The 111433-nt window shown below is 70.6% G+C and carries 115 protein-coding genes and 4 tRNA genes (2 of these 119 running past the window's edge); 36 read left to right on the forward strand and 83 right to left on the reverse strand.

What is annotated here, in order from left to right:
* The 4 genes in view from Q9S71_RS10285 to Q9S71_RS10300 are tightly spaced (at most 44 nt apart) and all read left to right on the forward strand, a layout consistent with a single transcriptional unit that may run on beyond the window.
* Window positions 1-757, forward strand: the 3' portion of a protein-coding gene (locus Q9S71_RS10285) for a sensor histidine kinase (RefSeq protein ID WP_311862219.1). 494 nt of this gene lie to the left of the window's left edge; the window shows 757 of its 1251 coding nt (coding positions 495-1251); the start codon falls outside the window, past its left edge; its stop codon occupies window positions 755-757.
* Entirely contained in the window at window positions 754-1416 is a 663-nt protein-coding gene (locus Q9S71_RS10290; RefSeq protein WP_311862220.1) for a response regulator transcription factor, read from the forward strand. Before Q9S71_RS10285 ends, Q9S71_RS10290 begins: the two co-directional genes overlap by 4 nt.
* A gap of 44 nt (window positions 1417-1460) precedes the next feature.
* Window positions 1461-2525 (forward strand): mechanosensitive ion channel family protein, encoded by a 1065-nt coding sequence (locus Q9S71_RS10295; protein WP_311862221.1) that lies wholly within the window; start codon window positions 1461-1463, stop codon window positions 2523-2525.
* On the forward strand, window positions 2522-2971 hold the full coding sequence (locus Q9S71_RS10300) for a globin (protein WP_311862222.1): 450 nt from the start codon (window positions 2522-2524) through the stop codon (window positions 2969-2971). The genes Q9S71_RS10295 and Q9S71_RS10300 overlap by 4 nt, the downstream gene beginning before the upstream one ends.
* Before the next feature lie 13 nt (window positions 2972-2984).
* On the opposite strand, the gene Q9S71_RS10305 is transcribed toward Q9S71_RS10300, so the two are convergent.
* Window positions 2985-3659: a DUF8185 domain-containing protein gene (locus Q9S71_RS10305; protein ID WP_311862223.1), complete on the reverse strand. Its 675-nt coding sequence runs from the start codon at window positions 3657-3659 to the stop codon at window positions 2985-2987.
* Between the two features lie 53 nt (window positions 3660-3712).
* Here Q9S71_RS10305 and Q9S71_RS10310 point away from each other — a divergent pair, with 53 nt between their 5' ends.
* Entirely contained in the window at window positions 3713-4585 is an 873-nt protein-coding gene (locus Q9S71_RS10310; protein WP_311862224.1) for an acyl-CoA thioesterase, read from the forward strand.
* Between the two features lie 6 nt (window positions 4586-4591).
* On the opposite strand, the gene Q9S71_RS10315 is transcribed toward Q9S71_RS10310, so the two are convergent.
* From Q9S71_RS10315 to msrA, 5 genes are all read right to left on the reverse strand, one after another.
* Window positions 4592-5071 carry an acyl-CoA thioesterase gene (locus Q9S71_RS10315; protein ID WP_311862225.1) on the reverse strand — a complete coding sequence of 160 codons (480 nt, stop codon included), beginning with the start codon at window positions 5069-5071 and terminating at the stop codon, window positions 4592-4594.
* Window positions 5064-6743 (reverse strand): energy-dependent translational throttle protein EttA, encoded by a 1680-nt coding sequence (gene ettA / locus Q9S71_RS10320; RefSeq protein ID WP_064001999.1) that lies wholly within the window; start codon window positions 6741-6743, stop codon window positions 5064-5066. Before ettA ends, Q9S71_RS10315 begins: the two co-directional genes overlap by 8 nt.
* Before the next feature lie 50 nt (window positions 6744-6793).
* Window positions 6794-7291, reverse strand: a complete 498-nt coding sequence (locus Q9S71_RS10325) for a DUF6993 domain-containing protein (protein WP_311862226.1) — start codon at window positions 7289-7291, stop codon at window positions 6794-6796.
* Window positions 7292-7336: 45 nt separating this feature from the next.
* Complete coding sequence (locus Q9S71_RS10330) at window positions 7337-7810, reverse strand: single-stranded DNA-binding protein (RefSeq protein WP_311862227.1); 474 nt, start codon at window positions 7808-7810, stop codon at window positions 7337-7339.
* A gap of 168 nt (window positions 7811-7978) precedes the next feature.
* Entirely contained in the window at window positions 7979-8503 is a 525-nt protein-coding gene (gene msrA, locus Q9S71_RS10335; protein ID WP_311862229.1) for a peptide-methionine (S)-S-oxide reductase MsrA, read from the reverse strand.
* Between the two features lie 122 nt (window positions 8504-8625).
* On the opposite strand from msrA, the gene Q9S71_RS10340 reads away from it, so the two are divergent.
* Window positions 8626-8871, forward strand: coding sequence for a hypothetical protein (locus Q9S71_RS10340; RefSeq protein ID WP_311862230.1), 246 nt, complete (start codon window positions 8626-8628; stop codon window positions 8869-8871).
* A gap of 8 nt (window positions 8872-8879) precedes the next feature.
* On the opposite strand, the gene yczR is transcribed toward Q9S71_RS10340, so the two are convergent.
* A complete protein-coding gene (yczR, locus tag Q9S71_RS10345) occupies window positions 8880-10304 on the reverse strand; it encodes a MocR-like transcription factor YczR (RefSeq protein ID WP_311862231.1) in 1425 nt (474 codons plus the stop codon).
* 60 nt (window positions 10305-10364) lie between these two features.
* Between yczR and yczE the strand changes: the two genes are divergently transcribed.
* The 7 genes from yczE (at window position 10365) to Q9S71_RS10380 (ending at window position 13002) form a co-directional block, all read left to right on the forward strand.
* Entirely contained in the window at window positions 10365-10973 is a 609-nt protein-coding gene (yczE, locus tag Q9S71_RS10350) for a membrane protein YczE (protein WP_311862232.1), read from the forward strand.
* A 27-nt stretch (window positions 10974-11000) separates the two neighbouring features.
* Window positions 11001-11073: transfer RNA gene (locus tag Q9S71_RS10355), tRNA-Arg, on the forward strand.
* A gap of 45 nt (window positions 11074-11118) precedes the next feature.
* Window positions 11119-11739 carry an oligoribonuclease gene (orn, locus tag Q9S71_RS10360; protein ID WP_311862233.1) on the forward strand — a complete coding sequence of 207 codons (621 nt, stop codon included), beginning with the start codon at window positions 11119-11121 and terminating at the stop codon, window positions 11737-11739.
* 34 nt (window positions 11740-11773) lie between these two features.
* Window positions 11774-11849: transfer RNA gene (locus Q9S71_RS10365), tRNA-His, on the forward strand.
* A gap of 34 nt (window positions 11850-11883) precedes the next feature.
* On the forward strand, window positions 11884-12225 hold the full coding sequence (locus Q9S71_RS10370) for a metallopeptidase family protein (RefSeq protein ID WP_311863239.1): 342 nt from the start codon (window positions 11884-11886) through the stop codon (window positions 12223-12225).
* A gap of 1 nt (window position 12226) precedes the next feature.
* Entirely contained in the window at window positions 12227-12517 is a 291-nt protein-coding gene (gene clpS / locus Q9S71_RS10375; RefSeq protein WP_311862234.1) for an ATP-dependent Clp protease adapter ClpS, read from the forward strand.
* On the forward strand, window positions 12514-13002 hold the full coding sequence (locus Q9S71_RS10380) for a DUF2017 family protein (protein ID WP_311862235.1): 489 nt from the start codon (window positions 12514-12516) through the stop codon (window positions 13000-13002). Before clpS ends, Q9S71_RS10380 begins: the two co-directional genes overlap by 4 nt.
* A 7-nt stretch (window positions 13003-13009) precedes the next feature.
* Here Q9S71_RS10380 and Q9S71_RS10385 read toward each other — a convergent pair whose 3' ends face one another.
* From Q9S71_RS10385 to gatC, 6 genes are all read right to left on the reverse strand, one after another.
* Window positions 13010-13585: a nucleoside/nucleotide kinase family protein gene (locus Q9S71_RS10385; RefSeq protein WP_311862236.1), complete on the reverse strand. Its 576-nt coding sequence runs from the start codon at window positions 13583-13585 to the stop codon at window positions 13010-13012.
* Window positions 13569-13886: a hypothetical protein gene (locus Q9S71_RS10390; protein WP_064002474.1), complete on the reverse strand. Its 318-nt coding sequence runs from the start codon at window positions 13884-13886 to the stop codon at window positions 13569-13571. Before Q9S71_RS10390 ends, Q9S71_RS10385 begins: the two co-directional genes overlap by 17 nt.
* A 57-nt stretch (window positions 13887-13943) precedes the next feature.
* Entirely contained in the window at window positions 13944-15200 is a 1257-nt protein-coding gene (gene dinB, locus Q9S71_RS10395; protein WP_311862240.1) for a DNA polymerase IV, read from the reverse strand.
* Window positions 15201-15265: 65 nt separating this feature from the next.
* Window positions 15266-16780 (reverse strand): Asp-tRNA(Asn)/Glu-tRNA(Gln) amidotransferase subunit GatB, encoded by a 1515-nt coding sequence (gatB, locus tag Q9S71_RS10400; RefSeq protein ID WP_311862241.1) that lies wholly within the window; start codon window positions 16778-16780, stop codon window positions 15266-15268.
* Window positions 16780-18291: an Asp-tRNA(Asn)/Glu-tRNA(Gln) amidotransferase subunit GatA gene (gene gatA / locus Q9S71_RS10405; RefSeq protein ID WP_311862242.1), complete on the reverse strand. Its 1512-nt coding sequence runs from the start codon at window positions 18289-18291 to the stop codon at window positions 16780-16782. Before gatA ends, gatB begins: the two co-directional genes overlap by 1 nt.
* A complete protein-coding gene (gatC, locus tag Q9S71_RS10410) occupies window positions 18288-18587 on the reverse strand; it encodes an Asp-tRNA(Asn)/Glu-tRNA(Gln) amidotransferase subunit GatC (RefSeq protein ID WP_251580976.1) in 300 nt (99 codons plus the stop codon). The genes gatA and gatC overlap by 4 nt, the downstream gene beginning before the upstream one ends.
* A 67-nt stretch (window positions 18588-18654) precedes the next feature.
* Between gatC and Q9S71_RS10415 the strand changes: the two genes are divergently transcribed.
* Window positions 18655-20355 carry a long-chain-fatty-acid--CoA ligase gene (locus Q9S71_RS10415; protein ID WP_311862246.1) on the forward strand — a complete coding sequence of 567 codons (1701 nt, stop codon included), beginning with the start codon at window positions 18655-18657 and terminating at the stop codon, window positions 20353-20355.
* A gap of 3 nt (window positions 20356-20358) precedes the next feature.
* On the opposite strand, the gene ligA is transcribed toward Q9S71_RS10415, so the two are convergent.
* Both ligA and Q9S71_RS10425 read right to left on the reverse strand, forming a co-directional pair.
* Window positions 20359-22683 (reverse strand): NAD-dependent DNA ligase LigA, encoded by a 2325-nt coding sequence (ligA, locus tag Q9S71_RS10420; protein ID WP_311862247.1) that lies wholly within the window; start codon window positions 22681-22683, stop codon window positions 20359-20361.
* Window positions 22656-23348: a DUF4166 domain-containing protein gene (locus Q9S71_RS10425; RefSeq protein ID WP_311862248.1), complete on the reverse strand. Its 693-nt coding sequence runs from the start codon at window positions 23346-23348 to the stop codon at window positions 22656-22658. The genes ligA and Q9S71_RS10425 overlap by 28 nt, the downstream gene beginning before the upstream one ends.
* A 41-nt stretch (window positions 23349-23389) precedes the next feature.
* Between Q9S71_RS10425 and Q9S71_RS10430 the strand changes: the two genes are divergently transcribed.
* The gene (locus Q9S71_RS10430; protein ID WP_311862249.1) at window positions 23390-24406 is read left to right on the forward strand and encodes an epimerase; all 1017 of its coding nucleotides are present in this window, start codon (window positions 23390-23392) and stop codon (window positions 24404-24406) included.
* On the opposite strand, the gene mnmA is transcribed toward Q9S71_RS10430, so the two are convergent.
* Both mnmA and Q9S71_RS10440 read right to left on the reverse strand, forming a co-directional pair.
* Window positions 24363-25460: a tRNA 2-thiouridine(34) synthase MnmA gene (mnmA, locus tag Q9S71_RS10435; protein WP_311862250.1), complete on the reverse strand. Its 1098-nt coding sequence runs from the start codon at window positions 25458-25460 to the stop codon at window positions 24363-24365. The two genes, Q9S71_RS10430 and mnmA, sit on opposite strands and share 44 nt — an antisense overlap.
* A gap of 9 nt (window positions 25461-25469) precedes the next feature.
* On the reverse strand, window positions 25470-26654 hold the full coding sequence (locus Q9S71_RS10440; RefSeq protein WP_311862251.1) for a cysteine desulfurase family protein: 1185 nt from the start codon (window positions 26652-26654) through the stop codon (window positions 25470-25472).
* A 51-nt stretch (window positions 26655-26705) separates the two neighbouring features.
* Here Q9S71_RS10440 and glgX point away from each other — a divergent pair, with 51 nt between their 5' ends.
* From glgX to glgB, 3 genes are read left to right on the forward strand one after another with little or no spacing between them, the layout of a single operon-like run.
* Window positions 26706-28805 (forward strand): glycogen debranching protein GlgX, encoded by a 2100-nt coding sequence (glgX, locus tag Q9S71_RS10445; protein WP_311862252.1) that lies wholly within the window; start codon window positions 26706-26708, stop codon window positions 28803-28805.
* 44 nt (window positions 28806-28849) lie between these two features.
* On the forward strand, window positions 28850-30925 hold the full coding sequence (locus Q9S71_RS10450) for an alpha-1,4-glucan--maltose-1-phosphate maltosyltransferase (RefSeq protein WP_311862253.1): 2076 nt from the start codon (window positions 28850-28852) through the stop codon (window positions 30923-30925).
* Window positions 30922-33057, forward strand: coding sequence for a 1,4-alpha-glucan branching protein GlgB (glgB, locus tag Q9S71_RS10455; protein WP_311862255.1), 2136 nt, complete (start codon window positions 30922-30924; stop codon window positions 33055-33057). Before Q9S71_RS10450 ends, glgB begins: the two co-directional genes overlap by 4 nt.
* Before the next feature lie 43 nt (window positions 33058-33100).
* Here glgB and Q9S71_RS10460 read toward each other — a convergent pair whose 3' ends face one another.
* Both Q9S71_RS10460 and Q9S71_RS10465 read right to left on the reverse strand, forming a co-directional pair.
* Window positions 33101-34036 (reverse strand): tetratricopeptide repeat protein, encoded by a 936-nt coding sequence (locus Q9S71_RS10460; RefSeq protein WP_311862257.1) that lies wholly within the window; start codon window positions 34034-34036, stop codon window positions 33101-33103.
* A complete protein-coding gene (locus tag Q9S71_RS10465) occupies window positions 34033-35811 on the reverse strand; it encodes a DUF8094 domain-containing protein (RefSeq protein ID WP_311862258.1) in 1779 nt (592 codons plus the stop codon). The genes Q9S71_RS10460 and Q9S71_RS10465 overlap by 4 nt, the downstream gene beginning before the upstream one ends.
* A 157-nt stretch (window positions 35812-35968) precedes the next feature.
* Between Q9S71_RS10465 and Q9S71_RS10470 the strand changes: the two genes are divergently transcribed.
* Entirely contained in the window at window positions 35969-37042 is a 1074-nt protein-coding gene (locus Q9S71_RS10470; RefSeq protein ID WP_311863241.1) for an AI-2E family transporter, read from the forward strand.
* On the opposite strand, the gene Q9S71_RS10475 is transcribed toward Q9S71_RS10470, so the two are convergent.
* From Q9S71_RS10475 to rpsB, 8 genes are all read right to left on the reverse strand, one after another.
* Window positions 37043-37324, reverse strand: coding sequence for a hypothetical protein (locus Q9S71_RS10475; RefSeq protein WP_217532004.1), 282 nt, complete (start codon window positions 37322-37324; stop codon window positions 37043-37045).
* A 3-nt stretch (window positions 37325-37327) separates the two neighbouring features.
* Window positions 37328-38041: an aggregation-promoting factor C-terminal-like domain-containing protein gene (locus tag Q9S71_RS10480; protein ID WP_311862260.1), complete on the reverse strand. Its 714-nt coding sequence runs from the start codon at window positions 38039-38041 to the stop codon at window positions 37328-37330.
* 42 nt (window positions 38042-38083) lie between these two features.
* Window positions 38084-38641 carry a DivIVA domain-containing protein gene (locus Q9S71_RS10485; RefSeq protein ID WP_253034405.1) on the reverse strand — a complete coding sequence of 186 codons (558 nt, stop codon included), beginning with the start codon at window positions 38639-38641 and terminating at the stop codon, window positions 38084-38086.
* Window positions 38638-39669, reverse strand: a complete 1032-nt coding sequence (locus Q9S71_RS10490; RefSeq protein WP_311862262.1) for a phosphatidate cytidylyltransferase — start codon at window positions 39667-39669, stop codon at window positions 38638-38640. Before Q9S71_RS10490 ends, Q9S71_RS10485 begins: the two co-directional genes overlap by 4 nt.
* A gap of 7 nt (window positions 39670-39676) precedes the next feature.
* The gene (frr, locus tag Q9S71_RS10495; RefSeq protein WP_217532011.1) at window positions 39677-40231 is read right to left on the reverse strand and encodes a ribosome recycling factor; all 555 of its coding nucleotides are present in this window, start codon (window positions 40229-40231) and stop codon (window positions 39677-39679) included.
* 55 nt (window positions 40232-40286) lie between these two features.
* A complete protein-coding gene (pyrH, locus tag Q9S71_RS10500) occupies window positions 40287-41006 on the reverse strand; it encodes a UMP kinase (RefSeq protein ID WP_064001971.1) in 720 nt (239 codons plus the stop codon).
* 87 nt (window positions 41007-41093) lie between these two features.
* Window positions 41094-41921: a translation elongation factor Ts gene (tsf, locus tag Q9S71_RS10505; RefSeq protein ID WP_064001970.1), complete on the reverse strand. Its 828-nt coding sequence runs from the start codon at window positions 41919-41921 to the stop codon at window positions 41094-41096.
* A gap of 78 nt (window positions 41922-41999) precedes the next feature.
* Window positions 42000-42878 carry a 30S ribosomal protein S2 gene (gene rpsB, locus Q9S71_RS10510; protein WP_311862264.1) on the reverse strand — a complete coding sequence of 293 codons (879 nt, stop codon included), beginning with the start codon at window positions 42876-42878 and terminating at the stop codon, window positions 42000-42002.
* Between the two features lie 287 nt (window positions 42879-43165).
* On the opposite strand from rpsB, the gene Q9S71_RS10515 reads away from it, so the two are divergent.
* Window positions 43166-43663: a peptidoglycan DD-metalloendopeptidase family protein gene (locus Q9S71_RS10515; protein WP_311862265.1), complete on the forward strand. Its 498-nt coding sequence runs from the start codon at window positions 43166-43168 to the stop codon at window positions 43661-43663.
* Between the two features lie 18 nt (window positions 43664-43681).
* Here Q9S71_RS10515 and Q9S71_RS10520 read toward each other — a convergent pair whose 3' ends face one another.
* The 13 genes from Q9S71_RS10520 to rpsP all read right to left on the reverse strand — a co-directional run bounded on the left by Q9S71_RS10520 (window position 43682) and on the right by rpsP (window position 52677).
* Entirely contained in the window at window positions 43682-44581 is a 900-nt protein-coding gene (locus Q9S71_RS10520) for a tyrosine recombinase XerC (protein ID WP_311862266.1), read from the reverse strand.
* A 70-nt stretch (window positions 44582-44651) separates the two neighbouring features.
* The gene (gene dprA / locus Q9S71_RS10525; RefSeq protein WP_311862267.1) at window positions 44652-45773 is read right to left on the reverse strand and encodes a DNA-processing protein DprA; all 1122 of its coding nucleotides are present in this window, start codon (window positions 45771-45773) and stop codon (window positions 44652-44654) included.
* 41 nt (window positions 45774-45814) lie between these two features.
* On the reverse strand, window positions 45815-47341 hold the full coding sequence (locus Q9S71_RS10530; RefSeq protein WP_311862268.1) for a YifB family Mg chelatase-like AAA ATPase: 1527 nt from the start codon (window positions 47339-47341) through the stop codon (window positions 45815-45817).
* A complete protein-coding gene (locus Q9S71_RS10535) occupies window positions 47338-47700 on the reverse strand; it encodes a YraN family protein (protein ID WP_064001965.1) in 363 nt (120 codons plus the stop codon). The genes Q9S71_RS10530 and Q9S71_RS10535 overlap by 4 nt, the downstream gene beginning before the upstream one ends.
* Before the next feature lie 90 nt (window positions 47701-47790).
* Entirely contained in the window at window positions 47791-48114 is a 324-nt protein-coding gene (locus Q9S71_RS10540) for a DUF2469 family protein (RefSeq protein WP_036309185.1), read from the reverse strand.
* A 39-nt stretch (window positions 48115-48153) separates the two neighbouring features.
* Window positions 48154-48813, reverse strand: a complete 660-nt coding sequence (locus tag Q9S71_RS10545) for a ribonuclease HII (protein ID WP_311862269.1) — start codon at window positions 48811-48813, stop codon at window positions 48154-48156.
* On the reverse strand, window positions 48813-49550 hold the full coding sequence (gene lepB, locus Q9S71_RS10550) for a signal peptidase I (RefSeq protein ID WP_311862271.1): 738 nt from the start codon (window positions 49548-49550) through the stop codon (window positions 48813-48815). The genes Q9S71_RS10545 and lepB overlap by 1 nt, the downstream gene beginning before the upstream one ends.
* A gap of 134 nt (window positions 49551-49684) precedes the next feature.
* A complete protein-coding gene (gene rplS, locus Q9S71_RS10555; protein ID WP_311862272.1) occupies window positions 49685-50032 on the reverse strand; it encodes a 50S ribosomal protein L19 in 348 nt (115 codons plus the stop codon).
* Between the two features lie 173 nt (window positions 50033-50205).
* On the reverse strand, window positions 50206-50664 hold the full coding sequence (locus Q9S71_RS10560; protein ID WP_311862273.1) for an MFS transporter permease: 459 nt from the start codon (window positions 50662-50664) through the stop codon (window positions 50206-50208).
* Window positions 50665-50712: 48 nt separating this feature from the next.
* Entirely contained in the window at window positions 50713-51423 is a 711-nt protein-coding gene (gene trmD, locus Q9S71_RS10565; protein ID WP_311862274.1) for a tRNA (guanosine(37)-N1)-methyltransferase TrmD, read from the reverse strand.
* 1 nt (window position 51424) lies between these two features.
* The gene (gene rimM / locus Q9S71_RS10570) at window positions 51425-52027 is read right to left on the reverse strand and encodes a ribosome maturation factor RimM (RefSeq protein ID WP_311862275.1); all 603 of its coding nucleotides are present in this window, start codon (window positions 52025-52027) and stop codon (window positions 51425-51427) included.
* Window position 52028: 1 nt separating this feature from the next.
* Window positions 52029-52259: an RNA-binding protein gene (locus tag Q9S71_RS10575; protein WP_253035186.1), complete on the reverse strand. Its 231-nt coding sequence runs from the start codon at window positions 52257-52259 to the stop codon at window positions 52029-52031.
* Window positions 52260-52263: 4 nt separating this feature from the next.
* Window positions 52264-52677: a 30S ribosomal protein S16 gene (gene rpsP, locus Q9S71_RS10580; protein ID WP_064001959.1), complete on the reverse strand. Its 414-nt coding sequence runs from the start codon at window positions 52675-52677 to the stop codon at window positions 52264-52266.
* 185 nt (window positions 52678-52862) lie between these two features.
* Here rpsP and Q9S71_RS10585 point away from each other — a divergent pair, with 185 nt between their 5' ends.
* On the forward strand, window positions 52863-54020 hold the full coding sequence (locus Q9S71_RS10585; RefSeq protein ID WP_311862276.1) for a glutamate--cysteine ligase: 1158 nt from the start codon (window positions 52863-52865) through the stop codon (window positions 54018-54020).
* 4 nt (window positions 54021-54024) lie between these two features.
* Here the strand turns inward: Q9S71_RS10585 and ffh are convergent, their stop codons facing one another.
* Complete coding sequence (gene ffh / locus Q9S71_RS10590) at window positions 54025-55575, reverse strand: signal recognition particle protein (RefSeq protein ID WP_311862277.1); 1551 nt, start codon at window positions 55573-55575, stop codon at window positions 54025-54027.
* A 12-nt stretch (window positions 55576-55587) separates the two neighbouring features.
* The gene (locus Q9S71_RS10595; RefSeq protein ID WP_311862278.1) at window positions 55588-56166 is read right to left on the reverse strand and encodes a TetR/AcrR family transcriptional regulator; all 579 of its coding nucleotides are present in this window, start codon (window positions 56164-56166) and stop codon (window positions 55588-55590) included.
* 58 nt (window positions 56167-56224) lie between these two features.
* Between Q9S71_RS10595 and lipB the strand changes: the two genes are divergently transcribed.
* The 3 genes from lipB (at window position 56225) to Q9S71_RS10610 (ending at window position 58323) form a co-directional block, all read left to right on the forward strand.
* The gene (gene lipB / locus Q9S71_RS10600) at window positions 56225-56866 is read left to right on the forward strand and encodes a lipoyl(octanoyl) transferase LipB (protein WP_311862279.1); all 642 of its coding nucleotides are present in this window, start codon (window positions 56225-56227) and stop codon (window positions 56864-56866) included.
* A 29-nt stretch (window positions 56867-56895) separates the two neighbouring features.
* Entirely contained in the window at window positions 56896-57861 is a 966-nt protein-coding gene (gene lipA / locus Q9S71_RS10605) for a lipoyl synthase (protein ID WP_311863244.1), read from the forward strand.
* A 123-nt stretch (window positions 57862-57984) separates the two neighbouring features.
* Window positions 57985-58323 carry a hypothetical protein gene (locus tag Q9S71_RS10610; protein ID WP_064001953.1) on the forward strand — a complete coding sequence of 113 codons (339 nt, stop codon included), beginning with the start codon at window positions 57985-57987 and terminating at the stop codon, window positions 58321-58323.
* A 21-nt stretch (window positions 58324-58344) separates the two neighbouring features.
* Here the strand turns inward: Q9S71_RS10610 and Q9S71_RS10615 are convergent, their stop codons facing one another.
* From Q9S71_RS10615 to smc, 4 genes are all read right to left on the reverse strand, one after another.
* Window positions 58345-58845: a DUF2004 domain-containing protein gene (locus Q9S71_RS10615; protein WP_064001952.1), complete on the reverse strand. Its 501-nt coding sequence runs from the start codon at window positions 58843-58845 to the stop codon at window positions 58345-58347.
* Window positions 58846-58889: 44 nt separating this feature from the next.
* Window positions 58890-59762: a signal recognition particle-docking protein FtsY gene (ftsY, locus tag Q9S71_RS10620; protein ID WP_064001951.1), complete on the reverse strand. Its 873-nt coding sequence runs from the start codon at window positions 59760-59762 to the stop codon at window positions 58890-58892.
* Between the two features lie 22 nt (window positions 59763-59784).
* The gene (locus Q9S71_RS10625; RefSeq protein ID WP_311862280.1) at window positions 59785-60141 is read right to left on the reverse strand and encodes an excalibur calcium-binding domain-containing protein; all 357 of its coding nucleotides are present in this window, start codon (window positions 60139-60141) and stop codon (window positions 59785-59787) included.
* Between the two features lie 74 nt (window positions 60142-60215).
* Window positions 60216-63722 carry a chromosome segregation protein SMC gene (smc, locus tag Q9S71_RS10630; protein WP_311862281.1) on the reverse strand — a complete coding sequence of 1169 codons (3507 nt, stop codon included), beginning with the start codon at window positions 63720-63722 and terminating at the stop codon, window positions 60216-60218.
* 416 nt (window positions 63723-64138) lie between these two features.
* On the opposite strand from smc, the gene Q9S71_RS10635 reads away from it, so the two are divergent.
* The gene (locus Q9S71_RS10635) at window positions 64139-64396 is read left to right on the forward strand and encodes a hypothetical protein (RefSeq protein WP_311862282.1); all 258 of its coding nucleotides are present in this window, start codon (window positions 64139-64141) and stop codon (window positions 64394-64396) included.
* A gap of 57 nt (window positions 64397-64453) precedes the next feature.
* Entirely contained in the window at window positions 64454-65545 is a 1092-nt protein-coding gene (locus Q9S71_RS10640) for a GNAT family N-acetyltransferase (RefSeq protein ID WP_311862284.1), read from the forward strand.
* Here the strand turns inward: Q9S71_RS10640 and mutM are convergent, their stop codons facing one another.
* The 6 genes from mutM to Q9S71_RS10670 are packed head-to-tail and all read right to left on the reverse strand — an operon-like array spanning window position 65546 to window position 70666.
* Window positions 65546-66448, reverse strand: a complete 903-nt coding sequence (mutM, locus tag Q9S71_RS10645; protein WP_311862285.1) for a bifunctional DNA-formamidopyrimidine glycosylase/DNA-(apurinic or apyrimidinic site) lyase — start codon at window positions 66446-66448, stop codon at window positions 65546-65548. It abuts the gene before it with no gap.
* A gap of 5 nt (window positions 66449-66453) precedes the next feature.
* Complete coding sequence (rnc, locus tag Q9S71_RS10650; RefSeq protein WP_311862286.1) at window positions 66454-67146, reverse strand: ribonuclease III; 693 nt, start codon at window positions 67144-67146, stop codon at window positions 66454-66456.
* Between the two features lie 10 nt (window positions 67147-67156).
* Window positions 67157-67366 (reverse strand): 50S ribosomal protein L32, encoded by a 210-nt coding sequence (gene rpmF / locus Q9S71_RS10655; RefSeq protein ID WP_018188062.1) that lies wholly within the window; start codon window positions 67364-67366, stop codon window positions 67157-67159.
* Between the two features lie 2 nt (window positions 67367-67368).
* Complete coding sequence (locus tag Q9S71_RS10660) at window positions 67369-67926, reverse strand: YceD family protein (RefSeq protein WP_311863247.1); 558 nt, start codon at window positions 67924-67926, stop codon at window positions 67369-67371.
* A gap of 56 nt (window positions 67927-67982) precedes the next feature.
* A complete protein-coding gene (gene coaD, locus Q9S71_RS10665) occupies window positions 67983-68480 on the reverse strand; it encodes a pantetheine-phosphate adenylyltransferase (protein WP_217532052.1) in 498 nt (165 codons plus the stop codon).
* A gap of 38 nt (window positions 68481-68518) precedes the next feature.
* A complete protein-coding gene (locus Q9S71_RS10670; RefSeq protein WP_311862287.1) occupies window positions 68519-70666 on the reverse strand; it encodes an ATP-dependent DNA helicase RecG in 2148 nt (715 codons plus the stop codon).
* Between the two features lie 44 nt (window positions 70667-70710).
* Here Q9S71_RS10670 and rsmD point away from each other — a divergent pair, with 44 nt between their 5' ends.
* On the forward strand, window positions 70711-71298 hold the full coding sequence (rsmD, locus tag Q9S71_RS10675) for a 16S rRNA (guanine(966)-N(2))-methyltransferase RsmD (protein WP_311862288.1): 588 nt from the start codon (window positions 70711-70713) through the stop codon (window positions 71296-71298).
* On the opposite strand, the gene thiL is transcribed toward rsmD, so the two are convergent.
* Entirely contained in the window at window positions 71268-72239 is a 972-nt protein-coding gene (gene thiL / locus Q9S71_RS10680; protein ID WP_311862290.1) for a thiamine-phosphate kinase, read from the reverse strand. The two genes, rsmD and thiL, sit on opposite strands and share 31 nt — an antisense overlap.
* Before the next feature lie 22 nt (window positions 72240-72261).
* On the opposite strand from thiL, the gene Q9S71_RS10685 reads away from it, so the two are divergent.
* Window positions 72262-72738 (forward strand): DUF3515 family protein, encoded by a 477-nt coding sequence (locus tag Q9S71_RS10685; protein ID WP_311862291.1) that lies wholly within the window; start codon window positions 72262-72264, stop codon window positions 72736-72738.
* Between the two features lie 6 nt (window positions 72739-72744).
* On the opposite strand, the gene Q9S71_RS10690 is transcribed toward Q9S71_RS10685, so the two are convergent.
* The 6 genes from Q9S71_RS10690 to leuC form a co-directional block, all read right to left on the reverse strand.
* Window positions 72745-73824, reverse strand: coding sequence for a D-alanine--D-alanine ligase family protein (locus Q9S71_RS10690; protein WP_311862292.1), 1080 nt, complete (start codon window positions 73822-73824; stop codon window positions 72745-72747).
* The gene (locus Q9S71_RS10695) at window positions 73730-74872 is read right to left on the reverse strand and encodes an NAD(P)H-dependent glycerol-3-phosphate dehydrogenase (protein ID WP_311862294.1); all 1143 of its coding nucleotides are present in this window, start codon (window positions 74870-74872) and stop codon (window positions 73730-73732) included. Before Q9S71_RS10695 ends, Q9S71_RS10690 begins: the two co-directional genes overlap by 95 nt.
* On the reverse strand, window positions 74862-75632 hold the full coding sequence (locus Q9S71_RS10700) for a lysophospholipid acyltransferase family protein (protein ID WP_311862296.1): 771 nt from the start codon (window positions 75630-75632) through the stop codon (window positions 74862-74864). Before Q9S71_RS10700 ends, Q9S71_RS10695 begins: the two co-directional genes overlap by 11 nt.
* Window positions 75629-76993: a UDP-N-acetylglucosamine 1-carboxyvinyltransferase gene (gene murA / locus Q9S71_RS10705; protein ID WP_311862297.1), complete on the reverse strand. Its 1365-nt coding sequence runs from the start codon at window positions 76991-76993 to the stop codon at window positions 75629-75631. The genes Q9S71_RS10700 and murA overlap by 4 nt, the downstream gene beginning before the upstream one ends.
* 65 nt (window positions 76994-77058) lie before the next feature.
* Window positions 77059-77655, reverse strand: coding sequence for a 3-isopropylmalate dehydratase small subunit (gene leuD, locus Q9S71_RS10710; RefSeq protein WP_311862299.1), 597 nt, complete (start codon window positions 77653-77655; stop codon window positions 77059-77061).
* 1 nt (window position 77656) lies between these two features.
* Entirely contained in the window at window positions 77657-79099 is a 1443-nt protein-coding gene (gene leuC, locus Q9S71_RS10715) for a 3-isopropylmalate dehydratase large subunit (protein ID WP_311862300.1), read from the reverse strand.
* A gap of 226 nt (window positions 79100-79325) precedes the next feature.
* On the opposite strand from leuC, the gene Q9S71_RS10720 reads away from it, so the two are divergent.
* Window positions 79326-80642, forward strand: coding sequence for an O-acetylhomoserine aminocarboxypropyltransferase/cysteine synthase family protein (locus Q9S71_RS10720; protein WP_311862301.1), 1317 nt, complete (start codon window positions 79326-79328; stop codon window positions 80640-80642).
* Window positions 80639-81949, forward strand: coding sequence for an LLM class flavin-dependent oxidoreductase (locus Q9S71_RS10725; RefSeq protein ID WP_311862302.1), 1311 nt, complete (start codon window positions 80639-80641; stop codon window positions 81947-81949). Before Q9S71_RS10720 ends, Q9S71_RS10725 begins: the two co-directional genes overlap by 4 nt.
* Window positions 81950-81957: 8 nt before the next feature.
* On the opposite strand, the gene Q9S71_RS10730 is transcribed toward Q9S71_RS10725, so the two are convergent.
* Complete coding sequence (locus Q9S71_RS10730) at window positions 81958-83043, reverse strand: TerC family protein (RefSeq protein WP_311862304.1); 1086 nt, start codon at window positions 83041-83043, stop codon at window positions 81958-81960.
* A gap of 104 nt (window positions 83044-83147) precedes the next feature.
* Here Q9S71_RS10730 and Q9S71_RS10735 point away from each other — a divergent pair, with 104 nt between their 5' ends.
* Both Q9S71_RS10735 and Q9S71_RS10740 read left to right on the forward strand, forming a co-directional pair.
* On the forward strand, window positions 83148-83708 hold the full coding sequence (locus Q9S71_RS10735; protein WP_253035161.1) for an RNA polymerase sigma factor: 561 nt from the start codon (window positions 83148-83150) through the stop codon (window positions 83706-83708).
* The gene (locus Q9S71_RS10740) at window positions 83705-84763 is read left to right on the forward strand and encodes a DUF4349 domain-containing protein (RefSeq protein ID WP_311862307.1); all 1059 of its coding nucleotides are present in this window, start codon (window positions 83705-83707) and stop codon (window positions 84761-84763) included. Before Q9S71_RS10735 ends, Q9S71_RS10740 begins: the two co-directional genes overlap by 4 nt.
* 61 nt (window positions 84764-84824) lie before the next feature.
* On the opposite strand, the gene Q9S71_RS10745 is transcribed toward Q9S71_RS10740, so the two are convergent.
* Window positions 84825-84900 (reverse strand) — tRNA-Glu (locus tag Q9S71_RS10745).
* 114 nt (window positions 84901-85014) lie between these two features.
* Here Q9S71_RS10745 and Q9S71_RS10750 point away from each other — a divergent pair.
* Complete coding sequence (locus Q9S71_RS10750; protein WP_311862308.1) at window positions 85015-85653, forward strand: MBL fold metallo-hydrolase; 639 nt, start codon at window positions 85015-85017, stop codon at window positions 85651-85653.
* A gap of 71 nt (window positions 85654-85724) precedes the next feature.
* Here Q9S71_RS10750 and Q9S71_RS10755 read toward each other — a convergent pair whose 3' ends face one another.
* The 5 genes from Q9S71_RS10755 to Q9S71_RS10775 form a co-directional block, all read right to left on the reverse strand.
* Entirely contained in the window at window positions 85725-85994 is a 270-nt protein-coding gene (locus tag Q9S71_RS10755) for an HPr family phosphocarrier protein (protein WP_064001929.1), read from the reverse strand.
* 34 nt (window positions 85995-86028) lie between these two features.
* Window positions 86029-88092: a PTS fructose transporter subunit IIABC gene (locus Q9S71_RS10760; RefSeq protein ID WP_311862309.1), complete on the reverse strand. Its 2064-nt coding sequence runs from the start codon at window positions 88090-88092 to the stop codon at window positions 86029-86031.
* A complete protein-coding gene (locus Q9S71_RS10765; protein WP_311862310.1) occupies window positions 88085-89065 on the reverse strand; it encodes a 1-phosphofructokinase family hexose kinase in 981 nt (326 codons plus the stop codon). The genes Q9S71_RS10760 and Q9S71_RS10765 overlap by 8 nt, the downstream gene beginning before the upstream one ends.
* Entirely contained in the window at window positions 89062-89844 is a 783-nt protein-coding gene (locus Q9S71_RS10770; protein ID WP_311862311.1) for a DeoR/GlpR family DNA-binding transcription regulator, read from the reverse strand. The genes Q9S71_RS10765 and Q9S71_RS10770 overlap by 4 nt, the downstream gene beginning before the upstream one ends.
* 115 nt (window positions 89845-89959) lie before the next feature.
* Window positions 89960-90733 carry a hypothetical protein gene (locus Q9S71_RS10775; RefSeq protein WP_064001925.1) on the reverse strand — a complete coding sequence of 258 codons (774 nt, stop codon included), beginning with the start codon at window positions 90731-90733 and terminating at the stop codon, window positions 89960-89962.
* A 122-nt stretch (window positions 90734-90855) separates the two neighbouring features.
* Between Q9S71_RS10775 and Q9S71_RS10780 the strand changes: the two genes are divergently transcribed.
* Complete coding sequence (locus Q9S71_RS10780) at window positions 90856-92868, forward strand: DUF262 domain-containing protein (protein ID WP_311862312.1); 2013 nt, start codon at window positions 90856-90858, stop codon at window positions 92866-92868.
* A gap of 6 nt (window positions 92869-92874) precedes the next feature.
* On the opposite strand, the gene Q9S71_RS10785 is transcribed toward Q9S71_RS10780, so the two are convergent.
* From Q9S71_RS10785 to Q9S71_RS10820, 8 genes are all read right to left on the reverse strand, one after another.
* Window positions 92875-93090: a hypothetical protein gene (locus Q9S71_RS10785; RefSeq protein ID WP_217530051.1), complete on the reverse strand. Its 216-nt coding sequence runs from the start codon at window positions 93088-93090 to the stop codon at window positions 92875-92877.
* Window positions 93091-93174: 84 nt separating this feature from the next.
* Window positions 93175-93246 (reverse strand) — tRNA-Gln (locus Q9S71_RS10790).
* A 91-nt stretch (window positions 93247-93337) separates the two neighbouring features.
* Window positions 93338-94852: a glutamate--tRNA ligase gene (gene gltX, locus Q9S71_RS10795; RefSeq protein WP_311862313.1), complete on the reverse strand. Its 1515-nt coding sequence runs from the start codon at window positions 94850-94852 to the stop codon at window positions 93338-93340.
* 42 nt (window positions 94853-94894) lie between these two features.
* On the reverse strand, window positions 94895-96130 hold the full coding sequence (locus Q9S71_RS10800; protein WP_311862314.1) for an MFS transporter: 1236 nt from the start codon (window positions 96128-96130) through the stop codon (window positions 94895-94897).
* Complete coding sequence (locus tag Q9S71_RS10805; protein ID WP_311862315.1) at window positions 96123-96890, reverse strand: fumarylacetoacetate hydrolase family protein; 768 nt, start codon at window positions 96888-96890, stop codon at window positions 96123-96125. The genes Q9S71_RS10800 and Q9S71_RS10805 overlap by 8 nt, the downstream gene beginning before the upstream one ends.
* 3 nt (window positions 96891-96893) lie before the next feature.
* Complete coding sequence (locus Q9S71_RS10810) at window positions 96894-97988, reverse strand: branched-chain amino acid aminotransferase (protein WP_217530058.1); 1095 nt, start codon at window positions 97986-97988, stop codon at window positions 96894-96896.
* 49 nt (window positions 97989-98037) lie between these two features.
* The gene (locus Q9S71_RS10815; RefSeq protein WP_311862316.1) at window positions 98038-99090 is read right to left on the reverse strand and encodes a 3-isopropylmalate dehydrogenase; all 1053 of its coding nucleotides are present in this window, start codon (window positions 99088-99090) and stop codon (window positions 98038-98040) included.
* Window positions 99091-99122: 32 nt separating this feature from the next.
* Window positions 99123-100670 (reverse strand): MFS transporter, encoded by a 1548-nt coding sequence (locus tag Q9S71_RS10820; RefSeq protein ID WP_311862318.1) that lies wholly within the window; start codon window positions 100668-100670, stop codon window positions 99123-99125.
* Between the two features lie 65 nt (window positions 100671-100735).
* Between Q9S71_RS10820 and Q9S71_RS10825 the strand changes: the two genes are divergently transcribed.
* On the forward strand, window positions 100736-101278 hold the full coding sequence (locus Q9S71_RS10825; RefSeq protein ID WP_311862319.1) for a TetR/AcrR family transcriptional regulator: 543 nt from the start codon (window positions 100736-100738) through the stop codon (window positions 101276-101278).
* A gap of 77 nt (window positions 101279-101355) precedes the next feature.
* Here Q9S71_RS10825 and serA read toward each other — a convergent pair whose 3' ends face one another.
* The 9 genes from serA to Q9S71_RS10870 form a co-directional block, all read right to left on the reverse strand.
* Window positions 101356-102960: a phosphoglycerate dehydrogenase gene (gene serA / locus Q9S71_RS10830; protein ID WP_311862321.1), complete on the reverse strand. Its 1605-nt coding sequence runs from the start codon at window positions 102958-102960 to the stop codon at window positions 101356-101358.
* Window positions 102961-103082: 122 nt separating this feature from the next.
* The gene (locus Q9S71_RS10835) at window positions 103083-103427 is read right to left on the reverse strand and encodes a hypothetical protein (RefSeq protein ID WP_311283847.1); all 345 of its coding nucleotides are present in this window, start codon (window positions 103425-103427) and stop codon (window positions 103083-103085) included.
* Between the two features lie 2 nt (window positions 103428-103429).
* A complete protein-coding gene (locus Q9S71_RS10840; protein WP_311862323.1) occupies window positions 103430-103921 on the reverse strand; it encodes a DNA polymerase III subunit gamma/tau in 492 nt (163 codons plus the stop codon).
* A 107-nt stretch (window positions 103922-104028) separates the two neighbouring features.
* The gene (gene ilvC / locus Q9S71_RS10845) at window positions 104029-105054 is read right to left on the reverse strand and encodes a ketol-acid reductoisomerase (protein WP_311862325.1); all 1026 of its coding nucleotides are present in this window, start codon (window positions 105052-105054) and stop codon (window positions 104029-104031) included.
* 45 nt (window positions 105055-105099) lie between these two features.
* On the reverse strand, window positions 105100-105609 hold the full coding sequence (gene ilvN / locus Q9S71_RS10850; protein ID WP_217530089.1) for an acetolactate synthase small subunit: 510 nt from the start codon (window positions 105607-105609) through the stop codon (window positions 105100-105102).
* Window positions 105610-105611: 2 nt separating this feature from the next.
* Window positions 105612-107405 (reverse strand): acetolactate synthase large subunit, encoded by a 1794-nt coding sequence (locus Q9S71_RS10855; RefSeq protein ID WP_217530092.1) that lies wholly within the window; start codon window positions 107403-107405, stop codon window positions 105612-105614.
* A gap of 42 nt (window positions 107406-107447) precedes the next feature.
* Entirely contained in the window at window positions 107448-109154 is a 1707-nt protein-coding gene (gene ilvD / locus Q9S71_RS10860) for a dihydroxy-acid dehydratase (protein WP_064001909.1), read from the reverse strand.
* Window positions 109155-109163: 9 nt separating this feature from the next.
* On the reverse strand, window positions 109164-109931 hold the full coding sequence (gene otsB, locus Q9S71_RS10865) for a trehalose-phosphatase (RefSeq protein WP_311862331.1): 768 nt from the start codon (window positions 109929-109931) through the stop codon (window positions 109164-109166).
* Window positions 109928-111340 carry an alpha,alpha-trehalose-phosphate synthase (UDP-forming) gene (locus Q9S71_RS10870; protein WP_064001907.1) on the reverse strand — a complete coding sequence of 471 codons (1413 nt, stop codon included), beginning with the start codon at window positions 111338-111340 and terminating at the stop codon, window positions 109928-109930. Before Q9S71_RS10870 ends, otsB begins: the two co-directional genes overlap by 4 nt.
* 73 nt (window positions 111341-111413) lie before the next feature.
* Between Q9S71_RS10870 and Q9S71_RS10875 the strand changes: the two genes are divergently transcribed.
* Window positions 111414-111433: the beginning of a hypothetical protein gene (locus tag Q9S71_RS10875; RefSeq protein WP_064001906.1), read on the forward strand. The gene runs 241 nt beyond the window's last position; the window shows 20 of its 261 coding nt (coding positions 1-20); it begins with the start codon at window positions 111414-111416; its stop codon lies off the right edge, out of view.

A 111433-nucleotide genomic window follows, 5' to 3' on the forward strand; every position in this document is an offset into this window, starting at 1 on the left:
CTGGAACGTCCTCATCGGCGAAGCCCTTCTGATGCTGATCGGAGGGCTCATCGGTGCGAACGTCGGCGGCCGCAAACGCTACGTCGAAGCCCTCATCGCGCACTCCCGCCGCCTCCTCGTCGAGCGGGATCAGCAGGCGCAGCTCGCCGCCGCGGCCGAGCGCGAGCGGATCGCCCGCGAGCTGCACGACATCGTCGCCCACTCGCTGACGGTGATGGTCGCGCTGGCCGAGGGGGTGGCCGCGTCGAAGGATGCCGCGCACGCCCGTCCCGGTGCGGAGGCGATCTCGGCGACGGGTCGCGAGGCGCTCCGCGACATGCGGGCGACCCTCGGTGTCCTGCGGGACGCGGATGCCGCTCCGCTCGCGCCTCTCGTCCGTGACACGACGGCGGAGACGGTCGCCTCCGCCCGCGCTGCGGGCTTCGAGACGCACCTCACGGTGGTGGGCGAGCCCGACGTGCCGACGGCGACGCGGTTGGCGGTGTCGCGGATCGTCCAGGAGGGCGTGACCAACGTCCTGCGGCATGCCCGCGCGGCCACCCGCATCGACGTGGACATCCGGTACGCCGACGAAGGAGTGTCGGTCTCGGTCGTCGACGACGGCCTGTCCGCCTCGATTCCCTCGGCGGCGGGAGGCTTCGGCCTGCAGGGGGTGCGCGAGCGCGTCGAGCTCGCGGGCGGCACCGTGACGGCCGGCCCCGGCGAGCAGCGAGGATGGACGGTGCGGGCGTGGCTGCCGCGGGAGGAGCAGGAATGAGCGAGCGACCGATCCGCGTGGTCATCACCGACGATCAGCCACTCATCCGCCTGGGCTTCCGGATGGTGCTCGAGGCCGCCGACGACATCGAGGTGGTCGGCGAGGCCGCGGACGGAGCCTCGGCCGTCGACGCCGTCGCCGCGCTCGCGCCCGACGTCGTCCTGATGGACGTGCGGATGCCGGGGATGGACGGCATCGAGGCGACCCGCCGCATCCGTCGCGATCATCCCGGCACCCGCGTGCTCGTCCTGACGACGTTCGACCTCGACGAGTATGCCTTCGGCGCGCTCCGCGCCGGTGCCGGCGGCTTCCTTCTGAAGGATGCCGAGCGGGAGGAGCTCGTCGCGGCCGTCCGGGCGGTCGCTGCAGGCGAGGCCACGCTCTCGCCCCGCGTCACCCGCCGGATGATCGAGCTGGTCACCGCGGGAGGGCGACCGCACCCCGAGCCGCACCGGAGCGCCGCGTTGACGGCCCGCGAGCGGGAGGTGCTCGACGCGATGGCGCGCGGGCTCACGAACGCGGAGATCTCCGCGGCGCTGTTCCTCGGCGAATCCACCGTCAAGACGCACGTCGGGCGGATCCTCGCCAAGCTCCCGGCGCGCGACCGGGTGCACGCTGTGCTCATCGCCCACGGGCTGGCGGACCCCGCCGACGCCTGACGCGTCTCAGGTCGGTCCGGGACGGGCTCGATAGGATCGGTGGAATGAACGGAACGGGTGCTGTCGACTGGGAGACCGTCCGCGACGGCTTCCTCCGCTTCCTCGTCGATGCGGGCTGGAACATCCTGTGGGTGGCGGTCACCGTCGTGGTGGCCCTCGCCGCGTCGTGGCTGATGCGACGGCTCATCGCGCGCGTCGTGGACCGGATCGTGACGGGCGCCAAGTCCCGCGCGGCGGCCGAGGACACGCGCGCGATCGACATGTCGCCGCTGGCGCAGGTCCGGATCGTCCAGCGCACCCGCACGCTGGGATCGATCCTCACCAACATCGTCAACGTGGCGATCGTGATCGTCGCGGTGCTCACGATCGTGTCGATCATCAACCAGGGTGTGCTCGGCTCCTTCGCCCTGCTGTCCGCGGCCATCGGTGCGGGCTTGGGCTTCGGCGCGCAGAACATCGTCAAGGACGTCCTCAACGGCATCTTCATCGTGGCCGAGGACCAGATCGGCATCGGCGACGTCGTCGATGTGGGGCTCGCGACCGGCATCGTCGAGTACGTGAGCGTCCGCGTCACGCACGTGCGCGACGTCAACGGCACGCTCTGGTTCGTCCGCAACGGCGAGATCACCCGCATCGGCAACATGTCGCAGGGCTGGGCGCGCGTCGTGATCGATGTCGGGGTCCCGGCCGATGCCGACATCGACGCCGTCGAGGACGCCATGCTCACCGCGGCGAAGGATCTCGTCCGCGAACCGAAGTGGCGTACGCGCATCATCGACAAGCCCGAGATCTGGGGGCTCGAGTCGATCGACGGCGACACCCTCGTGACGCGTCTCGTGCTGAAGACCCGGCCGAACGCGAAGGACGACGTCTCGCGTGCGCTGCGCAAGCGCCTGAAGTCGGCGCTCGACACGCTCGGTGTGCCGCTGCCCCAGCTCCAGTCCACCCTGCTCGAGGGTGCGGACGCCGTGCAGAGCATCCGCGGAGCGAACCCGCCCAAGACCAAGCCCCAGCAGGTCGCTCCGGCTACTCCGCCGCGGCTGGCGTGGCGGCCGAAGAAACGCGGGCGCACCGACGGGGACGGACCCGAGGGGAGCTCGGCCCCGTGAGCGAGACCGTGAGCTTCTACGACGAGGTCGGCGGGCACGACGTGTTCCGGCGTATCGTCGACGCGTTCTACCGCGAAGTCGCCGCCGACGACGTGCTCCGACCCATGTACCCGGAAGAGGACCTCGGTCCCGCCGCCGAACGGCTGCTGCTCTTCCTCGAGCAGTACTGGGGCGGTCCGACCACCTACGGCGAGACACGCGGCCACCCGCGCCTGCGGATGCGTCACGCGCCGTTCCACGTCAACCCGGACGCCCGGGACCGCTGGCTGCGAGCCATGCGCATCGCGGTCGACGAGGCGCACCTGTCGCCGCTGCACGAGGCGACGCTGTGGGACTACCTCCAGCGTGCCGCCCACGCCATGGTGAACACCTTCGAGCCGACGGGCATCGGACCGACCGCGAAGCCGCACGGCGGATCGACGCTGCCGGTGCGTCCCGAGTCCTGAGCCCGTCGTCCGCTCAGCGGATGCCGGTCGCGCGGACGGCGGTCAGCCCCGTCGGGTTGCCCGCCCGGACGAGGACGTGACCGCGGGGCAGCGTGACACGTGTCCACGTGCCGGTCCGGAGGACGGATGCCTCCCCTCCCGCATCCGGTCCGAGGAACCCGAGTGCGTCGGCCGCGAAGGCGACCCCGGCGATGAGCCCGTTCAACTCGGTGTCCTCGGCGCCCCAGACGGCGGTGCGGACGGTGCGGACGAGGTCCTCCCCGGGGGACGCGGGGAGCGCACGGGCCACCTCGTCGACGCCGCGACGCACGGCGCGCGCGAGGTTCTCGACCGGCACCGGATCGCCCGGCACCCATCCTCCGCGCGGCGGGGAGATGCCCGCCCACGCCGCCGAGACGCCGCTGTCGGGCAGGGCGACACGGGTGGCGTCGTCGCCCGCGCGGAGGGCACCGGCATCCACCAGCAGATCGCAGGCGAGCTCGGGGTCGATGCGCAGGAACCGCATGCCGAGCACCGTCGGGGTGTCCTCCCCGAACCCGCGCGGCGAGAGCGGGGCCGCGGAGACGGCGAGCGTGCCGGCGGCGGCACGGAGGCGGACGGCGGGATCGCCCAGTCGGGCGGCGCGTCCGGCGAACGTGAGGAGGTCTGCCGCCGAGCGCGGGTCGGGGAAAACGAGCTGCGGGGCCATCCGACCTAAACTACCAACCGGGCGCCGCCTCGGGTCGCCCGGGAGGGGACGCTGTGCGCGAATCGGATCACGTCGACGGTTTGCTGGCGGTGCTGGATCTCGCGTCGAGCGATGCCCGCACGACCGAGGACATCTTCACCGGGGTCTCGCAGTCGATGCCGCTCGGCCGGGTGTTTGGCGGGCAGGTCCTCGCACAGGCGGTCATCGCCGCGGAGCGCACCGTCGAGGACGATCGCGCCGCCCACTCGATGCACGGCTACTTCCTGCGGCCGGGTGACTCGACGCGCGGGATGACTTTCTCCGTGGACCGCATCCACGACGGCCGGTCGTTCTCGACCCGCCGCACTCAGGCGTTCCAGGAGGGCGTCCCGATCTTCTCGATGATCGCGTCGTTCGAGACGGACGCCACGGGGCTCGAGCACCAAGACGAGATGCCGGCGGGCGCCCCCGGACCCGAGGACCTCTCGGACGACGCGGTGCTCGCCGGACTCCACCCGATGAGCAAACGGCACTTCGACCAGAGTCCCATCGAGGTGCGTCACGTCGAGCAGCCCCTCTACGCGACGGCGGGCGACGAGAAGGTGGCGCAGCAGTCCGTCTGGGTCCGCACCCGCGGCGACCTGCCCGACGACCCTCGCCTGCACCGGGCCGCCCTCGCCTACATGAGCGATCTCACGATCCAGGAGTCGGTGCTGCGGGCGCACGGCACGTCGTGGTCCACCCCCGGCCTCAAGGTCGCGAGCCTCGACCACGCGATGTGGTGGCACCGCCCGGCGCGGGTCGACGAGTGGCTGCTGTACGTGCAGCAGTCGCCGAGCGCGCAGGGCGGTCGCGGGCTCGCGACGGGCCGGATCTTCTCCCGCGACGGTCAGCTGGTGGCCTCGGTCGCGCAGGAGATCATGATCCGGGTGCCCGCACCCGAGTGAGCCGCCTCAACGGCGTCCGAGCGGCGGCAGCGGTTCGCCGAGGTAGGGCTCCCAGGCGGCACGCGTCTCGGGCGACAGCCGCACGGGGCGCCCAGTGACGGCATCCACCTGGACGATGACGGTGGATGCCCGTGCGTATAGCGTGCGCGGTTCGTGGCCCTCAGGCGTGAAGACCTCGTAGTTCACCTCGGCGCTCGATCCGCCGATCTTGCCGAACCACATCTGCACGTCGATCGGGTCCCGCTGGTACGGCACCGGCGCGAGGTACTCGATCTCCTGCCGCGCGATGAGCGTCAGCTGCGCCGCGCCGTGGCTCGCGTCGATGACCGCGGTGGGCACGGCGCGCTCGGTGGCGCCCGGCATCCAGAAGGCGCGGACGCGGGCCTCCTCGAGGAGCTTCAGCATGGACGCGTTGTTGACGTGGTTGTACGCGTCCAGGTCCCCCCACCGGAGGTGGATGGGGACCCGGATGCGGGCCTCAGTCACGCGTCAGCTTGCGGTAGGTCGACTTGGCCGGGTTGGCGGCATCCGCCCCCAGTCGCTCGACCTTGTTCGCCTCGTACGCCTCGAAGTTGCCCTCGAACCAGTACCACTGGTCGGGCTTCTCGGCCGTGCCCTCGTAGGCGAGGATGTGCGTCGCGATGCGGTCGAGGAACCACCGGTCGTGGGTGATGACCACGGCGCAGCCGGGGAACTCGAGCAGGGCGTTCTCGAGCGAGCTCAGCGTCTCGACGTCGAGGTCGTTCGTCGGCTCGTCGAGGAGGAGCAGGTTGCCGCCCTCCTTGAGGGTGAGAGCCAGGTTCAGGCGGTTCCGCTCACCACCGGAGAGCACCCCGGCCTTCTTCTGCTGGTCGGGTCCCTTGAAACCGAACTTCGACACGTAGGCGCGCGAGGGGATCTCGGTCTTGCCGACCGTGATGATGTCGAGCCCGTCCGAGACGACCTCCCACAGCGTCTTGTTGGGGTCGATGTTGGCGCGCGACTGGTCGACGTAGCTGATCTTGACGGTCTCGCCGATCTTCAGGTCGCCGCCGTCGAGGGGTTCGAGACCGACGATCGTCTTGAAGAGGGTCGTCTTGCCGACGCCGTTGGGGCCGATGACGCCGACGATGCCGTTCGGCGGCAGGCTGAAGCTGAGCCCGTCGATGAGCGAACGGTCGCCGAAGCCCTTCTGCAGCTTCTTCGCCTCGATGACGACGTTGCCCAGACGCGGCCCGGGCGGGATCGTGATCTCCTCGAAGTCGAGCTTGCGCGTGCGCTCGGCCTCGGCGGCCATCTCCTCGTAGCGGGCCAGGCGCGCCTTCGACTTGGTCTGGCGGCCCTTGGCGCTGGAGCGCACCCAGTCGAGCTCGTCCTTCAGGCGCTTGGCGAGCTTGGCGTCCTTCTTGCCCTGGATGTCGAGGCGCTCGGCCTTCTTCTCCAGGTAGGTCGAGTAGTTGCCCTCGTAGCCGATGAGGCGCCCTCGGTCGACTTCGGCGATCCACTCCGCGACGTTGTCGAGGAAGTACCGGTCGTGGGTGATGGCGATGACGGCGCCCTTGTAGGCCTGCAGGTGCTGCTCGAGCCAGAGCACGCTCTCGGCGTCGAGGTGGTTGGTGGGCTCGTCGAGGAGCAGCAGGTCCGGCTTTTGGAGCAGGAGCTTGGCGAGGGCGACGCGGCGCTTCTCACCACCGGACAGCGGCGCGATGGCGGCATCGGCCGGCGGGGTGCGCAGGGCGTCCATGGCCTGCGCCAGCTGGGAGTCGAGGTCCCAGCCGTCAGCGGCGTCGATCTCCTCCTGCAGGGTGCCCATCTCGGCCAGGAGCGCGTCGAAGTCGGCGTCGGGGTCCGCCATGAGGGCGGAGATCTCGTTGAAGCGGTCGAGCTTGGGCTTGATCGCCACGCCGTCCTGGATGTTCTCGAGGACCGTCTTGGACTCGTCGAGCTCGGGCTCCTGCATGAGGATGCCGACCGAGAAGCCCGGGGAGAGCTTCGCCTCGCCGTTGGACGGGGTGTCGAGGCCCGCCATGATCTTCAGGATCGTCGACTTACCGGCACCGTTGGGGCCGACCATGCCGATCTTGGCACCGGGCAGGAACGCCATCGTGACGTCGTCGAGGATGAGCTTTTCGCCGACGGCCTTGCGGGCGCGGACCATGGAGTAGATGTATTCGGCCATAACGACCCAAGTCTACGGGCGACGCTTCGTCCTGCGGCACCGCGGAGCGGTCACCAGTCGATCGGGCGGGTCTCCCCCACCAGGCACTCCCCCTCGGGAAGCCCCGGCATCACGAGCGCGGTCGGGCCCGGCACCGACGGACCGACCTGCCCGACGAGGCACTCGTCATCGATGCGCACCGAGAACTGGATGCTGTCGGCCGGGAGGCCGACGGACGTCTCGTCGAAGGTGACCTGCATGGCGTCCTTCGCGAATCCGGCGGCGACGAGCGCGTCGACGTAGTCGCGGCCCTTCACGGACTCCGATCGGCGCCACACCTCGTCCATGACGGAGGTGAAGGTCGGCAGGAGCGCGCCAGCCGAGCCGTCCGCAGGAACCGGGGTCCCCGTGGGCGTGGGACCGGGCGACGACACCGACGGCGAAGGAGAGGCCGGCTCGGAGGAACGCGGCGCCGCTTCCGGCGCGCACGCGACGAGGGACACGGCCACGGCGGGGGCGAGCGCGATGAGAAGCAGGCGGGTTCCCCGCGGGGACTGGTGTCGGCGCACGGGCCAGAGTCTAGGGCGTGCGCCCTCCGAGCCGGCTGGGTCCCCTCAGAACGGCGTCGCGACCGGTTCGGGTCGGTCGACTCGGTCGTCCGCGGAGTCCTCGACCGATCCGGCCGGTGCCCACTGGGCATCCGCCTCGACCGGTCGGGCCTCCTCCCGCAGCCGACTCGTGCCGGTGAACACGGTCGTCCCGAACGCGAGGTCGTGCCCGACGGCAAGAGCGTCGATCTCGGCATCCGTCCCCGACTTCTCCCCGGCCTCCCACCGCTTGATCGCGAGGGTGCCGAGCACGACGACGCGCTGGCCCCGTCGGACGGAGGCGGCCACGTGCTCGCCGAGGGCGCGGAACACCGACACCCGGTACCAGCTCGTGTGTCCGTCGACCCACGCGCCGGCCTTCGCGTCGTACCGGCGCTCGGTGCTCGCCACCCGCAGGGCGACCACCGGTGTGCCGTCGGGCAGCCGCCGGAACTCGGGGTCCGCGCCGACGTTGCCGACGATCGTGATGTGATCCTTCATTGCGACTCCTTGAGAGGTCGGGGGCACGGCGTGCCCGGATGATGCTCCGACGCCCGCGTGCCCGGCGGGCGTCGGAGCCCCCTCAGAATCGCGCCGGAGCCGCACGCACGAACGCCTCGGCCCCCGACCGGTGGATCCGATCGGGGGCCGAGGCGTTGTGGAGGAGGCTCAGCTGCGGGCGTACTCGCCGAACCGCGCCCGGACCTTGTTCACCTTCGGGACGGCGACGGCGAGGCAGTAGCCCTGACCGGGGTTCTTCGCGAAGAAGTCCTGGTGGTAGTCCTCGGCCGGGTACCACTCCGTCAGCGGCTCCATGGTGGTGACGAGTCCGCCGCCCCACCACTCGGCCGCGCGCTCGGCGGCACGCTCGAACGTCTCGCGCTGCGCGTCGTCGGCGGGGAACATCGCCGACCGGTACTGGGTGCCGACGTCGTTGCCCTGGCGGTTCAGCTGCCGCGGGTCGTGCATCGTGAAGAACGCATCGAGGATGACGTCGGACGGGATGACCTCCTCGTCGAAGGTCACCCTGACCGCCTCGGCGTGCCCGGTGGTCCCGGTGCACACCTGCTCGTAGGTCGGCGACGGCACCGACCCGCCGACGTATCCAGACTCCACCGAGACGACTCCGTTGAGAGCGCGGTAGGCGGCGTCGAGACACCAGAAGCAGCCTCCGGCAAGCACATAGGTCTGCATGCGAGACCTTCCTTTCACTGTTGGATCGTCACCGGTGACAACGCGCGCGACGGCTGCGCTGTTCCCCGAGGGAGGAGTGTCGGAGGCCGAGCGTACCGTGTGGACCCGTCGGAGGAGGGACCATGAGCACCATCGCAGCGAGCACCGCCCACCGGCTCCGTGCGTACCGGTTGGTCACGGTGTCCGACCGCGTGGCGCGTGTCGTCGACGGGTCGGGGCGCGTGATCGGCCACGTCGCACGGACCGGTGACGGCGACGGATGCCGCTACCGCGCCCGACGCTACCGCGCCGCGGCGGGCGGGTTCGTCGACGTCGGAGAGTTCTGGCGCCTGGAGGATGCCGTCGCGGCCCTCCACGATTCCCGCTGAGCGACGAATCAGACGATCGCGGCCATCGCTTCGCGCTCCTCGACGGGGTGGAGCGCGGTGCGACCGGTCACCTCCGGCCACACGCGCGCCAGCACGGCGACAGCCTGACGGATCTGCTCCGGCGGTGCGGTGAAGGGTAGGCGCAGGTGTCCGTCGTAGCCGCCGTCCACCGAGAAGCGCGGACCCGCTGACAGGAGCACCCCCTCGCGACGAGCCGCCAGGACCAGGCCGCCGCTGCGCGGCGCGTCCAGCCCGACCCAGAGCGAGACACCGCCACGGGGCACCGGCACCGACCAGGTCGGCGCCATCTCGCGCAGCGCGGCGACGGCGGCATCCCTCCCCCGCCCGAGCAGCTCCGCCCGCTGGGGCAGGATCTCGTGCATCGAGCGGACCAGCCGCGTCGCGACGGCCTGCTCGAACTCCGCCGTCCCGAGGTCCCGCCGCGGCCGCGACGCGACGAGGCGGCGGACGAACGCCCGCTCGGCGCGGACCCAACCCACACGCAGCCCGCCCCAGACCGTCTTGCCGAGGGATCCGATCCGGACGGCGCGAGGGCCGAAGTCGAGCGCGGCGGGGGTGTCGCCGTCGATGGAGAGCTCCGCCGTCGTCTCGTCGATCACGAGCACGCTGCCCGCGCCGTCGGCCGCGGCGCGGAACGTCGCCGCATCCGCCGTCGTCATGCTCCGTCCCGTCGGATTCTGGAACCACGGCATGAGGTACGCGAGGGTGGGCCGGGCGCGGCGGAAGGCCTGGACCGCGCGGTCGAGGTCCCAGCCGTCCTCCACCGTGACCGGTGTCCCCGTCACCCTCGCGCCCGTCGCCTTGATCGCCTCGGTCGCGTGCGGGTAGGTGGGCGTCTCGAGCAGCGCCGTCGTGCCCGGACGCAGGAGGGCGGAGGTGACGAGATGGATGGCGTGCTGGCCGCCGTTCGTCACCAGGATCTCGTCGGGAGCAGTCGGGAGGCCGCGCTTCGTGTACCGGTCCGCGATCGCCGTGCGCAGCTCGCTGCTGCCGACGATGTCGTAGCCCGGCCGGCCGACGAGGGATGCCGCATCGGCACCGACTTCGGCGATGATCCCCGCGAGGCCGGGCCACGCGGCCGGACTCGCCTGCTGCAGATCGATGCCGTCCCCGTCGTCGAAGACCCGGCCCGTCCCGCGACGCACCTGCGGGAGCGTCACGCTCCCCGATCCGCGGGTGCTCTCGATGTGACCGCTGTCGCGCAGCGAGCGGTATGCGGCGGCGACGGTCGCGCGGCTGAGTCCGAGGATCACGGCGAGTTCCCGCTCCGCGGGAAGGGCGGTGTTGGCCGGGATGCGGTTGTCGAGGCAGAGGAGCCGGATGCCGTCGGCGAGGGCTTCGTAGGTGGGCGTCCGGGTCCGCCAGCCGCCGAGGGCGCCGGCGAGGGTCCGGGCGCCGATTCGAGAGTCCATGGTCCACCGATCCGAGATTGGACTGTGTGCAGGAGGCCAATCGTACGCTGGAATGGCCTCATGACCCTCCGCCTCATCCGTCTCGTCGTCGGCCTCGCTCTCTTCGGCGTCGGATGCGCCGTGCTCGTCCAGGCCGGCATCGGCCTCGACCCCTGGACGGTGCTCGCCGAGGGACTCGCGCTGCAGACCGGGATCGGCATCGGCTGGATCGTCGTCCTCACCGGCGCCCTCGTCCTGGTGGCGTGGATCCCGCTCCGCCAGAAGCCCGGGATCGGAACGATCGCGAACATCCTCGTGGTCGGGACGGTCATGCAGGGCGCGCTGGCCGTGATCCCCCCGGTCGGGAACTACCTCTGGGGCGTCGTCGTCTTCCTCCTGGGCATCGCGCTCATCGCCGCCGCATCCGGGATCTACCTCGGGGCAGACCTCGGGCCGGGCCCTCGGGACGGACTCATGACGGGGCTGCACGCGCGGTTCGGCTGGCCGATCTGGGTGTGCCGGTTCGCGGTCGAGGGCAGCGTGCTCGTCACCGGATGGCTCCTCGGCGGCACGGTCGGGCTCGGGACCGTCCTGTTCGCCGTGCTCATCGGCCCCGGCGTCCACCTCGCCCTCGCCCTGTCGGCACGCTGGCGGGCGCTGCGTGTGCGCCGAGCGACCATCGCGGTCTGAGCGGTAGCCTGGGGAACGAGCATCCTTCCCTCCATAGCTCAGTGGACAGAGCGAGCGGTTTCTACCCGCCAGGTCGGGGGTTCGAATCCTCCTGGAGGGGCTCCGAGTCGCCGTGACCACGCCGACTCCTGTGGGAGGAGACCACGTGTCAGCTGCGGAGAACGACCGCCTCGTCTGGATCGACTGCGAGATGACGGGCCTCGACCTGTCGGTGGACGAGCTCGTCGAGGTCGCCGTCGTGATCACCGACTTCGACCTCCGCGTGCTCGACCCGGGGTTCCAGATCGTCATCAAGCCGGACGACTCAGCCCTCGCCCACATGAACGACTTCGTCACGAAGATGCACGAGAGCTCGGGGCTGCTGACCGAGATCCCGAACGGCGTCAGCCTCGCCGACGCCGAGTTCCAGGTGCTCGAGTACATCCAGCGCTTCGTGCCCGAGGGCAAGGCGCCGCTCGCGGGCAACACGATCGGCACGGACCGGATGTTCCTCGCCCGCTACATGCCGCGTGTCGACCGGTGGCTGCACTACCGCAACGTGGACGTGTCGAGCGTGAAGGAGCTCGCCCGGCGCTGGTACCCCCGGGCGTACTTCAACGCCCCTGCGAAGGACGGCGGACACCGCGCCCTCGCCGACATCCGCGAGAGCATCCGCGAACTCGCCTACTACCGCGAGACGGTCTTCGTCGCCGCCCCCGGACCGACGAGCGACGACGCGCGGAACGCCGCGGCCGCGACGGTGTCATCGTTCGCCTCGGGTCTGTAATACACTTGTGTGGTTGCCCGGAGACGGGCACATGGTGGGTATAGCTCAGTTGGTAGAGCACCTGGTTGTGGTCCAGGGGGTCGCGGGTTCGAGTCCCGTTACTCACCCCATGCTTTCCCCTCATGAGGCGCAATCGTGATCGAGATGGATGCCGAGGCCTTCCAGGACCTCGTGGCGTCCGAACTCGACGCCCTACCCGATGAGATGGTCGCCGGTCTCGACAACGTCGTCTTCGTCGTCGAGGACCGTCCCGAGGACGGATCCCTCGGTCTGCTCGGACTGTACGACGGCCTCGCCCTGACCGAGCGCGACCGGTACGGGATGGGGGATCTCCCCGACCGGATCATCGTCTACCGAGAGCCGCACCTGGATGCGTGCGACGACCTCGATCAACTCCGCGACGAGGTGCACACGACGCTCGTGCACGAGATCGCCCACTTCTACGGGATCGACGACACACGACTGCACGAACTGGGATGGGCGTGACATGAGCATCGCGAGTCCCGACCTCGACGAACAGGTCGACCTGCGGACATCTACGTCGGGTCCCTGGCAGACGGTCGTCTGGAACGACCCGGTGAACCTCATGAGCTACGTCGTCCACGTCTTCCGCGAGTACTTCGGGTACTCCCGTGAGAAGGCGCACCGGTTGATGCTGGCGGTCCACCACGACGGGCACGCCGTCGTGGCCGAGGGGTCGCGGGAGCAGATGGAACTCCACGCGCAGGCGATGCACGACTACGGACTCTGGGCGACCGTGCGCGAGGCGGGATCGTGACCGGCCGGCGGGTGAGCCTCGAGCTCACCCTGCTCGAGGCGGCGCACCTGTCGAACCTCCTCGCGCAGTTCGAGGAGGTCGTGTCCGCGGGCGACGCACGCGATCCCGCTGTCCGCCGGCTCGTCCCCGACGCCTACCGCGACGACGCCGACGCAGCCGCGGAGTTCCGCCGGCTCACGCAGGACGACATCCTGGAGCGACGGCTGACGGATGCCGGGGTGGTGCGCGCGTCGCTGCGCCGGGACGGACGCGACCTGGACCCTGCGGAGCTCGACCGCACCCAGGCCGAGGACGCGCTTGTCGTCGAGCTGACGCCGGAGGTCGCCGGCGCGTGGCTGCGGACCCTCGCCGCGCTGCGGCTCGTGCTCGCGGAGCGGCTCGGCGTCACCGGCGAGGACCATGACGACGACGGGGATCCCCGCTTCGGGGTGTACGAGTGGGTCGGGTACCGACTCGACGTGCTCGTCCGCGCCCTCGACGACTGACGGAGGATCAGGGCAGGGCGACGACGATCCGCGCGAGCTCCGCCGGTCGGTTCTCGCGCAGGTGCGCATCCTCCTGCGTCGCCCACCGCTCCCAGTGCGGGCGATAGGCATCGCCGTCGCGGGCGAGGGCGCGCGCCTTGCGCGCGACATCCGGTGCCTCCAGCCAGACCGTGACGTCCGCGAGAGCGGCGGATGCCGCGGTGAGGACGCCGGCTCCTTCGACGATGACCACCGGGGCGGGCTCGACCGTCGCGTGACGTCCCGACGGTCTGTCGCGGGACCAGTCCCACAGCGGCCATCGGGCGGGCTCACCGCGCCGGAGCGGCGTCAGGACCCGCTCGTGCACGATGTCGGTCGCCGCCCGCAGTCCGTCCCACCCCGGGTAGACGTCGTCGAGCCGCACGACGGCCGCATCCGGGAACCGCCCGGCCAGCGTGTCGGCGAAGGTCGATTTGCCGGCACCCGAGCGTCCGTCGATCAGGACGACGACCGGGACGCCGGACGCCGCGGTCACCGCGTCGGCGACCCGCTCGATCCCCGCCGCTGCCGCTGTGGTGAGGGAGGGATCAGCGGGTGAGGGCACGGATGACGCGGCTGAGCGCCCGTCCGGCGACCCACACGAAGGGGATCCCGACGGCCAGGAGCGAGACGAGGTTCGGCTCGAACCGCAGGTCGTCGCCCTTGCGGATGTAGGCGCCGACCGGGATCGCGGCACCGCCGCCACCGCCGCCGCCGCCGTTGGGGTCCTCCCCCGCGCCGAAGCCCGACCAGGTGAGGGCGACGGGGATGAGCCGGATGCCGTCGACGTCCTGCTGCTCGCCGTAGACGCTCGTGACACCGAGGGACGCGAACTGCTTGCCGAGTTCGAGAGGGAGGTTGGCCATGACGACCACGCTAGCCGGTCGCACCGTCACGCACAGGGGCTTGCGCGTGACGCATCCTCACTCCTGCACCGGTCGCGGATTGGTCGGCAGCGCATTGACGTCGCGTCTGGGGCCGAGCGTGCTCGCCCTCGTCACGGCGCCGCGCCCGAAGCGCGAGCGCGCGTCGTCGAGCGCGGCGTCGACCCGGCGCCACTCGGCATCGTCGTCCCACAGCGCGAGGCCGCCCACCCCGTCGGCGGTCAGCTTCTCGCCGCGGACGCCGATGAGGCGCACGGGTTGCACGAGGTCGATCTTCGAGAAGAGGTCGAGGGCGACGTCGCCGATGCGTTGGCCGACGTTGGTGGGCTCGGGGACGCTCACCGACCGCGACAGCGTCGTGAAGTCGGAGAACCGCACCTTCACCGCGATCGTGCGGGCCTCCCAGCCGCCCGCGCGGAGGCGGCTCGCGACCCGGTCCGACAACCGCCGGAACTCGCTCCGCAGCGTCGCGACGTCGGACACGTCCTCGAGGAAGGTCTCCTCGTGACCCACGCTCTTCTCGGTGTGCTCGGTCTGGACGGACCGCGGATCGATCCCGCGGGCCAGCTGCGACACCCGGGCGCCCATCGCCGGTCCCAGCGCCCGGTCGAGCACGCCCCGGGGCGTGTTCAGGATGTCCGACACCATCCGGATGCCGCGGGCCTCGAGCGCCTCGGCTGCTTTCGGTCCCACGCCCCACAGCGCGCCCACGGGCCGCGCCGCGAGGAACGCCTGGGTCTCCGACTCGCTGACGATGAGGAGGCCGTCGGGCTTCGACACGGTCGAGGCGATCTTGGCGACGTGCTTCGTGGCGGCGACGCCGATGCTGCACGTCAGTCCGGTCTCGTCGAGCACGCGACGCCGGACCATGCGGGCGATCTCGCCGGGACTCCCCCACAGCCGGCGCGCGCCGCTCACATCGAGGAACGCCTCGTCGATCGAGAGTGGCTCCACGAGCGGGGTGACGTCGCGGAAGATGGCCATGACCTTCTTCGACAGCTCCGAGTAGCGCTCGAACCGCGGCACGACGACGATCGCCTGCGGGCACAGCTGCAGGGCGCGGCCGACCGACATCGCGGAGCGCACGCCGAAGCGCCGAGCCTCGTACGAGGCGCTCGAGACGACGCCGCGCCCCTCCATGCCGCCGACGATGAGCGGCTTGCCCGCCAGTGAGGGGTCGTAGAGGACCTCGACAGACGCGTAGAACGCGTCCATGTCGACGTGGAGGATGCGGGTGCCGGTGTCGTCGGCGCCGTCGGGCGAGACGATCCGCCCCGTCCCGTCACCGCGTCCCATACCTCCATTGTCGACGATGCCGCCGACACCGGTACGGATCCGGTGTCGACGGCATCGTCAGGACGTTACTGGCCGGCGCGCTCCAGGATGAGCTCGCGGACACGGGCGGCATCCGCCTGGCCCTTCATCGCCTTCATGACCGCACCGATGACGGCGCCGGCCGCCTGGACCTTGCCGTCCTGGATCTTAGCCAGCACGTCGGGCTGGGCGGCGAGGGCCTCGTCGATCGCGGCGATGAGGGCCCCGTCGTCCGAGACGACGGCGAGACCGCGGGCGTCGACGACCTCCTGCGGCGTGCCCTCCCCCGCGATGACGCCTTCCAGGACCTGACGGGCCAGCTTGTCGGTGAGGGTGCCGGCATCCACCAGCTTCTGCAGCTGCGCCACCGACTCCGGCAACACGAGGGCGGCGGGCTCGGTGCCCTGCGCGTTCGCGATGCGGGTGATCTCGCCCGTCCACCACTTGCGGGCGGATGCCGGTGACGCGCCGGCGGCGATCGTCGCCTCGACCTCGGCGAGCAGCCCGCCGTTCGCGACGTCCTGAAACTCGAGGTCCGTGAACCCCCACTCCGCCTTCAGGCGGCGCCGGTACACCGCCGGAGCCTCGGGGAGCGCCGCGCGGAGCTCTTCGATGAGCTCTGCGGACGGCTCGACGGGGAGCAGGTCGGGCTCGGGGAAGTAGCGGTAGTCGTCGGCATCCGATTTGGGACGGCCCGGCGAGGTGCGCCCGGTGTCCTCGTGCCAGTGCCGCGTCTCCTGCGTGATGGTGCCGCCGGCGGCGAGGATCGCGGCCTGGCGCTGGATCTCGTAGCGCACCGCGCGCTCGACCGAGCGCATCGAGTTGACGTTCTTCGTCTCGGTGCGGGTGCCGAGCTTCTCCTGGCCGCGCGGGCGCAGCGAGACGTTCGCGTCGCAGCGGAGGTTGCCGCGCTCCATGCGGGCCTCGGAGATGCCGAGCGAGCGCACGATGTCGCGGATCGCGGCGACGTAGGCCTTGGCGACCTCGGGGGCGCGGTGCTCCGTGCCGAAGATCGGCTTGGTGACGATCTCGACGAGGGGCACGCCGGCGCGGTTGTAGTCGACGAGCGAGTACTCGGCGCCCTGGATGCGACCGGTCGCGCCGCCCATGTGCGTGAGCTTGCCGGCATCCTCCTCCATGTGCGCACGCTCGATCGGCACGACGACGACGTCGCCGCCCTCGAGCTCGATCTCGACGCTGCCCTCGAAGGCGATGGGCTCGTCGTACTGCGAGATCTGGTAGTTCTTGCCGAGGTCGGGGTAGAAGTAGTTCTTCCGCGCGAACCGCGACGACGGCGCGATCGAGCAGCCGAGGGCGAGGCCCAGGCTGATCGAGTAGCGGACGGCGGTCTCGTTCACGACCGGCAGCGACCCCGGCAGCCCCATGTCGACGGGCGCGACGAGCGTGTTGGGTGCCGCATCGTGGTTCGCCTCGTTCGCGGGGTTGCCGGCGGGCGAGAACATCTTGGTCTCGGTGTTGAGCTCGACGTGGACCTCGAATCCGAGGACGGGCTCGAACAGCTCGAGCGCCTTGTCGAAGTCCATCAGCGCGTCCTTGGCCATCAGCGGGCTCCTCCGAGGATCGGGGCGCGGTCCAGGATCGGACCGCCCCAGCTGTCGACGAGCAGCGCCTCGAGCGCCGCCCCCACGCGGTACAGTCGCGCGTCCTCGCGGGCGGGAGCGACGAACTGGATGCCGACGGGCAACCCGTCCTCTTCCGCGAGGCCCGAGGGGATCGAGATGCCGGGGACGCCGGCGAGGTTGACCGGGATGGTCGTGACGTCGTTGAGGTACATCTGCAGCGGGTCGTCGAGCTGCTCGCCCAGACGGAACGCGGTCGTCGGCGCGGACGGCGTCGCGATGACGTCGACCTGCGCGAACGCCTCGTCGAAGTCGCGCTGGATGAGGGTGCGGACCTTCTGCGCGCTGCCGTAGTAGGCGTCGTAGTAGCCCGCCGAGAGCGCGTAGGTGCCGAGGATGACGCGGCGCTTGACCTCGTCGCCGAAGCCGGCGTCGCGCGTGGCGGCCATGACGTCCTCGACGGTGCCGCCGGGCACGTTCACCCGCATCCCGAAACGGACCGAGTCGAACTTCGCCAGGTTGCTGGACGCCTCCGCCGGGAGGATCAGGTAGTACGCGGCGACGCCGTACTCGAAGTGCGGTGCGCTGATCTCGACGATCTCGGCGCCGGCGGCCTCCATCGCGGCGAGGGACGCTCGGAAGGATGCCGACACGCCGGACTGGAAGCCGGAGTCGTCGAGCTCGCGGATGACGCCGACCTTCAGACCCTTGAGGACCTCGCCGGTCGCGCCCTCGCGGGCGGCGGCGGCGAACGACGGCCAGGCGTCGGTCAGCGACGTCGCGTCGTGCGGGTCGTGCCCGCCGATGACGTCGTGCAGGAGCGCCGAGTCGAGGACGGTGCGCGAGACGGGACCGACCTGGTCGAGGCTGGAAGCGAGGGCGATCGCGCCGTAGCGGCTCACACCGCCGTACGTCGGCTTCATACCGACGGTGCCGGTGACGTGCGCGGGCTGGCGGATCGAGCCGCCCGTGTCGGAACCGAGCGCGAGCGGCGCTTCGAACGCGGCGACCGCAGCGGCCGAACCGCCGCCGGAGCCGCCGGGGATCCGATCGAGGTCCCACGGGTTCCGGGTCGGGCCGTACGCCGAGTGCTCGGTCGACGAGCCCATCGCGAACTCGTCCATGTTGGTCTTGCCGAGCGGGACGAGGCCCGCCGCCCGGGACCGTGCGACGACGGTCGCGTCGTAGGGCGACATGTAGCCCTCGAGGATCTTCGAACCGCTCGTGGAGGGCATGTCGGTCGTCACGAGGACGTCCTTGATCGCCAGGGGCACGCCGGCCAGTTCGCCGAGCTCCTCGCCGGCAGCGCGGCGGCGGTCGATGTCGGCCGCGACCTCGACCGCGTGGTCGGAGACGTGGAGGAAGGCGTGCACGTCGCCGTCGACGGCGGCGATGCGGTCGAGGTGGGCCTGCGTGGCCTCGACGCTCGAGAGCTCGCCGGAGCGCAGCTTCGCGGAGAGGTCGGCGGCGGTCAGCTTCAGGATGTCGCTCACTGCTCCTCCCCCAGGATCGCGGTCACGCGGAACCGGCCGTCGGCGGCATCCGGTGCGTTCTGGAGCACCTCGTCGACGGTCAGCATGTCGCCGGGGACATCGGGACGGAAGACGTTGCGCAGCGGGATCGGGTGGCTCGTCGCGGCGACCTCGGGGGTGGCGACTTCGGACACCTTGGCGATGTTGTCGACGATCGCGTCGAGCTGGCCGGTGAGCCGCTCCACCTCCTCGTCGCTCAGCTGGATCCGGGCGAGCACGCCGAGATGGCGCACGAGATCGGGGGTGATTTCAGACACCCCGACAGTCTAGTTCGGCCCGGTCGCCCTCCCGAGCCCGCGCCGACCCGCGCCCTAGGCTGGGGGCGTGACCGATTCGCCCTCCGCCGATCGCCCGTGGCTCTCCTCGTACGGTGAGGGCGTCCCCCTCGACCTGCCGCCCATCGACGGGTCGTTGATGGACCTGCTCGACGAGTCCGCCCGCGACTACCCGGACGCGCCCGCCCTCCAGTTCTTCGGCCGCGAGACGACCTACGCGGCCCTGCACGACGCCGTGGACCGGGCGGCCGCGGGGCTGCGCGATCTCGGGGTGAACAAGGGCGACCGGGTCGCGATCGTCCTCCCCAACTGCCCGCAGCACATCATCGCGTTCTACGCCGTCCTGCGACTGGGCGCGGTCGTCGTCGAGCACAACCCGCTCTACACCCCGCGGGAGCTGCGGACGCAGTTCCAGGACCACGGCGCGCGGCACGCCATCGTGTGGGACAAGGTCGCGCCGACCGTGCAGGATTTCCCCGCGGACCTCCGGGTCGAGGCGCTCGTCGCCGTCGACGTCACGCGGGCGCTGCCCCTGCACACGCGCCTCGCCCTGCGCCTGCCCGTGAAGAAGGCGCGGGAATCGCGAGCCGCGTTGACCTCGCCGGCGCGCGGTGCGCTGTCGTGGGACGACCTCGTGCGGACGCCCGCCCTGGCGGCATCCCACCCCGGTCCGCGGACCGACGACCTCGCGGTCCTGCAGTACACCTCGGGGACGACGGGGACGCCGAAGGGGGCGATGCTGACGCACCGCAACCTGCTCGCCAACGCCCGGCAAAGCCAGGCGTTCATCCCGGCCGTGCAGCGCGGGGACGGATGCGTCTTCTACGCCGTCCTGCCGATGTTCCACGCCTACGGGCTCACCCTCTGCCTCACCTTCGCCATGTCGATGGGGGCGCGTCTCGTGCTCTTCCCCAAGTTCGACGCCGACATGGTGATCGATGCGATCAAGAAGCACCCGCCCACCGTCCTCCCGCTCGTCCCTCCCATCGCCGAGCGGCTGCTCGCGCGGGCACGCGAACGCGGCGCGTCGATCCGCGGCATCCGGATCGGTGTCTCGGGGGCGATGGCCCTCTCCCCTGCCCTCGTCGAGCCGTTCGAGGAGGCGACCGGCGGTTACCTCATCGAGGGCTACGGCCTGAGCGAGTGCTCCCCCGTCCTCATGGTCAACCCGCCCGCCGACAACCGGAAGGCGGGCACCATCGGCATCCCGATCCCGGGGACGGACGCGCGGGTCGTCGACCCCGAGAACCCGTCCCGTGTCCTCGGCGACGGCGAGCCGGGCGAACTTGTGGTGCGGGGACCGCAGGTGTTCTCGGGGTACTACGGCAAGCCGGAGGAGACCGAGAAGGTGCTCGTCGACGGCTGGTTCCACACCGGCGACATCGTCGAGCGCGACGCCGACGGGTTCTTCCGGGTGGTCGACCGTCTGAAGGAACTCATCGTCACGGGCGGGTTCAACGTGTCGCCCTCCGAGGTGGAGGCCACGCTCCGGCAGCACCCGCAGGTCGCGGATGCCGCCGTCGTCGGTCTCCCCGACGCGCACAGCGGCGAGCAAGTCGTCGCCGTCGTGATCCCCTCGCCGGGGGTGAGCGAGGTCGACGTCGAGGACGTGAGCGCGTTCGCCCGCACCCGGCTGACGCCCTACAAGGTGCCGAAGCGGATCGAGACGGTCGAGGAGCTGCCGCGGTCGCTCATCGGCAAGGTCCTGCGCCGACAGGTGCGCGACGCGCTCCTCGCGAAGGACGCCTGAGCGTCACTCCGCGGCGGGAGCGTCGCCGAGCGCGGCCGGACCCTCGGTGACGAGGACGTGGAACTGCGCGGCGTCGATGATCCGGATGCCGAGGGCCTCGGCCTTCGCGAGCTTCGATCCCGCACCGGGCCCGGCGGCGACGAAGTCCGTCTTCTTCGAGACGCTCGACGCCGCCTTGCCGCCCGCCTGCATGATGGCCTCCTGCGCGCCCTCGCGGGTGTACCCCTCGAGCGACCCCGTCGCGACGACGGTGATGCCCTCGAGCACTCCTCCGGCCGCGGCCGCGGCGCCGGGACCCGGGTGCCCGGGCGTCGCCAGCCGCGCGCCCGCGGCGGTCCAGCGGTCGACGATCTCGACGTGCCAGTCGACGGCGAACCAGTCGATGAGCGCGTCGGCGATGATCCCGCCGACACCGTCGACCGCGGCGAGCTCGTCGCGCGAGGCGGCCCGGATCGCGTCGAGCGAGCCGAAGTACTGCGCCAGGGCGCGGGCGGCGACGGGTCCGACGTGGCGGATGTTCAACGCGACGAGGAAGCGCCAGAGGTCCTTCGTCTTGGCCTTCTCGAGCTCGTCGATGAGGGTGAGGGCCTGCGCCGACGGCTGCGGACCCGTGAGGCCCTCCTTCTTCTCCGCTGCGGTGGGGTTGCGGCGGAACGGCGCGCGGCGGACGACCTCGCCGGTGCTCTCGTCGACCCGCGGTTCGCCGGTCTCGGCGTCGCGGACGATGACCTCGATGGGCACGAGCCGCTCCAGCGTCAGCTCGAACAGTCCCGCCTCGGTCTCGAGCGCCGGCTGCTGCGGATCGATCGGCTGGGTCAGCGCGGCCGCAGTGACCTCGCCGAGCGCCTCGATGTCGAGCGCGCCACGCGAGCCGATGTGCTCGACGCGCCCTCGGACCTGCGCCGGGCAGCCGCGCGTGTTGGGGCAGCGCAGGTCGATGTCGCCCTCTTTGGCCGGCGCGAGGGTCGATCCGCACTCCGGGCACGCCGTCGGCATGACGAAGGCGCGCTCCGTGCCGTCGCGGAGTTCGGCGACCGGGCCCAGCACCTCGGGGATGACGTCCCCGGCCTTGCGGAGCACGACCATGTCGCCGATCAGGACGCCCTTCGCCTTGACGACGTCCTGATTGTGCAGGGTCGCCTGGCGCACGACGCTGCCCGCGACGAGCGCCGGTGCCATCTGCGCGTACGGGGTGGCGCGGCCGGTGCGCCCGACCGACACGATGATGTCGAGGAGCCGCGTCTGCACCTCTTCGGGCGGGTACTTGTACGCGATCGCCCAGCGCGGGGCACGGCTGGTCGCGCCGAGCTCGTCGTGCAGGGACAACTCGTCGACCTTCACGACGATGCCGTCGAGTTCGTGCGCGACCGAGTGGCGCTTCTCGCCGTACTCGGCGACGAAGGCGAGAACGCCGTCGACGTCGTCGAACGTCTGCGGATACGGGCTGACCGGCAGGCCCCATTCGGCGAGCAGGCCGTACACCTCGCTCTGAGCGGACACGGGCGGGTCGGGCCAGGCCCCGATGCCGTGGACGTACATGCGGAGGGACGAGAGACGGGCCTCGCCGGCTTCGAGTTCGAGCCCCGACTTCTTGTCGAGCTGCTGGCGCAGACCTCCGCTCGCGGCGTTGCGCGGATTGGCGAACGCCGGAAAGCGTCGCGCCGCGCTCTTCTGCACCTTCTCCTCGTCGTAGCGGGCACGGGAGGCGGCGTCGGCGACGACGCGGTCGCGCAGACGCGCCTGCAGCGCGTTGAGTTCTTCGAAGGCCGCCACCGGGATGAAGACCTCCCCCCGCACCTCGACGAGAGGGGGATGCCCCTCCCCCGACAGCCGCTCCGGGATGCCGGCCACGCGCACCGCGTTCACCGTGACGTCCTCCCCGATGCGGCCGTCGCCGCGGGTCGCCGCCGAGGTCAGCACGCCGTTCTCGTAGCGCAGCGAGATGGCGAGCCCGTCGATCTTGAGCTCCGTCAGCCATCGCACCTTGCGCCCCGCTGCGGCCTCGGCCTTCGTGCACCACTCCCGCAGTTCGTCCGGCGAGAAGACGTTGTCGAGGCTCAGCATCCGCTCGGCGTGCTCGACGGGAGCGAACATCGACGACTCCGCCGCGCCGACGGTCTGCGTCGGCGAATCCTGCCCCTGCAGCTCGGGGTGCGCGCGCTCGATGGCTTCGAGGCGATGCATCCACCCGTCGTAGGTGGCGTCGTCGACCAGACCGACGTCGCCCCCGTAGTAGGCCTCGCGCGCGCCGAGGATCTTCTCCGTGAGCCGCGCGGCCTCTGCGCGGGCCTCATCGAGGGTCAGTTCGGGGAGTTCTGCGTCAGCCACATCGACAGTGTAGGGAGGGCCGGCGACACCGCCGGGACCGTTCCGCGCTCCGGCCGGATGCGGTAGACGAAGGTCCCGGAGTAGCGGAAGACCTCGCCGAGCAGCGGCATCCGCAGTCGGACGTCGACGCGCTGCCGGCCGTTCCCGTCCTCCGTCTCCCGCACCTCCACCCCCGCGATGCGCGGCAGCGGGACCCGGAGGCCGCGGATCCACCACGCGAGACGGCGCGAGCGCAGCAGCATCCCCTCCGCCGACGCACGGGCGGCCAGACGGACCTCGAGACCGCCGCGGCGACCGAGCCGTTGGACGATCTCGCCGCCGTCGACGTGCATCGTGTCGCGCATCACGCGGGTCGTCCGCGGGAAGCCGAACCAGCGCGTCCCCCGGAGTGTGCCGTCCGCGGCGGCCCGGTTCTCCACCACGAACGGGATGTCGCGCCCGCTCTCGGGGAACAGCACGTCGTGTCGCGCGGACCACCGCAGCAGCGCCCCGGCCGTCCGCCGGTAGCGCGAGCCGACGATCGAGTAGACGCCCTCCCCCACGCCGACGTGTCCCTCCGGCACCGGGCCGAAGTAGCGTCGCAGCACGGGAGGCAGCGAGCGGATGCCGGGTCCCACGGCGCGTTCGTACACGGATGCCGCGTGTTCCCGGCCCTCGGAGTTCATGGTCGGAATCTACCGGCGACGTGACCGGGTAGCGTCGAGGCATGTCCCGTCCTCGTGCCGTCGTCGCCGGTGCCGGCGGATTCATCGGCGAGGCTCTCGTCGCAGCCCTCACGGACGACGGATACGACGTCGTCACCGTCGGACGCACCGCCGCCGTCCGCTGGGACGACCCCGCCGCGCTCGCGGCCGCCGTCGACGGCTCCGACCTGCTCGTGAACCTCGCCGGGAAGTCCGTCGACTGTCGCTACACCGATCGCAACCGCGACGAGATCCTGCGGTCGCGGGTGGAGACGACGCGCGCCCTGCACGCTGCGGTGGCCGCGGCATCCGCTCCGCCCCGGCTCTGGCTCAATGCGTCCACCGCGACGATCTACCGCCACGCGATGGACCGCCCGAACACCGAATCGGGCGGCGAACTCGGACAGGGCTTCTCGGTCGACGTCGCGCGGTCGTGGGAGCGTGCGTTCTTCGCGGGAGAACTGTCGCGCACGCGCCGCGTCGCCCTGCGTCTGGCGATCGTCGTCGGCGACGGTCCCGCCTCCCGGATGCTGCTCACCCTCGCACGTACCGGACTCGGTGGGCCGCAGCACGACGGCTGGCTCCCGCCGCACCGTCGCTACCGGGGCATCGGCGACGAGCCGACGGGCGACCGGCCGCCCTGGTACCGCACCCGGGGGCGCCAGCGCTTCAGCTGGGTGCACATCGAGGACGTGCTCCGCGCCGTCCGCTTCCTCATCGAGCGGGACGACATCTCCGGCCCCGTCAACATCGCGGTGCCCGAGGCATCCGACAACCGCACCCTCATGCGCACCCTCCGCGGCGTCGTCGGGATGCCGGTGGGCCTGCCGTCGCTGCGCTGGATGCTCGAGATCGCCATGTGGGTGCTGCGGACCGAGCCCGAGCTGATCCTCAAGAGCAGATGGGTCTTCCCCGAGCGGCTCGTCGACGCCGGATTCCGGTTCGCGCACACCGACCTCCGCGCGGCGTTCGCCGAGGTCGAACGGGGCCGCCGGGTCAGGCGTTCTGGGGAACGGCGGAGACGGTCCGCGCGATCGTGAACTGCCCGATCACCCGGGTCCCGTCGTACAGCACCGCCGTTTGACCGGGCGCGACGCCGTCGAAAGGGGTCTCGGGGACGACCGTGATCGACCCGTCTCGCACGCTCGCCCGAGCGGGGACCGGATCGGCGTGCGCGCGGATCTGCACGTCGCAGGCGAACACGCCGTCGGCAGGAGCACGTCCGGCCCAGCTGTGCCGCTCCCCGGAGATCTCCGCCGTCGCGAGAGCCTCCTTCGGCCCGACGACGACCGTGTTCGAGACGGGACGCACTTCGAGGACGAACCGCGGCTTGCCGTCCGCGGCGGGGACGCCGAGCTGCAGCCCCCGGCGCTGACCGACCGTGAACGCGTGCGCTCCCTCGTGCCGCCCGACGACCGATCCCTCGCGGTCCACGACGTCACCCTGCTCGGCGCCCACCTTCTCGGCGAGCCACCCGCGGGTGTCGCCGTCGGGGATGAAGCAGATGTCGTGGCTGTCCGGCTTCTGCGCGACCGTCAGACCGCGCTCGGCGGCCTCGGCGCGGACGACGGCCTTCGACGGCGTCGTCCCGAGCGGGAAGTAGGTGTGGGCGAGCTGGTCCGCGGTGAGCACCCCGAGGACGTAGGACTGGTCCTTCGCCTCATCCGACGCGCGATGCAGTTCGCGCCCCTCCGGACCGTCGACGAGGGTCGCGTAGTGGCCGGTGCAGACGGCGTCGAAACCGAGTTCGAGGGCCCGTTCGAGCAGGGCCGCGAACTTGATCTTCTCGTTGCACCGCATGCACGGGTTCGGCGTGCGCCCCGCCCGGTACTCGCTGATGAAGTCGTCGATGACGTCGTCGCGGAAGCGCTCGGAGAAGTCCCACACGTAGAACGGGATGCCGAGCAGGTCGGCCGCGCGCCGGGCGTCGAGTGCGTCCTCGATCGTGCAGCAGCCCCGGCTGCCGGTGCGGAGGGTGCCTCCGGCGCGCGAGAGCGCGAGGTGGACGCCGACGACGTCGTGACCCGCGTCCACCGCGCGCGCCGCGGCGACGGCCGAATCGACCCCACCGCTCATGGCTGCCAGTACGCGCATCGTCCCAGTCTACGAGCGCGACCCCGCACGGGCGCTGGACGCCGCCGCGCGGCGGTGCGCCTCGGGGAGGGCGGCGAGGAACGCGTCGACGTCGGCCGCCGTGGTCGTGCGCCCGAGCGTGACCCGAAGGACCGAACGGGCCTCGCGATCGGTGCGACCGAGGGCGAGGACGACGTGGCTCGGCTCGGCGACACCCGCTTGGCATGCCGATCCGGTCGACACGCGCACGCCCGCGGAGTCGAGGAGGAAGAGGAGGGTCTCCCCCAGTGCGTCGGGGAAGAGGAGGTGCAGGTGACCGGGCAGTCGCCGATCCGGTGCACCGAGTAGCCGGACCTCCGGGGCGATGTCGTGCACACCGATCAGGAGCCGGTCGGACAGCGCGCGCAGGCGTTCCGCCTCGGCGGCGCGCTCCGCCGCCGTCAGCTCCAGGGCCACGGCCAGGGCGGCGGCACCCGCGACATCCGGTGTGCCCGAGCGGAGGCCACGCTGCTGCCCGCCGCCGTGAAGGACCGCGCCCATGCGGGCGTGACGCGACACGACGAGCGCCCCCGTCCCGACCGGCGCCCCCACCTTGTGGCCTGCGACGCTCAGCGCGACGAGTCCGCCGCGACCGGCTCCCGGTCCCCGCAGCGCGGCGAAGTCGAGCGACAGATGGGCGATGGCCCCGACGGCGTCGAGGTGGAGGGGCACGTCTGCCGCCGCCGCCGACGCGGCCAGGGCGGCGACATCCGACACGCTCCCGACCTCGTTGTTGGCCACGAGCGCCGTCGCCAGGGCGGCGCCCGGGAGTGCCGCATCGAAGGCAGCGACATCGATCGCCGCGCTCTCGTCGAGCGGCACGGGACGGACCTCCGCCCCCTGGGCGGAAGCGAGCCACGACACCGTGTCGAGGGTCGCGTGGTGCTCGCCGTCGGGCAGGACGACCGCCGACCGGTCCGGGTCGCGCGCCCACCACGTCCCCTGGAGGGCGAGGTTCACCGACTCCGTGCCCCCAGAGGTCAGCACCACTTCGATGGGGTCGCACCCCAGCACCGCCGCGATCCGCTCACGGGCGTCCTCGAGCAGCCTCCGCGCCGCCTGGCCCGCGCCGTGCACGGACGACGCGTTGCCGGTGACCTCCGACGCGGCGAGCCACGCATCACGCGCCTCCGGCCGCAGCGGAGTGGATGCCGCGTGGTCGAGATAGACCGCCATGACCCTCCGCCTGCCGCTGACCTTCATCGCCTGCTCACTACTGTAGGACGCATGACCTCCGCTCCGGCCGGCCCGACGACCGCGGCGTCCGACACCCCCGTTCCGGGGATGCTGTCGGACGTCTACGACCGGCTCGGGGTACGCCTGCACGACGGGTGCGGGACGCTGCGGGTGTGGTCGGAGCACGCCACCGACGTCGAGCTCGTGGTCTTCGACGACGACGACCCGGATTGGATCGTCGACACCGTCCCGCTGGCCCCCGTGGGCGGCGGCGTGTGGGAGGCGACGACGCCCGCGCTGCGGGTCGGCGTCACCTACAGCGTGCGGGTCGACGGACCGCACGGCCCCGGGATGACCTTCAACCCGGCGACGCTGCTGATCGATCCCTACGCGCGGGGGTTGTCGGCCCCCGGCATCCACTCCTGGCGCTCCGTCGTCGTCGACGACTGCTTCGACTGGGGCGGCGTCGCGAAGCCGGCGACGCCGCTCGATCGCACCGTCGTCTACGAAGCGCACGTCAAAGGCCTCACCAAGCGGCATCCCGGTGTGCCGGCGGCGTTGCACGGCACCTACGCCGGGATGGCGCATCCGGCCATGATCGAGCACTACCGGAGCCTCGGGGTGACCGCGATCGAGCTGCTCCCGGTCCACGCCTTCGCGAGCGAGCCCCGCCTCCTGCAGCTGGGGTTGACCAATTACTGGGGCTACAACTCCGTCGGCTTCTTCGCGCCGCACGCCCCGTACGCGACGGCCGCCGCCCAGGCCGAAGGCGCCACCGCGGTGCTCCGCGAGGTGAAGGGGATGGTGAAGCTGCTGCACGCGGCCGGCATCGAGGTCATCCTCGACGTCGTCTTCAACCACACCTCCGAGCAGGGACTCGGCGAGCCCCGCTCGAGCTTCCGCGGGATCGACAACCGGTCGTACTACCGGCAGGCCGACGACGGAACCTACATCGACGTGACGGGATGCGGGAACTCCCTGAACACGTCGACGGATGCCGCGTCCCGCCTCGTCCTCGATTCGCTGCGCTACTGGGCGAACGAGGTGCAGATCGACGGGTTCCGCTTCGACCTCGCCCCCGTCCTGGGGCGCGATGCCTCCCACGCCTTCACCCCGGAGCACCCGCTCCTGCAGGCGATCGTCGAGGACCCCGCGCTGGCGGGCGTCAAGATGATCGCCGAACCCTGGGACGTCGGCACCGGCGGCTGGCAGACGGGGGCGTTCGGCGCCGGCTGGAGCGAGTGGAACGACCGCTACCGCGATCGGGTCCGCAACTTCTGGCTGAGCGACATCGACTACTCCCGCCGCGCCGAGGTCACGCCGGTGGGGATCGGCGGGTTCGCGACCCGGCTCGCCGGATCGGCCAACACGTTCAGCGCCGAGCGCGGACCGCTCGCGAGCGTCAACTTCGTCACCGCGCACGACGGGTTCACCCTCCACGACCTCGTCTCCTACGACTCCAAGCGCAACGAGGCCAACGGCGAGCACGGGCGGGACGGGGCGGACACGAACCGCTCCTTCAACCACGGCTTCGAGGGGCCGACCGACGATCAGGCCGTCCTCGCCGCCCGCCGGCGCGCGATGCGCAACCTGCTGGGCACGCTCCTGCTCTCGGCGGGCGTTCCGATGATCACCGCGGGCGACGAGATCGGGCGCACGCAGCACGGCAACAACAACGCGTACTGCCACGACTCCGCGCTGACCTGGTACGACTGGGGCCGCGAACCCTGGCAGGACGACCTGCACGCCCACGTCGAGCTGCTCACCCGCATCCGCCGGGAGAACCCGGCGCTGCGACCCGTCCGGTTCGCCCATGCCGAGAAGACCGTTCCGGGCGCGTCCGTCATCGACTGGTACGACGAGCAGGGGAACACGATGTCGGTGGAGCAGTGGACGGATCCCTCGCACCGCACGCTGCAGTACGACGCCTGCTCCACACCCGAGAGCGAAGCGCCCAACCGCACGCTCCTGGTGGTCCACGGCCGGGAGAGCGACGTCGAGATCACCCTTCCGGCGCTGGAGGGTGTGACGCGCTTCGCCCCCCTGTGGTCGAGCGTCGACGAGCGTCCGCGCTCGGATGCCGCCCCGCTCTCCCCCGGCGACGCGTTCACCGCGACCGGCCCGTCAATGTACCTGTTCCGGGCCGAGTGATCCAGGCCGTTTCGAGCCTTCCTCGGCACCGGTAGGTTCGGAACGTGGCCACACAGATCTCCCCCGCTTCCGTCCGCAGCTCCGCTGAGATCCCGGTCCGACCGGTGAAGGCGACCAGGAAGGATGCCGGCATCCGCAACGGCCGCATCCCGATCGCCTCCCATCGTCCCAGCGTCCCGGGCGGCCGGTTCGCGCCGACTGCGTTCGTCGGCGAGGCGGTGCCGTTCACGGTCGCCGCCTTCCGCGAGGGACACGACCGCATCGGCGTGCACCTGCGTCTGACGGCGCCCTCGGGCGCGGTCACGCTCCACCGGCTCCGGCCCCTCGACGACGGCTTCGACAATTGGCGCGTCGTCGTGGCACCCCTCGAGCAAGGCACCTGGAAGTTCCGTTTCGAGACGTTCGCCGACGACTACGCGACCTGGCGTCATGCAGCCGAGCTGAAGATCGCCGCGGGTGTCGACCCGATTCTCATGCGGGAGATGGGCGCGCGGCTGTTCGAGCGCGCCGCCGCGGAGAAGACCCGTCCCGTCGAGGAGCGCACCGCCCTCACCTCCGCGGCGCGCGCCCTCCGCGATGACGCCGTGGACGACGAGGCGGCCCTCATCGTGGTGCGCGACCCGGGGCTCGCCCGGGCGTTCGCCGACCGCCCCGCCCTCTCGCTCCACACCCTCCACGAGGAGAACACGCTCCTCGTCGAGCGCGAGCGAGCCGGCGTGGGCGCCTGGTACGAGTTCTTCCCGCGCTCCGAGGGGGCGGTCCGCTTGCCGGACGGCACCGTCCGCAGCGGCACCTTCCGGACGGCGGCCGAACGCCTCCCCGCCGTCGCCGCGATGGGCTTCGACGTGCTCTACCTCCCGCCCATCCACCCGATCGGCGAGGTGAACCGCAAGGGCCCCAACAACACCCTGAACGCCGGTCCCGGGGACCCGGGATCGCCGTGGGCCATCGGCTCGGCGGACGGCGGACACGATGCGGTCCACCCCGACCTCGGGACGCTCGAGGACTTCCGCGCGTTCGTGGACACCGCGAACGCCCACGGCCTGGAGATCGCCCTGGACCTCGCCCTCCAGGCCGCTCCCGACCACCCCTGGGTGACCGAGCACCCGGAGTGGTTCACGACACTGCCGGACGGTTCGATCGCCTTCGCCGAGAACCCGCCGAAGAAGTACCAGGACATCTACCCGGTCAACTTCGACAACGACCCGGTCGGCATCCGCGCCGAGGTGCTGCGCATCGTCCAGCACTGGATCCGACAGGGGGTGAAGATCTTCCGCGTCGACAACCCTCACACCAAGCCGCTGCAGTTCTGGGAGTGGCTGATCCGCACCGTCAACGCCGAGCACCCCGACGTCGTCTTCCTGGCCGAGGCGTTCACCCGTCCCATGCCGATGCGGGCCCTCGCACAGAGCGGTTTCCAGCAGAGCTACTCGTACTTCACGTGGCGCAACACCAAGACCGAGCTCGAGGAGTTCTTCGCCTCGATCTCGGACGAGACGGCGGATTTCATGCGCCCGAACCTCTTCGTCAACACCCCCGACATCCTCACCGAGTACCTGCAGTTCGGCGGGCGTCCCGCCTACCGGATCCGCGCCGCTCTCGCGGCCACCGCGGGGGCCAGCTACGGCGTGTACGCGGGATACGAGCTCTACGAGAACGTCGCCCGCCCGGGGTCCGAGGAGAACATCGACAACGAGAAGTACGAGTACAAGTTCCGCGACTGGGCGGGGGCCGAGGCCGCGGGCGACTCCCTCGCCCCGTTCCTGCGGCGGCTGAACGAGATCCGCCGGGCGCATCCCGCGCTCCGGCAGCTGCGCGGTCTGCACCTTCAGGGCACGGACGACGACGCGATCGTCGCCTACGTGAAGCACCTGCCCGCGGCGGTGGCCGAGCGCGGCGAATCCGACACGATCATCGTCGTCGTGAACGTCGACCCGCACTCGGCGCGCGAGACGACGGTGCACGTCGATTCGCAGATCTGGGGACTCCCCCGCGGCCACGACTACGAGGTCGAGGACCTCCTCACCGGCGCGCGCTGGACGTGGAACGAGCACAACTACGTCCGACTCGACGCTTTCGCCGAACCCATCCACATCCTCCACGTGAAGGCACACTCATGACCCGTCCCGATGATTCGATCCTGGATGCCGTCGGTGCCGGCGCCTACCACGCCCCCCACGACGTGCTGGGCCCGCACCCCGAGGGCGACGAATGGGTGATCCGGGCGCGGCGCCCCTTCGCGCAGACCGTGACCGCCGTGCTGGCCGACGGCTCCCGCGTCGAGCTCGAGCACATCCGTCAAGGGGTCTGGGAAGGCGTCGCGGAGACGCAGCCGACCGCCTACGATCTCGTCGCGACGTACGAGGGCGCTCCCGACTACCGCGTGGACGACCCGTACCGGCATCTGCCGTCGCTCGGCGAGATGGACCTGCACCTCATCCGCGAGGGGCGCCACGAGCAGCTGTGGACCGTCCTCGGGGCCCACGTCCGCCACTACGGCCCCGTCAGCGGCGTCTCCTTCGCGGTATGGGCGCCCAACGCCCGGGCCGTCCGCGTCGTCGGCGATCTGAACGGATGGGACGGCACCCAGCACGCCATGCGCTCGCTCGGATCGAGTGGCGTCTGGGAACTGTTCGTCCCGGGCATCGGCGCGGGCTCGGCCTACAAGTTCGAGATCCTCACCGCCGCGGGCCACTGGGTGATGAAGGCCGACCCGATGGCCCGGGCCGCCGAGGTCCCGCCCGCAACGGCATCCGTCGTCACGGAGAGCGAGTACACCTGGTCGGACGACGAATGGATCGCCGCGCGGGCGTCGGGCTCCGTGCACGACAAGCCGATGTCCACCTACGAGCTCCATCTCGGCTCGTGGCGGCCCGGTCTCAGCTACCGCGACGCCGCCGACGAGCTCGTGGACTACGTGGGGGCGCAGGGCTTCACCCACGTCGAGTTCCTCCCGCTCGCCGAGCACCCCTTCGGGGGCTCGTGGGGCTATCAGGTGACGGGCTACTACGCCCCGACGAGCCGCTTCGGCAGACCCGACGACCTCCGCTATCTCATCGACCGGCTGCACCAGGCGGGCATCGGCGTCATCATGGACTGGGTGCCCGGGCACTTCCCGAAGGACGAGTTCGCGCTCGCGCGCTTCGACGGAGCCCCGCTCTACGAGCACCCGGATCCCCGGCGCGGCGAGCACCGCGACTGGGGCACGTACATCTTCGACTACGGGCGCAACGAGGTGCGGAACTTCCTCGTCGCGAACGCGCTCTACTGGTTCGAGGAGTTCCACGTCGACGGCCTGCGTGTCGACGCCGTCGCCTCGATGCTTTATTTGGACTACTCCCGCGAGGAAGGGCAGTGGGAGCCGAACATCCACGGCGGCCGCGAGAACCTCGAGGCGATCCGCTTCCTGCAGGAGGTCAACGCAACCGCCTACAAGCGCTACCCGGGCATCGCGATGATCGCGGAGGAGTCGACGAGCTTCCCCGGTGTGACGGCTCCGACCAGCCAGGGCGGTCTCGGCTTCGGGTTCAAGTGGAACATGGGCTGGATGAACGACTCGCTCGTGTACATCGGCCGCGACCCGCTGTACCGGTCGCACCATGAGGGCGAGCTCTCGTTCTCGTTCGTCTACGCGTTCAGCGAGAACTTCGTGCTCCCCATCAGCCACGACGAGGTCGTGCACGGCAAGGGGTCGCTGTTCACCCGGATGCCGGGCGACCACTGGCAGCAGCTCGCCAACATGCGAGCCTTCCTGGCGTACATGTGGGGGCACCCGGGCAAGCAGCTCCTGTTCATGGGGCAGGAGTTCGGGCAGATGTCCGAATGGTCCGAGGGGCGCGGCCTGGACTGGTGGATGCTGGATCAGCCGGCGCACCAGCAGTTGCAGCATTTCGTCGCCGCCCTCAACCGCACCTACCGGGACGAAGCGCCGCTGTGGTCGCGCGACACCGACGGGTCCGCCTTCTCGCGCGTCTGGCCGCACACCCCCGACGGCAACATCCTCGGGTTCGCGCGCCGCGACCACGACGGCGGCACGGTGGTCGTGCTGTGCAACTTCGCCGGTTCCCCCCGCCACGACGTGCGGATCACCCTGCCCGGGGCCGGTGCGTGGGCCGAGATCCTCAACAGCGACGCGCAGGAGTTCGGCGGGTCCGGGGTCGGCAACTTCGGCGGCGTAACGACGGATGCCGACGGCACCGCGACCGTCGTCCTGCCGCCGCTCGGCGTCCTCTGGCTCCGTCACCAGGCGTGAGAGACAGGGGGTCCGGGCTGATGCCCGGACCCCCTTTCCTCTGTCAGAAAAGCAGACTCGCGAGTCGTCCCCGCGCTCGGATGACCCGAGGGTCTGCGTCGCCCACGACGCCGAAGAGTTCGAGCAGACGTGCCCGCACGGGCGCGCGCTCGTCCGCCGGCAGGGCGGCGAACAGATCCAGCAGTCGCGCGAACGCGTCGTCGACGTGCCCGCCGGCGAGATCCAGATCGGCGACGGCGAACTGCGCCTCGACGTCGTGCGGAGCGGCAGCGGCAGCGGCGCGCGCGGCGGCGAGGTCCAGGTTCTGCACACGGCCGAGCAGATGCACCTGCGCGAGGCCGGCTTTCGCGTCCTCGTCGCGGGGGTTCTCGGCGAGAGCCTGCTCGTACGCTGCCGCGGCGGCCTGGTAGTCACCGGACTCGATGGCGTCGAAGGCCGCCTGATGGAGCGGCGGCAAGGCGGCCGGGCGGTCCTCGGCATCCGTCTCAGCGCCCTCGACGGGCACCGTCCCGGTCACCCCGTGCTGCGCGGCGAGCTGCAGCAGTTGCGTGAAGACCTCGCGCACCTGCGCCTCCGGCACGGCCCCCGTGAAGAGCTGGACGGGCTGACCGGCGACGAGGGCGACCACGAGCGGGATCGACTGCGCACGGAAGCTCTGCGCGAGCTGCGGGTTCGCGTCGACGTCCACCTTCGCGAGCACGAGCCGGCCGCCGAGCTCGGTCACGAGCTTCTCGAGCACGGGGCTCAGCTGCTTGCAGGGGCCGCACCAGTCGGCCCAGAGGTCGACGACGACGGGGACCGTCCGCGACAGCTCGAGGACCTGACCGAAGTCGGCATCCGTCACGTCGAAGATGAGGCGGGATGCCGGGGCCCCGCCGCCGGCGGGCGCGGCGGCCTCGGGCTGTCCCGCGGGCCGGTTGCGGAGGGACGAGAGATCGACGGCGCCGCGGAGGACGGCGCCGGGTGCGGGGGTGCTCACTCTTTTTCAACCACCTTGGCGTCGAGGACGTTGGAACGGGAGGCGAGCAGCTGGATCTTGTCGTTCGAACCCTGCGCGGGCACGAAGAAGTACAGCTGATCGGTGTAACGGGTCTGGAAGCCGGTGCTCGACTGCGAGACGCCCGAGAGCGCCTTCACGACGACGTTCTCGCCGAGCTTGATCACGGCGTCGGAATCGGTCGGGACGGCGGTCTCGTTCTCCGTGACGGTGACGGCCACGATCGCGCCGCTGTCGAGTGTGACGAGCGAGAGCGGCTCGGAATCGCCGGGCTCGGCCTGGAACGAGACCCGGCCGGTCTCCTCACCGGTCTCATTGAACTTCTTCAGGACGGCCGCGCGATTCTCGGCGACGAGGGAGCGGAACGTGTCGGTCTTCTCATCGAACAGGGCGGCGAACTCGCTCTTGTCCCCCTTGTCGAGGACGTCGGCGTACGCGGCGGCCAGGTTCTCGGGCGGCATGAGGAGGAACGGTGAGGTGGGCTCGACGGCCACGGCACCGACATACTCCGCGGCGAGGTTCATCGTGGCATCGGCGCGGAGACTCGAGATGTAGGCGACCTTGTACTCGGCCCACGGGTCGCTCTGCGTCGCCGTCATGACGGTGGCGACGCCGTCCGCGTCCTCGACCACCGCCATGAACATGCGCGGCCAGTCGTTCTTCGCCTGCGGCAGGAGCGCGGTCATCGTGCCGGCCGGGATGGCGGGCAGCGGGTCGGCATCGGGGAGTTCGGTGCGGAGTCGGTAGTTCGTCTCACGCTCGGTGAGGGCGGGCCCCGTGAGTCGCAGCGCGGCGGCCTTCGGGTCCTTCGCCTCGTCGGCGGCGGCGACCTGCTCGGAGATCCGGCCGAGGATGCGCTCGGCCTGCGTCTTCGTCACGGCGGGCGCTCCCTGGCCCTCGGGCACGATGACGGATGCCGAGGGCGATGGCGTCGCCTCGGGCTGCAGGTCGGGCCAGGCGTCGGGCGAGCAGCCGGTGAGCGCGATCCCGCCGACGAGGAGGGCGGAGAGCGCGACGAACGGGCGCCGTCCGCGACCGAGTCGCTTCCGCGCGGGAGCCGCCGTGATGACGCCCTTCTCCGCCTGCTCGACCGAGAGGTCGATGGGTTGCGTCGCAGTGGTCGGCAGACCCTTGCGACGCGGGCCCCGGGACCGCCGGACGTGACGCAGAGCGAGGATGTACAGGACGAGGCCCACGACGGCCATCAGGATGCCGCCGGCCAGCAGCGGTCCGGCCCACGGCGTCGTCGCGCCGGTCGGCCAGGTGACGCTCAGCTCGGAGGGGGCCGCCGCAGTGCCGTCCGAGGCGACCAGAACGCTCATGTCCGCGGGGAGGCGGAGGGTGGTGGCGAGAGACCCGTCCTGCTCGAACTCGTCCAGCCAGAGGTCGGACCCGGCGGGCGCCGCGGTCGGCGCATCGCCCTCGACGGGGGCCGACGCGGCGACGGTCTCGGAGACGGGCAGGTCCTCGGCGCCGAGGGTCACGTGGACGTACTCGGTGGGAGCCAGCCACGCCGCGATGTCCTGCGTCCGACCGTAGGCGGCGAAGACCGGGCCGTCGCCCGCGATGCGGAGGGTCTGCGCGCCCGGGTGGCTGGCGAGGACCGCACCGTCGATGAGGACGTAGGGGGCGTCGGCATCCGTCGTGAGGGTCGCCGTCTCGGTCGCCGGTGCCTCGAGGATCGTGCGCTGGGCCACTCCGGCGCCGATCATCAGCGTGGCAAGGACGAAGGCGATGATCGCCCACACGAATCTCACGAACTGCCGCCCTCCTCCAGCCGGCATCCGGGGTGCACGGCCGATCATTCGACATTCCAGCCTAGCGAACGGTGCTGGCAAACGCGTGGGAGGGCGTCGCTCCCGCGTCCGGGCGCATCGGCGAACTAGGGTGAGGGAAGACCTGGGAGAGGGCACCGTGAAGATCCAGCATCCGTTCCGCACCGCGCTGATCGCCACCCTCGGCGTGGGCGTCGGCATCCTCATCCTCACCGGGGTGCAGACCCTGTCGACCGTCCTGCTCTACATCGGGACGGCCCTCTTCCTCGCCCTGGGACTCGACCCCGTCGTGTCGTTCTTCGAACGCCGCGGACTCCCCCGCTGGGGCGCGCTGCTGGCGACCTTCGCGGGCCTCCTCGCCATCGCGACGGCGCTCGTGCTCATCGTGGTCCCGGTCCTCGTCGACCAGATCGCCAAGCTCGTCCAGCAGATCCAGACACTGGTGGAGAGCGCGGTCGATCAGGAGTGGAACCCGGTCACGGTCGCGCGGGACTGGCTCACGCAGACATTCCCGCTGCTGCAGGTCGACATGGTCTTCAGCTACGTCAACCAATGGTGGAACGGGCTCGACTTCGCCGAGATCGGAGCCTCCCTGGGCACCGGACTGCTCTCCTTCGGTGCGGGGATCGTCGCGACGGCGACGGGGACCATCATCGTCCTCATCCTGACGATCTACTTCACCGCCTCGATGCGCTCCCTCAAGCGCTCCGTCTACCAACTGGCACCGGCCTCGAAGCGCGAGCGCTTCGTCGGGCTCTCCGAGCAGATCACGGCGTCCGTCGGCTACTACGTCATGGGGCAGGTCGTCCTCGGCGCGATCAACGGCATCCTGAGCGCCATCTTCCTCACCATCATCAAGGCGCCGTTCCCCGCAGTCCTGGCCGTGATCGCCTTCTTCTTCTCGTTGATCCCGCTGGTGGGGACCCTGACCGGATCCGCCATCATCGTGCTCGCCTGCCTGGGGCTCGCGTCGCCGTTGACCGCGCTCGTCGCCCTCGTCTGGTATCTCGTCTACATGCAGGTCGAGGCGTACTTCCTCTCCCCCAGGATCATGAGTCGGGCCGTCTCGGTACCCGGTGCCGTCGTCGTGATCGCCGCCCTCGCGGGTGGATCGCTCCTCGGCCTGCTGGGTGCGCTCATCGCCATCCCCGTGGCGGCGAGCGTTCTGATCATCTACCGCCAGGTGCTGATCCCCCGCCAGAACGAACTCTGATCAGGCGATCCGCCAGCACGCTGTGTGCCAGTGCCGCCTCGCGGCCAGGTCCGCGGCATCCCCGAGCACACCGTCGGCACGCCAGACGACGACGTGCGCCGTCCCGGCCGCCACGGTCCGTCCGCATCCCGGGCACACGTAGTCCTTCTGCGCCTGGACGGCGGACACCGGCTGCACCGTCCACTCGACACCGCGGCGCTGCTCCGTGCGCTTCCAGCCCGCGAGGAGACGGTCGAACGACGCGTCCGGACCGCTGGGCTTGCGCCGATTCGACCGGGGCACGGCTCAGTACCAGCCCGAGCGCTGCGACTTCCCCCAGGCGCCGCACGGGGTGCCGTAGCGACCCTGGATGTATTTCAAGCCCCACGTGATCTGGGTCGCAGGGTTCGTCTCCCAGTCGGATCCGACCGAGGACATCTTGCGGCCCGGGGTGGCCTGCGGGATGCCGTAGGCACCGCTCGAGGCGTTGTAGGCGTTCACCCGCCAGCCGGATTCCTTCTTCCAGAGCGCGACGAGGCAGGCGAACTCCGAATCCCCCCAGCCGCGAGCGGTCACCATGTCGTACGCGATGGCCTGCGCACTGCCGGGATTCGGCGAGACGAACGGCGGCTGCCAGGAGGAGGACGACCGCTTCGACGAGGACGACCCGGCCGGGGGAGGCGGAGTAGGCGTCGGGGTGGGCTTCACGTAGACGGTGTACTCACTCGCCCGCTCGAGCTCGACGGTCGGAGCGTCACCGGCCTGGTAGCGCTGCGCGTCCTCGACCGCCGACGCGTAGAGCGAGAGCGGGTCGAGTTGCGTCGCTTCGGCAGGGTCGGGGAACGAGACGAGCGGAACGAGCGTCGCGGCGACGAATCCCGCGGTGGCGACCACAGAGAAGACAGCCAGTACACCCCGGCGACGCGACCAGCGCGACGGCGGAGCCGCGCGCCCGGAGCGCCGGACGGTCTGCGTCGCGACGCCGGCGCGCGATGGGAGGATCTCGTTGCCGGAAGTCACAGTCTCCCGATCATATCGGCGACGCACGGCACCCGCCACGCATCAACCGACGGACTGCATGACGTCGACGACGGCGTCGAGGACGGCGTCGACCTGCGCCTCGTCGTAACCGCGGAGCTGCATGCGGAAGGCGACCGAACGGACCTGTTCGATCGTCAGCCCCTCCCCGGATTCGAGGTAGCGCGCGATCCGACCCGCGACGAGATCCACCTCGTCGACCCGGTACCCGAAACGGAGCGGGGAAACCCGACGGAAGCGGTGTCGCGGCTTCCGAGAGAGGCGGTCGAGGATCTCCTGCGCCAGCGCACGGGACGCCCCCACCCAGGCGCGGGCGCCCCGCTGATTCATCGCCGTCACGCGCTCCCGCTGCGCGAAGGCATCCTCGATGCGGGCGAGGGCCGCGTCGACCGCGTCGATCGCATACCCCTCGCTCACCAGCGGGAACGCGGCGGCGCGGACGTCGGCGGAGGTGAGGTCGGTGTCGTCGGCCTCGAAAGCGGCGCGCGCGGAGGCGAGGAACTCGTCGACCGCGCGGGGGGCGTAGCCCTTGCGACGCCCCGAGGTCTTCGGGAAGGCGGCGGGAGAGGTGAGCTCGGTCATGACAGTCCGCTCAGGGGGCTCAGGAGGATGTACAGGGCGAGACCCGGGACGAGCGACGGCAGGATCGAGTCGAGGCGATCGAGTACTCCGCCGTGACCGGGCAGGAAGGAGCTCATGTCCTTGATGCCGAGGTCCCGCTTGATGAGCGATTCGCCGAGATCGCCGATCGTCGCCGACACGAGGATCGCGAGCCCGAGGACCGCACCCGCCCACAGCGGCAGCTGCAGCATCAGCACGGCGAGCAGTCCGCCGGCGACCAGACTCGCGACGACGGCACCCGCGAAGCCCTCCCACGTCTTGTTGGGGCTGATCCGCGGGGCCATGGGATGCCGCCCGAAAGCGACCCCGCTCGCATAGGCCCCCGTGTCTACCGAGACCGCGATGACGAGGACGGCCAGCAACCACAGCTCACCGTGCTCCTGGCGCAGGATCACGAGCGCCAGGCTGCCGTGGAAGACGACGTACAGCTGGACGAGGGCGCCCGCGAGGACGTCGGTGACGACGTCACCGTAGCGACGACCGTCGCCGGCGGCCATCTGCGCGATGAGGCGCCACACGATCACGAGGACGACGGCGGCGAACAACACGAACCACTGCGTGAGGTAGCCGACGAAGGCGGCGCCCAGCACCAGCGCGCCGGCGGTCAGCTGCGCGGGGACGTCGATCCGCCGGCCCGATGCCTGCAAGGCCCGCGAGAACTCGAACGCCCCGAGGAGACAGAGCGGCACCGCGAACGCGATGAACGCCCACTTCCAGAAGAGGAGCGATCCCAGCACGATCGCGCCGATGCCGAGGCCGATGAGGGTCGCCATGATCAGGTTGCGACCCGATCGCGCGTTGATGCGCTCGTTGGCCTCTTCGAACTCGACCCGGGCACGCTCGATCTGACTCTCGAACTCGCTGCGCGCCGCGCGGACGTGCGACTGGAACGAGGACGGGTCGCCCGTCGCCTGACCGGCCCGCTTCAGCTCGGATCTGCTCGGCGGCGTCTCCGGTCCGACCGCGCTCCCCGGTGCGTCTTCGGACATGGCGCTCTCAGACCTCGAGGAGTTCTGCCTCTTTGCGCTTCAACGCCTCGTCGATGAGCTCGACGTGCGTCTTGGTCACCGCGTCGAGCTCCTTCTCGGCCCGAGCGAGGTCGTCGTCGCTCACCTCGCCCTTCAGGGCGTCCAGCTCGTCCTTGGACTTGCGGCGGATGCCGCGCACGTGGACCTTCGCGTCCTCCGCCTTGCTCTTGACGAGCTTGACGTACTCCTTGCGACGGTCCGCGGTGAGCTCGGGCATCGTCACGCGGACGATGTTGCCGTCATTCGTCGGGTTCGCCCCGAGGTTCGGCATGTCGCGGATCGCCTGCTCGATCGCCTTCAGCGCGGACTTGTCGTACGGCGTGATCACGAGGGTGCGCGCCTCGGGAGCGTTGAGCGACGCGAGCTGCGCGAGCGGCGTCGGCGTGCCGTAGTACTCGACCTGGACTTTCTGGAAGAGCTGCGGGTTCGCCCGTCCGGTGCGGACGGTCGCGAAGTCCTCCTTGGCGGCCTCCACGGCGCGGTCCATGCGGGTCTTCGTGTCGGCCAGGATGTCGGCGATCACGGTCTCTCCATTCGTCGGTACGTCCGGTTAAGTCTAGTCGGCAGCGTCCCCTGCCTCAGACGCTGACGAGGGTGCCGATCGATTCGCCGAGGAGCGCGCGGGTCACGTTGCCGCCGGGCTCCATGCCGAACACGCGCATGTCCATGCCGTTGTCCATGCAAAGGCTGAACGCGGTCGAGTCGACGACCTTCAGCCCGCGCTGCAGTGCGTCACGGTAGGTGATCGTGTCGAGCTTCTCGGCCGAGGCATCCGTCCTCGGGTCGGCCGTGTAGACGCCGTCCACGCCGTTCTTCGCCACGAGCACCTCGACGGCGCCGATCTCGAGCGCACGCTGCGCCGCGACGGTGTCGGTGGAGAAGTACGGCAGGCCGGCACCGGCGCCGAAGATGACGACGCGCCCCTTCTCGAGGTGACGCTCCGCCCGCCGCGGGATGTAGGGCTCCGCGACCTGGGTCATCGAGATGGCGGACTGGACACGGGTCGCCGCACCCGCCTGTTCGAGGAAGTCCTGAAGGGCGAGCGCGTTCATGACGGTGCCGAGCATGCCCATGTAGTCGGCACGCCCGCGGTCCATCCCGCGCTGACTGAGTTCGGCGCCGCGGAAGAAGTTGCCGCCGCCGACGACGACGGCGACCTCGACCCGGTCGACCGCTGCGGCGATCTCCTGTGCGATCTGGCTGACGACATCGGGGTTGACCCCCAGCTGTCCTGCGCCGAACGCTTCGCCGGACAGTTTCAGAAGGACGCGACGGCGTCCGGTGTTCTCGTCGATCACGCGGGGATCCTCTCATCTAGGGGGAGACTATCGAACGGCATGGAAAAGGGGTTCGCATCATCCGATGCGAACCCCTTTCTCATGTGCTTACGCGCCGACCTTGAAGCGGGCGAAGCCGGTGACCGTGATCCCGGCGTCGGCCGCGACCTTCGCGACGGACAGCTTGTTGTCCTTGGCGTAGTCCTGGTCGAGCAGGGCGACCTGCTTGAAGAACGCGTTGACGCGGCCCTCGACGATCTTCGGGAGCGCAGCCTCGGGCTTGCCCTCGTTGCGGGAGATCTCGGTGACGATCTCGCGCTCCTTCTCGACATCCGCCTCGGGCACCTCGTCGCGCGACAGGTACGTCGGGTTCGCGAACGAGATGTGCTGCGCGATCGAGCGAGCCGTCTCGGCGTCATCACCCGAGTAGGCGACGACGACGCCGACCTGCGGGGGCAGGTCCTTGCTGGTCTTGTGCAGGTACACCTGGAAGGCGTCCCCGGACAGCGTGCGCACGCGACGCAGCTCGACCTTCTCGCCGATGATGGCGGCCTCGTCCGAGATGAGGTCGGCGACGGTCTTGCCGCCGGCGTCGGCCGCGAGGGCTTCCTCGGCGGAGTCGGCACCGGCCGCGGCAGCGGCGTCGAGGACCTTCTCCGACAGCGCGATGAAGCGCTCGTTCTTCGCGACGAAGTCGGTCTCGGTGTTCAGCTCGATGAGCGTGACCTTGCCGTCCTGCTCCTTCGCGGCGACGAGTCCCTCGCTCGTGGAGCGGTCGGCACGCTTCGCGTTGCCCTTCGCGCCCTTGAGACGCAGGATCTCGACAGCCTTCTCGAGGTCGCCGTCGGCCTCCTCGAGCGCCTTCTTCGTGTCGACCATTCCCGTGCCGAGCTGCTCGCGCAGCGCCTTGATGTCGGCGATGGTGAAGTTTGCCATGGGTGGCGGCTCCTCAGTAGTTGGGTGGGTGTTTCCAGGCGCCTGTGCCCCGCGGATGGCGGGGCACAGGCGGGATGATCACTCGGCGGACTTCGCCTCGGCGGTCCCGTCGGCGGCGGGAGCCTCAGCGGCCTCCTCCGCGGCGGGGGCCTCGTCAGCGGGCGCCTCGGCGGCGGGGGCCTCGGTCTGCTTGGCCGGAGCGGACTCGAGCAGCTCGCGCTCCCAGTCGGCCAGCGGCTCGGCCTCGGCCGACTCGTCGGTCGGGTTGTGGCGCTGGATGAGGCCCTCGGCAGCGGCGTCGGCGATGATGCGCGTCAGCAGGCTGACCGAGCGGATCGCGTCGTCGTTGCCCGGGATCGGGAACTGGAACTCGTCGGGGTCGGCGTTCGTGTCGAGGATGCCGATCACGGGGATGCCGAGCTTCTTGGCCTCGTCGATGGCGAGGTGCTCGCGCTTGGCGTCGACGACCCAGATCGCCGACGGGGTCTTCTGCAGGTTGCGGATACCACCGAGCGACTTGTGGAGCTTGTCGAGCTCGCGCTTCTTGAGGAGGAGCTCCTTCTTCGTGAAGCCGCTCTCGGCCGGGTTCTCGAAGTCGAGCTCCTCGAGCTCCTTCATGCGCGCGAGGCGCTTGGAGACCGTCGAGAAGTTGGTGAGGAGACCACCGAGCCACCGCTGGTTGACGAAGGGCTGACCGACACGCGTGGCCTGCTCGGCGATGATCTCCTGCGCCTGCTTCTTGGTGCCGACGAAGAGGATCGTGCCGCCGTGGGCGACCGTCTCGCGCACGTACTCGTACGCCTTGTCGATGTACCCGAGCGACTGCTGCAGGTCGATGATGTGGATGCCGCTGCGCTCCGTGAGGATGAAGCGCTTGACCTTCGGGTTCCACCGACGGGTCTGGTGTCCGAAGTGAACGCCGCTGTCGAGCAGCTGGCGGATGGTGACGACGGCCATGGCCGTTCTCCTGTTCGTTGTGGTTGATCGCGCCGGACGATGGTCGCGGCGAGCCTGGTGCCCGGCACGCACCCGCTCCCGGAGGAGACCGTTGGGTGGGATGCCGCGATGTCGATCGACGGTGTCGGATCGAGCCGCTGTGGGCACGCGTAGTCACCCCGACGGACGGGGTGCCCCACCAGCATAGCAAGAACGAGACCTCCTCCCCCGCCGCCGCCCGCCACGATCCATCCCCCGTCGCCGAGCGGGACGCCCGTGCCGGCCACGTCGCGGAGCACCATCGGGTCATGCCCTCGATCCGCCGCGTGACCCTGGCTCTGGTGGCTGCCGCCACCCTCGTCCTGCTGACACCTCTGCGCGTCGACGCGGTCCCCGACGGCGGGCCGGACTGGCGACTGCCGGCGGAGGGTGCGAGCGTGGTCGCCCCGTTCGAAGCCCCCGCCCACGACTACGGCGCGGGCCACCGGGGAATCGACATCGGACCCATGGCGGGTCCCGTCGTCGCACCGGCGGCGGGGGTGGTCGCCTTCGCGGGAACGGTCGTCGACCGCGGTGTCGTCACGATCGACCACGGCGGCGGGTGGGTCACGAGCGTCGAGCCGATCGCGCCCTCCGTCGCCGTGGGCGTCATGGTGGACGCCGGCGATCCGATCGGCACCGTGTCCACGGGAGGCCACGCGCCCGCGGGGACGCTTCACGTCGGCGTCCGGCTGGACGGGGAGTACGTCAACCCGCTCCTGCTGCTCGGGCGGGTGCCGAGAGCGATCCTGCTGCCGTGTTGCTGACCTGGAGGTCCGGGTGTCTCAGGCCCGGGGGTGGGCCAGTCGATACGCGGCTGTGAGCCGTTCGGTCGAGACGTGCGTGTAGATCTGCGTCGTGCCGAGACTCGCGTGTCCGAGCATCTCCTGGACGGCCCGGAGGTCCGCGCCCCCGTCGAGCAGGTGCGTCGCCGCCGAATGCCGCAGGGCGTGGGGACCGACGGCATCCGCGCCGATCACGGGGCCGAGCGTGCGACGGACGACCTCGTAGGCCGTGCGGACACCGAGACGGCCGCCGCGGGCTCCGAGGAACAAGGCGGTGATCCCGGGGTCGGTCAGAAGAGCGGGTCGCCCGCGGACCAACCACGCATCGACGGCTCGGGCCGCTGGAGCGCCGTAGGGGACCACTCGCTCCTTTCCGCCTTTGCCGAGGACGCGGACGGTCGCCGCTGCGCGGTCGAGCGACCCGAGGTCGAGCCCGCAGGCCTCCGACACGCGGAGGGCGGCGCCGTAGAGGAGCTCCAGCAGTGCCGCATCCCGCAGCGCGACGGGGTCTCCTGTTCCATCGGCGTCGACGCGCTGCGCTTCCAGCACGGTGTCGAGCTCCGCCGCGGCGGCGACGGTCGGAAGGGTGCGACCGCGCTTGGGCGTCACGAGGCGGAGTGTCGGGTCGTCTTCCCGCATCCGCTCGGCGGACAGCCACCCGAAGAACCCGCGCATCGAGGCGGTGCGCCGCGCGAGGCTCGCGCGGGAGATGCCGCGCTGCGTGGCGGACCAGAGCCACTCGCGCAGGTCCTCGACGTCGAGGTCGGCGACCGCCGGGTCGTCCGCGAAGGCCACGAGGTCGGCGAGGTCGGCCCGGTAGGCGCGGACCGTGGCCGGCGACAGCCGCCGCACCCTGGCCAGATGCTCCGTGTAAAGCTCGACCGCCTCCGACATCCGCATCCTCCCAGGATGCCTCGCCCCTCGCCCTTCCGGCGCGAGGCGTGCGGGGAGGCCTCTGCCCGACGGATGGTCACCGCGCCGCCGGGGCGCGGCGCCACCCCTCCGGTCCGCGCTGCGCGCGGCCGTCGAGCTCGAGCAGCGCCAGCAGGCCCCTGGCCTCGCCGGCGGCGAATCCGGCGCGACGGGCGACGTCGTCCGGGGTCCGCGGGCTGCGGGCGCTCAGGGCGTCCAGGATCCTCGTCGCATCATCGACCCGTTCGGAGGACGCGTCGACCCGGGGGCTGTCGAGTCCCAGGAGCTCGCGGGCCTCGTCGGCGGAGGTCACGCACCGCGCGTCGTACTCGCGGAGCAGTCGATGGCACCCTGCCGATGCGGCGCTCGTCACAGGTCCCGGGACGGCGCCCAGGGGTCTCCCGAGCGCGGCGGCATGCCCCGCGGTGTTGAGCGAGCCGCTGCGCCACCCCGCTTCGATGACGACCGTCGCTCCCGACAACGCCGCGATCAGCCTGTTCCGCTGGAGGAAGCGCCATTTCGTCGGCGCGGTCCCACAGGGCACCTCGGCGACCACGACACCCGGACCCGAGGCGATCCGCGCGAGGAGGTCCGCATGGCCCGACGGATAGGCACGGTCGACACCGCCGGCGAGGACGGCCACCGTCACGCCGCCGGCTGCGAGCGAGGCACGGTGGGCCATGCCGTCGATGCCGTAGGCCCCGCCGGAGACGACGCAGACGCCCGCGCGCACCAGATGCGTGGCGAACTCCCCCGTCACGTGCTCGCCGTACCCGGTGGCGGCCCGCGCACCGACGAGGGCCAGAGCCGGACGCGCACCGCTCAACGCCGTGGTGTCACCGCGTGCCCACAGGGCGCGCGGTGCGTGGACGCCGAGATCGTCGACCGCCCGCGGCCACCCGTGACCGCCGGGGACCAGGAGCTGGGCGCCCACCCGCCGTGCGCGATCGAACGCATCCTCGACGGAGTCCCGCCGCGCATGCCACCGCCGTCTTCCCGCCTCGAGCTCCGCCGAGGTCGGCCCGCCGCTCGCCCACGCGACGTGGAGCGCAGCGACCGCGCCGAGTTCCGCGATGAGGGATCCCGCGACGCCGTCACCGGGTTCCGTCAGGCACGACCAGACGGCGCAGGCGTGATGGTGGGCGACGGCATCCTCGTCCGCGAGGACGTCTTCCGGCACAAGACCGGCCAATCGCTCGCGCTGCCGAGCGAGGCTCACGGTCAGCACGACGATGCCCCGCGCTTCAGGAACAGGGCTCCGCCGATGTCGGCCGCGTCCGGGCGCTCTCTGCCGGCGAGGTCCGCAAGGGTCCACGCGACGCGCAGCACGCGGTCGTACCCGCGCAGCGTCAGCGATCCCCGGTGCAGGGCGTCGTCGAGCGGCCTGGTGATCTCGGGCGCGGGGCGCAGAGGTCCCGATCTCAGCCACGTGCCGTCGACCTCGCCGTTGGTCGTCCACGGTGTGCCGGCGAGCCGTCGTCGTGCGCGGTCGCGTGCCGCCCGGACGCGCTCACGGGCGGCGGCGCTCGTGACACCGGCGCCCACCGTCTGCGTCGCCGACACCCGCTGGAGACCGAGCTCGATGTCGATGCGGTCGATCAACGGACCGGAGAGCCTGCCGAGGTAGCGGCGGATGGCCAGCGACGGGCACGAGCAGACGCCCCCGGGGATCCCGTAGTTGCCGCAGGGGCAGGGGTTCGTCGCGACCACCAGTTGGAAGCGAGCCGGGAGCACGGCGCGGAACCCCACTCGGTGTATCTCGATGCGACCGGACTCGAGCGGCTGCCGGAGGGCGTCGAGCGCGTGGCCGCTGAACTCCCCGGCCTCGTCGAGGAAGAGCACTCCGCCGCTCGCCCTCGCGATCGCCCCCGGCTGGAGGATGCGGCTGCCGCCCCCGACGAGCGCGACGGCGGATGCGGTGTGGTGCGGCGCCTCGAAGGGCGGTCGCCGTCGGAGGGTGGTGACGGGCAGACCTGCGAGCGATCGGATCGATGCGACCTGCAACGCCGTCTCGTCATCCAGGTCCGGGAGGAGCCCGGGCAGCCTGCGGGCGAGCATCGTCTTGCCCGCCCCGGGCGGACCGCTCATGAGGACGTGGTGTCCGCCCGCCGCGGCGACGATGAGCGCCTCGACCGCATCGCTCTGCCCGATGACGTCCGCGAGATCGGGGACCGACTCCTCCTCCGCCGGCGCGCTCTCGGGGGCCGACACGGGTTCGGCGACGACATCGGGGACGTCGAGGCCGTGAGCGCGGGCGACATCACGCAGGCTGACCGCGCCGCGGACCTCGATCCCGTCGACCAACTCCGCCTCGGAGAGGTTCGCGTGCGGCACGATGACGCGACGGAACCCTGCGCGAGCGGCCGCCAGGACCGCGGGCAGCACGCCGGAGACCGGGCGCAGACGACCGTCGAGCCCGAGCTCCCCCAGGTGGACGGTCTCGGCCAGCGACTGCCGGTCGAGTGGGGCCTCCGTCGCCACCGCGGCGATCGCGACAGCGACGTCCAGCGCGGATCCGCGCTTCGGGAGGTTCGCCGGTGACAGATTGACCGTCACGTGTCGCCGCGGGAGCGGGAGGTCGCTGTTCGCGCACGCGTTGTGCACGCGCTGCTGCGCCTCCCCGATCGCCTTGTCTGCCAATCCGATGATGGAGAAGCCCGGCACCTGGTTCGACAGATCGGCCTCCACCTCGACGATGTCGCCGACCAGCCCGGTGAGGACGACCGACCACGTGCGCCCCAGGCTCATCTCAGGTCCTCGAGGTGCTCCACCACGGCCGACTCCGGGTCGGGTCCCGTAATGCCGATGACATCGAGTCGCAGTCGGCGTCCCCGAGCCGCCTCGGGGTGTGCCACGATCCACGCGGCGGCCAGCCGCCACAGGCGATCCCGCTTGCGGGCGTCGACGGCGGCGAACGGATGCCCGAACCACTCCCCCCGGCGGGTCTTCACCTCGACGACCACGAGATCGGCCCCGTGCGCCGCGACGATGTCGATCTCCCCGCCGTGGGTACGCCAGTTCCGGTCGAGGATCCGATACCCGCCGGCACGCAGATGCCGCTCGGCGCGCTCCTCACCGGCCCGTCCGAGGTCGTCTTTCGCTGCCATGCGACCAGCGTGGCCCGCGCGTCCCGACGAACGGGGTCGTCGACCAACCCCGGTGGACGGACGCGGAGGGACGACTCCTGGGGAGGAGGCTCAGCCGTCGAGCGAGAGCTCCTCCGGCAGCTGGAAGTCGCGCCGCTGGAGTTCCTCGACGTTCACGTCCTTGAAGGTGAGCACCCGCACGGACTTCACGAACCGGTCGGCGCGGTAGATGTCCCACACCCACACGTCGTTCATCGAGATCTCGAAGTAGAAGTCGTGCTCGGTGTCGCGGCGGACGACGTTGACCTCGTTGGCGAGGTAGAACCGGCGCTCGGTCTCGATCACGTACTGGAACTGACCGACGACGTCGCGGTACTCCTTGTACAGGGCCAGCTCGAGTTCGCGGTCGTAGTCCTCGAAGACTTCGTCATCCATGGTGACTCCATCCTAGGCGGGCGGCGAACGGCCCCGGACCTAGAACAGGGTCGGGGCGGCCGCGATCGACCACGACGCACGGTGGTGTCCGGAAAGACCGTGCTCCTCGATGGCCGCGCGGTGTTCCGCGCTCGCGTACCCCTTGTTGCGGGCCCATCCGTAGACCGGCGCCTCGGCGTCCAGCTCGCTCATGTGCTCGTCCCGCGCCACCTTCGCGATGACGGATGCCGCCGACGCCGACGCGCAGTCACGGTCGGCCTTGATGATGGGCAGGACGCCGCGACCCACCGGCGCGACCGGGGTGATGTAGTCGTGGTTCCCGTCGAGGACCACCAGGGCATCGCCGATGTCGACACCCTGCACGCGGAGCTCTTCGATGGCGCGCGCGGCGGCAAGGCCCAGGGCCCGGATGATCCCGACCTCGTCCACTTCCGCCGCCGACGCCCACCCCACCGCGTGGGCGGGCACCCAGGCCCGGACGCGTTCCGCCATCCCCGCTCGGCGCGTTTCGACGATGAGCTTCGAGTCGCGCAGTCCCTCCGGCACGCGACGCCGGCTGAACGCGGCATCCGCGGCGACCGCGCCGACCGCGACGGGCCCCGCCAGCGCGCCCCGGCCGACCTCGTCGCACGCGATCACGAGGGGATGCTCCCGGAGCAGTCGACGCTCGAGCGACAGCGTCGGCGCGACCACGGCCATCACGGCGCCGGCACCCCGCGGAACACGTCGTGGTGCGAATCGATGAGACCGAACCGGTCGAACGGCCACGTGATGAGGAACGCCCGCCCGACGATGTTGTCCATCGGAACGAACCCCTGCCCCGGCTGCTCCTGCTGGTACCGCGAGTCCTGCGAGTTGTCGCGGTTGTCGCCGAGCACCCAGATCGAGCCCTCCGGCACCGTGACGTCGTAGTCGAACTCGTCGGGAGCCGACTGGGACGGACCGAGGTCCAGGTAGGGCGTCTCGTCGATGGGCACGTCGTTGACGGTGACCTGCCCGAGCGCGTTGCAGCACACCACGTGATCGCCGGGCAGACCGATGATGCGTTTGATGAGGTGGTCGTCGCTGTCGGATGCCGTGAGACCGACGAGGGATCCCAGCCAGTCCAGCGCCGCCGCCAACGGAGGCTGCGCCGGCTCGTACGTCGTCGGGAGCCACCCGCCGGGGTCTCGGAAGACGACGACGTCGCCGCGTTCGTACCCGTTGAACCGCGGCGTCAACTCGTCGACGAGGATGCGGTCGCCCTTCAACAGCGTGCGCTCCATCGAGCCGGACGGGATGTAGAACGACCGCACCAGGAAGGTCTTGACGAGGAAGGACACGAGGACGGCCACCAGGAGGATCACCAGGACGTCCCGGATGAACGGCCACGGTCCGCGTCGGGGACGGGAATCGGAGTCGCTGCCGAGCGTCGGGGACGGGGAATCGGTGGTCATGCTGTCCTTCACCGGTGCCGGGGTTCGGCGACCATCCACCAGCGTCGCACATCATGTGGACGCCGAGCACCGAAACACCCGGGAACGACGGATGCCCCGGGACTCGGTCCCGGGGCATCCAGTGGAGAACGCGATCAGTTGTCGCGCTTCTCCTTGATCTTGGCCTTCTTGCCACGCAGCTCGCGCAGGTAGTAGAGCTTCGCGCGACGCACGTCACCGCGGGTGATGACCTCGATGTGGTCGATCACCGGGCTGTGCACCGGGAAGGTGCGCTCGACGCCCACCTGGAAGCTGATCTTGCGGACCGTGAAGGTCTCACGGACGCCGTCACCGGAGCGGCCGATGACGACACCCTGGAACACCTGGATGCGCGAACGGTTGCCTTCGGTGATGTTGACGTGCACCTTCACGGTGTCGCCGGCGTTGAAGACGGGGATGTCGGAGCGCAGCGAGGCTGCGTCGACGGAGTCGAGGATCTGCATGATCGTCACTTCCTGCGACCGCCTCAGGTCGACCGCGAGAGTAAGAGGAGAAAAGGATGTGGCGCCCGTCGGAGCCGACTGGGCTCCGAACTCCCCCGAGGCAGAGAACTGTCAGGGCACAAAGGGTCATTCTGCCATGGATGCCGACGGCCGCCAAACCGCGGCGCGCGGCCTCACACGAGCGGGTCGCGCTTCTCCTCGACGACGACCACGCTCTCGGGCGTCCGAGCGGGCGCGGTGTACCTGCGCAGGATGACGGAGGGCCGTGTCTCCTGGAACAGCTGTCGCAGCGACAGCCAGAACACGCCGAGGAAGACGACGGTCGCCGCGAAGAGGAGAGGCCAGAACCACGCCTCCGAGAAGAAGCCCACGGCGATGGTCAGGACGTGCCAGAGACCGACGCCGCCGACGTCCCACCAGGAGACCGCGCGCGTGTGCCGGACCGTGCCGCGGGAACGGATCAGGAGCGTCAGGGCGAGCTGGCCGATGAGGACGGAGGGGATCGCGACGACCAGCACCCAGGCGAGCGCCCAGCCACCGGCATCCGACACGATCCATCCGATGATCAGCCACAGGGGCAGGATGACCGCGCTCGGCAGGAGCCAGAAGAAGAATCCACGACGCAGGGGCATCCTCCGATGCTACGCCGCCGGGCAGCCGCGGCGACCTCCGCCAGCTGATCACTCGCTGAGGAGGTCCGGGCGCCGTAGGCGGGTCCGCTCCACCTGCTGATCCCGCCGCCACTGCGCGACCCGCCCGTGGTGTCCGCTGAGCAAGACGTCGGGAACGTCGTAGCCGCGCCACGATGCCGGCTTCGTGTAGGAGGGGTACTCGAGGAGGCCGTCCTCGTGCGACTCCTCGACGAGGCTCTCCGGGTTGCCGACGACGCCCGGGACGAGGCGTCCGACGGCCTCGATCATGGCCATCGCCGCGACCTCGCCGCCGTTCAGGACGTAGTCCCCCAGGCTCACGAGCCGCACGCGGCCGATGGTCGCGGCGTAGGCGAAGACGCGCTCGTCGATGCCTTCGTACCGCCCGCACCCGAAGACGATGTGCGATTCGGCGCTCCACTCGCGCGCCACGGACTGGGTGAAGCGCTCCCCCGCCGGCGACGGGAAGACGAAGAGCGGTCCGGATGCCGCATCCGTCACCCTCTCGTGGGAGCCGGCGACGATCGCGTCGAGGGCCTGCGCCCACGGCTCGGGCTTCATGACCATCCCGGCGCCGCCGCCATAGGGCGTGTCGTCGACGGTGCGGTGCCGGTCGGTCGTGTGATCGCGGAGGTCGTGGACACGGATGTCGAGCAGTCCCGCGCCCCGAGCGCGCCCCAGCAGCGACACTTCGAGGACGTCGAAGAAGGCGGGGAAGATCGTGACGACGTCGATGCGCACGTCAGGACCCGGCGTCGGCCTCGTCGCCGGCCTCCGGACGAGGCTCGTCGTCACCGGGGAGGTCTTCGAACAACCCGGCGGGCGGAGTGACGACGAGACGACCGGCGCTCATGTCCACTTCGGGAACGATGGCCTTGACGAAGGGAACGAGCACCTCGCGGTCGTCCGCGGCCAGCTGGACACCCAGCAGATCCTGCGCCGGGAAGTGGTCGACCCGCGTCACGCGTCCGACGACCTCACCGTCGCGCACGACGTCGAGCCCCACCAGCTGGTGGTCGTACCAGGCGTCGTCCTCGACGACCGGCGCAGCGGCATCCTGGTCGATCCACAGGATGGCGCGGACGATGGATTCCGCGGCGGTGCGGTCGTCGATCCCGTCCAGGAAGACGACCGGGTGCGAGTTCATCCACTTGAACTCGCGGACCGTCACCGTCTTTCCGTGCCAGGGCGAGGACTCCGGCACTTGCAGGGTGAACTCCGCACCCCGGACGAACCGTCCGTCGGGATCGTCGGTGTAGAGCTCGAGTTTGAGGGCGCCCTTCAGACCGTGCGCCTTGACGAGGCGCCCGACGCGGAGCTGCGTGCGAGCCGACTTCGCCGACACGTCAGTCGTCCGCGACGTCGACGCGGACGCGCGTACCGTCGGCCAGAGCGGAGATGAGGGTACGCAGGGCTTTCGCCGTGCGTCCGCCGCGCCCGATCACACGACCCCGGTCGTCGGGGTGCACACGCACCTCCAGCACCTCGCCGCGGGGCGACGAGCTGGAGGCGATGGTGACGTCGTCCGGGTGATCGACGATCCCCTTGACGATGTGTTCGAGCGCGGCGGCCAGCAAGGTCTTACTCGGACTCGGTCGCGTCGTCGGCGGCCTCGGCGTCGGCGGCGGGCGCCTCGGCCTTCTTCTCCGCCTTCGGCTTGATGACCGACTTCTTGGACGAGTCGAGCTCGAACGGCGCCTTGGGCTCCGCCGTCTTCACGGTGGAGACGGCGTCCTTGTCGCCCTTGAACTTGCCCCAGTCGCCCGTGAGCTTGAGGATGGCGGCGACCTGCTCGGTCGGCTGCGCACCGACGGAGAGCCAGTACTGCGCGCGCTCCGAGTCGACCTCGATGAACGAGGGCTGCTCGGTCGGGTGGTACTTGCCGATCTCCTCGATCACGCGGCCGTCGCGCTTGGTGCGCGAGTCGGCGACGACGATGCGGTAGTACGGCGCACGGATCTTGCCCATGCGCTTCAGACGGATCTTGACAGCCACAATTCTCCTGAATGGTGTTGCGAGTGATGATGAACGTCGCCTGGAGCGTGGGGTGCACACCCGGCGGGAGCTCTGCGGTGGACCTCCGAGCCGGATAGAGGGTCGGGCAAGGCGGTCCAACCGTCCATTCTGCCAGATGCGGAGGGATGCCGCGAACCGCCGGACGCGCGTGACACACTGGCCCCATGACGGTGACCTTCGCCACATCCGCTCGTTCGACCGTCGGGATCGAGTGGGAGATCATGCTGGCCGACCGGACCACCGGCGATCTGGTCCCGGAGGCGCCCGCGATCCTCGACCAGATCGAGGAGCAGACCCGTCACGAGCGTCACACCGTCACCGGTGAACTGCTCACCAACACGATCGAGGTCACCAGCGGCGTGGGCGACACGGTGGCCGCAGCCGTGGACGACATCGCCGATGCGATCGCCCTGGTCCGCACCGTCACCGATCCCCGCGACATCGAGCTCCTGTGCGCGGGCAGTCACCCGTTCGCCCGGTGGTACGACCAGCAGGTGACCGACAAGACCCGGTACCACAAGCTCATCGAGCGCACCCAGTGGTGGGGGCGCAACATGATGATCTGGGGCATCCACGTGCACGTCGGGGTCGAAGACGTCGCGAAGGTCTTCCCGATGATCAACGCGCTCTCCGCCTACCTCCCCCATCTGCAGGCCCTGTCCGCTTCCAGCCCGTTCTGGGCAGGCGACCGCACGGGCTACGCATCCAACCGCGCCCTCGTCTTCCAGCAGCTCCCGACCGCGGGGCTGCCCTGGCCTCTCGAGTCCTGGGCGGAGTACGAGGCCTACCTCGCGGACATGGAGCGGACCGGCGTCATGGCGGACTCCACCGAGGTCCGCTGGGACATCCGACCGGCGCCGCGGTGGGGCACGATCGAGATCCGCGCCTGCGACGGGATGTCGACGCTCCCCGAGCTCGCCGCCGTCGCCGCCCTGGTCCAGGTGCTGGCCGAGCATTTCTCGCGCATGATCGACGAGGGTCGCCCGCTCCCCACCATCCAGCCGTGGTTCGTCCGCGAGAACAAGTGGCGGGCAGCACGCTACGGACTGGATGCCGACGTCATCGTCGACCGCGCCGGCCGGCAGCGTCCCGTCGCCGACCATCTGCGCGAGGTGACCGAGGCCCTCGCGCCGCTCGCCGCGGAGCTCCACTGCGCGAAGGAGTTCGCGGGGGTCACGCAGATCCTCGACCAGGGCGCCAGCTACGCGCGTCAGACCCGCGTGGCCGATGCCGCCGACGGAGACCTGCGCGAGGTGGTCCAGCACCTCATCCGCGAGTTCCGGGGCGGCCCCACACTGCGCGAGGTCGTCTCGGTCGGCTGAGCTCTCAGCCCTTGCCGAAGAGCTTCTGGATCTCGGCCAGGTCCGCCTCGCTCGGCTGCGGCGCGCCGCCGAGACCGAAGCCCGAGCCCGAGGGTGCGGTGTTCGCCGCCGCGAGGCCCGCGTTCTCGGCCGCGCGCTTGGCGGGGTTGCCCGACCTCGACCCCCCGCTGCTCTTCTGCTTCTTGCCGCGCTTGCTCGATGCGCCCGGCTTACCGCCGATCGCACCCATCCCGGGCATGGAGGGCACCCCGCCCCGCGCCACGGTCTTCATCATCTTGGCGGCCTGATCGAAGCGCTGTACGAGCTGGTTGACGTCGGTGACCGTCATCCCCGAGCCGCGCGCGATGCGGAGTCGCCGCGATCCGTTCAGGACCTTGGGGTTCCGGCGCTCGCCGGGGGTCATGGACCGGATGATCGCCTCGGTGCGGTCGATCTCGCGCTCGTCGAAGCTCTCGATCTGCTGCTTCATCTGGCCCATGCCGGGCAGCATCCCCAGCATCTTCTTCATCGAGCCCATCTTGCGGACCTGCTGGAGCTGCTCGAGGAAGTCCTCGAGGGTGAACTGCTCGGTCGCGAGCTTCTGCGCGACGCGCTGCGCTTCCTCCTCGTCGAATGCCTGCTGCGCCTGCTCGATGAGGGTGAGGATGTCACCGAGGTCGAGGATGCGGCTCGCCATCCGGTCGGGGTGGAAAGCCTCCAGGTCGTCGAGGCCTTCACCGGTCGACGCGAAGATGATGGGGCGGCCGGTGACCGACGCCACCGACAGCGCCGCACCGCCGCGGGCGTCGCCGTCCAGCTTCGACAGCACGACGCCGGTGAAGTCGACGCCGTCCTGGAACGCCTTCGCCGTGTTCACGGCGTCCTGTCCGATCATCGCGTCGATGACGAAGAGGACCTCGTCGGGATCGGTCGCCTTGCGGATGTTCGCGGCCTGCTTCATCAGCTCCGCGTCCACGCCCAGGCGTCCCGCGGTGTCGATGATGACGGTGTCGTACTGCTGGCGGCGCGCGTACTCGACGCCGTCACGGGCGACCTTCACCGGGTCGCCGACCCCGTTGCCGGGCTCGGGCGCGTAGATGGCGGCACCTGCGCGCTCGGCCACCACGGTCAGCTGGTTGACGGCGTTCGGACGCTGCAGGTCGCAGGCGACCAGGAGCGGAGTGTGACCGTCCTTCTCGAGCTGCTTCGCCAGCTTCCCGGCGAACGTCGTCTTACCGGAGCCCTGCAGGCCGGCGAGCATGATGACGGTGGGGGGCTGTTTCGCGAACTGCAGTCGCCGCTGCTGGCCGCCCAGGATGGCGACGAGCTCCTCGTTCACGATCTGGACGACCTGCTGCGCCGGGTTGAGGGCGCGGTTCACCTCGTCACCGAGGGCGCGCTCGCGAACCTTGCCGGTGAAGTCCTTGACGACCTGGAGCGCCACGTCGGCGTCGAGGAGGGCGCGACGGATCTCGCGCACGGTCCCGTCGATGTCGGCGGGCGAGAGCTTGCCCTTCGTGCGGAGGTTGCGGAAGGTCTCGGTGAGACGATCGGAGAGCGTGCCGAAGGTAGCCATGATGGCTCGAGTTTAGTCGAGTCCCGTCGTCGCGCCGGCGAGGGACGGAAGCGTGGCCGCGGCCACCGCCAGAGCGCGGGCGAGTTCGTCAGGCAAAGACGATCTGCCGGCGCCCGAGCGGGCCCACCCTTCGATGGCGATCATGACGGCCGCAGCGTGGGCGGCACCCGCGATCTCGGCGGCGACGGGTGGTGCCCCGAGCGCGGACCAGGATGCCGAAAGAGCCCGGGCGATCCGCGCCTGACGGACGGCGGCTCCCCGCTCGATCTCGTCCTGCACGCCCATCGCCTCGGCGTGGACGAGCGCGAGGGCAAGGCTGTCCGGCGCGAAGCCGTCGCAGAGCTCGATGAGCCCGGCGACGGGTTCGGACAGCGGCACCCGTGCGCGCAACCGGTCGATCCGACGGTCGAGCGAGGACCACAGGATCGCTTCCTTCGACTCGAAGTAGTTGAAGAAGCTGGATCTGCTCACGCCCGCGCGGACGGCGACGTCGGTGACCGATGTGGCGTCGTACCCGCGCTCGAGGAAGAGCTCGCACGCCGCCTCGGAAAGCACCTCCCGAGAGGATGCGCGTGGTCGGCCGGTCGTCATGCGAGGAGCCTATCGTCGCGTATTGTTGCACGCAGTCCAACAAACAGGAGATGGCCTCGTGATCGAGATCCGCACCGTAGGGATGGCCCCCGACCTCGTCCCGTATCGGCAGGGCTGGGACCTCCAGCGCACCCTGCACGCCGACATCGTCGCGGGCACCCGCCCCGACACGCTGCTCCTCCTCGAACACGAAGCCGTCTACACGGCGGGCGCGCGTACGGCACGGCACGAGCGGCCGGTCGACGGAACGCCCGTCGTGGACGTCGACCGCGGCGGCAAGATCACCTGGCACGGTCCCGGACAACTCGTGGGCTACCCGCTCGTCCGACTTCCGGAACCCGTCGACGTCGTCGCGCACGTCCGCCGGCTGGAGGACCTGCTCATCGAGGTCATCCGGACCGTCGGTGTCGCGGGTGAGCGCGTCGACGGACGCAGTGGCGTCTGGGTCGAACGGGCGGGGTCGCTCGAGAAGGTGGCGGCGATCGGGGTCCGGGTGCAGCGCGGAGTCACGATGCACGGCTTCGCGCTGAACTGCGACAACTCCCTCGAACCGTTCCGCAGCATCATCCCCTGCGGGATCGCGGATGCCGGGGTGACGACCGTCAGCCAGGTCACCGGTCGTGACATCTCCCCCGTGGACGTCCTCCCCGCCGTCGTCGCGGCGTTCACACGTGAGCACGGAGCGGAGGTCGCCGCGTGAGCGCGAACACCGCACCCGAAGGCCGCCGGATGCTCCGATTGGAGGTCCGCAACGCCGAGACCCCGATCGAGCGCAAGCCGGAATGGATCCGCACGAAGGCGAAGATGGGTCCCGAGTACCGGGAGCTGCAGGGACTCGTCAAGGACGAGGGACTCCACACCGTCTGTCAGGAGGCCGGTTGCCCGAACATCTTCGAGTGCTGGGAGGACCGGGAGGCCACGTTCCTCATCGGCGGCTCGCAGTGCACGAGGCGGTGCGACTTCTGCCAGATCGACACGGGCAAACCGGCCGACTACGACACCGACGAGCCACGCCGTGTCGCCGAGAGCGTCACCCGCATGCGCCTGCGGTATGCGACCGTGACGTGCGTCGCGCGCGACGACCTGCCCGACGGCGGCGCGTGGCTCAATGCGGAGACCGTCCGCCGCATCCACGCCGACAACCCCGGTACGGGTGTGGAGCTCCTCGCCACGGACTTCAACGGTGACCCTGAGCTCCTGGACGTCGTGTTCGCGTCGCGCCCCGAGGTCTTCGCGCACAACGTCGAGACCGTGCCCCGCATCTTCAAGCGGATCCGACCGGCGTTCCGGTACGAGAGGTCGCTCGGCGTCCTCACCCGCGCACGGGACGCAGGAATCATCACGAAGTCGAATCTGATCCTCGGGATGGGTGAGGAACGCGACGAGGTGGAGGACGCACTGCGCGACCTGCATGCCGCCGGTACCGACATCATCACCCTCACGCAGTACCTCCGCCCCACGCCGCGTCACCTTCCCGTGGCGCGGTGGGTCACGCCGCAGGAGTTCGTCGAACTGCGCGAGCTCGCCGAGTCCATCGGGTTCCTCGGGGTCCTGGCCGGGCCGCTCGTGCGCTCGTCGTACCGCGCCGGGCGGCTCTGGGCGCGCTCGATGCGGTCGAAGGGTCGCGAGATCCCGGCGGCGCTGGCGCACCTCGCCGACGAGGCCGACGCCGAGGGATTCGCCCAGGCGGTCTGACGCCTCCTCCCCAGGTCGGGCGCGGCCGCATCCCTCCCCCACCTGGCACGGACGGGATCGCGCGCGGCGCGACGCTTCTTACTTTCGGGATGCCGGACGCACCGGCCTCACCGAAGGAGACACATGCGTACTTCACTTCCGCTCGCGACCGCTCTCGGCGCGGCCATGGCGCTCGCCGCCCTGCTCCCCCACACGGCCTCCGCGCCGACCACGCACGATGTGCCCGAGCCCGCGCCTGACACCGTGGTGTCCGTGACCGGTGACGCCGCGAACGGGTTCGAGATCGGGTACTACGACGGATCCGCCGAGTACCCCCCGACCGACTCCGAAGCACTCGCCGAGTGCAGTGAATACGACACCCGCGTCGAGCGGGTGCGATGCCGCACCGAGGTGAAGACCTGGTACCGGGATCTCGCTACCCTGCGGGACGCGATCGACTGGGCGCACGCGTCGCGCGGCTGACCGCCCGGTGACGCAGACCGTTCAGTCGGCGCTGGTCACCGACTGGACGGCGCCCGAGACGTCGAGGTTGACCAGGAGGACGTCGTCGGTCGAGTCAGGGTCGAGGGCGTACTCCAGCACCGCGAAAGGGTCCTTGCCCCCGTGCTCGTCGGCGAGGATCGTCATGCTCATCAGCTGCAGGGAGCGGATGACGTCCATGTGGGTGTCACCCGAGACGTCGACGAGCAGGTCCTCGATGTCCTCGCCCAGCATCTCCTGCTGCTGGAGAATGAACTCCGTGACCTCGCTCGTGCGATCGTCCAGCTCGGAGACCATCGCGTTCCGGGCACGCAGATCGATGGTCTCCAACGCCGCGATCATGGCGGCCGCGACGTCGAGGGCGTCGATCGAGACGTCGTCCTGGTCGGGCGCGGTGAGGTCGACGGTCACCCGCTGATCACCGAAGTCCACGACCTCCGACCAGAAGATCGACCCGTCGGGTCCGGACTCGAGAAGTCCGAAGTAGTCGTGCTCGATCGCCATGCATCAATGAAACCAGCCTTGACGGTCGCGCGCGACCGCCTGGGTCAATCGACGAGGGCGGATGCGAAGACGTGGGGCGTGAAACCGGTCAGATCGCCGATCCCCTCACCCTGACCGAGGAGCTTGACCGGGATGCCGGTGCGCTCCTGGACCGCGAGCACGAACCCGCCGCGGGCCGAGCCGTCGAGCTTCGTCAGGACGAGCCCCGTCACTCCGGCGTGCTCGAGGAACGCCTCGGCCTGCATGACCCCGTTCTGGCCGGTGGTGGCATCGAGCACGAGGAGGACCTCACTGATGGGCGCCTGCTTCTCGATGACCCGGCGGATCTTGGTCAACTCGTCCATGAGGCCGCCCTTGGTGTGCAGGCGGCCGGCCGTGTCCACGAGGACGATCTCGGTCCCGGTGCGGATCGCGTGCTCGATCGTCTGGAAGGCGACGGATGCCGGGTCCTGCCCCTCGTGCTGCGGGCGGACTATCGCTGCTCCCCCGCGCTCGGCCCACGTCGCGAGCTGATCCACCGCGGCCGCGCGGAAAGTGTCGGCCGCGCCCACCACCACCGTCCGTCCGAAGCGCTTGAGGTAGCTCGCGAACTTCCCGATCGTCGTCGTCTTGCCGACCCCGTTGACCCCGACCACGAGCACCACCGCGGGGCGCTCCGTCAGCCGGAGGGTCGTGTCGAACTTCGCGAAGTGCTCCTCGAGCGTCTCGCGCAGCATCCGTTGCAGGTCCTTGGGATCCGTCGTGCGATACCGCTCGACCTTCTCGCGAAGCTCGTCGACGATGCGTTCGGTGATATCGGGCCCGAAGTCGGCGGTGAGCAGCGCGGTCTCGAGGTCCTCCCAAGTGTTCTCATCGATCGTCGGCTTGACGAACATGCCGCGCAGCGCGCGACCGAGGGACCAGGAGCTCTCCGCCATGCACCCAGGCTAGTTGACCGCGTCAGCGCTTCTCGCAGGCGATGCCGTCCTTGTCGCGGTCCATCTTCTTGTTGGCGTTGTAGAGCGCCGTCGAGACATAGGGCTTGACCTTGAACGGCTTCTTCTTGCCGCTGACCGTGTTGTGGGTCACCCCCGCCCGGGCGACACCGCCCTTGTAGGTCTTGTTGAGCGCCGTGCAGTTCTTGAAGGTCTTGATCGGCGACTTCGCGGCCGGGACGATCGCCCGCACCTGTGACGCCGCGGCCGTCGGCGCGGCCGCGGCCGCCGTCATCGTCACCGGCGCTGCGACGAGCGCCGCCGCCAGCATCGTCGCCACCGCACTCCGCCGCAGCGTTCCCGCGTGCACCGAAATCCTCATCCCCACCCCTTGTCTGGTGTCAGCGACGACGACACCGTCCCCGCTGGGCACACGCTAGCGCACACTCGCTGCGCTCAGACGCCCGCCCGCTCGCGCACGCGCTGTCCCACGACGGCGGAGACGCCGTCCTGACGCATCGACACGCCGTATAGGGCGTCCGCGATCTCCATCGTCCGCTTCTGATGCGTGATGACGATCAGCTGACTCGATTCGCGCAGCTGCTCGAACACGCCGAGCAGACGACCGAGATTCGCATCGTCGAGGGCGGCCTCGACCTCGTCGAGGATGTAAAAGGGACTCGGCCGCGCCTTGAAGATCGCCGTCAGGAGCGCGACCGCCGCGAGGGACCTCTCCCCACCCGAGAGGAGCGACAGCCGCTCGATCTTCTTGCCTACGGGTCGGACGGCGACGTCGATCCCGGTTGTGAGCGGGTTGTCGGGGTCGGTGAGCGAGATGGAGCCCGTGCCCCCGGGGAAGAGGATCGGGAACACCTCCCCGAAGGCGACCTTGGTGTCCTCGAAGGCCGCGAGGAAGATCGTCTGCATCCGCTCGTCGAGCTCCTCGATGATCGTGAGCAGATCCGTCCGGGTGCGGACGAGGTCGTCGAGCTGCTCGGTGAGGAATGCGTGACGCTGCTCGAGCGCGGCGAACTCCTCCAGGGCAAGAGGATTCACGCGACCCAACTGCGCCAGCTTGCGCTCCGCATCCTGCAATCGGCGCATCTGCGCCGAGCGGTCGAACGGCGACGCCTCGCCCTCCTCCGCTCCCGGGACGGGGGCGTCGGGACCATATTCCGCGAGGAGAATATCCTCGGAGAGGCCGAGCTCGGACTGCACCCGGTCGAGGAGGCTCTGCACATGCAGCCGCTTCTCGTGCATCTGCAATTCGAGGCCGTGCACCGACTCGGTGAGGCGATTCAGCCTCTCGCGGGCCGCCGCATCCTCCTTCCGAAGCTCGGCCAACTCGGCCGTCAGCGCCGTCCGCGTCTGCTCCGCGCGTTCCAGCTCGACCCGCGCCTGCGCCGTCGACCGGTCGATCGAGTCGAGGACGGGCGGCAGCGCACCGACGACCTCGGATGCGATCGCCCGCTGCGCGCGTCGGATCACGGCTCGACGGGCGGCCGCCTCGGCGGCTGCGCGCTCCTTCTCGCGTTGACGTTCGAGTTGCACCACGCGGCTCTCGGCGGCACGCACCCGTTCCCGGAGCGTTTCGACGTCGAGGCGTGTGTCCATCTCGCGCGCCCGAGCCGACTCGAGCGCATCGAGCAGACCGTCCCGGGCGGACGCATCCAGGATCGGACGCGGCATCTCCTCGGCGGCGCTGAAGGCCTCCGTCGCGGCCCGTGCCGCGTTCTCGGCATCCCGAGCCGCCGACTCGGCCTGAGCGAGGCCGGCGCGTAGCCGGTCGCACTCGGCCACCGCGGATTCCAGACGCACGGTCGCACGGTTGAGCTGTTCCGCGTGGGCCGCGAGAGCGGAGTCGTGCTCGCGCAGCGCGGCGAGGGCGTCACGGGTACGCTGGCGCGCCGTATCCCAGGCAGCCTGCGCGTCGGTCAGCGCTTCACGCAGGGTATCCGCGACCACCGTCACCTCGTCGAGACGGACACGGGCCGCGTCGCGCTCGGCGGCGAGCTCGAGACGTGAGCGCGACTGCCCGGAACCGGCACGGACCGTGCTCGGCGTCACGGTCTCGCCCGCGCGCGTCACCACCACGACCCTCTCCCCCGCGTCGGCGGCCGACATCGCGGCAGCGTGGGCCGCATCCAGATCCTCCGCGATCGCGACACCCGCGAGCACGGCGCGGAGGCCCGCCGGCGCCTCGACGACATCGACCGCCCACGTCACCCCCGCTCCGAGGGGCGTCCTGCGAGGAGCCGCAGGACCGTCGGCCAAGGCGACGTCGATCGAACCCAGATCGTGCTCGCGCACCGTCGCGATGACCGCGCGTGCGGCCTCGAAGTCGTCGACGAGGACCCCCTCGGCGAGGGCGCCGAGTGCCGCGGCGATCGCCGCTTCATAGCCGGCCGAGACGCGGATCGCATCGCTGACGATGCCACGGATGCCGTCGCCACCCCGATCGACGACCGCCGCGGCGGCGTTGCGGATGTCGAGGGCGCGGCCGAGGGCCGCCGTCTCCGCGAGCAGCGACTCGCGCTCCCGCTCCGCCGCGTGCAACCGGTCGCGTATCGACCCCACCTCGGATTCGGCTTCGGATGCCTCTCGCTGCGCGCGTTCGTACGCGGCCGAGTATTCCCCGGCGGCGTCCGCGGGGCCCTCGGTCGCCGGTTCGATCGCCGCCAGCGCGCCTTCGGCGTCGGCGCGACGCTCCTCGGCTGCATCGAGGGCGCGCTGCTGCCTCTCCACCGCCAGCCGAAGCGCCTCCGCCTTCGACCCGGCTGCCTCGGCTCGTCCTCTCAGTGAGGCGAGCCGCATGTCGTGCTCGGAGACCAGCGCACTCTGCGCGGCGATGTCGGTGTCGAGCGCATCGAGCTCGGCGCGCGCCCGGATGACGTCGCGCGCGGCGGCGGCGGCGGCATCCTGCGCGGCACCGAGACCCGACGCGATCTCGTCGATCTCCCGACGTGCGTCGTCGATGACGGCCTGGGTGACGGTGGTCCCGGTGTCCGGCTGGTCGCCGTCGTCGTCGAGCAGCGACAGTCGCTGGCCGGCGAGCGAGTACAGCCCGCGCAGCCGCTCCTGGACACGGCCGAGTTCGAACGTGACGGCGCGCGCCCGATCGACCGCCTCGGCGCGCTGATCGTTCTCGAGCTCGTCGATGCGGCGACGCAAGCCGTCAGCGCGGTCCTGCAGGACCAGCCGCTCGGCGTGACGCTCGTGCTCGGCTCGGGCGTGATCCGCCAGCTCCGCTCGGAGGCGCGACATCTCATCGGCGTAGAGGCGCGCCTTCGCGTCGCGCACGACCGCGGCGATCGTGGCCGCCTCGCGCGCGACCTCGGCCTGCTTGCCGAGCGGCTTCAACTGACGCCGCAGCTCGCCGGCCAGGTCGCTCAGCCGCGTGAGGTTCGCCTCCATCGCCTCGAGCTTGCGGAGCGTCTTCTCCTTGCGGCGACGGTGCTTGAGGATGCCGGCGGCCTCCTCGATGAAGCCGCGCCGATCCTCGGGACTCGCCTGCAGCACGGTGTCGAGTCGCCCCTGACCCACGATGACGTGCATCTCACGCCCGAGCCCGGAATCGCTCAGCAACTCCTGGACGTCGAGGAGCCGACAGGTCTCGCCGTTGATCGCGTACTCGCTCGACCCGTTGCGGAACAGGGTCCGGCTGATCGTGACCTCGCTGTACTCGATCGGCAGCGCGCCGTCTGCGTTGTCGATCGTCAGCTGCACCTCCGCGCGACCGAGGGGACCCCGCGTCGCGGTGCCGGCGAAGATGACGTCCTCCATCTTGCCGCCGCGGAGGGTCTTCGCCCCCTGCTCGCCCATCACCCAGGCGAGGGCGTCGACGACGTTCGACTTGCCCGATCCGTTGGGACCGACGATGCACGTGACGCCGGGCTCGAGGGCGAAGGTCGTCGGCTGCGCGAAGGATTTGAACCCCTTGAGCGTCACGCTCTTCAGGTGCATGCGGGTCCTCCGGGTCGTCGTCCCGTCCACGCTAGCGGACGAATCCCGTTTCCCACTTGACGCCGCGCGCGGGCCGGGTCTAGTGTCAGTGCTCGCGTCAGAAGTCTGAGAAAGGAGGTCCCCTGACATGATCATCGAAATGACACCCACCGGAATCGCGTCCACCGCGTTCCCGTGCGCGCTGGGGACCGTCTCCTTCGACGCCGCGGTGGCAGACCGCATCCGTTCCGGCCACTGACAGCCGTCCCGGATCCCGTCCTCGGACGGTGAACTCTCCCACGCCCTGAGGGCGGACTCCGTCCGTCCCCTCCCGGATGCCGGGCCTCTGTGCCCGTGCGTCCCCCCGTCCTCTCGTGCTGCGGCACGATCCTCCGCCGCGCTCCGCGGCATCCATCCCTTCCGAAATGAGATCACTCATGTCCACCCTCACCGCGCCGCAGCGCACTTCGGCGGTCCTCGCCGCGCTGCAGCATCCCACCTCGACGGGCACCTCCGCCCGTCAGACGTTCCTCGACCGGATCGCCCTGCGACTGGCCGTCGCGCTGCTCCTGTGGAGCACGCGCCCCGGCCCCGATCGCGAGGCCCTCCATGCCCGCCGTGCCCAGCGTCTCGCTCGCGAGGCGCGGGAAGCCGAGTGGGAACGCCGTCGTGCGCTCCTCGCTCCGCGTCGATGACACCCCGGGGGCCGCGACCCGCTCGCGGCCCCCTCACCTCTCAGAGAAGAGTCCCTCATGACCACGTCAGTCCCCTTCGAACTGCGCCCCCTCGTCGTACCGGCCAGCGTCGATGCCTCGGATGCCGCCGATTTCGTCGCCATGGTCGACGTCCGGAACGAGATCTACCGCGAGATCAGCGACAACGACGATGAAGCCGTGACACCGGCCCAACTGCTCCCCCACTTCCAACCCGACCCGGACAACGACAAGCGCAGCTGGATCGTTCTGGTCGAGGACCAGGTGGTGGGGCGCGTCATCGTCGACCTCCCCGCTGAGGAGGGGTCGCAGGTCGCCTACTGGACCGTCGAACTCCTCGAGCGGGTCCAGGGCAGGGGCATCGGCGGTGCGCTTCACGCCGTCGTCGAGGGCACCGCCCGTGACGCGGGACGCACCGTCCTGCAGGCATGGGCCGAGCATCCCGAGCCCGACGCCGGTGCGACCTCGGAACGGCTCGCCGCTCCGACGGGCTACGGGGAGATCCCGCTGGACCGTCCTGCGCGCTACTTCCGACGCCACGGGTACACGCTCGAACAGGTCGACCGGAAGAGCGTGCTCGAGATCGAACCCGCACTTCCGAGCGTGCGAGACCTCCTCGCCGATGCCCGATCGCATGCCGACGGTTACCGCGTGGAGCAGTGGATGCTCCCGACTCCCGAGGCCTACCGCGAGAGCTTCGCCTGGGCGAAGTCCCGGATGTCGACGGACGCCCCGGCGGCGGGGCTCGAGATCGACGAGGAGACCTGGGACGTCGAGCGCCTCGCGCGCCACGACGCCCGCTTCGTCGACGGCGGACAGACGGTGCTCGTCACGGTGGCCGTCCATGAGGCGACCGGCACGGTCGTCGCGTTCAACGAGCTCTGCTCCGGCGTCGACCCGACCGCGGCGACGCAGCAGATGGACACCCTTGTGCTCCGTGAGCATCGGGGGCATCGCCTCGGGCAGCTGGTGAAGTGCGCGGGCATCCTCCGGTGGCGCGAGGTCATGCCCCGGTCCTCCCGCATCGTCACCTGGAACGCCGAGGAGAACCGTCCGATGCTCAGCATCAACGAGACGATCGGCTTCGAGCCGGCGGCGTACATCGGCGCCTGGAAGAAGGTCCTCGACTGATCAGCGTCGCTGACACCGCGGGCAGTAGTGACTCGATCGGTTGGTGAAGCTCACCCGCACGATCGGCGTGCCGCAGCGCGGGCAGGGCTGACCCGTCCGCCCGTAGGCGTTCAGGGAATGGGCGAAGTATCCCGCCTGTCCGTTGACGTTCACGTACTGCGCGTCGAAGCTCGTCCCGCCCTCGGCGAGGGCCCGGTCCAGCACGGCCCGGACCTCGCCGAGCAGGCGGGTGACTGCGCGCGTCGGGAGCTCGTTCGCGGGGCGTTCCGGATGCAGCCGCGCGGCCCATAGCGCCTCGTCGGCGTAGATGTTCCCGATTCCGCTGACGACGGTCTGATCGAGCAGTGCACGCTTCACTGCGGAGCGCGTCCGCCCGAGCGCGGTCCGGAACGCGCGATCGTCGAACGCGGGGTCCAGCGGATCCCGTGCGATGTGCGCCACCTGCGTGGGGACGAGCGGGATGTCGCTCCCCCGTCCTGCCGCGGCACCGTCGGGAGTGCGCTCGAGCCGATCGATCGCCAGGGAGCCGAAGGTCCGCTGGTCCACGAAGACCATCGCAATCTCACCGTGGGTCGGATGCCGCACATCGAAGCGGATCCGCTCGTGGCGGAGTGTCGGTGTGCCGGGCTCGCGCAGCAGCATCTGCCCGCTCATCCCGAGGTGACCGACGATGGCCTCGATCGGTTCCGCACCGGCATCCGCTAGCGGCATCCAGAGGAACTTGCCGCGGCGGACCACGGCGTCGACGCGCCGACCCGTCAGCCGCGCTTCGAAGTCGCGTGCGTCGCCCGGGTGACGGGTGAGGGAGCGGGCGTCCAGAACGGTGACGGCGTCGAGGCGAGCGCCGGCGAGGGCGGGGACGAGACCGGCGCGCACGACCTCGACTTCGGGCAGTTCGGGCACGGGACTCAGGCCCGCGCGGAGAGTTCGCGCCAGACCGAGAGCGCTGCCGCCATCTCAGCCTGCTTCTTGCTCGAACCGCCGCCGGTCCGCGCGACCTCGCCGACGGCCACCGTCGCCGTGAACACCCGGTGGTGATCGGGTCCCGCCGCCTCGACGCTGTACGTCGGTGCCGCATAGCCCAGGCGTGCGGCGAGTTCCTGCAGGCTCGTCTTCGGGTCCATCGCGGCGCCGTACCGCTCGGGATCCGCCATCAACGGGGACACCAGTCGCAGGACGAGAGCGGTCGCCGCTTCGATCCCGGCGGACAGGTAGGCGGCCCCGATGAGCGCCTCGGTGGTGTCGGCGAGGATCGAATCCTTGTCGCGCCCGCCTGTCTGGTCCTCGCCCCGGCCTAGCCGCAGGTGGGCACCGAGGCCCATGCCGCGGGCGACCTCCGCGAGAGCGACGGTCGAGACGACGCTCGCCCGCCGCTTGGCGAGGGATCCCTCATCCAGGTCGGGGTGCGTCCGATAGAGGTGGACGGTGACGGCCATGCCGAGGATCGAGTCGCCGAGGAACTCGAGACGCTCGTTGTGCGCGATACCGCCGTGCTCGTACGCGTACGAACGATGGGTCAACGCAAGCGACACAAGCTCGGGGTCGATCTCGACCCCGAGCTTGTGTGTGAGCACCGAGTGATCGGTGGCGGCGTCCGTCACGACGCGACGATCAGATGTCGGCGACCTTGCGGCCCTTGTACTCGAGGAACAGCTCCGTGCCCTGCGAGTCGGTGACGACCTTCGCCTGGTGGGGACGGCTGTAGACGACCTTGCCGTTCTCGATGGTCTTGACGAGCGTGGGGGCCTCGGCCTTCCACTGCGCGCGGCGCGAACGGGTGTTGGAGCGGGAGACCTTCCGCTTCGGGGGGTTACCTGCCATGGTCAGCTCTTCTCTGTGTCGTCGGCGTCGGGGCGCGTGGCCTCGTCGTCGTGGTCTGGGGTTCGGGCCGACAAGGCGGCCAGCGCATTCCAGCGCGGGTCGATCTGAGTCTCCGGGACCGGTGCTCCGGTCAGCCTCTCGCCCGTGGACGGATCTAGTCCGGGGCAATCCGGCTGACACACCGGCTGGAACGGAAGCGACAGGACGATCGCATCCCTGACAGGAGTTTCAAGATCCACGTGGTCGTCTTGAACCTCGAAGTCAGTCGCTTCATCCCCAGAATACCCGAAGAGCTCCTGAAACTCGACTTCGAGGGGGTGTGTCAGGTCCACGAGGCAACGGCTGCACTGGCCGTCGTAGGTCGTGGCGATCTCGGCGGTGACCAGGATGCCCTCGTGCACCGACTCGAGACGGACGTCGACCTCGACCTCTTCCCCGGCGCGGACGAACGCGAGGCCCTCTCCCCATTTCTCCGGAGCGGGGACCCGCAGTTCGAACTCGCGCATCTCACCGGGAGCCCGGACGATGTCGCGGACGGGGAGGACGAACGGACCGCTCACACGCTTTCTGACCACGGTCGTCCATCGTACGCGTGCGCGGACGCCGGCGGGCCGGATCAGGCGGGGTGGGCTCCCGTGTCGAGGAATCGCGCGACCGGAGCCGGGACGAACGGGGACACGTCACCGCCGAGCGAGGCCACCTGGCGCACGAGCGAGCTCGAGACGAGCGCGTGCGCGGGATCGGGCAGCAGGAACACGGTCTCCACGTGGGCGAGGTGGCGGTTCACGATCGCCATGGGCGTCTCGTAGGCGACATCCACCTGCGAACGGATCCCCTTCACGAGCACCCCCGCGTCCACGTCCGTCGCGTAATCGACGAGCAGCCCGACGCTCCATGCCGCCACAACGACATCACCCTCGATGTCGCTCTCGGCGATGGACTGCTCGAGCAGCGTCAGTCGCTGCGCGATCGGGAGCATCGCCTCTTTCCCCGGGTTGTGGACCACGAGGACGTGCAGCTGGTCGTAGAGGGCGGCCGCGCGTCGGATCACATCGAGGTGGCCGAGCGTCGGCGGGTCGAAGGAGCCGGGCACGACGGCGATCCGGTTGTTCATATCGACGAGCCTAACGATGCGACACGACGTGGAGCGGGTCAGTTCTTCGCGAGGGCGGCGCGCTCGCGGTGACTCACGCGCCCGGAGATGGCCGCAGCGAGGCCCGGGTGGCGATCCAAGGCCGGGTCCTCCGCGAGAAGACGCTCGGCCTCGGCGCGGGCGGTGGCGATCAGATCTGCATCCGCCACGACACGCAGCAGTCGCAGGGACGAGCGGACGCCCGACTGCGCATCGCCCAGCACGTCCCCCTCGCCCCGCAGGTCGAGGTCGACCTCGGCGAGTTCGAAACCGTCCGTCGTCGCCGCGACCGCCTCCACGCGAGCGCGGGCCGGGGTGTAGGGATCGGCCTCGGTGACGAGGATGCAGAGCCCGGGGACCGCACCGCGGCCGACGCGACCGCGGAGCTGGTGCAGCTGGGACACCCCGAAGCGGTCGGCTTCGAGGATGACCATGGTGGACGCGTTGGGGACGTCGACGCCGACCTCGACCACGGTGGTCGCGACGAGCACGTCGATGTTGCCGCGGGCGAACGCCTGCATCACGGCATCCTTCTCATCGGCGGGCATCTTGCCGTGCAGCATCTGGACGCGGATGTCGCGGTAGTCCGGGTGGCTCTCGAGGAGCGCCTCCGCCTGCAGGACGCCCCAGCGGGTGCGGCCGGGCTCGGCCTCCTCGACGGGTTCGTCCTCGTCGGTCTCGGTCGACGCGTCGATCGCAGGACACACGACGAAGGCCTGCCGTCCGAGCCGCACCTCCTCGGCCACGCGCTCCCAGACGCGCGCGAACCAGCCCGGCTTCTCCCCCACCGGCGCGACGAAGGTCGAGATGCCCGCCCGGCCGCCCGGCATCGTCCGGATCGTCGAGACGTCGAGGTCGCCGAACACCGTCATCGCGACGGTGCGAGGGATGGGCGTCGCCGTGAGCACGAGGACGTGCGGCGAACTCCCCTTCGCACGGAGGGTCTCGCGCTGATCGACGCCGAACCGGTGCTGCTCGTCGACGACGACGAGACCCAGGTCGGCGAACGTGGTCGACTCGCTGAGGAGCGCGTGCGTCCCGACGACGATGCGCGCCTGGCCCGACGCGACCCGCAGGGCGGCGCGACGGCGTTCCGCGGCGGGTTGCTGACCCGTGAGGAGTGTCGGCATCAGTTCCGGTGCGAGCGCGGGTCCGAGCATGCGGGCCATCGAGCGGACGTGCTGCGCCGCCAGCACCTCGGTGGGGGCGATGAGCGCGGACTGGCCGCCCGACTGGGCGACCTGGAGCATGGCGCGGAGCGCGACGAGCGTCTTGCCGGAGCCGACCTCCCCCTGCACGAGCCGGTTCATCGGCCACTCGCCGACGAGGTCCGCCGCGATGCGGTCGCCCACTGTGAGCTGATCGGGGGTGCGCTCGAAGGGCAGCGCGGCATCGAAACGCTCGAGGAGGTCGCCCGCAGGGCGCGCGGTCGCCGACATCATGCGCACGAACTGCCGCTGCTGCAGGAGCGCCGCCTGCAGGACGAACGCCTCGTGCATCCGCAGGGTCTCGCGCGCCGGACCGATCTGGTCGAAGGACTCCGGTGCGTGCATGCGCACGAGCGCCGTCCGGGCATCGAGCAGGCCCTGCGCGGCGCGGAAGGCATCGGGGAGAGGTTCGGGCACCTCGCCGAGCCCGGTCAGCACCTGGTCGACGCAGCGTTTGACCTGCCAGCTGGAGAACGTGCTCGCGGCCGGGTAGATCGGGATGGGGACGTTGTGCCATGCCTCGGCGCTCAGCCGGGCCGTGCCCTCGTCGTCGAAGAGCTCGTAGTCGGGATGCGTCAGCTGCTTCTGCCCCCGGTACTCCCCCACCTTGCCCGAGAAGATCCCCTGGCGCCCGGCACGCAGGTCCTTCACCCGCCACGACTGCCCGAAGAACGTCAGGGACATCCTGCCGTTGCCGTCGCCGATCAGGACCTCGACGATCTCGCCGCGCCGACCGCGCATCTGCCGTGTCGTCGCCGAGAGCACCTCGGCGACGATCGTCACCAGCTCGCCGACCGGGAGTTGGGCGATCGGTGTCAACTGGCCGCGGCTCGCGAAGCGTCGCGGGTAGTGCGCCATCAGGTCGCCCACCGTGGTCATCTGGAACGCTCGACGCAGCCCCTTCGCCAGGGTGTCGCCGACCGCCTCGGCGAGCGGTGTGGCGAGCGAGTACGACGGCATGCCTCGAGTCTAGGAGCGGGCGCGGACGCCGCTATCGTGGCGGGGTGACGAGGATCATCGCGGGAGACGCCGGCTCACTGCCCTTGGTCGTGCCGAGCGCCGGCACGCGGCCGACGAGCGAGCGCGTGCGCGAGTCGCTCTTCGGCGCCCTCGACGCCGGCGACCTGCTCGCGGGGGCAGCCGTGCTCGACCTGTACGCGGGGTCGGGAGCGCTGGGTCTCGAGGCGGTGAGCCGCGGGGCCGCGTCGGCGGACCTCGTCGAGCGCGCGCCGCGCGCGGCATCCGTCATCGACCGCAACGTCCGCGCCGTGGGGCCCAGCCTCCCGGGGCGCCGGCTGACCGTGCACCGGTCCGCCGCCGACACGTTCCTGCGGGCCGGCGGACCCGCGTTCGACCTCGTGTTCGTCGACCCGCCCTACGACATGACGGATGCCGAGGTCTCGGCGACGCTCGGGCTGCTCGTGCCGCGGCTCACCCCCGCCGCGACGGTCGTCGTCGAACGCGCGACGCGCTCCGGCGAACCGCTCCTGCCCGACGGTCTCGTCGTCGACCGCAGCAAGAAGTACGGCGACACGACGCTGTGGTGGCTCGCTCGCTCGGGTCAGCCGAGCACCGCATCCCAGTCCGAATAGGGATCCCACCCGCCGCGGCCGTCCGGCGCGACGCCCCGGATCAGGACGGGCACCTCCCGCCGCTGCGCAACACGACCGATCACGGTGAAGCCGGCAGGCGCGGTGCCGGCCGGGAAGCACGCGAGCAGCGCGTGGTCCTCGCCGCCGGAGAGCGCGTCGTCCTCGAGGTCCGCCTCGATGAGGAGCGTCACCTCGGAGGCGTCCGCCAGTCGGGTCGCGTCGAGGACGAGGCCGTCCGAGACGTCCATGAGGGCGGTCGCGCCGGCCCGCGCGGCAGCGAGCCCCAGCCGCACCGGCGGCTGCGGCCGGAGCTGAGCCGAGAGGTCCCGCCGCTCCTGCTCGGTGAGGACAGCGAGGTCGACGGCGACCGGGCGTCCCTCGTCGTCGCGGAAGCGGGTGAACAGCAGGCGGAGGCCGCGGGCCGCCGCGCCGAGGCCGCCCGCGACGGCGACGTCGTCACCCGGCCGCGCTCCGGAGCGGAGCACGGGCGAGACGCCGTCCAGGACGCCCAGGGCGGTGACGGCGACGGTGAGGGTGTCGGACACAGTCAGGTCCCCGCCCTCGACGGCGCACCCGGGTGCCAGCTCGTCGAGCGCGTCGCGGAACCCTGTCGCGAGGTCGTCGACGAAGGCGGCCGGGAGGGAGTCCGGCAGGGCCAGGGCGACGAGCAGAGCCGTGGGACGCGCGCCCATCGCGGCGACGTCGGCGAGGTTGACGGCGGCGGCCTTGTATCCGAGGTCCCGCGGCGACGTCCACGCCAATCGGAAGTCGGGACCGTGGACGAGGGTGTCGGTCGTCGCCACGACGCGGCCGCCCGGGACGGCCAGGACCGTGGCGTCGTCACCGGGGCCCACCTCGGCGCGCGAAAGCGGTCCGAGGACGCGCAGGATGCGGCGCAGCAGCTCCGCCTCGGAGACGTCGCGCACACGAAGCTCACCCATGGCTCCACGGTAGCCTGGAGCGATGCCCCGGACCCGCTCGACCGTCGCGCTCGCCATCCTCGTCGCCGGTGTCGCGGCACTGTCGGGGTGCTCGTCGACGGTGGCGGTCGAGGCCGCCCCTGGAGCCGACGACCCGCGCTGCGCGGAGGTCATGGTGCGGCTGCCCGACGACCTGGGCGACCAGCCGCGGCGCTGGACCGACGCGCAGTCGACCGCCGCCTGGGGCGACCCCACGACCGTGCAGCTCGCGTGCGGGGTCCCGCCCCTCGGTCCGTCGGAGCTTCCCTGCGTGACGGTCGACGGTGTCGACTGGGTCGTCGACGACTCGCGGGCACCGCTCTACCGCATCACGACCTACGGCCGCGAACCGGCGATCCAGCTCATCATCGACTACGACGAGGTCAGCTCGAGCGGTCCGGTGAGCGCCGTCAGCCGCCTCATCACGAAGCGGTTCGAGACCACGGGACAGTGCGTCGCGGCATCCGACGTCGTCCCCTGAGGCGGATCAGCGCGCCAATTCGATCAGCTCGGTGATGAGCTCGGGATAGCTCAGTCCGCTCTCGATCCAGCAGGTCGGGAACATCGAGATCGGCGTGAACCCCGGCATCGTGTTCACTTCGTTCACGAAGAACTCGGTGCCGGTGTAGAAGAAGTCGACCCGCGACAGTCCCTGCCCTCCGACCGCCTCGAACGCACGGGCGGCGATCCGCTGCATCTCGCGGAGTTCGCCGTCGTGGAGCTCCGCGGGGCAGACGAGGTCGATGCCGGGGGCGCCGAGGTACTTCGCCTCGAAGTCGTAGAAGTCCCGCCCGCTCACGACGATCTCGCCGGCGACGCTGACTCGCGGGTCGCCGCCGTCGCGCCCCTGCAGCACGCCGCACTCGATCTCGCGGCCGGTGACGGCCTGCTCGACGAGCACGCTCGAGTCCTCCGCGAAGGCGGTCTCGAGCGCGGCATCCAGTTCGTCCCAGTCGGAGACCTTGGACACCCCGACACTCGATCCCGCACGCGCGGGCTTGACGAACACCGGCAGTCCGAGGCCGCGGATGCGGCGACGCCAGAGGTCACCGTCGCGCTCGAGGACCGCCCGCGTCACCGTGACCCACGGGACGACGGGCACACCGGCCGCCTGAAGGATGCTCTTGGTGGTGTGCTTGTCCATGCCGATGGCGGACATCAGCAGGCCCGCACCGACGTACGGCAGGTCCAGGAGCTCGAGGAACCCCTGCACCGTGCCGTCCTCGCCGAAGCGGCCGTGCAGGATCGGGAAGACGACGTCGATGTCGCCCAGGGACTCGACGGTCCCGTCCGGGCGACGGACCGAGAGCTCGCGCTCGACGGTCGACTCCGGCCATACGATGCGGGTGCCGTTGTCGACGACCTCCGGCAGCCGATCGGCGTTCAGGGCGAACTTGTCGGGATCGTCGTCCTCGAGGACGTACGCACCCTCGCGGGTGATCCCGACCGGGATGACCCGGTAGCGCTCGCGGTCAATCGCGCGGAGGACGCCCCCCGCCGTGGCGGAACTGATCGAGTGCTCGCTGGAACGCCCGCCGAAGAGCAGAACCACTGCCGCCTGAACCATTCTGAGTCCTCTCCTCGGTGGGCTCGTCGTCATCCGTCGTGAGATGCGGTGCGATGTCGCGCGGATTCATCGTGCCGTCGAGGACCATCTTGACCTGCTCGACGATCGGCATGTGGACGCCGGCCTCGCGGGCCAACTGCAGCACCGGTGCCACCGACGCGAGCCCCTCGGCCGTCTGGTCCATCTGCTTGACGACCTCGGTGAAGCTGTACCCCTGGCCGAGCAGCCGGCCCGCCGTGTTGTTGCGGCTCAGCGGGGACTGGCACGTCGCGATGAGGTCACCGAGACCGGCGAGGCCCTGCAGGGTCTCGGGCTGCGCGCCCTGCGCGACGGCGAAGTCGGTCATCTCGACAAGACCGCGCGTGATGATCGACGCCTTGGTGTTCTCGCCGTAGCCGACCCCGTCGACGATGCCGATAGCGACGGCGATGAGGTTCTTCAGCACGCCGCCGAACTCGGTCCCGATGACGTCGGTGTTCACGAAGGTGCGGAAGTAGCGGTTACGCGAGATGCGGGCGACGGCTTCGGCGGTCTCCTGGCTCGACGAGGAGATGACGGCTGCCGTCGGCTGTTCGCGTGCGATCTCGAGGGCGAGGTTGGGTCCGGATGCCACGGCGATGCGCGCGGGATCGCAGTGGAGCTCCTGCTCGAGGACCTGACTCATCCGGAGCCCGGTCTTCTTCTCCACGCCCTTCATGAGCGACACGATCGGTGCGTCGTTCGTCGCGAGCAGAGGCCGGACGCCCTTCAGGTTCTGACGGAGCGCCTGACTCGAAATCGCGATGTAGACCTGCGTCGCACCGTCCAGCGCCTCGGCGAGGTGGTGGGTGGCCGACAGCCCGCGCGGCAGGTTGATGCCGGGCAGGTACTGCGAGTTGCGCTTGCCCTCGCGGATCTCGTGGGCGAGCTCGGCGCGGCGGGCCCACATGACGACGTCCGCGCCGCCGTCGGCGAGCACCTTGCCGAAGGTCGTCCCCCAGCTGCCGGAACCGAGCACGGCGACGCGGGGCGCCGGTGCCTCGCGGCGCGACGCTTCCCTAGGAGTCAAGGCGACCCGTCTCCTTCTGACCGTGCTGGGCCGGGTTCCACCGCTCGGCGGGAGGCTGGACGCCGCGCAGGCGTCCCAGCAGGATCGAGATGTCGCGCATGACGGCATCCGTCGCTGCAGCGAGCGTCCCCGGCGTCGTGTCGGTGAAGGCGGACAGGTCGACCGGCGGACCCAGCAGAACGCGGACGCGGCGACGCGGCGGCCACAGGCGCAGGCGACCGTACCGCGGCAGGATCTCCTGCACGCCCCACGTCGCCACGGGGATGACCGGCAGCGGTTCGGGCGCGGACAGCGCGAGCCGGACGGCGCCGGTCTTGCCGCGCATCGGCCACATGTCGGGGTCGCGCGTGAGCGACCCCTCCGGGTAGACGATGACGCCGCGCTGCGCCGCCACCAGGGCGTTCGACTGCGCGAGGGTCTGTTTCGCCGCGGCGGAGGTGGATGCCCGGGCCACCGGCACCATCCCCGTCGCCCGCAGCAGCCACCCGAGAACGGGAACGTGGAACAGGCTCTCCTTGGCCATGAAGCGCGGGGCACGGCCGAGCCGCCATGTCGCGACGGCGAGGATCACCGGATCGAACTCGCTGTAGTGGTTGGGCGCGAGGATGTAGGAGCCCTCGCGGGGAAGGTGTTCGCCACCCTCGATCTCGATCTTCGCGAACCAGCCGGTCGCGGGTACGACGATCATCGCCGCCGGCCAGAAGACGCTCGGGCGGGTCTTCTCCGGGGAGGCGCGGCGACGAGGAGCCACCGCGCTCACTCCGTGACGTCGAAGTCGGCGCCGAGATCGGTCAGCTTCTCGAGGAACTTCTCGTAGCCACGACGGATGATCCCGATGTTGCGCACGGTCGACTCGCCCTCGGCCGCCAGGGCGGCGATGACGTAGGAGTACCCGCCGCGGAGGTCGGGCACGACGACGTCGGCGCCGCGCAGCGGGGTCGGGCCGTTGATGACGGCCGCCTGCTCGAGCGCCCGACGCGGCACGCGGCGGGCGGAGCTCGCGATGCCGTCGGGGTGCACCACGATGTCGGCGCCCATCTGGACGAGGGCACGCGTGAAGCCGAGACGGTTCTCGTACACCGTCTCGTGGACGACGGACTCGCCCTCGGCCTGCGTGAGCGCCACGATCAGGGGCTGCTGCCAGTCGGTCATGAAGCCGGGGTGCACGTCGGTTTCGACCATGACGGGCTTCAGCGGGCCGCCGCGACGGAAGCGGATGCCGTCCTCGGCGATGTCGAAGTCGCCGCCCACCTTGCGGAAGACGTTGAGGAACGTCAGCATCTCCTGCTGCTTGGCTCCGCCGACGAAGATGTCGCCGTCGGTCGCGAGGGCGGCCGCCGCCCAGGACGCCGCCTCGTTCCGGTCGAAGATGCTGCGGTGGTCGTACCCGCGCAGCGACTCGACGCCCTCGATGAAGATGACCCGGTTGGGCTCGTAGGAGATGATCGCGCCCATCTTCTGGAGGACGGCGATCAGGTCCATGATCTCGGGCTCGATGGCGGCGTTGCGCAGCTCCGTCGTGCCCTTGGCGCGAACCGCGGTCAGGAGCACCTGCTCGGTCGCACCGACGCTCGGGTAGGGCAGCTCGATGTTCGCGCCGTGCAGGCCGTCGGGAGCCGAGAGGCGGATGCCGCTGGGCAGCTTGTCGACGATGGCACCGAATGAGCGGAGGGCGTCGAGGTGGAAGTCGATCGGACGGTCGCCGATGCGGCATCCGCCCAGGTCGGGGATGAAGGCCTGGCCGAGGAGGTGCAGCAGCGGACCGCAGAACAGGATCGGGATGCGGGAGGCCCCCGCGTGCGCGTCGATCTCCTCCATGTGCGCCGAGACGGCACCGCTCGGGTCGAGTCGGAGGACGCCGTCCTCCAGGTCCTCGACGCGGACGCCGTGGACCTCGAGGAGTGAGCGGACGACGTGGACGTCGCTGATGTCCGGCACGTCCCGGAGGATGCTCGCCGTCTCTCCCAGGAGGGCGGCGACCATCGCCTTCGTGGCGAGGTTCTTCGCCCCCTTCACCTCGACGCGGCCGCGCAGCGGTCGACCGCCGCGGATCCGGAGCGTCTGACCGGTGCTGCCGCCGCCGGCGGGAGTCGACGCGGAGTCGCTGAGAAGTGTGTTCATCGGTGGGACCTCATTACTGGTGTCGAGGAAGCGTGGTCGGCCCCGTTGTGCGGGGCGCGGGCCGATCAGCGGACGGGGAGCGTCCGCGGCCGCCACGCCTCGCGGCGCGCCTCGAACTGCGCGATCTTGTCTTCGCTGCGCAGGGTGAGCCCGATGTCGTCGAGCCCTTCGAGAAGCCGCCACCTAGTGTAATCGTCGATGTCGAACGGGGCCTGGACGTCGCCGACCTGCACCGTGCGTGTCTCGAGGTCGACGGTCACCTCGCGCCCCGGCTCCGCCTCGAGGGCCGCCCAGATCGCCTCGAGCACCTCCTCGGTGACCACACCAGTGACGAGTCCCTGCTTCCCGGCGTTGCCGCGGAAGATGTCGGCGAACTTGGTGCTCAGCACCACCTGGAAGCCGTAATCGCGGAGAGCCCACACAGCGTGCTCACGGCTCGACCCGGTGCCGAAGTCGGGTCCGGCGACGAGGACGGAGCCGTTCCGGTACGCGTCCTGATTGAGGATGAACGAGGGGTCCTGCCGCCAGTTGGCGAACAGGGCGTCGTCGAAGCCGGTCTTGGTGACGCGCTTCAGGTAGACGGCCGGGATGATCTGGTCGGTGTCGACCGCGGATCGCTTCAGCGGGACGCCGACACCGGTGTGGCGGGTGAACTTCTCCATGTCAGGCCTCCGTGAGTGCGAGTGCGTCGAGATCGCTCGGGCTCGCGAGGCGGCCGAGCACGGCGGTCGCGGCGGCGACCTGGGGCGAGACGAGGTGCGTGCGACCGCCCTTGCCCTGGCGTCCCTCGAAGTTGCGGTTGCTCGTCGAGGCGCACCGCTCCCCCGGGGCGAGCTGGTCGGGGTTCATCCCGAGGCACATCGAGCATCCGGCGAAACGCCACTCGGCGCCGAAGTCGGTGAAGACCTTGTCGAGCCCCTCCGCCTCGGCCTCCAGCCGGACGCGCGCCGAGCCGGGCACCACCATGACGCGGACCCCGTCCGCCTTGGTCCGGCCCCGGACGATCGACGCGAACTGGCGGAGATCCTCGATGCGGCTGTTCGTGCACGAGCCCATGAAGACGGCATCCACCTGCACGTCCTTCAGCGGGGTCCCGGGGGTCAGGTCCATGTACTCGAGGGCGCGCTCCGCGGCGGCGCGCTCGTTGGGATCGGTCATCTCGGCCGGATCGGGGACCACACCGCTCAGGGTCACGCCCTGACCCGGGTTGGTGCCCCAGGTGACGAACGGCTCGAGCTCGTCGGCGTCGAGGAAGACCTCCGCGTCGTACACGGCTCCCTCGTCGGACGGCAGGGTCCGCCAGTAGGCGACCGCCTCGTCCCAGTCCGCGCCCTGCGGTGCGTGCGGCTTGTCCTTGACGTAGGCGAACGTCGTCTCGTCGGGCGCGATCATCCCCGCGCGGGCGCCGGCCTCGATGGACATGTTGCACATCGTCATCCGGCCCTCCATCGAGAGCGAACGGATGGCGGAGCCGCGGAACTCGAGGACGTACCCCTGCCCGCCGTTGGCCCCGATCTTGGCGATGATCGCCAGGATGATGTCCTTCGCGCTGACCCCCGGCTTGAGGATGCCCTCGACGGTGATGGCCATCGTCTTGAAGGGCTTCAGCGGCAGGGTCTGGGTGGCCAGGACGTGCTCGACCTCGCTCGTGCCGATGCCGAACGCCATGGCGCCGAACGCACCGTGCGTCGAGGTGTGCGAGTCGCCGCACACGACGGTGATGCCCGGCATCGTCAGTCCCAGCTGCGGGCCGACGACGTGGACGATCCCCTGCTCCTTGTCGCCCAGGGAGTGCAGACGCACCCCGAACTCCTCGGCGTTGCGGCGCAGGGTCTCGATCTGGGTGCGGCTCGTGAGATCGGCGATCGGCTTGTCGATCTCGAGCGTCGGGGTGTTGTGGTCCTCGGTCGCGATCGTGAGGTCGAGGCGGCGCACCGGGCGACCTTCGGCGCGGAGACCGTCGAAGGCCTGCGGGCTGGTCACCTCGTGGACGAGGTGGAGGTCGATGTAGATGAGGTCGGGACTGCCGTCCTCACCCTTCACGACGAGGTGGTCGTCCCACACCTTCTCGGCGAGGGTCCGCGGACGGTCGGGAATCATGCTCATGGTGTCTCCTGATGTCGGATGGCGCCCGCGACAGCCTCCGCGACGAGAGAGGGCTCAGAGCGAGGTCTCGTCGCGGCCGATAAGGAGTCGAGCGGTCCGCACCGCGCCAGACTACCACCGGCCCGGACGGGGCGAGACGAGCCGGCGGCGTAACACCGCGTCTCACGATCGGTGGCTCCGCGGCGCCCCGTGGCACGCTGTGTGCCCTGAGGGACAGGAGACGACGATGACGGAGCGGACCACCGGAGGGTTCACGACGCGACAGGTCCACGTGGGGACGGATGCCGCGACGGCGACCCCGCGCGCCCTGCCGATCCACCTCACGGCAGGCTTCACCTTCGACTCGTTCGACGCCGCCGCCGCCCACTTCGGTGCCGGCGACGGGTACGGGTACACCCGCACCGGCAACCCCACCGTCGACGCCGTCGAGCGCAAGCTCGCGTCGCTCGAGGGCGGTGCCGAGGCGGTCCTCCTCGCGTCGGGACAGGCCGCCCTCGCCGTCGCGTTGCTCGGGCTCGTCAGCGCCGGATCGCACATCGTCAGCTCCACGCACATCTACGAGGGCACCCGCGGCCTGCTCGTCGACAACCTGGCCCGACTCGGGATCGAGACGACCTTCGTCGACGACATCCACGACCCGGATGCCTGGCGCCGCGCGATCCGCCCGGAGACGCGCGTGCTCCTCGGCGAGTCGATCGCCAACGCCCGTAACGACGTCCTGGACATCGCGGCGGTCGCCGCGATCGGCGACGCCGCCGGCATCCCCCTCATCGTCGACAACACGTTCGCGACGCCGTATCTGCTGCGTCCCCTCGAACACGGCGCCGCGATCGTCGTCCACTCGGCGAGCAAGTTCCTCGCCGGGCAGGGCGCCGTGCTCGGCGGCGTGATCGTCGACGACGGACGGTTCGACGCTTCCCGTTCCGGCCACCTCTTCCCGCACCTCGTCGGGAGCGGCGCGGGCACGCCGAGCGTCTGGGAGCGCTACGGCGGGCGCGCGCGCATCGCCCACCTGCGGGAGAGCGTCGCACCGCGGTACGGGCCGACGCCCTCCCCCTTGACCGCATTCCTCATCGGTCAAGGCATCGAGACGCTCAGCCTCCGCGTGCAGCGCCAATCGGAGAACGCGCTCGCCGTCGCCGGGTGGCTGGCCGACCGCCCCGAGGTGGCGTCGGTCGACTACGCCGGGCTCGCCTCGCACCCCACCCACGACCTCGCGCGGACCTCCCTCCGCGGCGGGTACGGCTCGGTCTTCACCGTCACGCTCCGCGGCGGGCTGCCGGCTGCGCGGGCGTTCGTCGAAGCGGTCTCGGTGATCACCCACATGACGCACCTCGGCGACGTCCGCTCGCTCGTGCTGCATCCGGCGACGACCAGCCACGCCCGGCGCTCCCCCGCCGAGCACGCGACCCTGGGCATCCACCCCGGAACGCTGCGGCTGTCCATCGGCATCGAGGACCTCGACGACCTGCTGGCCGACCTGGACCAGGCGCTCGCGGCGGCGGCATCCGCCGTCCGGGACGATGCGGCGGTGCTCGCATGAGCCGCCCGCAGCACTTCGGGTGGTTCCTCGCGCGCGGCTTCGGCCCGCACGGATGGGGCCACCCGTACCTCGACTGGGGGTACGACTGGACCTCCCCCGCGCTGTACCAGGACGCCATCCGGACCCTCGAGCAGGCGGGGTTCGATCTGCTCATCATCGAGGACGCGCCGTCGCTGGGTTCGGCCGAAACGATCGACCTGCGGGTGCGCCAGGCCTTCGGCGGTCCGAAGCTCGACCCCCTGCTGCTGGCTCCCTACCTGTTCGCGGCGACCGAACGCATCGGGATCGTGCCCACGGTGAACCCCGCCGCAACCCTCCCGTACACGGCGGCCCGGCAGTTCGCGACGCTGCAGCACCTCAGTGGGCACCGGCTCGGACTCAACGTCGTCACCGACACCGGCAGCGCCCGCCACTTCTCGACCACTCCGCAGCTCGGTCACGACGCCGCGTACGACCGCGCCGAGGAGTGGATGTCGGCGGTACGGGCGCTCTGGCGGAGCTGGCCCGACGGAGCGCTCATCGCCGATCCCGCCGCCGGTCGGTACGCGGACGGGACTCGGCTCGAACCGACGATCCACCGCGGTGAGTACTACGCGTTCGACGGCCCCCTCAACGCGATCCCCTTCACCGACGGGGAACCCGTCATCGTCTCTCCGGGCGGCTCACCGCGGGGCCTCGGCTTCGCCGGGGCGAACTCCGACGTGCAGCTCGCTCTCGCGCCGATGACCGAGGACTCCGTCCGCGGCTACCGCAGCCGCATCCACGACGCCGCGGTGGCGGCGGGTCGGCTGGCCGAGGACATCACGATCCTCTTCGCCATCCAACCGATCGTGGTCTCCTCCGCCGAGGAGGCGGACCGGATCGTCGCCGCCTCGCTCGAACCGGACGAAGCGACGCTCCGACGGATCGCGGAACGGCAGTCGAGCGACCTCGAGACGGACCTGACGACCCTGGACCTCGACCGGCCCCTGGATCGGGGGATCTTCGGGGATCACGTCTCGCACGGCAGCATCCGCCGACTCGTGGGCGACCACGACGACGACGCACCCCTGCGACGGATCCTCGCGGCGCACGCACGCCTCGGCCGTCTGAGCGACGGCTCCGGCTGGGTCGGGACCGCCGACGAGCTCGCCGACCGCATCGAGGAGTACGGCGCGTGGGGCAACGACGGCGTGCTGCTCTGGGGCGACCTGCACCCCGTGACCGTGCACCGCACGCTCGACGAGCTCGTCCCGATCCTGCGACGCCGCGGCATCCTGCGCCGGGAGTACGAACCGACCCTCCGGGCGAACCTGCGACCGTTCTGAGGCGCCCCTCAGTCCTCCCGCGACGGGCGGGGGTCGACGGTCGAAGGCGTGCCCTGCTCGGCGGCGACGTCCTCGGCGTGGCCGACGGGCGTCGGTCCCGTCGCCGGAACGGGCTCGCGCAGCCCCTCTCGACGCGCAGCGACGAGACTGGCGACGGTCGCGACGACCATCGAGGCCACGATCACCCCGAGCGACACCCACGTGGAGATCTCGGGCGCCCACTCGATGTGCTCGCCGCCGTTGATGAACGGCAGCTCGTTCTCGTGCATCGCGTGCAGGACGAGCTTGACGCCGATGAAGGCGAGGATGAACGCGATGCCGAAGTGCAGGTACTTCAGCCGGTCGAGCAGACCGCCGAGCAGGAAGTAGAGCTGCCGCAGGCCCATCAGGGCGAAGATGTTCGCGGTGAAGACGATGAAGGCGCTCTGCGTGATGCCGAAGATCGCGGGGATCGAGTCGATCGCGAAGAGCAGGTCGGTCATGCCGAGGGCGGCGAACACGATGATCATCGGCGTGAAGACCTTCTTGCCGTCGATGACGGTACGCACCTTCGCGCCGTCGTACTCCTCGCTGATCGACATGCGACGGCGGAGCAGGCGGACGACGAAACTCTCTTTCTTCTGCTCGTCCTCGTCGTCCTCACTCGAGAAGGCCTGCTTCCAGGCCGTGTAGATGAGGAAGAGCCCGAAGAGGTAGAAGACCCAGCTGAACTGCTCGATGATCGCGGCACCGAGGAGGATGAAGATGCCGCGCAGGATCAGCGCGATGATGATGCCCACCATCAGCACCTTCTGCTGCGCCGCGCGCGGCACGGAGAACTGGCTCATGATGAGGACGAATACGAACAGGTTGTCGATCGACAGGCTGTACTCCGTCAGCCAGCCGGCGACGAACTGACCGGCGTAGTCGACGTCCGTCACGACCAGCATGATCAGCGCGAACACGAGCGCGAGGGCCACGTAGAAGACGACCCAGAGCGTCGACTCCTTCGTCGAGGGGACGTGCGGACGCTTGATGATCAGAAGCAGGTCGGCGACGAGGATGAGCGTCAGCACGACCAGCGAGCCGACCTCGAACCAGAGGGGGAGCTCCATGAGGGCCTTTCATGCGGGGGCGTCCCCCAGAGTACCTTTTGAGGTGCCTGAGACGATCCCCCGCGACGCGACACTCCCCCATCGACAGAACGAACGAGGATGCCATGGCCGACCCGCTCGCGAGGCGTGACGCGGACCTGGTGGCCGCCGCCGCGGGTGGCGATCAGCAGGCCTTCCGCGAGCTTTACCGCGCCTACGCGAGGCCGGTGTACTGGCTCGCCCATGGCCTCCTCGGGAACACGGCCGATGCGGAGGATGTCATGCAGGAGACCTTCCTGGTCGCGTGGCGGCGACTGCCGACGCTCGATCTCGTCAGCGAATCGCTGCTGCCGTGGCTCGTCACGATCTGCCGGTTCCAGAGCGCGAACCGGATGCGGCGGCAGCGCCGCGACCGGCTGCACACCGCCGGGGCGGTCGAGGAGACGCTCCCGGCTACCGTCGACGTCGAGGATCAGGTGATCGGCGGGGACCTGGCCGAGCGTGTGATGGCGGAGCTCGGGACCCTCTCCCCCCTCGACCAGCAGATCTTCCGGTTGTGCGCGACGGAAGGCTACGCGTACGCCGCCGCCGCCGCGGAGCTCGGGATCTCGCACGCGGTCGTCCGCAACCGCCTCTCGCGGGTGCGCACGAAGCTGCGCGCCGTCGTCGGAGCGGAGGGATCATGACAGGGCCCGACCTCGAGCTCCCCGAGCTCACACCCGAGCGGCAGGACGACATCGAGGCCGCGCTGTTCGCCGACATCCGCGCCGAGGTCTCGCGCTCGACGGAGCAGTCGCAGCGCCGGCGGCGTCGCGCCTGGGGGTTCACGGGCGCCGCGGCCGCGGTCATCGTGGTCGCCGGGTTCGTCGGACCCGCTCTGAGCGGCACGGGGGCGAGCAGCAGCGCGGGCGGATCCGTGGGGCTGTACGACGAGGGTGCCGGCGGTGCCGTCGCACCCGAAGCGAACGGGGACCTCGGGGGCGACGGGGGCGGTGGCGCGGAGGAGAACGGCTCGACCGCCGCCACCGGGCGCGAGGTCGTCGCGACCAGTTCGACCGTCCTCGAAGCAGGAGACCCGGCCGCCGCCGCCAGGGAGATCGGTGACCGGGCCGACGCGGCCGGCGGGTACGTCGAGTCGATGAACGTCTCGGCTGCGCCGTCCGCGGAGTCGTCGGGCGACGTCGCGACCTCCTCTGGGGACGGCACCTGGATCACCGTGCGCGTGCCGGCGGACACGCTGAGCGACTTCCTCGCCGATCTCGACGACGTGGGCGAGGTCCGGTCCTCGGAGATCTCGCGAGAGGACGTCACCGCCCAGTCGACCGACCTCCGCGCACGGATCTCGGCGCTGCAGACCTCCGTCGACCGCTTGGAGTCGCTGATCTCGGACGCAGCGACCACGGCCGACCTGCTGACCGCCGAGGAGGCGCTCTCGCAGCGACAGGCGGAGCTCGACTCGCTGCGGGCGCAGTCCGACGCGCTGGCCGACGACGTCGCCCTCTCGAGCGCCACGATCACCGTCACCGAGCCGGGTGAGGTCGTCGCCGCCGACCCGCAGGGTTTCGGCGACGGTTTCGCGACCGGATGGAACGCGCTCGTCGCGACAGTGAACGGAATCGTCCTCGGTCTGGGATTCCTGCTCCCCTGGCTCGTCGTCGCCGGCATCGTCCTCACCGTCGTCCAGGTGGTGCGCCGGGCACGACGCCGAGCACGGGTGCGGAGTGGATCGCCGGAGGCCTGAGATCCCGCGACGCGCCGAAACGACGACACCCCCGACCTGGTGGTCGGGGGTGTCGTCTGTCTGGTGACCCCAGCGGGATTCGAACCCGCGTTACCGCCGTGAGAGGGCGGCGTACTAGGCCGCTATACGATGGGGCCGTACTTTTCCGTTCCCTCCCTGCGGAGGCAACCGTTCAATTATGCATGACGTTCACAGCGGTGCAAAATCGGGCCGCCCTTGCCACAGCCCGCCCTGCTGAGTTGACTGGGACGATGCGCGTCACGAAGCACGAACATGCCTGCCTCCGCCTCGACAGCGAGGGTAAGACCCTCCTCATCGACCCCGGTTCCTTCACCCTGCCCCTCGACGATCTGAACGGTCTGGTCGGCGTGATCCTCACGCACGAGCACCCGGACCACTGGACCCCCGCCCAGCTCGACGCCGTCCTCTCCCAGGCGCCGGGTGTGCCGATCCTCGGCCCGGCCGGTGTCGTGGCCGCGGCATCCGACTACGACGTCACCGCGGTGGACGTCGGCGACGAGGTGGAGATCGGACCGTTCCGGCTCCGCTTCTTCGGCGGCACCCACAGCGTGATCCACGAGTCGATCCCCGTCATCGACAACCTCGGCGTCCTCGTGAACGACGACTTCTACTACCCGGGCGACTCCTACGCCGTCCCCGAGGGCGTCGAAGTCGGTCTGCTCGCGGCCCCCGTCGGCGCCCCGTGGCTGAAGATCGGTGAGGCGATCGACTACGTGCTCGCCGTGAAGCCGCGCCGCGCCTTCGGCACGCACGACATGACGCTCTCCCGCGCGGGTCTCGCGATGCACCGTGACCGGCTGAAGTGGGCGACGGAGCAGAACGGCGGCGAGTTCCTCGAGCTCGAGCCGGGAGACTCGACCGACCTCTGACCCGACCACGGAAACGACGGATGCCGCGGGGCTTGCGCTCCGCGGCATCCGTCGTTCGTGGGGGTCGAGCCTCACTCGGCGTCGTGATCCGTCTCGATGAAGGCGACGAGCTTGTCGAGCGCCTCCTCGGCGCCCTCGCCCTCGGCCTTGAGCGTGACGACCGTGCCCTGCGTCGCACCGAGACCCATCAGGGTCAGGATGCTGCCGGCGTTCTGGTCGGGGCCACCGGGAACGGCGATCGTGACGGGAACGCCCGTCTCCTTGACCGCCTGCACGAAGAGCTTTGCGGGGCGGGCGTGCAGTCCGGAGCTGCTCGCGACGGTTGCGGTCCGTTCGGCCATGGTGGATCTTCCTCCTTGAGTCGGTGTATCGAGACTATGCCGTGGCGGCGACGGCGGGCACATCCGCCTCGATCGGGCGGCGGCGGACGAAGCGCTTCAGGACCACGACGGCGACGGCGCTGACGACGGTGCCCGCCGCGATCGCGACCAGCCACAGCCAGAAGTTGTCGATCGCGAAGAAGACGAACACGCCGCCGTGCGGAGCGCGGGAGGTGACCGCGAAGGCCATCGACAGCGCACCGGTCACGGCACCGCCGAGCATCATGGCCGGGATGACACGGAACACGTCGGCAGCCGCGAAGGGGATCGCCCCCTCGGAGATGAAGGCGGCGCCGAGCAGCCAGGCGGCCTTGCCGTTCTCGCGCTCGGGCGCCGTGAACAGCTTGCGGCCGAGGACGGTCGAGGCGAGCGCCATCGCGAGCGGCGGGACCATCCCCGCAGCCATGACGGCGGCCATGATCTGCAGGTAACGCTCGTCGCCGGCGATGCCCGCCGCGAGGTTCGCCGTCGCGAAACCGTACGCGACCTTATTGACCGGGCCACCGAGGTCGAAGCACATCATGAGACCCAGGATGATGCCGAGCAGGATGACGCCGGCCCCGGTGAGCCCCGCGAGCCAGCCGTTCAGCGCGACCGTGAGTGCGGCGATCGGTCCGCCGAACACGAGCAGCAGGAGCCCGGAGGCGAAGATCGACCCGAGCAGCGGGATGATGACGACCGGCATGAGGCCGCGCAGCCAGCGTGGTACGTCGAGGCGGTTCAGCCACCACGCCGCGAGGCCGGCGAGCAGACCGCCGACGATGGCGCCGATGAATCCGGCGCCCATGAACACCGCCGTCGCACCCGCGACGAACCCGGGCGCGATGCCCGGACGGTCGGCGAGACCGTAGGCGATGTAACCCGCGAGGGCCGGCACGAGGAAGCCGAAAGACAGACCACCGATCTGGAACGCCACCGCTCCCAGGTAGTACAGGAGCCCCTCGGGCGGCAAATTCGCCAGTGTGAAGTTCTGCAGCGTGTACACCGCGTTGTTCACCGTCTGGCCGTCGGCGGTGTTGGCGATCTCATAGCCGGCCATCGCGAACCCCAGCGCGATCAGCAGACCGCCGCCGGCGACGAACGGGATCATGTAGCTGACACCGGTGAGGAGCGAGCGCTTGATCGCCCCGCCCAGAGAGGTCGGTGCGGCCGCGGACGCCGTGCTCGCCGTCGCCGAACCCGACACGCGCGCGGCGTTCGGGTTCTTCGCGGCCGCGACGGCCTCGCGGATCATCTGGGCGGGCTGCTCGATCCCGCGCTTGACCCCAGCCCGGACGACCGGCTTGCCGGCGAAGCGCGCCTGCTCGCGGACGTCGACGTCGACGGCGAAGATGACGGCATCGGCCTCGTCGATGATGCGCTGGTCGATCGCCTTGTAGCCGCTCGATCCCTGGGGCTCGACGGTGAGGTCGACACCCTCCTTCTGGCCGGTCGCCGTCAGGGCGTCGGCGGCCATGAAGGTGTGGGCGATGCCGGTGGCGCACGCCGTGACCGCGACGATGCGCGCGGGGCGGCCGTCGATCAGGAGCGCGTCGTCGGCGGAGGCGGCGGCGGCCGGTGCCGCAGCGCGCGCCTCGGCGCGCGAGGCGGGGGCCTCGGCGGCGGGCACGTCGGAGATGGCGTCGCGGACGATGGCGACGACCTCGTCGGGGGTCGATGCGGCGCGCAGGCCCGCCGTGAAGTCGTCGCGCATGAGGCTGCGGGCGAGCTTGGAGAGCACGGCGAGGTGCTCCTCGGCGGCGGTGTCGGGAGCGGCGATGAGGAAGACGAGGTCGGCGCCGCCGTCCTCGGCACCGAAGTCGACGCCGGGGTTCAGCCGCGCGAAGGCCAGAGAGGCCTGCGTGACGGCGGCGCTCTTCGCGTGCGGAATGGCGATGCCGCCGGGCAGGCCGGTCTCGTCCTTCTCCTCGCGCGCCCAGGCGTCGTCGGCCAGGCGGGCGCCGTCGGTGGCCCTCCCCTGCGCCGCGACGCGCTGGGCGAGGGCGTCGATGACGGCGCGCTTGTCGGCGCCGAGCGGCTCGTCGATACTGACGAGTTCCGCGGTGATGATCTCAGTCACGGTGACCTCCAGTGGTCGGGTTGTCCTGCGAGAGGAGTCGCACCGGCACCGCGCCGGTCGACAGGTCGTGGGGGGTGGGAGGTTGGGTGCCCGGAAGCGACGCAGCCGCGGATCCGTAGCGGATGCCGGAGCGCAGGCGCTCCTCCGGTGCGGCGCCGGTCGTCTCGGCGAGCAGGTAGCCGGCGAGCGAGCTGTCGCCGGCCCCCACTGTGCTGCGCACGCGCGTCGGGGGCGGTGTGCCGTGCCACGCGCCGTCGGCGGTGACGAGGACGGCTCCGTCGCCCCCGAGCGTCACGAGGGCGACGGCGACGGATGCCGGGACCAGCCGGCGCGCGATCCGCGCGACGGCGTCGGGGAGCTCGAGCTCCGCGTCGAGGCCGCGACCGGTGAGTTCGGCGAGTTCCTCGTCGTTGGGCTTGATCAGGTCGGGGCGCCCGGCGGCGACGACGGCGGCCAGGGCAGGCCCCGAGGTGTCGACCGCGATGCGCGGAGCGGAGGGTCCCCAGGCCGCACGGACCGCCTCGATCACGCTCACGTAGTAGTCCACGGGCAGGCCCGGCGCGAGCGATCCGGCGAGCACCAGCCACGACGCGGCCTCCGACGCGGCGACGACCGCGGCGGTCAGGGCTGCGGCATCCTCTTCCGTGAACGCGGCGCCCGGCAGGTTCAGCTTCGTCGTGGTTCCGGCGTGGTCGGCGATCGTGATGTTCGCGCGGGTGGCGCCGTCGTGGGCGACGGTCCGCGTCGGGACGCCGGTGGCCGCCAGGGCGCCCGCGAACGGATCGCGGGGATCGAGCGGCAGGACGGCGAGGGTGGGACGGGATGCCGCGGCGACCACCCGCGCGACGTTGATCCCCTTGCCGCCCGCATCCTCGCGGACGCCGAGCGCGCTCTGCACCTCGCCCACCTGCAGGGGCGCGGCGAGGGAGATCGTGCGATCGAGGGACGGGTTGGTGGTGAGGGTGACGATCACGCGACCTGCACCTCCACGTCGGCGTCGCGGAGTGCGGCGGCGAGGGCTCCCGTCGGCGCCGTGTCGGTCAGGAGGACGTCGACGTCCGTCAGCGACGCGAACGAGACGAGGAGCTCCGCGTCGAACTTGTCGCCGTCGGCGACGACCACGATGCGGCGGGCCGACGCGACGATGGCGCGCTTGACGGCCGCCTCGTCGGGATCCGGCGTGCTGAGGCCGAATGCGGCGGAGACGCCGTTCGTGCCGATGAAGGCGATGTCGGGCCGGAGTCGGCCGATCGCCTCTACCGTCTGCGCTCCGACGGCGGCTGCGGTGAGCCCGCGCACCCGCCCGCCGATCGCCGTCAGTCCCACGGCGGGGGCGCCGGCGAGGATGTGGGCGACGGACATGGAGTGCGTGACGACCTCGAGGTCGCCGGCGGGGTGCGGCCCGGTCGCGAGGAGCTGGGCGATGGCGCCGGTCGTCGTGCCGGCGTCGAGGTAGAGGGCGCCGTCGAGCTCGGCGCCGAGCAGGTCGACTGCGGCACGGGCGATGGTCTGCTTCGCGCCGCTGCGCTGTCCCGCCCGCTCGGCGACCGAGACCTCGGCGGTGCTCGCGCGAGCCCGGTGGACGGCGCCGCCGTGGACGCGGCGGACGAGGCCGACACGCTCGAGGGCGGCGAGATCGCGACGGACCGTCTCGGTGGTGACCCCGAAGCGGTCGGCGAGGTCGAGAACGGCGACGCGCCCGTCCGTGGCGATCAGCTGCTCGATCTGCTGCTGGCGCTCCGTTGCGTACATGTGGTCCTCCTCGAACAAGACCACACGTTACAACACAAAACCACACGAAACAAGAACCGCTTACGCGACGACGCCCCCGGGCCGAGGACCGGGGGCGTCGTCGGGGGGAAGCGAGTCAGGCCTCGCTCATCGCGAGGACCTCGCGCTGACCGCGAGCCGCGAGCGCGGCGGCGCGGGCGGCGATGCGCCGCTCCTGCTCGGCCTGCGCGGCGTCGATGGTCTCCTGGTCGAGCGGAACGCTCTCGACCTTGTTCACGCCGTTGTACTTCTCCATGTAGGCGTCGAGCTCGGGGCCGGACTCCCACGACGTGATGAGGCAGTACCGCGGGGCGTCGCCGGGGTGGTAGGCGGCGTGCCACAGACGCTGCGTGTCGATGACGAGCTGCGCGCCGGCGGGCAGGGCGATGCGGGTTTCGCCGCTCGGGTCGGTGCGGTTGTCACGCAGGACGAAGAAGCTGTCCTTGTCGTCGGTGAGGTTGAAGAAGCTCCGGACGACCCAGCCGGTGCCGTCGGGGTTCAGCCGATTGTTGTCGTCCTGGTGCAGGTTGTAGAGCGCGTCTGCGTAGGTGTTCGGCTGCAGCTCGATGATGCGGCAGCGTCCGACGTTCGAGCCCGGCTCGAGCGCGCGCTCGGTGAGCGTGGGCGCCTTCTCGGTCTGCGAGGGGATCCAGACACCGTCCTTGTCGGTGCGCGGCGGCTGGTGGTTCCAGAAGCCGTTGCACTCGATCTCACCCTTGGCCGAGGCGAGCGGTGCGAAGCGGGTGTCCCCCGACGACTTCCAGTCGACGTACTCGACGTCGAGCCATTCCTTCGGATCGATGTGCTTGCCGTACATGTCGAGGACGGCGTAGCCGGTCTCCTCGAGCAGAGCACTCTTGATGTAACCCATGCGGATCAACCTTTCTGTCGGGCGAGCGAAGTTTTTACAGGCCCGACTTAGGCAAGCCTACCTAGGCGTTCTGGGAGCGTCAGTAGACTCGACCGGGAAATTCGAGGAGCGATTCGAGGAACATGAGCAGCGCCACGAACGTCGATGCGACCGCCGTCAACACGATCGATTGGCTCTCCGCCTCGGACACCACGATCGTCGTGCCGGTCTATCAGCGGCAGTACCGCTGGGACATCGGCGGGTGCGAGCAGCTTCTCGGCGACATCCGCGCCGCAGCCGCAGGTGAAGACGGTCACACGCACTTCATCGGCTCCATCCTCTCGACCGCCAGTACGTCGGCGGAGGACGACGCCCACCTCGTCCTCATCGACGGGCAGCAGCGCGTCACGACGCTGATGCTGCTGGTCGCGGCGCTCCACCACACCCTCCGCGACGACGATCCGGGCCTCGCCGCCGAACTCGAGGCGGTGCTGGTGCGTCACGGCGAGCCGGCGCGGACGAAGCTGCGTCCCCACCGCGCCTGGGCGGACGTCTTCGAGAGCGTCGTGCTCGACCGCCGCTCCCCCGCCGACACCGACCGCGTGTCGCGCTTCGATGACAACTACGCGTTCTTCCGGAGCCAGATCCGGCCCGACGAGGCCGCCGACATCTGGCGCGGCCTGCGCAAGCTGGAGCACGTGTCGATCACCCTCGGCGGGCAGGCGAACGCGCAGCAGATCTTCGAGAGCCTCAACTCGACGGGCGAACCGCTGCGCGACCACGAGCTGATCCACAACTACGTGCTGATGGGCCTCACGCACGCCGAGCAGAGCGAGATCGAGAACGAGTACTGGCTCGCGATCGAGGCGAACACGGGCGAGCAGATCGGTGCCTTCTGGCGGGACTACCTCGTCATGCTGACAGGGCGCGAGGTGCTCGTCGAGGGCGAGCGCGGTGTCTACGACGCGTTCCGCCACGAGTTCCCGCGCTTGGATCGGACGACGCTGCGTGCCTCCGCGCAAGAGTGGCGTGAGCTGTCGGAGATCTACCGGCTCCTGCTCGAACCGGGCTCGGCGACGGATGCGGGCATCGCACGCCATTTCGCCGCGATCAACACGCTGGGCCGCGGCATGTATCCCCTCGCGATGCGGCTGTACCGGGACCACCTGCACGGTGAGCTCTCGGCATCCGATCTGTTGCTCGCCCTGACGCATGTGGAGTCCCTGCTGCTGCGCCGGACCGTCGTCGGCCTGTCCGTAGACCGGCTCGTCGCGCGCTTCTGCCGCGCGGCGGATGAGGGGATGGAGGCGCTCGTGCTCGCCATCGCCCGCATCACGCCCTCGGACGAGCGGACCCGGGTGGGTCTGCGCTACGGCGAACTTCCCCACGCGGGTTTCGTCCTCGCGCGCCTGGCGGAGGTCGACGACGACGCGGACGTCGTCCTCGAGCACGTCCTCCCCGCGGCGCCCTCCGACGAGTGGACCGGCGACGGTGCCCGGCGCTGGGCCGACCTCAGCGACGACGAACAGAACGCGCACCGCGCCCTCGTGAACACGCTCGGCAACCTGACGCTCCTCGAGGAGGACGCCGCCGATCGGGTGTTCGACGCCTCCTTCCCCGCGAAGCGAAGTGCCTACGCGTCGAGCGGCCTCGAGTTCACGCGTCGGATCGCGGATGCCGAGACCTGGACGACGGCTCGGATCGCCGAACGCACCGAGCAGCTGACCGCGCGCTTCATGGACGCGTGGCGCCGCCCCGCCGTGGTGGGGATCGACGACGACAACCTCACGCCGATCCTCGACGCCAAGAAGCGGCGCGGCTGGCCCCGCGGCTGGCAGCGCGAGTTCGACTACGTCGAGTACCGCGGCGAGCACTGGGACGTGCGGGACGTCCGCTACCTGTTCAACCGCGTGTTCGCGAGGCTCTGGGCCGACTCGCGGCAGAGTGTCGTCGACTACAGCGCCCGCCAGGGCGGACCCGTGTACCCGGCGATGGCGTGGAACGGCCAGTGGGACACCCTCGACGAGGGGCGGTACCTCTACCTCGGTTGGGATTCGAAGTACATGCTGACCGCCGTGCAGGGCGTGCTCGAAGAGGCCGGGTGGGCCTCGGAGGTCTTCGTCAAGTACTCCTACATCGGCGACGCGATGCGCTGAGCAGGGTCAGTCCCCGTCGGCGCCGTCCGGCTCGGGTGCGGGATCGACGGGGATCTCGATCCACGTCGCCGTGGCGGGCGACACGGAGAGCAGGTCCGGAGACCAGTCCGAGACCGCGGGCCCGTCTCCCAGCCGCTCCACGGGGTTTCGTGGCTCCATCGGTTCGGCGGGGAGCCCTGCCCATTCCGACGGTTCTTCGGGTCGCTGCGTGAAGAGTCCCATGCGACCATTGTGCGCCTGTTGCGCTGATCCGCGCACCGGTTCCAGCAAAGCAAAACCCCCGCCGGAGCGGGGGTTTTCTACTTGCTGGGGTACCTGGACTCGAACCAAGAACAACTGAACCAGAATCAGCCGTGTTGCCAATTACACCATACCCCACCGGGTTTCAACCGGAGTCGTACCGAGGATCAAGCTTAGCCCACGGTGCGGCCCCGGCCAAACCGGACGCGCATCCCGAGCGCGTCGCGTCTCAGCTGCGCTCGGCGCGCAGGCGCTCGAGACGGTCGAGCGTGACGGACTTGCCCAGCAGCTCCATCGACTCGAACAGCGGCGGCGAGACGCGCCGGCCGCTCAGTGCGACGCGCGCGGGTCCGTAGGCGACGCGGGGCTTCAGGCCCAACCCGTCGATGAGGGATGCCGCCAGTGCCGCCTGGATCGCCTCGGCGGTGAAGGCGTCCTCCGGCACCGCCTGCAGCGCGTCGATAGAGGCGGCGAGCACCTCGGCGGTGTTCGCGGGTAGTCCCTTCACCGCGTCCTCGTCGTACGCCTCCACGTCTCGGAAGAGGAATCCGAGCAGCCCCGGAGCGTCGCCGAGCATCTGCATCCGCTCCTGGACGAGCGGGGCAGCCTTCGCGAGCAGCTCGCGCTGCGCGTCGGTGGGAGGCGTGCTGACGACGCCGGCGCCGACCAGGTACGGGACCAGGCGCGACGCGAAGTCGGCGGGGTCCAGCATCCGGATGTGGTCACCGTTGATCGACTCGGCCTTCTTCTGGTCGAAGCGGGCGGGGTTGGGGTTCACGTTCACGATGTCGAACGCCTCGATGAGCTCCTGGCGCGAGAAGACGTCGCGGTCCGGCGCGATCGACCAGCCGAGGAGGGCGAGGTAGTTCAGGAGCCCCTCGTGGATGAAACCCTTCTCGCGCTGCAGGAAGAGGTCGGCCTTCGGGTCGCGCTTGGAGAGCTTCTTCGTGCCCTCCTCGCCCAGCACGAGCGGCATGTGCGCGAAGCGGGGCACGAAGGTCGTCACCCCCGCGTCGATGAGCGCGCTGTAGAGGGCGAGCTGACGGGCGGTGGAGGGCATGAGGTCCTCGCCGCGGAGCACATGGGTGATCCCCATCAGGGCGTCGTCGACGGGGTTGGTGAACGTGTACAGCGGCACGCCGCCGGCGCGCACGACGACGAAGTCGGGGAACGATCCGGCCGGAAAGGTGACCTCGCCGCGGATGAGGTCGACGTAAGTGACGTCCTCGTCCGGCACGCGCAGTCGCCAGGCGGGCTCGCGGCCCTCGGCGCGGAACGCGGCCTTCTGCTCGTCCGTCAGCGTGCGGTCGAAGTTGTCGTAGCCGAGTTGCTTGGCGCGGCCGGCGGCCTCGTTGCGGGCGTCGATCTCCTCGGCCGTCGAGTACGACTCGTACACGGCGCCGGTCGCGATCAGCGTGTCGAGCACCTCGCGGTAGATGTCGTGGCGCTGCGACTGCCGGTACGGCTCGTGCGGGCCGCCCTTCTCGACGCCCTCGTCCCAGTCGATCTCGAGCCAGGTCAGGGCGTCGACGAGCTGGCGATAGCTCTCCTCGCTGTCGCGAGCGGCATCCGTGTCCTCGACGCGGAAGATCATCTTGCCGCCGGTGTGCCGCGCGTACGCCCAGTTGAACAGGGCGGTGCGGACCATCCCGACGTGCGGGAGCCCCGTCGGCGAGGGGCAGAACCGGACGCGGACGTCGGAGCCGGAGGCGGTCGTAGTGAGAGGGTGCGGTGCAGTGGACATCGCCGTCAAGTCTACGACCGGCGCCGCTCCCGCCCCGCGCCCTCAGCGCCGGGCGTAGGGCGAGAGGACGGTGATCGCGGCGACCACCGCAAGGGCGACGAGGGCGAGCCCGCCGTAGCCGATGAGGCTCAGGATGCCGCCCGCGAGCACCGATCCGATCGCCGCCGACAGCGTCATCGCCGTGTCGCTGCGCCCCTGCCTGCGGGGACGCAGTTCGGTCGGCGTCGCCTCGGTCAGCAGCGCCGCGCCGCCCACGGTCGCCGCGCTCCACCCGAGACCGAGCAGCAGCAGGGCGATCAGGACCGCGGTGGGCGAGTTCGGGGCGACCGCCGCCGTCACGAGGGACGCGGCCAGGATGCCCTGCCCCAGGAGGATCGTCTGCAGACGCCCCCACCGGTCGGCCAGGATGCCGAAGACCGGCGACAGCCCGTACATCCCGAACACATGGAGCGCGATCGTGACGCCGACGATCGTCGTCACGTTGCGGGGGTCGAGGTGGGAGAGGTGCACCGGGGTCATCGCCATGACGGAGGCCATCGTCACGTGCGAGCCCGCCACCGCGAACACGGCGTAGCGGGCGACGACGGGACGGTCCGGCTCGTCGATCTGCGGGTCCCGGGGATCGCGCGACCGCGCGACCTGCTGCGCGACCTTCAGCGGGTCGGGGCGCAGCGCCACCAGGTAGAGCGCCAGGGCGAGGGTCTGCGCGACGATCGAGAACGCGTACGAACCCGTGAGGGGCGGCATTCCGAGCCATCCGCCGACGGCCTCCCCCGGTGTGAGCATGAGCGGACCGACCACGCCCCCGACCGTGGTCGCCCACACGACCGTGCCGAGGTCGCGCCCCCGCCGCCCCTGCCCCGAGAGGTCGGTCGCCGCGAACCGGGACTGCAGATTGCCGGCGTTGCCGGCGCCGATGAGGATCACGCCGACCAGGAGCAGGGGGAAGGCGCGGAGCGCCGCGGCCGTGATGACGACCGCGATCCCCACGAGGGCGAGCAGGTTGCCGAGGGTCAGCGCCCGGCGCCGCCCCTGCGCCGCCGCGAGCCGGGCGAGCGGGATCGCGCAGAGCGCGGCGCCGAGGGTGACGGATGCCGTCGCGAACCCCGACAGTGACTCCTGGCCCGACAGGTCGGCAGCCAGGAGCGCCCCCAGCGACACCGTCGCGCCGAACGCGACACCGCCGAGGACCTGCCCCGCCGCGAGGACGGTGACGGTGCGCCGCTGGATGCGCGCGACATCGGTCGTTGTGAGGGAGAGCAGTCCTTCTTCAGGCATTCCGCGCCGTGTTGCGCAGGATGCCGAGGCCCGAGATCTCCACTTCGAGGACGTCGCCGGCGTGGAACTCGCCGATCCCGGCCGGCGTACCGGTCAGGATGACGTCGCCGGGCAGCAGCGTGAACGCCGCCGAGGCGTAGGCGATGATGTCCGGTACCGTGTGGACCATGTCGGAGATCGGACCGTCCTGACGGACCTCGCCGTTCACGCGCGACACGATGCGCGCTCCACCGTCGAGGTCGAACTCGGTCTCGATGATCGGTCCGAGCGGGCAGAACGTGTCGAATCCCTTGGCGCGGGACCACTGGCCATCCGAGCGCTGCAGGTCGCGCGCCGTGATGTCGTTGCCGATCGTGTACCCGAACACGTAGTCGAGCGCCTTGTCGGCGGGGACGTTCTTCGCGACCCGCCCGATGACGACGGCGAGCTCGCCCTCGTAATCGGTGCGCTGCGACTGCGGCGGCCGCACGATCGCGTCGTCGGGGCCGATCACGGACGTGTTGGGCTTGAGGAACAGCAGCGGTTCGGTGGGCGCTTCCCCACCCATCTCGGCGGCGTGATCACGGTAGTTCTTGCCGACGCAGACGATTTTCGAGCGCGGAATCGAGGGCGCGAGGAGCGTGATCTCGGCGAGCGGGATCCGCTCACCCGTCGTCTCGAACCCGGTGAACATCGGGTCGCCGGCGAGCTCGACGACCTCCTTCTCGTCGATGATCCCGTAGCGGATGGCCTCGTTGCGGCTGTAACGGACGATGCGCACGGATCAGCCGTCCAGCCGGGTGAGCCAGCCGTGGACGTCCTCGACACGCCCGTACTGGATATCGGTCAGGTGCTGGCGCAGCTCGAGGGCGAGCGTGCCTGTGGGCTGCGCGTCCTCGAAGCCGGAGGCCTTGAGCGCGCCGATGGGGGTCACCACGGCGGCGGTACCGCACGCGAAGACCTCGACGATCTCTCCCGAGGCGACACCCTCACGCCACTCGGCGAGGGAGACGGCACGTCGCTCGACGCGGTGCCCGCGGTCCTCGGCGAGTCGGAGGATCGAGTCACGCGTGATGCCGGCGAGGATCGACTCCGACTCGGGGGTCACGAGGGTGCCGTCCTTCATGACGAAGACGACGTTCATACCGCCGAGCTCCTCGACGTTGCCGTCCTCGTCGAGGAAGACCACCTGGTCGCAGCCCTTCTCGTACGCCTCGGCCTGCGGCAGGAGGCTCGCGGCGTAGTTGCCGCCCGTCTTGGCCGCGCCGGTGCCGCCCTTGCCTGCGCGGGCATAGTCCTCGCTCAGCCAGATCTTCACGGGGGTCACGCCGCCCTTGAAGTAGGCACCCGCGGGGCTCGCGATCAGGTAGTAGGCGACCTTCTCGGCCGGGCGCACACCGAGGAACGCCTCCTTCGCGAACATGAACGGCCGCAGGTAGAGGCTCTGGTCGGCGCCCGAGGGCACCCAGTCGCCGTCGACGGCGATGAGTTCCCGCAGCGACTGCAGGAAGTACTCGACGGGGAGCTCGGGGAGCGCCATGCGGCGTGCGGAGCGCTGCAGGCGCCGCGCGTTCTCCTCGGGCCGGAACGTGTGGATCGAGCCGTCCGCGTGACGGTACGCCTTGATGCCCTCGAAGATCTCCTGGCCGTAGTGCAGCACGGCGGCGGCGGGCGAGAGCGAGATCGGGCCGTACGGCGAGACGCGGGGACGGTGCCAGCCGCCCTTGGACGACCAGCAGATGTCGACCATGTGGTCGGTGAAGTTCGTGCCGAAGCCAGGGTTCGCGAGGATCTCCTCGCGGGCGGACGGCGAAGCGGCAGCCAGGTTCTTCGTCACCGAGAAGGTGAGGGGGGCTGCGGTCGAGTCGGTGAGGGTCATGTCAGTCCTGTTCCTCGCGCGGCGTCTGCGCGGCGCGCATCCACTCAGATTACGCCCGGAGGCGTGCGGTGATGGCGTCGCCGACCTGCGCGGTCGTGCGGGCGGTGCCGTCCCTGCTCTCGATATCCTCGCGGGCCGCGCGGGTGACGCGCTCGGCCTCGCCCTGCAGTCCGAGGTGGTCGAGCAGCAGGGCGACGGAGAGGATCGCAGCGGTGGGATCGGCGATCTGCTGTCCGGCGATGTCGGGCGCGGAACCGTGCACGGGCTCGAACATCGACGGGAACGCGCCGTCGGGGTTGATGTTCCCCGAAGCGGCGAGGCCGATGCCTCCGGTGACGGCGCCGGCCAAGTCGGTCAGGATGTCGCCGAAGAGGTTGTCGGTGACGATCACGTCGAAGCGGCCCGGGTTCGTGACCAGGAAGATCGTCGCCGCGTCGACGTGCAGGTAGTCTACGGCCACGTCCGGGTGCTCCGCGGCCACCTCGTCGACGATCCGCTTCCACATGCCGCCGGCGTGGACGAGCACGTTGGTCTTGTGCACGAGGGTCAGCTTCCGACGGCGCTTCTGCGCCTGCGCGAAGGCGAACCGGACGACCCGCTCGACCCCGAACGCCGTGTTCACGGAGGTCTCGTTCGCGATCTCGTGCGGCGTGCCGGTGCGGATCGAGCCGCCGTTGCCCACGTAGGGGCCTTCGGTGCCCTCGCGCACCACGACGAAGTCGATCTCCCCCGGCTCCGCGAGCGGACCCGAGGCACCCGGGTACAGGACCGACGGGCGGAGGTTGACGTAGTGGTCCAGCGCGAAACGCAGCTTGAGCAGCAGGCCCCGCTCGATGTTCGCGTCCTTCAGACGGGGGTCCCCCGGCATCCCGCCCACGGCACCGAGGAGGACCGCGTCGTGCGCGGCGATCGCGGCGAGGTCCTCGTCGGTCAGGGTGTCACCCGTCTCGAGGTAGCGGGCGGCGCCCAGGGAGAACCGGGTCTTCTCGAACGTCACCTCGGCTCCCTCGATCACGGCGTCGAGCACCTTCTCGGCCTCTGCGACGACCTCCGGACCGATGCCGTCTCCGGGGATGACGGCCAGCTTCACGACGCGCGACATCGCTCTCCTCGTTCTCGGGGGAACCCGCGCGGTCAGTCCTCGACGCGCGGGGTGCGGGTTCCCTTCAGCGTAGTGGCCGCGATGACGGCCGCGCAGACGACCAGGACGGCTCCGATGATCGAGGTGACGCCCACGCCCGCATCGAAGGCGGATGCCGCGGCCTCGACGACGCGGTCGCCCAGCGCACCCGGGAGTCCGTCCGCGACGGTGACCGCGCCGCCGAGCGTCTCGCGCGCCGCTGCAGCCGCGCCCGCCGGCACACCGTCCGGGAGGACGAGTCCGGCGCGGTAGAGGGCGGTGAGGATGCCGCCGAGCACCGCGGTCCCGAGCACGGCACCGAGCTCGTACGCAGTCTCGGACACGGCGCTCGCCGCTCCCGCCTTCGCGGGCGGCGCGGTGGCCAGGATGAGTTCGTTGGACACCGTCTCGGCCGCACCGATGCCGATGCCGAGCAGGGCGAAGGCGGCGATGAGGATGCCGAGGGCCGCGGCATCCGTCGACACCGCGATCACGACGTACGCCGCGACCGACAGGGCGAGCGCGACGGGGACGACCACCCGGGGCGACACCCGGCGGGAGACCGGCACGACGGCGAGACCCGACACGATCATGAGCGCGAGCCCGGGCACGAGGGCGAGGCCCGCCTGCAGCGGGCTCAACCCGACGATCAGCTGCAGATGCTGGGTCACGAAGTAGAGGAAGCCGACGAGGGCGACCACGCTCAGCAGGTTCACGAGGAGCGCGCCGGTGAACGCGCCGCGACGGAACAGGCGCATGTCGAGCATCGGGCTCTCGGAGCGCAGCTGGCGGCGCACGAAGATCCACCCGAAGGCCAGCCCGACGAGCACGAGCACCAGCGGGATCGGCCCCGGACCGTGGACGGCGACCTCCTTGATCGCGTAGACGACCGGCACCATCGTCGCCATGCTGAGGACGATGCTGACGGGGTCGATGCGACCGGGGTGCGGGTCGCGACTCTCGGGCACGAGGAGGGGCGCGAGCACCAGCAGCGGGATGAGGACCGGCACGGCGAGCAGGAACACCGAACCCCACGCGAAGTGCTCGAGGAGCACACCGCCGACGATCGGTCCCAGCGCGGATCCGGCCGAGAACATCGATGCCCACACGGCGATCGCGAGGCGTCGCTGGTCGCGGTCGGTGAAGATGCTTCGCAGCAGCGACATCGTCGACGGCATGAGCATCGCGCCGAACAGGCCCATCGTCGCGCGTGCGGCGATGAGGAGCTCGGCCGAGGGGGCGAAGGCAGCCAGCGCCGACACCGCGGCGAACCCGGTCGCGCCGATCATCAGCATGCGGCGGCGGCCGAACCGGTCGCCCAGCGATCCCATCGTCACGAGGAGGCCGGCGAGCACGAGCGGGTAGACGTCGATGATCCACAGCTGCTGCGCGCTCGTCGGGGTCAGGTCGCGCGCGATCTCGGGCAGCGCGAAGCTCAGCACCGTGTTGTCGACCGACACCAGGAGCACAGGCAGCATCAGCACGGCCAGCGCCGCCCACCCGCGCCATCCCTGGCGCGTGCCCGCCGCATCGGTCGTTCGGATCTCTTCCGTCAACGTCATCATTAGTACACCGTCCAGCCGGTATAGTAACAGAGTCAGGCGCTCACCCGCGAGAGGATCGGAGCATGGGCAGACCACCGAAAGCCAAGGAGAGCGTCCTCGACGCGTTCGAGGCGGCGCTCATCGACGGCGGCGCCCGCGGCGCGACGATGGAGGCCGTCGCCGCCGCCGCCGGGGTCTCCAAGGGCGGCCTGCTCTACCACTACGCGTCGAAGGACGCGCTCGAAGCCGCGCTGCTGGAACGGATGAGGCGCCTCGTCGAGATCGACGTGGAGGACATGCTCCGGGCTCCCGAAGGCGTCGTCGCGGCCTTCGTGCGGACGTCGGTGCACACCGGGTCGCCGTTGGATCGAGCCATCATCGCCGCGTCCCGCCTGGCGCAGACCGGCCACGCCGAGGCCTCCGACGCCCTGCGGCGGGTGCGGGAGCTCTGGGAGGAGGCCCTCCGCCCCCACACCCGAGACGAGACCGCGCTGCAGCTCGTGCTGCTCGTCAGCGACGGCCTGTACTTCAACAGCGCGCTCGCGACGGGCGCGATCCCCGGCCCTCTCCCCCGCGGCGCCGAGCTCGACGCGCTGATCGCCCTTGTCGAGCGCGCCGCGCGCTAGCCGCATCCGCTCCCCTGTCGCAAACCGCCGCCGCGCACGGCGCGTCGTGACAGGGGAACAGCGGATGCCGAGACGGGTCAGACCTCGCTGAGCTCGATCTGCCGGAACAGGTCGGCGGCGACGGCGTCGCGCAGCTCGTCGAGCATCGCCTCGGGGATCGGCGAGTCGACCGTCAGCACGGACAGCGCGCGGCCGCTCGCGTCCGGTCGCGCGACCTGCAGGCCGGCGATGTTGATGCCCGCCTCGCCCAACTTCTGGCCGTAGATCGCGACGATGCCCGGGCGGTCGGCGTAGCGCATGACGACGTGGTACCGGCTGATCGGGACCTCGACCTCGTAGCCGTTGATGCCGACGACCTTGGGCACCATCCGCGTGCCGGCGAGGGTGCCTTCGACCGTGAGGACGGTGCCGTCGGACAGCGTGCCGCGCAGGATCGTGATGTTGCGGTACAGCGGGCTCTCGGATTCCACGATGAGGCGGGTCTCGATGCCGCGCTGCTCCGCGAAGAGCGGCGCGTTCACGTACGAGACGTTCTCGCTCACGATGTTGGTGAAGATGCCCTTGAGCGCGGCCAGGCGGTAGACGCTCACGTCGTAGTCGGCCAGTTCGCCGCGCACCTCGATGTCGAGGCTCGTCAGTGCGCTCGGTGCGAGCCCGGTGAAGATCTGGCCGAGCTGCTCGACGAGCGCGATGCCGGGGCGCACGAAGGGGTCGATGACGCCACCGGCGACGTTCACGGCGTCGGGCACCAGGTCGCCCTCGAGGGCGAGCTTGACGGACTTGGCGACCGAGACGCCGGCCTTCTCCTGCGCCTCCTCCGTCGAGGCCCCGAGGTGCGGGGTCACGACGACGTTCGGGAGCGACAGCAGCGGGAAGGCCGTGCCGTCCTGCGCGGGCGGCTCGCTCGTGAAGACGTCGAGTCCGGCGCCGGCGATCTGGCCCGTCGTCAGCGCGGTGTACAGGGCCTCCTCGTCGATGAGGCCGCCGCGGGCGACGTTCACGACATAGGCCGAGTCCTTCATGATCTCGAACTGCGCGGCCCCGATCATGCCCGTCGTCTCAGGGGTCTTGGGCATGTGGATCGTGACGAAGTCGCTCGTCCGCAGCAGCTCGTCGAGGCTGACGAGCTGCACACCCAGCTGCTGGGCACGCGTCGGCGTGACGTAGGGGTCGTAAGCGACCACGGAGACCCCGAAGGCCTGCACGCGGGCCGCGATGAGTGCGCCGATCCGCCCAAGGCCGATGATGCCGACCGTCTTCTCGTACAGCTCGGTGCCCGTGAACGACGAGCGCTTCCAGGCGCCGGCGGCGAGGGAGGAGTGCGCAGCCGGGATGTGACGCGCGAGGCTCAGGATGTGGCCGACGGTGAGCTCGGCGGCGGAGATGATGTTCGACGTCGGGGCGTTGACGACCATCACGCCGGCGCTGGTGGCCGCCTTGATGTCGACGTTGTCGAGGCCGACACCGGCGCGCGCGATGACCTTGAGCGACGGCGCGGCGGCGATCGCCTCGGCATCCATCTTCGTGGCCGAGCGGATGAGGACCGCGTCGGCGTCCGCGAGCGCCGGGAGGAGCGCCGCACGGTCGGCTCCGTCGACGGATCGGACCTCGAAGTCGGGGCCGAGGGCCTCGATCGTGGCGGGAGAGAGTTCTTCGGCGATGAGGACGACAGGCTTGGGCACGGCAGACCTTCGGGTACGCGGGGGTGGATCGCCACGGAGCCGACCGAGAGGTGACCGACGACGGTACGCGGCACGCCCAGCCTAGCGAAGACCCACGACCGCCCCCGACCGTGTGACACCCGTCACGATCCGACGAGCGAGTTCCCGTTCGTGATCGCGTAGGTGAGGATGTTCAGCCAGAACACGGCGACGAGACCGAGCCCCACGAGGAGGACGACCGCGAGGTGGAGCACCGGGCGTCGCCGCGCGAGGACGACTCCGGCGACGAACACGATGATCGGGAAGACGACGGAGAACAGCAGGATCGCCCATCCGCCGCCGTTCAGGCCCTCGACGCCCGTGGCCTGCGCGAGCAGGAAGGCGACGGCCGTCCAGACCGCGTACGCGTAGAACAGGCCGAAGACACCGGCGACGGCGGCGGGCAGCCAGGACGGACCACGGCGCACCGCCTGGTTCGAGGTCGTCACGATCAGACTCCGATCACGAAGGGCCACGGCAGGAGCAGGAACACTCCGACGACCAGCCACGCGAACCTCACCCACGCGGCGGACGCGCGGGTGAGCAGCATGACGCCGCCGAACCAGAGGGCGGGGGCCGCGACCGCGACCCACAGCGCCGGCACGACGGCCGCCGGCTCCAGCCAGAACGACGTCGCCGCCGCCAGCCGCGAGCTCCCGAGCAGCCACCCCACGGTGTAGAGCAGGTAGATGCCGCCGAGGAGCCCCAGGGACACGAGGGCGACGTTGCCGAGGGGTGCCGGCTCCGCATCCGCGTCCGCCGTCGTCACCGCCTCCGGCGCGGGGGCGACGTCGTCGCCGGGAGTGGTCTCACTCCCCTTCCCGACGGCACGCCACCCGTCGGGGAGCGCAGCGCCGGTGCGCTCGGGACGCGCCGGACGCGTCGGCGAATCGTCGCCCTCCCAGCGGAAGGCGTCCTCGTCGTCGTGAGGGTCGGAAGCCACGCTCCGAGTCTACCGACGCCGAAGGCCCGACCCCTTGTAAGGGTCGGGCCTCCGTGGCTCGCGAAAAGCCGGTCCCGGCGGATGCGCCGAGGGCGGGATGCCGAAGGTCAGCGCGCGGCGGAGCCTTCGGTGTAGTCGGTGTCCTGCTGCTTCCACGCGAACAGGGCGCGCAGGTCCTTGCCGACCGCCTCGATCGGGTGGGCCGCGGCCTTGGAGCGGAGCTCCTGGAACTCGACGGCGCCGTTGTCCTGGTCGTCGATGAAACGCTTCGCGAACGCGCCGGACTGGATGTCGGCGAGGACGGCGGCCATGTTCTCCTTGACGCGCGGGTCGATGACGCGCGGGCCCGACACGTAGTCGCCGTACTCGGCCGTGTCGGAGACCGACCAGCGCTGCTTGGCGATGCCGCCCTCCCACATGAGGTCGACGATGAGCTTCAGCTCGTGGAGCACCTCGAAGTAGGCGATCTCGGGCTGGTATCCCGCCTCGGACAGCGTCTCGAAGCCGTACTGGACGAGCTGCGACACACCGCCGCAGAGGACGGCCTGCTCACCGAACAGGTCGGTCTCGGTCTCCTCGGTGAAGGTGGTCTTGATGACCCCGGCGCGGGTGCCGCCGATGGCCTTCGCGTAAGAGAGGGCGACGTCCCAGGCCTGGCCGGAGGCGTCCTTCTCGACGGCGATGATGTCGGGGATGCCGCGCCCCGCGACGAACTCGCGGCGCACCGTGTGGCCGGGGGCCTTCGGGGCGACGAGGATGACGTCGACGTCGTCGGGGACCTCGATGTAGCCGAAGCGCACGTTGAAGCCGTGGGCGAAGGCGAGGGTCTTGCCGGCGGCGAGGTGCGGCTTGATCTCGTCGTTGAAGATTCCGCGCTGGTGCTGGTCGGGCGCGAGGATCATGATGAGGTCGGCCCACTCGGCGGCATCCGCCACGGACTTGACCTCGAAGCCGTCCTCCGACGCCTTCGGCGCGGACTTCGAGCCCTCCTTGAGGGCGATGACGACCTCGACGCCGGAGTCGCGGAGGTTCTGGGCGTGGGCGTGGCCCTGCGAGCCGTACCCGACGATGGCGACCTTCTTGCCCTGGATGAGCGAGATGTCGGCGTCGGCGTCGTAGAGGATCTCAGCCATGTTCGTGTGTGTCTCCTTGTAGATGTCGGTAGAGAAGTTGTGGGGTCAGCCGCGCAGGACGCGCTCGGTGATGCTCTTGCCGCCGCGGCCGATGGCGACCATGCCGGACTGGGCGAGCTCCTTGATGCCGAACGGCTCGAGGGCCTTGAGGAAGGCGTCGACTTTGCCGCGGTCGCCCGTCACCTCGACGACGAGCGCGTCGGTGGCGTAGTCGACGACCGAGGCGCGGAACAGGTTGACGACCTCGATCACGTTCGAGCGCGTCTGGTTGTCGGCGCGGACCTTCACGAGCATGTGCTCGCGCTGGACGGAGGTCGCGTAGTCGAGCTCGACGATCTTGATGACGTTGACGAGCTTGTTCAGCTGCTTCGTCACCTGCTCGAGCGGCAGCTCCTCGACGTCGACGACGACCGTGATGCGCGAGAGTCCGGGCACCTCGGTCACCCCCACGGCGAGGGAGTCGATGTTGAAGCCGCGGCGCGCGAAGAGGCCGGCGACGCGGGTGAGGAGACCGGGCTTGTCCTCGACGAGGAGGCTCAGGACGTGCTTGCTCATCGTCACTCCCCCTGCTCGAAGGCCGGCGCGTGCTCGCGTGCGTACTGGATGTAGCTGTTGCTGACCCCCTGGGGCACCATCGGCCACACCATCGCGTCGGCGCTCACGACGAAATCGATCACGACCGGGCGGTCGTTGGTGTCGAGGGCGGTGCGAATCGCGGCATCCACGTCCTCCTCCTTCTCGACACGGATTGCGAGGCAGCCGTACGCCTCGGCGAGCTTGACGAAGTCCGGGATGCGGATGGTGTCGTGACCCGTGTTCAGGTCGGTGTTCGAGTGGCGGCCGTCGTAGAAGAGCGTCTGCCACTGCCGCACCATGCCGAGCGAGGAGTTGTTGATGATCGCGACCTTGATCGGGATGTCGTTGATCGCGCAGGTGGCGAGTTCCTGATTGGTCATCTGGAAGCAGCCGTCGCCGTCGATCGCCCACACCGTGCGGTCGGGCTGGGCGACCTTCGCGCCCATGGCCGCGGGCACGGCGTAGCCCATCGTGCCGGCGCCGCCGGAGTTGAGCCACGCGTTCGGGCGCTCGTAACCGATGTACTGCGCGGCCCACATCTGGTGCTGGCCGACGCCGGCGGCGAACACGCCTTCGGGGCCGGTGAGCTCGCCGATGCGCTGGATGACGTGCTGCGGCGAGAGGAGGCCGTCGCTCGTCGGTGCGGCGCCCAGGGGGAACTCGGTGCGGAGGCCGTCGAGGTAGGACCACCACTCCGAGATGTCGGGCTTCGCGACACCGGCGAAGGCCGCGTCGAGATCGACGAGCACGTCCTTCAGGTCACCCACGATGGGGACGTCGGCGGAGCGGATCTTCGAGATCTCGGCGGGGTCGATGTCGACGTGGACAACCTTCGCGTGCGGGGCGAACAGGGCCGCCTTGCCGGTCACGCGGTCGTCGAATCGGGCACCGAGGGCGACGATCAGGTCGGACTCCTGCAGCGCGAGCACAGCGGGCACCGTGCCGTGCATGCCGGGCATGCCCAACTGCTGCGGGTGCGAGTCGGGGAACGCGCCGCGCGCCATGAGCGTCGTGACCACGGGAGCGCCGGTCGCCTCGGCGAAGCGACGGAGCTCGCCGGCGGCTCCCGCGCGGACCACACCGCCGCCCACGTAGAGGACGGGCTTCTTGGCCTCGGAGATCAGCTGCGCCGCGGCCTGGATCTGCTTGCCGTGCGCCTTGGTGACGGGCCGGTAGCCGGGCAGGTCGATCTTCGGCGGCCACACGAACGGCGCCTTGGCCTGCTGCGCATCCTTCGTGATGTCCACGAGCACGGGGCCGGGGCGACCCGTCGAGGCGATCTCGAAGGCCGCGGCGATGGCGCCCGGGATCTCGGCGGGGTCCTTCACGAGGAACGAGTGCTTGGTGATCGGCATCGTGATGCCCACGATGTCGGCCTCCTGGAAGGCATCCGTTCCCATCAGGGTGGAGTACACCTGGCCCGTGATGCAGACGATGGGCATCGAGTCCATGTACGCGTCGGCGATAGCCGTCACGAGGTTGGTGGCGCCGGGGCCGGACGTCGCGATGGCGACGCCGACGCGACCGGATGCCGCGGCGTACCCCTCGGCGGCGTGACCGGCGCCCTGCTCGTGGCGCACGAGGATGTGGCGCAGGTCGGTCGAGTCCATCAGCGGGTCGTAGACCTCGATGATGGCGCCGCCCGGGAGCCCGAAGACGTCGGTGACGCCCAGGAGCTCGAGCGAGCGGACGACGGCCTGCGCTCCGGTGAGCACGGGCGTGGACGGGCCTCCGGCCGGGGGCCGAGGCACAGCGGCGACGGTGTCAGAAGACATGAGTGATACCTCTGCGGTGATGGATGACGGAGTGTGTGGGGCCTAGCCCGTCGTCGCGCCCTCCGCGGCGGAGCGCACGAGCTTCGAGTACTTGGCCAGCACGCCACGGGTATAGCGCGGGGGAAGGGGCTCCCAGCCGTCGCGGCGGGAGTTCAGCTCAGCCTCATCGACGAGTAGGTCGAGAGAGCGAGCCGCGATATCGACCCGTATCAGATCACCATCGCGCACGAAGGCGATGGGACCAGCGTCCACCGCTTCGGGTGCTATGTGGCCGATGCACAGGCCGGTTGTGCCGCCTGAGAATCGTCCGTCCGTCAAGAGTAGTACATCTTTTCCGAGGCCTGCGCCCTTGATGGCGGCGGTCACGGCGAGCATCTCGCGCATGCCGGGGCCGCCCTTCGGGCCCTCGTAACGGATGACGACGACGTCGCCGGCGGCGATGCGACCCTCCTCGAGCGCGTCCATCGCGGCGCGCTCGCGCTCGAAGACGCGTGCGGGGCCCTCGAACACGGCGGCGTCGAAGCCGGCCGTCTTCACGACGGCACCCTCGGGCGCCATGGAGCCGTGCAGGATCGTGATGCCGCCGGTGGCGTGGATCGGGTCGTCGAAGGTGTGGATGACGGTGCCGTCGATCGGGTCCGGGTCGAGGTCGCGGAGGTTCTCGGCGAGCGTCTTGCCGGTCACGGTGAGGGCGTCGCCGTGGAGGAGCCCCTCGTCGAGCATCGCCTTCATGATGACGGGGATGCCGCCGTGCCGATCGACGTCGTTCATGACGTACTTCCCGAACGGCTTCATGTCGGCCACGTGCGGCACCTTGTCGCCGATGCGGTTGAAGTCGTGCAGCGTGAGGTCGACGTCGGCCTCGCGGGCGATGGCCAGCAGGTGAAGGACGACGTTCGTCGAGCCGCCGAGCGCCATCGCGAGGGCGATCGCGTTCTCGAAGGACTCCTTGGTGAGGATGTCGCGGGTCGTGATCCCCTGGCGCAGCAGGTTGACGACGGCCTCACCGGAGCGGTGCGCGAAGTAGTCGCGGCGGCGGTCGGCGGACGGCGGCGCGGCGGAACCGGGGAGGCTCAGACCGAGCGCCTCGGCGACGGAGGCCATCGTGTTGGCGGTGTACATGCCGCCGCACGCACCCTCGCCCGGGGCGATCGCGCACTCGATGCGCTTGAGGTCGGCCTCGCTCATCTTGCCGGCCAGGCACGCGCCGACCGCTTCGAACGAGTCGATGATCGTGACGTCCTTCTCGGTGCCGTCGCTGAGCTTGACCCAGCCGGGGGCGATCGACCCCGCGTAGAGGAAGACGCTCGAGAGGTCGAGCCGGGCGGACGCCATGAGCATGCCCGGGATCGACTTGTCGCAGCCGGCGAGCAGGACCGACCCGTCGAGACGCTCGGCCATCATGACCGTCTCGACGGAGTCGGCGATGACCTCGCGGCTCACGAGGGAGAAGTGCATCCCTTCGTGGCCCATCGAGATGCCGTCCGAGACCGAGATCGTGCCGAACTGGAGCGGGTAGCCGCCGCCGGCGTGCACGCCCTCCTTGGCCCCCTGCGCCAGCCGATCGAGGCTGAGGTTGCAGGGCGTGATCTCGTTCCAGCTGGATGCGATGCCGATCTGGGGCTTGTCCCAGTCCTCGTCGCCCATGCCCACGGCGCGGAGCATGCCGCGTGACGTGGTGGCTTCGATGCCGTCGGTCACCGCGCGGCTGCGGGGCTTGATGTCGATCGTCTCGTCGGGTGAAGGCATTCTCGAAGTCTATTGCCGAGCGGCGACCCGCTCGCGTGCGAGAGTCGACAGCAATCCGGCGAGTTCTTCGATGTCGCGCACACGGACGGATGCCGCGGTCTCCCCCGCACCGACGCGGATCCCGAGGTCCTGCGGCTCGAGCGACCGGAGGGCGTCCTCATCCGTCACGTCGTCTCCGGCGAACACGACCGCCGTGGCCCCGACGACCTCGCGCAGGTGGGCGACGGCGGCATCCTTCCCCGCATCGGTGAAGGCGTACTCGACGATGTCGTGGCCCTGCCGCCGGCGCCAGTGCGGCGCGGCATCCGCCATCATCGCGTCGACGCCCGAGCGCAGCGCGGCGGCCTCATCGGCGTCGGCGACGGTGCGCAGGTGCACCCCGAACCCGAACGCCTTCGGCTCGATCCAGGCGCCGGAGAGGCCGCTCGCGAGACGCTCCGCCTCAGCGCGCAGGCGATCGCGCAGCGCGATGTCCGCGGCGTCGACGTCGCCCTCGGACGGCGAACCGGGAATCCAGTACTCGGCCCCGTGCGAGCCGGCGAGCAGGATCGGCGAGTCGTCCTCATGCTCGGAGATCACCCGGAGGTCGGCGAGCGTCCGGCCCGAGACGAACGCGACGAACGTATCGGGCGTCGTCAGGAGGGTGTCGACGGCCCCGCGCGCGGCAGGGGTCATCCGCGCCGTCATCGGTTCGTCGACCAGCGGGGACACGGTGCCGTCGAAGTCGAGCGCGACGAGTAAGCGCTCGGCCGCGGCGACCGCGGTGACACCGGTCACGCCCGCTCCTCGCGCGACTGACCGAGGTCCGCCAGGAAGCGCTGCGACCACTTCGCGACGTCGTTCTCCCGCACCCGACGCCGCAGCGCCCGCATCCGCCGCTCGCGCTCGCGCTCGGGCATCTCGATCGCCTGCATGATCGCGTCCTTCAATCCGGAGATGTCGTGCGGGTTCACCTTGATCGCCTGGGTCAGCTCGTCGGCGGCCCCGGTGAACTCGCTCAGCACGAGGGCACCGCCCCCGTCGACGCGGCTGGCGACGTATTCCTTCGCGACGAGGTTCATGCCGTCGCGGAGGGCCGTCACGAGCATGACGTCCGCCGCGAGGAAGAGGGCGACCATCTCCTCGCGCGGATAGGAGTTGTGGAGGTACTGGATCGCGGTGTAGCCGAGCTCGTCGGCGTCGCCGTTGATGCGACCGACGGTGAGCTCGATCTCGTCGCGCAGCTCCATGTAGGTCTGCACGCGTTCGCGGCTGGGGCTCGCGACCTGCACGAGGGTCACGTCGTGCACGGAGAGCCGGCCGTCGGCGAGCAGTTCGCCGTAGGCCTTCAAGCGGTGGCGGATGCCCTTCGTGTAGTCGAGCCGGTCGACCCCGAGGAGGATGGCCTTCGGATTGCCGAGGCTCGAGCGGATCTCGGCGGCGCGCGCCTGGATGTCCGGCCGATTCGCGAGCTCCTCGTACTCGGCGGCGTCGATCGAGATGGGATAGGCCCGGGCCACGGCCTTGCGCACTCCCCCGTCGGCGGTGGGCACCGAGATCGCACCGGCCTTGGTGTCGAACCCCAGCTGCCGACGCACGGCACGGGCGAAGTTGCCGGCATCCGCCACCCGCTGGAACCCGATGACGTCGGCGCCGAGGAGGCCCTCGAGGACCTGCCGGCGCCACGGCAGTTGGGCGTACAGGCCGTATGCGGGGAACGGAATGTGGTGGAAGTACCCGATCGTGAGATCGGGTCGGAGTTCGCGGAGCATCTTCGGGACGAGCTGCAACTGATAGTCGTGGACCCATACCGTCGCGCCGTCGGCGGCATGCGCGGAAGCGGCCTCCGCGAACCTGCGGTTCACCTTGACGTAGGCGTCCCACCACGCGCGGTGGTAGGTCGGGGCTGCGATCACGTCGTGGTACAGCGGCCAGATGGTGTCGTTCGAGAAGCCCTCGTAGTACAACTGCACATCGTCCGCGGTGAGGGTGACGGGCACGAGCTGGAGCCCGTCGAACTCGAACGGATCGAGCTCCACGCCGGGCTGTCCCGGCCACCCGATCCAGGCACCGTTGTTGCGGCGCATCACCGGATCGACCGCGGTGACCAGTCCGCCCGGGGACCGCCGCCACGGCTCGTTCTCGTCATCCGTCCGATCGACCGGAAGGCGGTTGGACACGACGACGAAGTCTGAAGCCACGGTCACGGGGTTCCTCTCGACGGATGACTTCAGGCTAACAACCGCCGCGACGGGGACTCACCCCACTACCGTGGGTGGTATGCGCAAATACCTCTTCGG

It is taken from the genome of Microbacterium gawkjiense, from assembly GCF_031932225.1.
Classification (GTDB): domain Bacteria; phylum Actinomycetota; class Actinomycetes; order Actinomycetales; family Microbacteriaceae; genus Microbacterium; species Microbacterium gawkjiense.

Excerpts from the sequence above, each read along its gene's own strand:
- Q9S71_RS10290 (WP_311862220.1), top strand. The coding sequence starts at position 754 with ATGAGCGAGCGACCGATCCGCGTGGTCATCACCGACGATCAGCCACTC.
- Q9S71_RS10295 (WP_311862221.1), top strand. The coding sequence starts at position 1,461 with ATGAACGGAACGGGTGCTGTCGACTGGGAGACCGTCCGCGACGGCTTC.
- Q9S71_RS10305 (WP_311862223.1), bottom strand. The coding sequence starts at position 3,659 with ATGGCCCCGCAGCTCGTTTTCCCCGACCCGCGCTCGGCGGCAGACCTC.
- ettA (WP_064001999.1), bottom strand. The coding sequence starts at position 6,743 with ATGGCCGAATACATCTACTCCATGGTCCGCGCCCGCAAGGCCGTCGGC.
- Q9S71_RS10330 (WP_311862227.1), bottom strand. The coding sequence starts at position 7,810 with ATGAAGGATCACATCACGATCGTCGGCAACGTCGGCGCGGACCCCGAG.
- msrA (WP_311862229.1), bottom strand. The coding sequence starts at position 8,503 with ATGCAGACCTATGTGCTTGCCGGAGGCTGCTTCTGGTGTCTCGACGCC.
- Q9S71_RS10340 (WP_311862230.1), top strand. The coding sequence starts at position 8,626 with ATGAGCACCATCGCAGCGAGCACCGCCCACCGGCTCCGTGCGTACCGG.
- yczR (WP_311862231.1), bottom strand. The coding sequence starts at position 10,304 with ATGGACTCTCGAATCGGCGCCCGGACCCTCGCCGGCGCCCTCGGCGGC.
- yczE (WP_311862232.1), top strand. The coding sequence starts at position 10,365 with ATGACCCTCCGCCTCATCCGTCTCGTCGTCGGCCTCGCTCTCTTCGGC.
- Q9S71_RS10370 (WP_311863239.1), top strand. The coding sequence starts at position 11,884 with ATGGATGCCGAGGCCTTCCAGGACCTCGTGGCGTCCGAACTCGACGCC.
- clpS (WP_311862234.1), top strand. The coding sequence starts at position 12,227 with ATGAGCATCGCGAGTCCCGACCTCGACGAACAGGTCGACCTGCGGACA.
- Q9S71_RS10390 (WP_064002474.1), bottom strand. The coding sequence starts at position 13,886 with ATGGCCAACCTCCCTCTCGAACTCGGCAAGCAGTTCGCGTCCCTCGGT.
- dinB (WP_311862240.1), bottom strand. The coding sequence starts at position 15,200 with ATGGGACGCGGTGACGGGACGGGGCGGATCGTCTCGCCCGACGGCGCC.
- gatB (WP_311862241.1), bottom strand. The coding sequence starts at position 16,780 with ATGGCCAAGGACGCGCTGATGGACTTCGACAAGGCGCTCGAGCTGTTC.
- Q9S71_RS10425 (WP_311862248.1), bottom strand. The coding sequence starts at position 23,348 with ATGAACTCCGAGGGCCGGGAACACGCGGCATCCGTGTACGAACGCGCC.
- Q9S71_RS10430 (WP_311862249.1), top strand. The coding sequence starts at position 23,390 with ATGTCCCGTCCTCGTGCCGTCGTCGCCGGTGCCGGCGGATTCATCGGC.
- mnmA (WP_311862250.1), bottom strand. The coding sequence starts at position 25,460 with ATGCGCGTACTGGCAGCCATGAGCGGTGGGGTCGATTCGGCCGTCGCC.
- Q9S71_RS10440 (WP_311862251.1), bottom strand. The coding sequence starts at position 26,654 with ATGGCGGTCTATCTCGACCACGCGGCATCCACTCCGCTGCGGCCGGAG.
- glgX (WP_311862252.1), top strand. The coding sequence starts at position 26,706 with ATGACCTCCGCTCCGGCCGGCCCGACGACCGCGGCGTCCGACACCCCC.
- glgB (WP_311862255.1), top strand. The coding sequence starts at position 30,922 with ATGACCCGTCCCGATGATTCGATCCTGGATGCCGTCGGTGCCGGCGCC.
- Q9S71_RS10485 (WP_253034405.1), bottom strand. The coding sequence starts at position 38,641 with ATGACCGAGCTCACCTCTCCCGCCGCCTTCCCGAAGACCTCGGGGCGT.
- Q9S71_RS10490 (WP_311862262.1), bottom strand. The coding sequence starts at position 39,669 with ATGTCCGAAGACGCACCGGGGAGCGCGGTCGGACCGGAGACGCCGCCG.
- tsf (WP_064001970.1), bottom strand. The coding sequence starts at position 41,921 with ATGGCAAACTTCACCATCGCCGACATCAAGGCGCTGCGCGAGCAGCTC.
- rpsB (WP_311862264.1), bottom strand. The coding sequence starts at position 42,878 with ATGGCCGTCGTCACCATCCGCCAGCTGCTCGACAGCGGCGTTCACTTC.
- Q9S71_RS10515 (WP_311862265.1), top strand. The coding sequence starts at position 43,166 with ATGCCCTCGATCCGCCGCGTGACCCTGGCTCTGGTGGCTGCCGCCACC.
- Q9S71_RS10520 (WP_311862266.1), bottom strand. The coding sequence starts at position 44,581 with ATGCGGATGTCGGAGGCGGTCGAGCTTTACACGGAGCATCTGGCCAGG.
- Q9S71_RS10530 (WP_311862268.1), bottom strand. The coding sequence starts at position 47,341 with ATGAGCCTGGGGCGCACGTGGTCGGTCGTCCTCACCGGGCTGGTCGGC.
- Q9S71_RS10535 (WP_064001965.1), bottom strand. The coding sequence starts at position 47,700 with ATGGCAGCGAAAGACGACCTCGGACGGGCCGGTGAGGAGCGCGCCGAG.
- Q9S71_RS10540 (WP_036309185.1), bottom strand. The coding sequence starts at position 48,114 with ATGGATGACGAAGTCTTCGAGGACTACGACCGCGAACTCGAGCTGGCC.
- Q9S71_RS10545 (WP_311862269.1), bottom strand. The coding sequence starts at position 48,813 with ATGGCCGTGGTCGCGCCGACGCTGTCGCTCGAGCGTCGACTGCTCCGG.
- lepB (WP_311862271.1), bottom strand. The coding sequence starts at position 49,550 with ATGACCACCGATTCCCCGTCCCCGACGCTCGGCAGCGACTCCGATTCC.
- rplS (WP_311862272.1), bottom strand. The coding sequence starts at position 50,032 with ATGCAGATCCTCGACTCCGTCGACGCAGCCTCGCTGCGCTCCGACATC.
- Q9S71_RS10560 (WP_311862273.1), bottom strand. The coding sequence starts at position 50,664 with ATGCCCCTGCGTCGTGGATTCTTCTTCTGGCTCCTGCCGAGCGCGGTC.
- Q9S71_RS10585 (WP_311862276.1), top strand. The coding sequence starts at position 52,863 with ATGACGGTGACCTTCGCCACATCCGCTCGTTCGACCGTCGGGATCGAG.
- ffh (WP_311862277.1), bottom strand. The coding sequence starts at position 55,575 with ATGGCTACCTTCGGCACGCTCTCCGATCGTCTCACCGAGACCTTCCGC.
- Q9S71_RS10595 (WP_311862278.1), bottom strand. The coding sequence starts at position 56,166 with ATGACGACCGGCCGACCACGCGCATCCTCTCGGGAGGTGCTTTCCGAG.
- lipA (WP_311863244.1), top strand. The coding sequence starts at position 56,896 with ATGCTCCGATTGGAGGTCCGCAACGCCGAGACCCCGATCGAGCGCAAG.
- Q9S71_RS10610 (WP_064001953.1), top strand. The coding sequence starts at position 57,985 with ATGCGTACTTCACTTCCGCTCGCGACCGCTCTCGGCGCGGCCATGGCG.
- Q9S71_RS10615 (WP_064001952.1), bottom strand. The coding sequence starts at position 58,845 with ATGGCGATCGAGCACGACTACTTCGGACTTCTCGAGTCCGGACCCGAC.
- ftsY (WP_064001951.1), bottom strand. The coding sequence starts at position 59,762 with ATGGCGGAGAGCTCCTGGTCCCTCGGTCGCGCGCTGCGCGGCATGTTC.
- Q9S71_RS10625 (WP_311862280.1), bottom strand. The coding sequence starts at position 60,141 with ATGAGGATTTCGGTGCACGCGGGAACGCTGCGGCGGAGTGCGGTGGCG.
- smc (WP_311862281.1), bottom strand. The coding sequence starts at position 63,722 with ATGCACCTGAAGAGCGTGACGCTCAAGGGGTTCAAATCCTTCGCGCAG.
- Q9S71_RS10635 (WP_311862282.1), top strand. The coding sequence starts at position 64,139 with ATGTCCACCCTCACCGCGCCGCAGCGCACTTCGGCGGTCCTCGCCGCG.
- Q9S71_RS10640 (WP_311862284.1), top strand. The coding sequence starts at position 64,454 with ATGACCACGTCAGTCCCCTTCGAACTGCGCCCCCTCGTCGTACCGGCC.
- rpmF (WP_018188062.1), bottom strand. The coding sequence starts at position 67,366 with ATGGCAGGTAACCCCCCGAAGCGGAAGGTCTCCCGCTCCAACACCCGT.
- coaD (WP_217532052.1), bottom strand. The coding sequence starts at position 68,480 with ATGAACAACCGGATCGCCGTCGTGCCCGGCTCCTTCGACCCGCCGACG.
- Q9S71_RS10670 (WP_311862287.1), bottom strand. The coding sequence starts at position 70,666 with ATGCCGTCGTACTCGCTCGCCACACCGCTCGCCGAGGCGGTCGGCGAC.
- thiL (WP_311862290.1), bottom strand. The coding sequence starts at position 72,239 with ATGGGTGAGCTTCGTGTGCGCGACGTCTCCGAGGCGGAGCTGCTGCGC.
- Q9S71_RS10685 (WP_311862291.1), top strand. The coding sequence starts at position 72,262 with ATGCCCCGGACCCGCTCGACCGTCGCGCTCGCCATCCTCGTCGCCGGT.
- Q9S71_RS10690 (WP_311862292.1), bottom strand. The coding sequence starts at position 73,824 with ATGGTTCAGGCGGCAGTGGTTCTGCTCTTCGGCGGGCGTTCCAGCGAG.
- murA (WP_311862297.1), bottom strand. The coding sequence starts at position 76,993 with ATGAACACACTTCTCAGCGACTCCGCGTCGACTCCCGCCGGCGGCGGC.
- leuD (WP_311862299.1), bottom strand. The coding sequence starts at position 77,655 with ATGGAGAAGTTCACCCGCCACACCGGTGTCGGCGTCCCGCTGAAGCGA.
- leuC (WP_311862300.1), bottom strand. The coding sequence starts at position 79,099 with ATGAGCATGATTCCCGACCGTCCGCGGACCCTCGCCGAGAAGGTGTGG.
- Q9S71_RS10720 (WP_311862301.1), top strand. The coding sequence starts at position 79,326 with ATGACGGAGCGGACCACCGGAGGGTTCACGACGCGACAGGTCCACGTG.
- Q9S71_RS10725 (WP_311862302.1), top strand. The coding sequence starts at position 80,639 with ATGAGCCGCCCGCAGCACTTCGGGTGGTTCCTCGCGCGCGGCTTCGGC.
- Q9S71_RS10730 (WP_311862304.1), bottom strand. The coding sequence starts at position 83,043 with ATGGAGCTCCCCCTCTGGTTCGAGGTCGGCTCGCTGGTCGTGCTGACG.
- Q9S71_RS10735 (WP_253035161.1), top strand. The coding sequence starts at position 83,148 with ATGGCCGACCCGCTCGCGAGGCGTGACGCGGACCTGGTGGCCGCCGCC.
- Q9S71_RS10740 (WP_311862307.1), top strand. The coding sequence starts at position 83,705 with ATGACAGGGCCCGACCTCGAGCTCCCCGAGCTCACACCCGAGCGGCAG.
- Q9S71_RS10750 (WP_311862308.1), top strand. The coding sequence starts at position 85,015 with ATGCGCGTCACGAAGCACGAACATGCCTGCCTCCGCCTCGACAGCGAG.
- Q9S71_RS10755 (WP_064001929.1), bottom strand. The coding sequence starts at position 85,994 with ATGGCCGAACGGACCGCAACCGTCGCGAGCAGCTCCGGACTGCACGCC.
- Q9S71_RS10770 (WP_311862311.1), bottom strand. The coding sequence starts at position 89,844 with ATGTACGCAACGGAGCGCCAGCAGCAGATCGAGCAGCTGATCGCCACG.
- Q9S71_RS10775 (WP_064001925.1), bottom strand. The coding sequence starts at position 90,733 with ATGGGTTACATCAAGAGTGCTCTGCTCGAGGAGACCGGCTACGCCGTC.
- Q9S71_RS10780 (WP_311862312.1), top strand. The coding sequence starts at position 90,856 with ATGAGCAGCGCCACGAACGTCGATGCGACCGCCGTCAACACGATCGAT.
- Q9S71_RS10785 (WP_217530051.1), bottom strand. The coding sequence starts at position 93,090 with ATGGGACTCTTCACGCAGCGACCCGAAGAACCGTCGGAATGGGCAGGG.
- gltX (WP_311862313.1), bottom strand. The coding sequence starts at position 94,852 with ATGTCCACTGCACCGCACCCTCTCACTACGACCGCCTCCGGCTCCGAC.
- Q9S71_RS10800 (WP_311862314.1), bottom strand. The coding sequence starts at position 96,130 with ATGCCTGAAGAAGGACTGCTCTCCCTCACAACGACCGATGTCGCGCGC.
- Q9S71_RS10810 (WP_217530058.1), bottom strand. The coding sequence starts at position 97,988 with ATGACCCTCACCGACTCGACCGCAGCCCCCCTCACCTTCTCGGTGACG.
- Q9S71_RS10815 (WP_311862316.1), bottom strand. The coding sequence starts at position 99,090 with ATGTCGCGCGTCGTGAAGCTGGCCGTCATCCCCGGAGACGGCATCGGT.
- Q9S71_RS10820 (WP_311862318.1), bottom strand. The coding sequence starts at position 100,670 with ATGACGTTGACGGAAGAGATCCGAACGACCGATGCGGCGGGCACGCGC.
- Q9S71_RS10825 (WP_311862319.1), top strand. The coding sequence starts at position 100,736 with ATGGGCAGACCACCGAAAGCCAAGGAGAGCGTCCTCGACGCGTTCGAG.
- ilvC (WP_311862325.1), bottom strand. The coding sequence starts at position 105,054 with ATGGCTGAGATCCTCTACGACGCCGACGCCGACATCTCGCTCATCCAG.
- ilvN (WP_217530089.1), bottom strand. The coding sequence starts at position 105,609 with ATGAGCAAGCACGTCCTGAGCCTCCTCGTCGAGGACAAGCCCGGTCTC.
- Q9S71_RS10855 (WP_217530092.1), bottom strand. The coding sequence starts at position 107,405 with ATGTCTTCTGACACCGTCGCCGCTGTGCCTCGGCCCCCGGCCGGAGGC.
- ilvD (WP_064001909.1), bottom strand. The coding sequence starts at position 109,154 with ATGCCTTCACCCGACGAGACGATCGACATCAAGCCCCGCAGCCGCGCG.